A 115343-nucleotide genomic window follows, 5' to 3' on the forward strand; every position below is an offset into this window, starting at 1 on the left:
GTAATAGTATTGGTATTTCAATTCAAAAGGAAAAGAGATAGCCACAGGCTATCTCTTTTCGATTCCGCATTCAACTAAATACTTCATTACCTCAAAATCACTCATTTCAGGGTATGTTTCCTTTATCCCCCTTCTGACTACTTCAAGATAATTATCAGAAGGGTTGTGAGATGGTCTTGTATTTTTATTAGTAATAGTAACAATTTCAACACCATTGTACTCTCCTAAGGAAAGACTCTGATTATACCAATTTTCGTCACTTCCCTCTTGCTTTGAAATATCTTCAAACTGTTCTTCAGTAACAAGGTACATTCTACCTAAAGATTGCCCCCTACTCTGAGTATCTAAAAATGAAATTCCACCACTTCCCCAAGGAGAGCTTTCATTACCATAATACATTTTATAAGGAATAGTTACTGGTCTAGTATCCTTTGGCAGTGATTTATTCCTACAACCCTCATAATTCACTCCATTAAATTTACACTTTCCACCTTTAATATAACTTATCAATCTTTCATAAATTAAGTTAGATCCATAGCTTGCATACCAGACAAAATCGTTTCTTTTTACCGCTTCCCTAGGTGGGTTGCCTGGACTAACCTTAACATTCTTTGAAACATCTTTATTATACACATAGACATAAGCTTCTTGAACCTCATCATTATCATTAATAACTCTAATTAGTTTTCTTGAAAATAAATTTCCTTTAACTTCAGATATATCTATTTTGTCTAATATGTTACTATCGACAATATACATCTCTCCGCGAACTTTATCAATTTCATTTTGAATTATTAGCGGATAATTACCGAAATCATATAATTGAAAACCGTCAGCTATAAAATGCCCTGCAAATCTCGCCCCTGATAAGAATTCATCATGATGGCTATTTCCTTTCATAAGCGTACCATAAACAAAAAGCCTTATTAGGTTATTACCTTCATATTGGATATTTTCTTCTGGGGTTTGTAATTTATCTACCATAATAGTATCCCTCCATAAATTAATATTTTCTAATGTGCTAATAAAAGTATAACACTTTAAATAACTAAATTGTTAGAAAAGTCTCAACAATTTTGCTTTTGATTTTTTTATAGCATACTTACAATGTTTAAATCACTTTCTTTAGATAAGTCTTTATACTCAGAATTAATGCATATAATTGGCCTAGTAATAGCCCTTGGTGGTACGTATACAATTTCGCCAGTTTGCCCATTGCTCAATAAGACTTTACTGCCTATATAACAAGCGGCTATATTAGATAAAAAAGTATTTACTATATGCATGTCAAAGTTAGTTATAACTTGACTTTGAATAAGCTGAAAAGATTCAAAGGGATTTATTTTTTTCCTGTAAGTCTTTTCTGAAGTTATTGAATCATAATAATTTGTGAACGCTATAATTTTAGAGCATATGTTCATTTCTGATCCAGATACGCCTCTTGGGTAACCTGATTTATTTTCTCTTTCATGATGCATTAGTATAGCTTCCTTGCTTTCCATTGAAAGACCATCTATATTTTTTATGATTTCAAAGCTATAAATAGGATGATTTTTCATCTCTTCAAATTCCTCAAATTCTAATTTTCCTTTTTTATTTAGAATGGAATTAGATATCTTTGTTTTTCCCACATCGTGAAGCAAGGCAGCTTGTATAAGATCTATTATTTTACTTTCGGGAAGTAGCAACCATTTACCTAGTAGCATTGCATACAATGACACATTTATACTATGAGTAAAAGTATTTTTATCTACAGATTTTAATTCATTTAGACACTGAACAACATGATATTCATTGTTTATAGGTTCATATATTGAATTAGAAATTTGATTTATTTTTTCAATACTTACATTAGTGCCTTTAGCTAAATTATTTAGTAGTTCCTTAATTTCTAATACATTCTTTTGGTAGCTTTGTTTTAATTGTTTTAAATGATCGTCTTTAAATTTAATTGATTCTCCTTTACCAATTCCATAAATCCAAATATAATCTGCTTTAAATGCAATTAGTTTATTTTTAATATAACTATTTATTGTAGTATTTTCTACAACAATGGTTGTACCATATTTGCTTACAACCTTTTGTGCAATTATTTCTCCGACTTCGCAATCTAAAATAGCAATACATCTTTTTTTCATTTTTAGTCTCTCCTAAATTATACAATATTAGTAAGAACATAGTGAACTTGCTATATTAATTCTTAACTTTTGTAAGCGCATCTGCATCTAGTTTTGTAGAAACTCCTTTTAAATTCATTTAATAGGAGCATTTTTCACAGCTTGATAAGGCATAAATTGATGCGATTTTGTAAAGAGTTTACGTAATAATATTAACTTAGTAAATTCAACATAAAAGTGTATTTTCCTTTATTTTAATTCTGTTTTTTACAATTTAGGAAAAATAAAAAAAACCCAAGTGTGGCTTGGAAATTGTCATAATATAGCTTTTGCCTGTGGAAAATAGAATGCATACAGATATACCTTGGAAAAAGAATGAGAATATTATAAATAAATTAAAAAACATGAAGAAAACTTGGGAGGTATACTAAGACATTATCATAAATGAATCATAAAATGAATCATATAATAATTGGAATAGTTGACATTGAAAAATATTTATGGTAGAATACTGAAAATATACAAGTATAGAGACGATGATGAGAAGAGTAGATATAGTAATTTTTTTACAGAGAACTCCCGTTTGCTGAGAAGGAGGAAGAATTAATTATCGAAAAAGGCCTTTGAGTTTCACATTGAGCCTAATTTTTAGGGGTAGATTGTGCCGGGAGCTCCCGTTATAGAGCTATAGTATAAGCATTATTTAGCGATATTTTAAAGTCGTTAATGAAGCCACTTTAGTGGATTCTTTATGCCGTACTTTACAAGTTCAATATGGTGACATATTGATAAACTGGGGTGGTACCACGAAAATAGATACTCTCGTCCCCAAGACTACATTGTCTTGGGGGTGAGAGTTTTTTTATTTTAAAAAATTATAAAATCTGAAAGTACGTTAATTATTATGATTAATTTTATAATTTCAGGCTTGGAAAGCATTAAGATATTAATAAAAAAGGTGGTATTATTATGTTTAGAGATTATGTTAATATTGAAAATTTAAAAACTATTATGTCAGATGCAAATGAATTTGTTGTTGAGAGAGTTAAAAAATTAAATGAACTGATGCAGCAAGGTGTAAATCCATATCCATACAGTTTTAAAAATATGACACATTCTAAAATTATCATAGATAACTTTGAAAATATAAGTGAAGATCAATCCTTTGTTGTAGCTGGAAGAATAATGCTTATGAGAAAAATGGGAAAAGTAGTATTTTTAACATTAAGAGATCAAGAAGGGGACATTCAAGCGTATTTTAATAAAACAGTTTTGGGCGATGAGAAATTCGAGTTTTTGAAACTTATTGATATCGGAGACATAATTGGAGTAGAGGGAACTGTTTTTAGAACAAAAACAGGAGAAATTACAATAAGATCAAATAATGTGACAATGTTATTAAAATCCATAAGACCACTTCCAGAAAAATTTCATGGTATTCAAGATGCTGACTTAAAACAAAGACACCGTTCACTTGATATGATTATGAATAATGAAGTAAAAGAAAGATTTATTAAACGCTCAAAGGCAATGGGTGCTATTCGTGAATTTTTAGATAAGCAAGAGTTTATTGAAGTAGAAACCCCAATTCTAGATACCAAATATGGTGGTGGAGAGGCAAAGCCTTTTGTTACATTTGTAAATGCAATAGATTCTGAAGTATATATGAATGTATCTCCAGAGCTTTATTTAAAAAGACTTATGGTTGGTGGAATTGAGAGAGTTTATACACTTGGAAGATCCTTTAGAAATGAAGGGATTGACAGGACACATTATCCAGAGTTTACTCTATTTGAATGTTATATGGCGTATGCAGATTATAAGGATATGATGCAACTTATGGAAAATCTTTATGAGTATGTTTTTAATAAAATAAATGGCTGCACAAAAGTTTCTTGTGATGGTGTAGAGATAGATTTTAAAGCACCCTGGAGAAGAGCTACTATGTGTGATTTAGTAAAAGAGGAAACCGGAATAGACGTAGAACACATGTCAAGAGAAGAAATTGCTAAAAGTATAAATGAAAAAGGTTTACTAGTGGAAAAACAGCAGGTAGGCCTAGTTATACAAGAAGCGTCAAAAGGGGAACTTATTATAGAGTTATTCGAAGGATACAGTGAGGGCAAGCTTATACAACCTACCTTTGTAATGGATTATCCGGCTGAATCTTCACCACTTTGCAAAGTGCATAGAATCACTCCAGAACTTATAGAAAGATTTGAACCTTTTGCTTATGGAGTTGAGCTTGGGAATGCTTACTCGGAGCTTAATAATCCACTAAGGCAGAGAGTGCTTTTACATGAACAAGCAAATAAGCTAAGGGCTGGGCTTGAAACAGCGAGTCCAATGGACGAAGAATTTGCTGTGGCTATTGATACTGGTATGCCACCAGCAGGAGGACTAGGAATTGGTATTGATAGAATGATTATGTTCTTAACAGGAGCTTATTCAATTAAAGATGTTATAGCATTTCCTTTGGTAAAAAGATAATAAGATAGGGACAGTTAATAACTAATTGCCTTAAAGTGCAATTAGTTATTAACTATTCCATTTTCTTGAATTTGAATCTATCTATACCCGTTTCTTTTATCTATTGACTCGTCTCTCATTTCTGATTTCATACCATTAATAGCATCTTCTCTTCTATCATTTTTTTCTTCTAATGTTTTTTTCATTTTTCCATCATCTGTTTTTTCAATAGCTTCCTGGGTAAGATTAAAATTTTCAATAGTATTACTAATATTATGTTGTATTTTATCTACATTATCGCGTCTATCATCTGGTTTGTTTTTTATCATAATTTCATATCTCCTTTGTGTGATTTAATAATTTATCCATTATTATTATATCTATAAAGATATTTATTATACGCAAAATAAAAATACTTAATTTCGCTTAATCGACTTCTACTTATAATAGTTATATCAACAATTGAGTATTATTTTAGGAAAGATATGGTATGATATTAATATAATGCTTAAGGAAGCGGGAGGGACGAGGTTATGTTGCTATTCAAATTAATGATCCATCGGATATATCGGATGGATCATTAATAGCCCTAAAAAATAAGTATAATTTGGATGATGCTATTATTGGAATAAGCTGGGGAACAACTATGTATGCTATAGCCACGCATTTAGTTGAAAAGATGAAAGGGTGTTCAAGTTGTACAACTTAAAGGAGGATTAAATCATACTGATATTAATACATATGCTCCAGAGGCATTCATACTAAAGAAGAAATGCATGATATGATAAAAAATGGAGCTTCAAGAATTGGCGCAAGCTGTGGAATAGAGCTTGTAAAATAATTGTTTATGCAATAAAAAAAACAACATTCTAGTAATAGAATGTTGTTTTTTTTATAGATATATTTATGCTACTTCTGATTCTACTTTTATAGCATCGGTTTTTGATTTTATTGAAATGCTGGCAATTACAAAAACTATTAAAGTAGGTACAGCCCATGAGAATCCAGCACTGGATAGAGGTATATATTTAATGAATCCAATACTATTTGGGTATATACCATTTATAGTATCTAAAATACTTACAATTAGTGCTGTGTATGTAGTTATAGCAACAACTGTATTATTTTTAACTTTATCACCAAGTAATGTAATAAGTATAAGAACAATTACAATTGGGTATAAAATTTGCAGCACAGGACCTGCGAGTGAAATTATAGCATCAACATTTTTTGTAGCTATTCCGCCACTTACTACAGCCATAACAACAGCAGCAGTTTTGTAAGATATTTTATTATTTGAAAGATTAGCAAAGAATTCTGCTCCACTTGCAAGTAATCCTATAGCAGTTGTTAAGCATGCAAGAGAAACACATAAACTAAGAACAACGGCACCAATACTGCCTAGGTCTAACTTAACAAGTTTTGTAACTAGCTCAGTTCTAGCTATATCTGCTGGAAATAAAGTACTTGTTTGTGTTCCAAGATACATAAGTCCACCATATACAAAGGCCAGTCCAGCTACAGCAACTAGTGCTGATTTTATAGTCATCTTCATTATATCAGTTGCATTTTCATAACCTTTTGATCTAACAGATGAAATGATTATTCCTGCAAATATAACAGAAGCCATAGCATCCATTGTTTGATAACCTTCTATTAAAGCTTTTGATAATCCACCTTTGTAAGATGTATTTACAATTGGTCCAATAGGATCTATTATTCCTTTAAATATAATTATAGCGAGCATTAATAAAAGTGCGGGTGTAAGTATTTTACCTATATTATCAATTATTGAAGAAGGTTTAAGTACAAATGCAAGTGTTATTGCAAAATACAATACAACTATTATGTTTTGTGACACAGATGGAAATAGAGGATGTACTCCAAGTTCGAAAGTTGTTGCAGCAGTTCTTGGAATTGCAAATAACGGTCCTATAACAAGAATTAAAGCTACACCGGTTATTGCAGCAAATTTTTTACCTACTCTATTGGCCATTTTGTCGTAAGTACCATTAATTTTAGCACAGGCAATTACTCCAGCTAGTGGAAGACCAACTCCTGTAATTAGAAAACCTATTATGGATGCAAGAAATGCGCTTCCAGCAGCTTTTCCGAGGAATGGTGGAAAAATCAGGTTTCCTGCACCGAAAAACATTGCAAATAGTGCAAAACCTATAACAACTGCATGTTTTGTTGAATTTTTCATATAAGAATACCTCCAGATAAATAAATTTTTGTAATACTTAGATTATTAATAAATGACTTGTGATTATTTCCTTTACTACTCTATGTAGCAATTACTATGCCGAAATCTTTTAATTTTCGAATTTTTCTGAAAAAAGTTTAAAATTCTAGTGAAAATTAGTCCGTATCTATATTTATCAGGATTATTTTTTAGAATGCAGTTGTAAATGTTTACTGCTGATTTCTATCTTCATAATAAAGACGGGAAATTTTTTTCCGCCTAATATGGAAAAAAATTTCCCGCTTTTACTTTTGTATCTCATATTCATTGACTTTATTTTGCAGCTGTCTTCGAGTGATACCTAATACTGTTGCTGTTTTTGTCATACTAAAGTTATTTTTGGCAAGAACTGTTTCTATGTATTTTTTTTCTATTGCAGACCTAAATGCTTTTAATGTTTGATCACCTTCACAGTCTGTAACTGGAACTTCATGTATTAGCAAATCATCTTTTGATATTACACCATTTTCACTAAATACTACCAGCCTTTCGATTATGTTTTTAAATTCTCGTATATTGCCTGGATAGTCATACTGGTTTAAATATTCCCAAACATCAGGCTCTATGGTGTGTATTTCCTTCTTCATTTGCCTGGAGGCCGTAGCTATGAATTTATTAGCCAAATTATATATGTCTTCTTTATGTTCCCTTAAAGGTGGTATTTCAATTATGATAGTGTTGATTCTATAGTAAAAATCTTCTCTAAATAGTCCTTGGTCTATTAGTTTTACTATAGATTTATTGGTGGCTGTTATCAGTCTAAAGTCAACGGGCGTAGTTATGTTGCTACCTATTTTTTCTATTGCCCTCTCTTCAATAACTCTTAGTAATTTGATTTGTGTGGATAATGGCATGTCAGCTATTTCATCTAGAAATAAGGTTCCCATGTTAGCTGATTCAAATCTACCAATTCGATCTTCAGTGGCACCAGTGAAAGCTCCCTTGCTATGTCCAAATAGTTCAGATTCTAATACACTTTCAGATAGCGCATGACAGTTAACCGCTACAAAGGGTTTATTTTTGCGCGGGCTCTGAGTATGGATGTAGTTTGCAAATACCTCTTTTCCTACTCCAGATTCACCAAGCAAAATGACGTTAACGGTGGTTTCGGCTACTTTTCGAGCCATATCTATAATTTTTTTGAATTCTTTATTTTCTGATTCAAGAAGAGAGTTTTCTTTTTTATCATATGTTTTAGAGTGTAGTTCTGATTTTTTGTACTCTTCATATACTTTTTCTATTTCGTCTATTAGTTCAACAGGATCATTTCCTTTTACAAAATAAGATACTGCTCCTTTTTTCATGGCGTCTACTGCGGTAGGTACAGTAGCATATGCAGTCATGACTATGACTTTGATATCTTTATTTAATTCTACTGTTTTTTCTAAAAGTTCTATCCCGTTCATTCCATCCATCATTAAATCCGTCACTACCATCTGATATTTTTTCTTCTTGAGTTTCTCTATAGCATCTTCTGCTGAGAGTACTGTTTCTATGAGATATCCCTCAATTTCAAGTATTTTAGCTAGTCCTTTTGAGTATGCGGCTTCATCATCTACTATTAATATTCCATAATTTTTATTCTTCATTTGTTATCTCCTATTTCAATATTAGTATGGGTCCCTGCATCTTTGTTGGAAGTGTAACTATAAACTTTGAGCCTTCCCCAATTTTACTTTCCACTCTAATAGTTCCCTCCATTTTTTGTACTTCGTTATAAACAATAAACAGCCCAAGTCCTGTGCCTTCGCTCACTTGCTTAGTAGTGTAGAATGGATCAAATAAGTACATTTGCGTATTTGAATCCATGCCTGTGCCTGTGTCAGATACTTCTATGATTATATTTTTAAGTTTTTTGAATGCTTGAACCTGAAGTATACCGCCTTGCTTCATGGCATCCGTGGCATTTGAAAAAAGATTTAGCAAGATATGTTTCAGTGATTCACTATATAGCTCTACTTCTAAATCTCTTTCCACATCTAACTTGAATTCTATATGTTTTTCCTGCAAGGCTTTTTTATTAAGTTCATAAAGATTTGATATGAAATCTTTGACTTGTATGTTGTGCACTTTGTTATCAGAAAGCCTTGAAAAATTTAAAAGATTATCTATGATTTTATTGGCTCTAGTCACTGAAGTTTCTATTATATCTATTGCCTCTTTTTTATCTTCTTCTTTTTCCATACGCTTAAGTAAATAGGTATAGTTCCTAATGATTCCAAGAGGCGTCCTGATTTCGTGTGCAATGCCTGCAGCAAGATGCCCTACTGCAGCCATTTTACTTGATTGTAACATTCTTTGTTCTGAAAGTTTTAGATCAGTGATATCTTCCATCATGACAAGTACTCGCTCTCTAGTGTTTGGTACTTTATCTAACAGATAAGTTCTCACTTTAAAGGTTCTATTTTGATATTCTACTGCTTTTTCTATTGAAGTTCTAGTTTCAAATATATCTTTAATGAGGCAAACCTCACAGTTACTTCCTAGTATTCCGTTAACATTTTTACAATGCATATGTTTCACTTCATCTACGGTGTACCCTATATACTTGCAAAATGCTGTATTGGATTCTGACACGCAGCAGTCCTCGTTTACAACTACCATTAAATGAGTGGTAAGTCCGTTGAATGTAGTCTCTAATTCATTTTTTGATATATTAAGTGCATTTGTTTGTTTTTCCACTTCCTTTTTTAATTCTCTGTTCCAGTAGTAAAAAAATAGTGCTACTAGCATTGCTAGGAATACAGCATATTTAACTAAAAGCATATATTTTTCAGCATTTTTATTTTTCATGATTAGCGGTGATTTTCCAAACCATTTTTCATCTATTCTTTCCATGGTATTATCCTTTTGCAGCTGGTATATTGCTTTGTTAATTATTTTTACTAAGGTTTCATTGCCTATTTTTACTCCTATTACGGCGTCTCTTTCGTACAAGTATTCATTTAGTATTGAATATTCGCGGCTGAGACCTTCCCCAGTCAAATAATAGTTTATTACTGATTCATCCCCAAGGACCGCATCTACTTTACTCTTTTCCAGGAGGCTAATAGCATCTCTTAGATTGTCAGTTTTAACTCCACGTACATCAGTATAATTTTCAGCTAAATGATCAAATACATAGTCTCCTTTTATTGCCGCTATAGTTTTCCCTTTTAAATCTCCAGGTGTTTTGATACTAGTATTGTTTTTTTTTGTTAATATAGCCCCTCTTTGATAGTATATGGGGCTCGTAAATATAAAGTTGTGTGCGCGCTCAGTGGAAGCGTGCATATCACAAAAATCTATATCTCCTTCTTCAAGGGCCTTAAGGGCTTCATTCCAAATCATAGGTTTCATCTTTATTTTGACTCCTAGTTCTATAGAAAGAGCATTGATGTAATCTATTACGAGCCCCTCATATTGTCCACTATCAGGATTTAAATATCTTAGCGGTGGAGTAGTTTGATCTGATCCATATATCAAGCCTCCATGCTCTTTCAAATATGCTATTTCGGAGGCGTTTAGGCTATTGTCTGTTGTAAGATATTCGGCTATGTTCATGTTGTGTTCTATCTTGAAATAACTATTTGTAAATATAAGTACAGTTATTATAATTAAAAATCCTAATATATATTTTTTCTTCATTATTTTTTTCACCCTATATTATTATAACAGTGAATCTGTAAATTTGCTTAGCTTATTATTTTAAATATATAAAAAAATAGAAGTACCCATTTTGGATACATCTATACTTAATCTGCTTTGAGTTTTAGATTATTTAGTAAGAGGATTCATAATAAATCCCCATTTACCGCCAACGTAAACCATTGCTAAACCTTCACTGAAACTACCTGCAACATCAAATTGAGGTTTAATAAGGATTTTGCCAGTTTTATCAACAAATCCGTATTTGCCATCAACCCTAACCGTTGCTATCTCTTCACTGAAAACATCTGCAAAGTCAAATTGAGGTTTACAAATGATTTTACCAGTTTTATCAATAAACCCATATTTACCATTAAGTTTAACCTTTGCTATCCCTTCATTGAAAACATTTACCTCATCAAATTGAGGTTCACAAAGGATTTTACCAGTTTTATCAATAAAGCCCCATTTATCATTAACACAAAGCTTTGCCAAATCTTCTTTGAAGTAGTCGGATTTACCAGAAAAATCAATGTTTAAACCTTCATTGGAATTATACATATTACCAAATTCATTTTTAACAACTAGATCAGTAATTTTACCGGTTTTAGTAGTAAATTTATAATTACTACCAACTTTAACTATTGCGAGACCTTCACTGAAATTACCTGTCTTATTAAAATTAGTTTTAATATCTGTATCACTGGTTCTATCAACTAATATACCTTTATCACCAAATCCAAATATTGATAAACCTTCACCTAAATCATATATCAAATTAAATTCAGGTTCACAAACAATTTTACCGGTTTTGTCAATATATCCATATTTACCACTGATTTTAACTTTTGCTAAGCCATCGCTGAAATCATATAACTTATCAAATTGAGGTTCACAAATGGTTTTACCAGTTTTATCAATAAATCCATATCTACCATCCACAGAAACTATTGCGAGTCCTTCACTAAAATTATCTATATTATCAAATTTAGTCTCACAAACAATTTTACCAGTTTTATCAATAAGTCCATATTTACCATCAACTCTAACTTTTGCTAAACCTTCACTGAAATCATATACCTTATCAAATTGAGGTTTAATTGCATATTTAAAATCTGTTGGAGTTGTTATTTTAGTCGTTGTTTGAGCAAATACCTGAATTTTAAATGTATTTACTAATAATATACTTAGCAAAAGTATAAAAAAAGTACTTGTTAGCATTTTTTTTCTCATTTTATTTCCCCCTAAATATATTTTCTATTTGATAATAATACTAACATACCTATATTGTTAATTCAATCTTATTAATGCATCATTTTCCATGAATTAAAATATAATTAACACAATTTTGCTAGTTTTACCATTGCTCAATAAAACTTTAGTACCTACATAACAGGTAGACATAGCAAATACTTATTTCTTTGAAATTCTACAAAAAGTTATAAACTTTTCCATAGCCACTCTTACATACCATACTGTTTTTTACTGCAATTTTACCATTTAATACAACAAATTTAATTCCCACAGGTGCTGTAGTTGGTTTAAAGTAATTTTCAAAACCTTCGATTTCATTTAAATCAAATAAAACTATATCAGCAGTTTTACCTACAGCTATTTCTCCTATATCTTTAAGTCCTAAGGTTTTTGCAGGCAGATATGATATCTTATATATAGCAGTCTCAAGAGAAAGGGCCTTTTTATCTCGCACAAATTTACCTATAAAAAGTGGGTAGTTTCCATAAAGCCTCGGATGTGGATTTCCACCTGGTATACTGTCTGACCCTACCATTTGTAGTGGATGATTTATTAGTTTAATGGTATCCTCTTCCGAAAATACATTTAGAGTTACTACTGCTACCCCAAATTTTTCTTCCATAAGTAGCTGCAGCGCAAAATCTATAGGCTCAATACCTAAATCTTTAGCAATGCTTCCTACAGTCTTTCCAACGTATTTTAAATTTTTATTTTCTTTTACCGAAGTTATAAGTATGCCATCCCAACCTGTAATTAAGCTATAATTGTCCCAGCCATTATAATGAGTTTTATGGCTTCTAAGTTCTTCTTTAAGTTTTAGGACAACTTTTTTATCTTTAAGCCTGTTACCCATTTCTTCACTCCCACCAGCAGTAATCCAGGGTGGTAAAAGCTGAGTCATAAGAGTGCTTCCTGATAAATACAAATGCTCGTCAAAAGTTATTTTAATTCCATTAGCTACTGCACTATCTATATAACTTATAAGTTTTTTAGCATCACAACCTAAATCCTTTGAGTCATAAGACCTTAAGTGTGAAATGTGAAGACGTGCCTTAGACTGCTTTGCTATATAAATTATTTCCTCTAGAGCATTTGTTATAGTATCATCATGATTTCTAAGATGAACCATAACAATTCCATCATACTTAGCTATAATGCTACATATAGCTATTAATTCATCTTTTGTGCTGAAAATTCCAGGCAGGTATTGAAGTCCTATAGACATGCCAAAAGCACCAGCTTTCATAGCATCCTCTGCTATATTACACATGGTGTTAATTTCCTCTTTAGTTGGTATTCTACTATCAAAGTTCATAACACTTGATTTAATTGCTCCATGGGAAATTAGAATTGTAAAATTATTTTTTAGCTCTATTGAAGATATTTGATCTATATAATCATAAAGATTAGAGAAACTCCAATTAAGTGAGGGATCTCCAACTACTCCTCTTATATAGTTTTTCCATATGTTATTTTTTTTTTTCAATACAAGGAACAACGCCTAAGCCACATTGTCCTACAAGCTCGGTGGTTACGCCTTGCATTAATTTTAAGTTTTGTATTTTTTCATCCATAAAAGGTACTAAATCATTATGACTGTGCACATCAATAAACCCTGGACAAACTACAAGTTCATTAGCATCAATAATTTCTAAGGCTTGTTCATCAATATTACTTTCGATTTTTATCACTTTTCCATCTTTTATTCCTAAACTTCCTTGATAAGAAGCATTACCTGTACCGTCTACTATACACCCGTTTTTTATTATTATATCTAACATATCGATTCATCCCCTTATTTTAAATATAATACTTTACATATTTTTATGCAATAAAAACTGTAGCAACCTTAGAAATTTCTACGGAACTATATAATAATTTTAGTAAAATGCATAATAGAATAGTTCAAGAATATAACCAGGTTTATGTTGCTTAATTTACTGCAAGTTTGTCATTTTTTATACTTTTATGTATTGGTATGATATAGTAATTATAATTTTTTTATTATTTTTAAAATTCTATATTAATATTTTGTTATAATATACGATAAATATATTATAAGTAGGGGTTTCCTACTTTAGTAAAGAAAAGCTTCAGTGAAAGTCTAAATCACCTTTTGAAGTCGTTGATATTACACATCAAAGGTGATGATTTAATATAACAAGGGGGAATTAAAAAATGAACAAAGAATCAAAGAATATATTAATTATTGACGATTCTATAAGTATTAGAAATTTTATAAGGAGTATTTTGGAACAAGCAGGTTATAGGGTATATGAGGCATGTGATGGAGAAGAAGGTATAGAATTATTTAAAAGCATGGGAAATGTTGATTTAGTAATTACTGATGTATATATGCCTAAAAAAACAGGAATAGACGTGATAATTGAACTAGGAAAGGATTACAAGGATACAAAAATAATTGTACTTTCAGATGGTGGAAAATATAATTTTAGTGATGAGTTAGGTTTGTGTGAGTCATTTGGAGCTATTTGTTTTATGAAGAAGGAGTTAGTGAAGGATTGTTTGGTTGAATTGGTAAATAGAGTGCTAATATAAGTCAAATAAAAACATCCAATTTTGCAATGCGAATTGGATGTTTTTATTATACTACTATACTTTTATCTGCTACTTCTATTTTTAGTAACACTTTTTCTTATTGAAAAAAAGTTGACTCTATAGTAACAATATAGTTTATACTAGGAAAAGTGTGAAAATAATGAGAAAAGGTGGATATTTATGACGAAAAAATTTTTCAAATACGCTGTTCCATCAGCAATCGCTATGTTTATTTCTTCAATGTATACAGTTATCGATGGAATATTCGTAGGTCAAGGTGTTGGAGATTCAGCATTAGCAGCAGTTAACATAGTGTTACCATTTACAGTTTTGTTATTTGGACTCGCTTCTATGTTTGCAATAGGTGGAGGAGCTCTAGTCTCTAAAAATTTCGGAGCAAACAATACTGAAAAGGCAGTAAATATATTTAGACAAGTGTTTAAGTTCTTACTAATACTTAGTATTGGAATAAGTATAATAGGTGCCTTCTTTACAGAAGGAATAGTGAATTTGCTAGGAGCAACGCAGAAATTGCAAACTATGTCCGTAGAGTATTTAAGGTTTTATGTACTATTTTGTATTCCTAATTTAGCAGGAATAGTTCTTAGTAGTTTTGTTAGAAATGATGGTAGACCGAAACTTGCAATGGTATCTACAATATGCGGTGCGGTAACCAATATAATATTAGATTATGTATTTATATTTCAACTTGGTTTTGGAATAAAAGGAGCAGCTATTGCTACTGGACTTGGTCAAATAGTTACAGTATGTATGTTATTACCTCATTTCTTAAAAGGAAAAGGTCAATTAACTTTTGGGAAGGTAAGACTTAATAAAGAAATTATTAAAGAGTTTTTACTAATAGGTTTTCCATCATTCTTTGCGCAAGCAAGTTATTCAATAATTGTATTATTGCATAATATAGCTTTAGCAAAATATGTTGGGGACGTGGGGATTTCTGCATATAGTATAATAAATTATTTAACTACAAATATATATATGGTTCTTTATGGAATAACACTAGGAGTACAACCACTTTTAAGTTATAACTATGGAAGAAAAGATGCTGAGAAACTTATAGGATTCTTTAAAATAACCTGTATATCATCACTTTTGATAAGTGGAGCTTTTGTTATAACAAGTTTTGTTTTTGGACAGAACCTTATAGGAATATTTACATCAGATCCATATATAGCCAAACTCGCTTATAGGGCACTTAGAGTAGCAAGTTTTAGTTATTTTGTAGTAGGATTAAATCTAAATACTCTTGTATACTATCAAGCTATAGAAAAACCAATGTATTCAAATATAAGCTGCATATGTAGATCGGTTATTTTCTTGCCAATATGTTTATTTATATTTGGAAGTATGTTTGGAATAAATGGGATATGGATAAGCGCAACAGTATCTGAAAGCTTAACATTTATAACTATAAAATTAATTGCTAATGTAAAAACTTCCACACAAGCAGTTTTTGCTGAATAGACTTTCGGTGCTTAAATGAAAATAATAGTTTGAAAATTTCTTATAAAAAGGAAAAATAGTAGTATAATAATACTATGCCTAAAGTAATTTAGGCGTAGTTTTTTATTTGCAAAAATTAAGTGTGAATAAAGTATCTTGAAAAATAGATTAGCATATGTACTAGTTATTTTATGAAAATTATTAAACACAAGTGAGGTGAGAATATGGGGACAAACTTTTCAATAGGAGAAATGTCAAAGTTACAAAATCTATCAATTCAAACATTACGATATTATGATAAAGTTGGGCTACTAAAACCTTCATATATAAATGAAAAGAGCAGATACAGATATTATTCTGCTAAACACTTAGTAATACTTGATTTAATAAAACAGTGTAAGGCTATGGGTTTATCCTTAGAGGAGATAAAGGAATTAATAGAAAATTATACTTCATTTGATTCTATACTTAATATAATAAGTAAGCAAAAGGAAATGATAGATACTAAAATAAAAGAATTAACCATAGTGAAAAATAATATTAATTTTTTGGAGCAGCGTATAAAAAATTCTTTAGAAGAAGGCATTGACCATGTTTTTATTAAATATAATCAAGAAAGAAAATTTATTAAATATAATAATACAAAAAGGTATACAGAAGAGTTTGAAATAAATTTAAGTGAAATATTAGTATCTATGGAACAGAAGTATAGCAGTTCAAATAAAGAACTTGCCTTTGCTGTATCCTATGAAGACATAAAAAAATATGATGAACTAATATATAATAATATGTTAATTAGTGTTTCGGAATCTATTACAAATGATGATAATAATTTAATAACTTTGCCAAAGGGAGAATATATAACATTAAATTTTGATGATGATTATAAGGATACAAGTAAGTATTATAAAACTCTTATTGAGTATATGGATAAAAATAATGTTGAAGTAAGTGGAGATTTTTATGAAGTATATATAATGACTAGAGTTGGGAATGATGGTAAGGAAAGATCTTTAGGACAAATTCAAATATTAAAGAAAAAGTAAGGGCACTGACGGAAATTTGTAATTGGGACAAGTATACAGTTAGAAAAATATAATTTACATTCATATTTAAGATTATTAAAATGATGATATAATAATTAAATATGAAAACTATAAAGATTTAGGAGGAGTTATATGAAAAATATTTTTAAAACATTTATAATTATGATCGTAACTTTTGCATTGTGTATACCTATGCAAATAATAGTAAAGGCTAGTACATTTACAGATATGGGTTCTAAAAAGGATGTGGTAGTTAGTAAACCTTGGACAGTGAGCTTTAATAAACCTCTGAGCGCTACTACTGTGAATACTACAAGCATTAAGATGGTTGGAGAAAATAATGAATACATAGATATTAAAGTTAGTTTAGCTAATAGTAATAAAAATGTAGTAGTTGAACCAGTGAAAAATTATGAATATAATAAGGCATATACTTTGATAGTGACAAATCAGGTTAATTCTGCTGACGGAAAATCTCTTCCCAATGAAGTTAGAATGAATTTTACTACTAAAAGTGCCCCTACAAAACCAAGTGAGTTCACTGTATGTATAGACCCAGGTCAGTACTATAAAGTAATTACTGGCATAAATGGTGTTAAGGCTAAGGATATAAATTTAAGTACAGCGTTAAAACTAGGTAACATACTAAAAACAAGAGGGTTTAACGTAGTATACACAAGAAACAGTGATTCAGTGTCTTGGAATCAGAGTGATGAGGATGATGCAAAAGCTAAAATTGCTGCCACTGCAAAAGCTGATCTATTTTTAAGTATAAACACTAATTCCTATACTTCAAATACTCCGAAAGGAATTGAAACATATTATAAAGCGGGTGTTAGTAATAATAAGATGCTGGCGACTTCAATTCAAGATGAATTAATAAAAGCAACACAAGCTAATAATAGGGGGATAAAAGAAGCAAGTAACGAAGCAAATTTAGGAATATTAAATAAGATAAGTTGCCCCGCAGTAGTTTTGGAATTAGGGTTCCTGACCAATCCAGATGAAGAGATATTATTAAGTAGTGCAGAATATCAAAATAATGAGGCAAAAGCTATAGCTAATGGATCAATGAACTATGCAGGATTTGCTAATTCCGATACTAATTACGATTCTATTTTTAAAGTATCTTCAGTTGGAGATATAAAGACCAACATAGAACAAGGTGGTAAATATATCTTCCCTAAAACGGTACAAGCTACTATGAGTAATAACTCCAAAAAAGATGTAGATGTAGTTTGGAATAGTAATTCACTAGATACAAGCAAGGCTTTTGTATATACATTTCAAGGAACTATTAAAGACAGTGCTATAAAAGTTAATTTGGTAGTAAATGTAATAGCAACTACCCAAAAGAAATACAAAGTAGTTTTAGATGCAGGACATGGAGGCTATGATCCCGGAGCAACAGGACCAACGGGAATTAATGAGAAGGACATAACACTTGCAATTACTTTAAAGGTTGGAAGTATATTAGTTAAAAATGGTGTTGACACAGTATACACAAGAACTAGTGATAATATAGCTTGGTCCACAAATGAAGCTCAAAATCTTCAAGCAAGATGTGATATATCTAATGCGGCTAAACCAGATTATTTTGTAAGTATTCATGAGAATAGCTTTTCAGCTCCAACAGCTAGTGGCATTGAGACTTATTATTTCAGTGGTAGTGTAGCTGGACAAAAGCTGGCTCAAGCTGTACAAACCGAACTAATCAAAGAAACTGGAAGAGTAGATAGGGGTCTTAAAACTACTACTGGTTTATATGTTATAAAAAATGTAGAGGCTACTGCTATACTGGTGGAGACATCATTCATTTCCAATCCAGAAGAAGAAAAACTATTAACTACCGATGCCTATCAATATAAATTAGCTAAGGCGATTGCAACAGGTATTCTTAAGAGTTTAGGAATAAGTAATATAGTATTTTAAATGATTTTATTTTTCTATTTAGGGGGAATTGTTTTGTCAAACAAAATTAAACAGTACAATATTCATAGAGAGCTTGAGACAACAAGTGAGGAGCATACCGATGTTATAATCGAAGCTGAAAAACAATTATCACAATCTATGATATGGAAGCTGCAGAAAGATTTTTTCTCAAATCAGGGTCCAGAAGCCTGGACCCTGGGAATTGTGCCTCAATATATAACGACTAATCCTTATATAGCGAACTTATATGCTAAAACTATATTTGGATATTGCAGAGATTATGTTACAAGAACTGATATAGATAAAAACTCTACTATATACATAATGGAGCTTGCGTCAGGAGTAGGTCGATTTACATATACTTTCCTTAAAAGATTCCTATATATAATAGAAAATTCTTCTCTAAAAGGGTTGAAATTTAAATATATAGTAACTGATTTTTCTGAAAAAAACATTGAATATTGGCAAAACCATAGCTTTTTAAAACCCTATTTTGATTGTGGAATACTTGACTGTGCAACCTTCGATATATCTAAAGATGATCAGCTTAAATTAAGAAACAGTGGTGAAATTTTAGCCCGTGGAAAGCTTAAAAGCCCTTTGATCTTAATCGCTAATTATACCTTTGACAGTCTTCCACAAGATACCTTTTATGTAAACAAGGGAGAAATTTTTGAAGGTTTAATTACAGTAACTTCTCCAAAAGTAAAGGCTGATGCTGAAGATAAATCCATACTGGCCGGCTTAGATTATTATTATACAGACAACCAAATCCAAGGTGGAAATTATTACGAAGATGATAATTTTAATGATATCCTTGTATATTATAAAAATCATTTGGAAGATACATCTTTTTCACTTCCAATAATGGCCATGAGATGTATTTCTAGATTAAAAAGATTATTTAATGATGACATAATTTTAATTTCTGCGGACAAAGGTTATAAAGATGAAAAGGCTATGTTGAAAAATTCTCATCCATTTTTATCAAAACACGGATGTATTTCTATGACTGTTAACTTTCATTCGTTGGAGCAGTATTTCAAAAATCTTGGTGGGAAAGCCATTCATAGCATATATGAACATGAAAATATAAATATGTCTTTGTTTGTATTAACAAACAGTTGTCATAATTTCGTAGAAACCACAATGGCATATAATGAGATTATTGAAAGTATAGGACCAGATGATTTTTATATTTTAAAAAAAGCAGTGGTGCCTCTAAGCGAATCTCTAGAGACAAAAGAAATACTAACATTTCTTCGATTTACTGTATGGGATGCAAGAACATTTCAAGAAGTTTATAACATACTACTTGAAAGAATAGATACGGAGGAAAATTTTCCAAATGAAGAATTGACTATGGTAATGAATAAAGTTTGGAATCACTATTTTCCTATTGGTGAAGAGGGGGATTTAGCATACTATATAGGCTTATTGTTTAGTTATATTGGTAATGATAATGATGCTTTAAGATTTTTTCAATATTCATATGAATTATATGGTGCTACGTGTGAAATCTATTATAGGATTGGAGTTTGCTTTTACAATCTAAGAAAAATTGAAAAAGCGCTAGAGTACACAGAAAAATCATTGGCCTTAGACCCAATTTTCAAAGAGAGCATAACACTTAAAATTTTAATCCAAGATCAAATAAAATAAAACATAAAAAACTCTTCACAATTGGAAATTAAATTGTGAAGAGTTTTTTTAAATATATTAATTATCTAGTATTAAAAAGATATTTTTTGAAACGGTAAGTATATCATCTCTACCATCAACTGTAGATAAAGAATGATTAGTTTTATAATAATCTATTAGAGGATGGGTCTGAGTAGTATAAACATTAAGTCTTTCCTTAACCGTCTCTTCATTATCATCATTTCTTTGAATTAATTTCCCGCTACAAAAGTCACAGATACCTAATTCTTCCGGTGGATTAAATTTTATATGATAACTTGATCCACAGGAAGAACATATCCTTCGTCCAATATTTCTTTCAAGTATAAACTCTGTAGGAACATCGATTAGAAGTACAACATCCAAGGTATTATTAATACTTTGTAGAAATTTAGCAAGTTCCTCTGCTTGAAAAACTGTCCTTGGAAATCCATCTAATAGAAAGCCATTTTTGCAATCATCTCTCACTAGTCTATCTTCAACTACTTGAATAGTCAGATCATCAGGCACTAACTGTCCCTTATCAATATATTTTTTTGCTTGTACACCAAGTGGAGTACAGGTTGAAATGTTCATTCTAAAAATATCTCCAGTTGATAGATGGGGTATGTTGTATTTCTCACATATTAGATTTGCTTGAGTACCTTTTCCAGCTCCAGGGGCACCTAATAAAATCATTCTCAAAATAACACCTGCTACCTAAAATTGTAACAAACAACTTTAGCACTCTATTCGTTAAATAGAATGGTGGGGTTAGAGGATATTGCTTAACCACAGTGCAGGTTTTTCACCTACCTTTCTTTTTGTATTTTTTTAAAATAGAATATACTAATTATACAATATATTTAATAAATTACCAAATGAAATTTTAGTACATCACAGTTGATAGCTTGAATTTATCCCTAGCATATATATATGTCTGATGGTAGTAGATAAATGCTAAATTTTACCTATTTTCAAGTATAGTATTTAACTTAATACCCTCGCTAATTAAATTATCTCCATATTTATTTTTTAATTTTAAAAGATATATATCATTATGAATATGTTCTGATACAACTGAAGCTAAAAGAACATTATCTGTAAAAGTACCTAAAAACTCTTCTCTATGTGGACCTTTATCGGCAATTAATGTTTTCTTGCAATCTATAACTAACATTATTCGTGTTTGTTTATCTAAACAACTGGCATCATTATGAGTATATATTTCTACTGGTAGCTTTTCACCATTAACCTTAGCAAAGGAAAATATAATTATTCTAACCTGCCTTTTTTCAAGTTCAATAAATTCTTCAGAGAATGTTTGTAAATTAAAGTCTGTATTTATATAAACTTCTTTTTCTGCGGTTAATAGTAATTCCTTTGTTTTTGAAATTATATTATCATAGCCTGATATATTTAAATATCTTTCTTCTGAATGTGAGGTTTCTAATTGTTGTAATTTTACTTCTAATAAATCCGCGCTCTTAACAAATTCATTTTTCATTTTATTTGTTAGCGTTGAGGGATTTTCCGCTTTATATAGCTTAGAATTACCTGGAAGAGAAAACACAATGCCCTTTTGATATAAATTATCTAAAGCAGAATAAACGGAGGAACGAGACATATTTAGATTTTTAGCAATTTGATATCCATTTGAGCTTGAATTTTTCAACAAATCAACATAAACTGCCGCTTCTGTTTTTGAGAAATTTAGCTTTTCTAATAAAATTAATATTTCATCCATACTTGATCTTTCCTCTCTTTTTAAAGTATTTCTTCTATCGCAACTTCTGGATTTACTCCAGTTAAATTGGCCATCCATTTCCTTGAATGCATTATTTTAAGACCAATAATAAATCTTACAAATTCTTCACCTGAAATTATTAAATAAACCCAGTGGACTTCTAGTTTTAAAACAAAGGCTGAAACAAAACCCAAAGGAACTCCAATTCCCCATGTTCCAATCATATCTAAGTAAAGTGTATATTTAGTTTTTCCACCACTTCTTAAGATTCCGCCACCTATAATCATATTTGATACTTTAATCCATAAAACTATACTAAACATAACTAATAATTTAAATGTACAATATTGTACATCACTAGACACATTAAATACGAAAATATATAAATTTGAACAAGCTACTAATAGAATACCAAAAACAGCTGAACCTATAATACCCATTTTTATGAATTTCTTTGAATATTTAAAAGCAAGCTCGCGCTCTCCTAGCCCTAACTTATTTCCTACCATAATCCCAGCTGCACTACTCACACCTGCAAATAAACCTATACTTAAGCTTTGAATAGGATAAGTAAGGGTCATTGAGGCAATCTCAGAGGTACCCATTCTTCCATATATAATTGAATACATAGTTTCGCCTAAAGCCCATAAAAATTCATTTATTAATAAAGGGCGAGCTATAATAAGAATTTTTTTCATAAATACAGATGAAATATGGCACAAATCCACTATTTTATATGCACCTGGATACTTGTTAACATAAGTAAAGACTATAAGTAACGATGCTTCTAGAAATCTAGTAATAGTTGTAGCATAGGCTGTGCCTAAAAATCCTATTTGGGGAAACCCAAATTTTCCGAATATAAGCAAGTAATTTAATAGTGTATTTAAAACTACTGCAAATACCCCTGCATACATTGGAGATTTAACATGACCTGTACTTCTTAAAACTGATGCATAAATCGTAATTAAAAGCATTGGTATATAGGAAGCAGCATTAATTATAAGATACTTACTTCCTAGTGTAACTATTTTAATATCATTAGTATATAGACTTAATACTTGTTTTGAAAATATTAAGGAAATAAAAGAAAATATTAGGGTTATAATCATTCCTAATAGTAAATTTCCGTAAACTACATTCGCTATATTTTTATTATCTTTTTTACCCCAGTATTGAGATATCATAATAGATGTGGTTGAGCCTACAGCAGATAAAGTTATTAGAAAAAGAAAGGGGAATCTTGATCCAAGTCCAACAGTTGCAATTGCTTCTTCTCCCAATTGACCTACCATTAATTGATCAATAACGCTTAAAGAAGCTTGAAATAAACTTTGAACAGAAATCGGTATGGCTATTGCCAGCATTGTCTTGTAATATGATTTTTTATTAGTAGATTGCTTGTTCATGCTACACCTCTCGCTTTAAATTAATTTTCACTAGGTTTTTGCACTAAATATATAATTATTTTATTTGGCGCTTAACTTAGTAGTACATGAAGTGCTACTAACTGAAATTTATAATAATACATTTTTATCCTATTGTCAATATGCTATTTTATATACTTATAAAAAGAGTCTAGATATTTCATAACATTAATCCCTTCACAATATGCTATTGTTATGGCACAATGTAAGAAGTAGGTTAATATTCATTGTGTTTTCACAAATATATATAAAAATAATATTATAAAGGTCTGAAAAGTAGATTTTATTCGAAGGGTGGAAACGAAATGATTAAATATTTAAATAAAAGTATAGTTAAGAATGTTTTTTTTATACTACTAGGAAGTTTGATATCTTCACTTGCAATTAATTTGTTTATATCCAAAGCAAAGCTTTTAAGTGGTGGTGCTTCCGGGATATCCTTAATTATTCAATATTTGTTCAAATTCCCTGCTGGATATTCGATTTTGCTATTAAATATTCCACTATTAATATTAAGCTATAAATTCCTTAACAAAAGATTTACTATTCTTACGTTTATAGGTACAATATCATTTTCGATGTTTTTAATTTTAACAGCTCCATTAAAAGGAGTTATTGATACAACGGATACATTGTTATTATGCTTATACGGGGGAGCACTAAATGGAATTGGCATAGGGATAGTATTCAGCAATCACGGTTCCGCAGGAGGACTTAATATTATTTCAGCTCTTATAAAAGTGAAACATGATAATTTTAAAATAGGACAAATATCATTTTGTATTAATATCATAATTGTTGTCATCGCTACATTCTTTTTTGGAGTAACCAGCGCATTATATACTATAGCGGCTATGTTTATAACGGCTGAAGTTACTGATAGAATAATAATTGGAATAGGTAAACAAAAATTAGTGCTTATTATTACTGTAAAAGAAAAAGAAATTTGTAGTGGAATCCTATATAAAATGCACAGAGGAGTTACTTTTTTATATGGGCAAGGTGGGTATACTGGTAAGAATGAAAAAATATTATTTTGCACGGTACCACTTCATCAGATTCCAGAATTGAAATTAATTATTAAAACAATAGACAATGATGCATTTATGATAACAGTTGATGCCTCTGAAGTAAGGGGAAGGGGTTTTAAAAACGATTTAATATAAAATATTATTAATAGTGATCATAATTACGTGACTAGCCTTGCAGGTACAAAAAAAGAGAGATTATATCTTTATTAGATATAATCTCTCTAATCTATTTTTTAGGTGGAAATCTTGTGTTAAAGAATGACAAGCAGGCTTTGTAGGATTTATCTTTAATATTGGGTAGAATAGCCTAAAGAATCATTCCCATTACAATTGTATTACCATAAACGCCATTTACATAAGTATCTTTTTTCAGTGTACCTTCTACTTGAAATCCAACTTTCTTATATAATTCCATGGCTCTATAATTATTTTCACTAGTTACAAGGCTTATCTTTTTAGTGATGCCATTTGCATTTGCCCATATTATAAGATTATCCATAATTTTCCTGCCTAACCCCAGTTCACAATATTGCGCTGCTATAACTATTCCAAATTCGCCAACATGCTTAAATCTAGACTTGGGACTAGAATTAATTGTGGCTATACCCATTATTTTATTATCGATTTCTGCAAGTAATATTATTGAATTATCTTCCTTTCTGGTAGTTTCTAAAAAACTCTCGTAATCATTTAAATCCTTTATAAATTCATTTTTCCCAAAGGAAAGAAAGTCAGTTTCTCCACCTACTAGATTATAAAAAGCTATCATAAGCTTTGCATCTTCTTTTGAAGCCTCTCTAATAGTAACTTCTTTTCCATTCTTTAAATATATTTTTTTCATATAAATCAGCTCCTTTTAGTTTTAAACTGTAGTTGCAATATTTTTATTTCTGGTGCTACTTTTTATATTCAAACAAATTAGACATCTCAAATTTATTTAAATATAGAGAAGCCAATTAAGAATTATTATATCATATTTTTGATGAACAGCAAAAAAGACCTTTAGTCATTGAAAAACTTTTGTTTACTATTAAGAATATATAGCCTTGTTATAAAATTGTAAAATAATTATAAATTATATTGACAATTACATATTACATGTGTAATATGTAATTGTAGTTCATATTACATATGTAATAGATGATAAGTCAAAGATAATAGATTTGAAATAAAAGGAGATGAAAAAATGGCAGATGTATCTAAAATATCAAATTCAGAATGGGAAATAATGAAGTATGCTTGGGGTAATGTTCCTTGTACTGCTAACGAGATTGTTAATGATTTAAGTAAAATTACTGATTGGAAGTCAAATACTATTAGAACTTTAATAAATCGTTTAATTAAAAAGGAAGTTTTAGGTTATAAAATAGATGAAAAGGATAAAAAAACATATTATTATTTTCCACTATTATCAGAAAATGAGTGTATAAAAGCTGAGAGTGATTCTTTTATAAAACGTGTGTTTAATGGTTCTTTAAATGGGATGATTGCTAATTTCTTAAATGAATCAGAATTATCTGATGAGGATATTGAGGAATTGAAAAATATTCTTGATAAAAAGAAAGGGTAAATTGGTGTGTTTATGTTGTGGCTTATATCTATTTTTAAGTGGGTATTATATTCAACAGCTTTGGCGAGTGTTTTAAGTTTAATAATTCTTCTTTTTAAGATATTGTTTAAAGAGAAGCTAGGGGTGAGGTGGCACTATGCTATTTGGCTTATTCTTATAATTAGATTATTAATACCTTATGGACCACAAAGCTCATTAAGTGTTTTTAATATTTTTAAATTTAGCGATGAAAATCCTACACAAATCCAGTATACATTAAAAAATGAAACAACTGGGAAGATGCAAAATTACAATGAGGAGAAACTAGCTGAAAATAATAAAAACCTAATAGGTAAGGAAAATGCAACAGCAAGTAAAGACAAAACTACACTACGCAGTAGCCTAGCAATTTTATGGAAAAACATAATTAAAATTAAAGATAGTCCCGTGAATTTGCAGCTAATAAGTTGCAGCTGGTTACTGGGAGTCATAATAATTGCTGCTTATACAATTATTATGACAGTAAAATTAAAGAATAAGCTTAAAAATCAGCATATATGTGTAAATCAAGAATTTATAAGCCTTTTATTACAATGTAAAAATAAGCTTAATTTGAAATCTAATATAAAAATTATTAATACTAATTTAGTTAAAACACCCTGTGTTTTTGGGTTTGTAAAACCAAAATTATTATTGCCTATTGACATAGAAAATTGTCTAAATCGAGATGAATTAGAGTTTGTAATTTTACATGAATTAGCTCATATAAAACGAAAAGACATACTAGTAAGTAGTATATCTTGCGCACTTCAAATAATACATTGGTTTAATCCTATTATATGGTATTCATTTTACAGAATGCGTAATGATAAAGAATTAGCTTGTGATGCATTAGCTTTATCTTATATTAATTCAAATGATTATATAAATTATGGGAAAACTATTATAAAATTATTAGAAAGTTATAAAAAGACAATTCACACATATGGAATGGCCTGCATTATAAATGATAAATCTCAAATTAAAAGGAGAGTTACTATGATATCTAAGTTTAAGAAAAATTCATATAAATGGTCAATAATCCCTATACTAGCATTAACGCTAATGGGAGGAATAATGCTTACTAATGCAAAGAATAATCCGGTTTTGGCGGATAATAAAAAAAATCCAAACCTAGAAACCAACAAAATTTCAAGTGATCAAAGTAAAACAAAAGAAAATATTATTACTGAGCATGAGATTATTGGTAAGCATTTTAAAGGTAAAATGTTAATGGTACCTGGCGGTAAGAAGATTGTTGTTGGAGTTAATAATGATATTTCAAAAAATGTTAAAACTACAAGTCAAATAGCTAAAGAAAATAAAGCAATATGCGCTATTAATGCAGGGGCGTTTACAGACGATTTAGGTAATGGGTTCTCTCCGACAGGACTTATAATGCATAATGGGAAGGTTATTTTTAATGATTTAGAAGACAATGCCATAAAAACAGGGATTGTTGCTTTTACAGACAAAGGTATTCTTCTGGTTGGTAATTATTCATTAAATGAATTAAAAAATCTTAATACAACAGAAGCTGTTAGCTTTGGACCTGCACTTATAGTTAATGGAAAACCTACAATTAAAGATGGCAGTGAAGGTGGAATGGGAATGGCTCCAAGAACAGCAATAGGACAAAAAGCAGATGGCACAGTTATTATGCTCACAATTGATGGTAGAAGTGTAGAATCACTAGGAGCAACATTACTAGATGTGCAAAATATACTTTTAGAGCATGGAGCTTACAATGCATCAAATCTTGATGGAGGAAGCTCTTCATCTATGTATTATAATGGAAAAGTGATTAATAATCCAAGTGATAGTAAAGGTGAGAGAGTGGTAGTATCCACTTTTATGGTATTACCTTAATCAATAAAAAAGTTAAACCACTTCATAAAGGAGTGGTTTAACTTTTTTTATTATATAGGAAACAGCTTGCGGAAGCCGCTGTGGATAACATTCTAGCTAAAAGATATATAGAAAAAATCAGATAAATATGAGATGATTAAATCATGAGAAAAAATAAGATTACCATAAAACAAATATTTGAAGATAATTATTCAAAGTTTTGGAAATTGAATAAAGAAAAGTATCCTGAAAAGATGAGAGAACATATGAATATCGAAGTAATGAAAATGATAGGATGTGGAGATATTTCATTAGGTTTTGTTGCGTACATATGTTTAAAATGTCTGGAAGTATTTAAAATAGGATTTACATGTAAAAGTAGGTTTTGTAGTAAATGTGGTAAAAAATACATAAGCGAATGGGTAGAGAAACAAGTAAGTAAAATCTTGGATGTTCCACATAGGCATTGTGTTTTTACGATACCGACTGAGTACAGAAAATATTTTTTTTGGAATAGAGAGAGTCTGAAAGACCTGCAAGACATGGTATATGAGGTTATAAATGAGTTTGCAAATGGTGTAAACTATAAAAATAGAGAAGAATATAAAAAGAAGAAAAGAAGCAAAAAAGGTGGAGTGCTTTGGCAAAGTGGAATGATTGGCGTAGTGCATACTTTTGGAAGGAATATAGGGTTTAACCCACATGTGCATGCATTGGTTCCAGAAATAAAAACAAGGGATAATGAAGTTAAGGATATGGAATTCTTTGACTATAAATATTTTAGAAAAGTTTGGCAGTACAAATTAATAAATTATATGGTTAGTAAAAACCCAGATAAAAAAGCAGAGTACTTAAAAATGTTCAAAGATTATCCTAACGGATTTTACATAAATGCCAAATCAAGAATGAAAAGTGCAAGAGGTGCAGCAAGATATATCGGTAGATATTTAGCAAGACCTGCGATAGCAGAATATAGAATACTTAGCTATGATGGGAAAAATGTAACGTTTTGGTATAAGAGTCATGAAACTAATGAGAGAGTAGAAGAAACAGTTACGGCACAAGTGTTTATAGGCAGGTTACTAATGCATATATCGCCTAAATATTTTAAAATGGTTAGATTATATGGAGTATATGCTGGAAGTATAAGTATAAAGATTAGAAAATGTTTTGGTTTATTGCAATACATAAAAAGTGGGCTTAAAGCAATTCAGTACACATTAAAAATAAATTGGAAAAAGGAAATAAGAAAAATGAAGTATAGAGAATTAATGATTATTAATTTTTCTAAAGATCCAGGGAAATGTTCAAAATGCGGTCAGCTAATGGAGTTATTCCAAATTTGGCACAGAAAGTATGGGTATATTTATGATATGGGAACGTATTAAAAGGATTTTTAAAATTAAAATGGATGAAAGGGAGATACCATTTCAAACAGAGGGGCCCGATAAGATGATACTTTTTAAATGTAAGAAATGTGGGTATGAAGAAGAGGTACCAGAATTTGTTGCGTTTGAATGTTATACACCTGAGGAATTTGACAAGAAGAGTGGTAGTCCTATTGTTCTATGCCCAGAATGTGATGCAAATATGATAATTAAAGGACGATGAAATTATCATATTTGCTTGGCATAAGGGTTTTTACTCGACCGTAGGGAGATTTTGTTCTTTAGTTATATGTACAAACATCTTCGTATAGAAGATATTTGTATAGAATATACTATTCTTAATGGTATATAATGTATTGCTATAAATTCAGGAATGGGGATGTTGTATGATTAAAATACTATTAGGGTTACTAATTTTGTTAACATTATACTTTGCCTTTATATATATTTATGACCTATTCAAGGCAGCAAAGGCAGAAAAAATCCGCAATAGAAATTTTATGGCTTTTGGTATAATAGGGTTTATAGCTAATTTTTTTGATACTTTAGGAGTAGGAAGTTTTGCTATTATAACATCCATAGTAAGGTTCTTAGAATTGACTGAGGATAGAACCCTTCCCGGTACTTTAAATGTATCGTGTACAATTCCTACAGTTTTGGAGGCAATTATTTTTTTTACTGTAATAAAAGTTGATAAAATAACATTGATTTCAATGATTATTGCTGCGGTTTTAGGTGCAATAATGGGGGCAGATATTGTTGCAAGATTTAATATAAGAAAAGTAAGAATTGGAATGGGACTCGCACTAATTACGGTTGCTATTATTATGCTTTCAGATTTGTTACATTTTATGCCAATTGCTGGAACAGCTAATGGGCTTACAGGAACGAGGCTTATGATAGCCATTGGCTGTAATTTTATACTTGGAGCTTTAATGCAACTAGGTGTTGGTCTTTACGCTCCTTGTATGGCATTAGTTTATGCACTTGGAATGAACCCTCTTGCTGCTTTTCCAATAATGATGGGCTCCTGTGCTTTCCTTATGCCGGCGGGATCTATTGAATTTGTGAAAAAGGGGGCATATGATAGAAAAGCATCCATAGCGATTACGTTGTTTGGAAGTGTTGGAGTATTAATTGCTGCATATATTGTTAAATCCCTACCACTAGGTATTGCTAAATGGTTAGTGGTAATAGTTGCAATCTACACATCAATCATGCTATTAAAATCTGCGCATAAAGCGCGCATACAAATTATAAAAAGGGGAAAGTGATACACTATTTACTATTAAATCATCACTTGCGGTGCTACAATTAATGACTTCAGAAGGAGATTTATCGCCCCCACTTATAGAAATGAGAGATTTCCCTTATGGAATGTCGTTAAAGAAATTATTTTTTTACAGAGAAAACTTTATTAATTATTACCTATTAGTTATAACAATGATATAATTTATATATAAATGCAAATTTTACCGAATAGTTAAAGCCGTAAATATGCAATTGATAAACTTAAGGGCTTACATCTATGAGTATTTTTTATATAACAGTTTTAATGAATAGGAAGAACTAAAGAGGGGGAGGTATCATGGAAAATTCAGAAACTATAATATCAATTAAAGATTTACAAATGAGCTATGGCAGTAAAAAGGTGCTTAATGGGATAAATTTAGAAATTCCTAGAGGGCAGATAATAGGGTATATAGGGACTAATGGCGCCGGTAAAAGTACAACTATAAAAATAATGCTGGGTATATTAGAAGGATACACAGGAACAGTTGAAATATTAGGACAAGATATAAGTGATGGAAGCATAGAATATAAAAAGAAAATAGGGTATGTACCAGAGATTGCAGACATATATGAAAACTTAACTGCTTATGAGTATCTAAGCTTTCTAGGTGAGATATATGGATTAGAAGAGAAAAACCTTATTGAGAGAGCAAAAAAAATGATGGGCTTATTTGGAATGGAAGACGTTATAAATTCAAGAATATCTTCATATTCAAAAGGTATGAAGCAAAAGCTACTTATAATATGTAGTTTGATTCATAATCCAGATATATTATTTTTTGATGAGCCTTTAAGTGGACTAGATGCTAATAGTGTAATGGTGTTTAAAGAGGTTATGAACACTCTTGCAAAGGGAGGAAAAACCATATTTTATTCTTCACATATAATGGATGTTGTAGAGAAGGTAAGTGATAGAATCTTACTTTTAAATGATGGAAAAGTAGTTGCAGATGGAAGTTTTGAGCAGCTTAAGAATAATCAAAAGGAAGGTTCACTTGAAGAAATATTCAATCAACTAACAGGCTTTAATGAGCATGCAGAGATTGCAAAAGAATTTGTTTCTTTGGTTTGTGAGGTGTAACTATGAAAGATTTCATCGTGCTTAAGATATTAGATAAATTTCAATTATTATATAAGAAATCAGGCATTAACTATAAGACTATGAGAATGATTCTGCAGATAAAACTAACCATGGATGGTCGTAGAGTAAGTACTGCTATGGGAAATAATAAAAAGACAGATGAGGATAAGGAGAAGAATAATTATTTATCCTTATTGATGGTCAATGTAGTTATGAGTATTTTTATTGGATTAGTAATGATGGGTGATATGCCAGCTATGAAAGCTACAAATATTGTAATAGGTATAAATCTATTTATGATGATATCACTTATGATATCTGACTTTTCAGCAGTTTTACTAGATGTAAAAGAAAAAAATATATTGTTACCGAGACCTATAGATAGTAGGACCTTTAATGCAGCTAAGACTACTCATATATGTATATATTTAATGGGTTTATCACTGTCATTAAATTTGATTCCACTAGTTCTTGGTACAGTAAAATATGGAGCTTTATTTTTTGTTATATTTAGTATAGAAAATATATTGGCAGTACTAATAGTTATAGCTTTAACAGCGCTATTATATACTTTAGTCTTAAAGTTTTTTGATGGAGAAAAACTAAAGGATATAATAAACTATTTTCAAATATTATTAGCATTTGTATTTGCCTTCGGATATCAGTTAGTTTCAAGAGTTTTTGATATGAAAAGTATGAATAGTGAATATGTGCCTAAAATTTGGCATGCGCTACTTCCATCTATGTGGTTTGCATCTCCCTTTGGAATATTGATAGATGGGAATAAACAATCTTTCTTAAAAATTTTACTTTCACTTGCAATAGTAGGTCCCATTATCTTAATTACGCTTTATATTAAAAGAGTAGTACCTTATTTTGAAAAGAACCTTCAAAAATTAAATGAAAATGGAGGGGCTGTAAGTAAGCGAAGCGCAACTAGACAAGAATTTATAGCAGGGCTTGTTTGCAAGGATAAGATTGAAAAAAGTATGTTTAAATTTACTCAAAACATGATATCTACAGAAAGAAACTTGAAGCTTAAGGTATATCCATCACTTGCAATGGCGTTTTTTATACCAATTCTATTTATGTTTATGGATAGGGGAAGTGGTAAATCCCTCATGGCTAATATTCAAACAGGCTATGGCGGGAAAATTCATTTATTAATGTATATGAGTATATTCTTACTATGCTTTTGTACAGCGTTTATAAATAATAGTGATAATTATAAGGGGGCTTTTATATACAAGGTATTGCCTATAGAAAAACCAGGAGTGCTATTAAAAGGATCAATAAAAGGAACTATATTCAAGCTAATAATACCAGTCTATATATTAGAGTCTATAGTGTTTATAATATTTAAAGGACCATCAATAATTATAGACTTAATAGTAATGTTTTTAGTTCTTATAATATCATCATTAGTGTATTTTAAAGTATCCAATAAGGCAATGCCCTTTAGCGTGAAATTTGGTACAGCAGATAGTGGGAAGCTTATAATGCCCTCCGTAATCACAATTTTTTTGCTTGGAGGCTTTGCTGGAATACATATAATTATTAGAAATAATATGATATTTGTTGCTGTTTATGCGATGCTGCTTTTAATAGTTAATGTAATTCTTTGGAGAATTAGCTTTAAGGAGTGCTGGAAGGATATAGAGATGTAAAGAGTTGTTCATTATGAAAATATAGAGGTAAACTTATCTAGATTATAAAATTAATTATGATGAGTTTCTTAAAAAATGCGTTGATGTTGCTGGACTTCAATGATGTGAGGCTCACTGGTCAAAAGTTGGGAAAAGGGGCTGTCTCAAAATAGAAAGTGATTTCTACAGCGAGATGGCTCTTTTTTTCTTTTCCAAATACAAAAGTGGACTCCAAGGAGTCCACTTTTGGTGTATAATTTAAATATGATAAATAAAGAAATTACACAAAAGAATTATACCAATAATTGCGAGGTTTATCAATTAGTTTTTCCTATTGAAACAGGAATTTTGATACCCGAGGATGATTCAGTGAGACTGCTAAGCCAAATATTGGAGGAATTATATTATAAAAATTTAAATGAGGCGTACTCTTCACAAGGAAGAAAACCGGCAGTTGAACCGAAGATTCTATTTAAAATATTAGTTTATGCTTATATGAATGACATTTATTCAAGTAGAAAAATAGAAAAAGCTTGTAAGCGAGACATCAACTTCATGTGGCTTTTACAAGGTCGAAAGGCCCCTGATCATAATACAATAGCTAGGTTTAGAAGCAAAAGACTTGTTGGTGTTGTAGATGATTTATTTAATCAATTAGTTGAAAAGTTAAAAACCTACGGTGAGGTTGAATTTAAGAATATATTTATTGATGGAACAAAAATTGAAGCCAATGCTAATAAGTATACTTTCGTATGGAAAAAATCTACGGATAAATTTCAAGCGAAGCTTCAAGAAAAAATAAAGGAAATTATTGAAAAAATAAATTTTGAATTTAAAACAGAATATATAATTTCAGAGCCGGAGGCTAAAATAGAATATCTTCAAGAGATTTTAAAATTTTTAAATAAAAATAGAGAACATGAGAATATAGAATTTGTGCATGGACAAGGCAAAAGAAAAACTAAAATACAGAAGTTTATAGAAAATCTTTCAGAGTTTATAGAAAAGCAAAAAAAATATGATGATTATACCAAAACTTTTGATGGGAGAAATAGTTTTTCAAAAACTGATAAAGATTCAACCTTTATGCATATGAAAGAAGATCATATGAGAAATTCGCAACTAAAACCAGGATATAACATGCAAATAGGAGTGGAAGGTGAATATATTGTTGGGATAGATATTTCTAGTGAAAGATCTGATCAACTTACTTTTATTCCGTTTTTAAAAAAATTAAGAGAAACATTATCACAAATATTTGATAGTGTAATAGCTGACGCTGGATATGAGAGTGAAGAAAATTATATGTATTTAGAATCCACTGGACAAAACACATTTATAAAACCTCAAACTTATGAAAGCATGAAAAAGAGAAGCTTTAAAAATAATATAAGCAAGCGAGAAAACATGAATTATGATGAAGTAAATGATGAATATACTTGCCATAACAATAAAAAATTAAAGGTTCTTTATAACACGATAAGAAAGTCAAAGTCTGGATATAAAGCTAGTGTAACAGTTTATGAATGTGAGGATTGTGATTCATGCCAGTATAAACCAAAATGTACAAAAGCAAAAGGTAACAAAAGACTAAGTGTATCTAAAAAATTTATACAAAAAAGATTAAAGTCATTAGAAAATATAACAAGTTTAGAAGGAATAATGTTAAGAACTAATAGGTCAATTCAAGTTGAAGGAGCATTTGGAGTTTTGAAAGAAGATCATGGGTTTAGAAGATTTTTAACTAAAGGAAAAATCAATGTTAAAACTGAATTTACCCTTTTATGCTTTGGATATAACATAAATAAATTTCATAACAAAATCCAAAATGATAGATGTGGAATTTTATTGCATGAAATAAAATCAGCTTAAAGTTCAAAATAAAAAACAACATTTTAAAATTAGGAGATTTAAAAATCTTCTTTTTGTAGTGTAAAAAATAAAAACGAACTAAAAAATAACAATAAAAAGAGTAGTTTTTTATTGCTTTTATTAAAATCAAGAAGGAAAAGAGGCTGTCTCTTCAAATGATTTTTTAATCATTTTGAGACAGCCCCTTTTTTATATAAAGATAAGAATTTTAATGTGCTTTTGTATATGACAAATTAGTACATACATTATATCACTAGAACACACAATAGATATAATACTTTGTTATAAGTAAATATATAATAGTATTATATATTTATATTTAGAACTATAAAGAAAGGGAACTTACATATGGAAAGTAAAGCAATTTTGATTGCAGATGATGAACCTTTAATAAGGAAACTGGTTAAAGATTTCTTGAAAATGGAGGGCTTTAATATATTTGAAGCTCAGGATGGGAAAGAAGCCCTGGACATATTTAAAGAAAATAAGGATAAAATCGATTTAGTTATATTAGATGTAATGATGCCTGTATATGATGGCTGGTCTGTGTGCAGAGAGATAAAAAAAATATCTGACATACCAATTGTTATGCTTACAGCAAGAGGTGAAGAAGTAGATGAGGTTTTTGGATTTGACCTAGGTGCAGATGAATATATAACTAAGCCTTTTAGTCCTATTATATTAGTTTCTCGAATAAAAGCAATTTTGCGGCGTATTCAGGGATCGAAAAGTGAAGAAATACATTTTGATAAAATTGAAATAGACGAAAAGGCTCACATGGTTACTATAGACAACAAAATTGTGACTTTAAGCCCAAAAGAATATGAGTTATTGTTATATTTTATTGAGAATAAAGGTATAGCTTTAAGTAGAGATAAAATACTTAATACAGTTTGGAATTATAATTATTTGGGGGATTTAAGAACTGTGGATAGCCATATTAAGAGACTTAGGTCAAAACTTGGAGAACAGGGAGATTTAATTCAGACAGTAAGAGGACTGGGTTATCGATTTGAGGTGGACAAATGAAAGGATCGATAAAGAGAAAACTCTTTATAGGTGTAACTTGCTTAGTAGTGTTTTTTGTTTCATTTTCAATGATTTTAAATTCCTGTTTTTTTAAAACCTACTATATTTCTCAAAAAAAAAGTATGCTAATAAAAAATAGCAAATATATAGATAGTATTTATAAAAATAACTTTCAAGAGATTTCTTTTGAATTTGAAAAAATCGAACGAAATAATGCAATTCATATGACTATAGTGGATAGCAATAATAATATTAAGTATGATTCCATGTTTAAAAGGAGTTACGATTTCAGTGATATTAAAAGGCCCTCGGGGCGATTTAATATTATAAAGCAATTTGATAATAAGGAACTAAATAATGAGCAGTATATCTTTAAAATTGCAAAAGATAGGCGATTAAATACAGATTTCTTAAATTTATATCACTTACTAAATAATGGAGACAAATTATTGTTAAGCATTCCATTGCAAGAGGTAACAGCCAATGTGAATATATCCAATAAATTTTTGATGCTTACAGGCGTACTTACAATTATTATTGGTATTATGGCAACCCTTATATATTCTAAAAAATTTACTCAGCCAATATTAAATTTAAATAAAATTACACAAAGTATGTCAAAGTTAGATTTTAGGTGGAAATATGTTGTTACAAGTCAGGATGAAATAGGCGAACTTGGTGAAAATATTAATTCTCTTTCTGAGCAGTTAGATAAATCTATTAATGAACTTAAGGAAAAGAACAAAGAACTCAGGGCAGATATAGAAAAAGAAAGAGCCTTAGATGATATGAGGAAGGGATTCATAGCCAATGTATCCCATGAATTAAAAACCCCTATTTCACTAATCCAGGGTTATGCAGAAGGACTAAGAATTAATGTAGTAGAAGATGAGGAAAATAAAAAATTTTATTGTGATGTAATTGTTAATGAAGCAAAAAAAATGAATCAATTGGTAAAGAGTTTACTTAATCTTTCTTTAATTGATTTAGGCAGCCCTGAGCTTGAAATAAGCCTATTTAATATGTCTGAACTAATTGAAGAATTGATTAATAAATTCTTGCCAATATTTAATGAAAAGCAAGTCAAATTAGACAGGTCAAAGGTAAAAGAACTAATGGTATCCGGGGATAGGTTAATGATTGGGCAGATTTTAGTAAATTACATAAATAATGCGATAAATCATATAAATGAAAAAAGAGAGATAATTATAGAAACTAGCCGAAATGCAAGTAAGGTTAGGGTAACGATTTTTAACTCAGGAAAACAAATACCGAAAGAAGATATAGACAAAGTGTGGCAAAGCTTTTATAAAGTAGATAAAGCAAGAACAAGAGCGTATGGTGGTACGGGGCTTGGACTGTCCATTGTTGCTGGGATTCAAAGACTTCATGGAAACACCTATGGTTTAAGAAATGTGGAGGGTGGGGTTGAGTTTTGGTTTGATATTGATACTTAAAAAAATATTTCATTAAAAAGCAGGGTGTATTTTGCCCTGTTTTTTTAATTTCAGATCCAAAGAAGATGATTTGATAGACACACAACAGACACGTAAATAACACACAATTAACACGGAATTAATACACAATTGACACATGAACTTATTATAATTACTTTAGAGATAATCCCAACAAGTGCTCTTTTATTATACCATTTGTATAAATTTTTAAAGTTTTATTTGAAATGAGGAGATGAAACCAATGAAAAAAGAAATGAAATCAATTAAAGCAAAGAAAAAATCATGGAAAATGTCGGCCATAATAACATGCGTTGCTACTTTAGTTGGAATTGGAGGTTACTTTGGATACTTGGCTATAACAAAGACAGCTGTCAAAACAACACAGTATATGAAGCTTAAGGCAACTAAAGGCAATATTGAAGTTGTAGTTACTGCAAGTGGTACTGCAGGTTCCAGTGTATCTAAAGATATTGTTGCACAAAACAATGGCACTTTGGGTTCTTTTAGTGTAAAACCTGGAGATTTGGTAAAGAGTGGGCAATCAATTGGGACCCTAGTTGAGCAAAACGCCGATCAAAGTGTTCAAAAGGCAAAAAATGCCCTTGATCAGGATAACTTGAAACTTACACAACTTAAGAAAAGCTTAAATTCATTATATGTAAAAGCCCCAGTAAGTGGAATAGTGCAAACTGTGAATATAGCAGCAGGGGATGACCCATCAGTTATAGGAAAGGCTTTAGGTCATGCAATGGTCATAACTTATACAGGAAGCGATGGTAAGGCTATACAAATAGGTATTGATAGCTCAAGTGGATCATCTTCCACAGTTTCAAAGGTCTACGTTACTGCAGGTGCTACGGTAAAAAAAGGTGATACTCTATTTACATTAAATGCAGAAGAGATTAACAATTCTATAAGTTCTCAAAATCTTAATATTCAGCAGGATCAAACGACTTTAAGTAATGCACAAACACAAGCAGGTTATAATAATTTCACAGCTCCAGTTGGTGGAACTGTAGCAGCACTTAATTTTAATCCTGGTGACACTATTCAGTCAGGTAAAGCTGTAGCAACTATTATAGATTTAACTCAAATGCAAACAGTAGTTGCTGTTGATGAATTAGATATAGATAAAGTAAAAGTTGGACAGAAAGCAACTATTACAGTTGATGCAATAACAGGTAAAGCATTTACTGGGAAAGTAATTAAAATATCATCCATTGGTGTAAGCACAAACTCAGTTACAACTTATGATGTAACAGTTTCAATTGATGCTGCTGATGGAGTTAAAACAGGAATGACTACAAATGTTAAAGTTTCTGTACAAACAAAAGAAAATGTAGTTATGCTTCCAATTGAAGCAGTTCAAGGTACTGGTAATAATAAATCTATAACTGCTGAAACTTCAGGAAGTAGTACAAGTACTTCAAGTAACAATAGTGGAAATAGTTCAAATGGAAATGTAGCTGCTAATGGGTCGCAACGTTCAGGAAACGGCGGAGGAGCAATTTCCATAGCAAGTAGTGGTGTAACTAGAAAAAAAATTGAAGTTGGGATTTCTAACCAGAATTATGTAGAGATAACAAGTGGCGTAAGCGAAGGAGATACAGCATTGGTTGCAATAATAAAGAGCCCTGCAACTAGTACTACTAAGACAACCAACCCATTAAGTGGATCTGGTGGATTTGGTGGAGCTGGTGGAGGCTATGGGGGCGGTGGTGGCAGAACTGGTGGAGGAAAAGCAGGAAACTAGCTATGGAACTCTAAGATAATATTGTGAATAATTTTGAGTAAGGAGGTTATGAAAATGAAGTTTACTCAAGCAATTAAAATGGCTTTAAGTTCTGTGGTAGCAAATAAGATGCGTTCTTTCCTCACAATGCTCGGTATAATTATAGGTATACTTTCTGTGATTATATTAATTGGAATGGGACAAGGAACAAAAAAACAAGTTGCAGATCAGATTCAAGGACTTGGTACCAATTTGATTACGGTAAGTATAATAGGCAGCAGAGAAATAACAGTAAGTAACGAAGAAATAGCTACATTGAAGACAAAGCCTGGAATTAAGGAGATTGCCCCAATAATTAATGGTAATGTAACTATAAAAGCTGGGGTTAAGAATACTACCACTACAGTGGAAGCTACCACGCCTAATTATGAAGAAATAAAACAAATAGGTGCAGAGGCTGGGAGATTCATCAATCAAAATGATCTTGACAATAGATATAAAGTTGCTGTAGTCGGTGTAGATGTTATTGATGCTGTATTTTCAAATAGAAATGTAGTTGGAAAAACCATGCTAGTTAATGGAAATGAATTTACTATTATAGGAGTACTGCAATCAAAGGGAAGCACTAGTGCAGGATCAAATGATAACAAAATTATTATTCCTATAACTACAGCTCAAAGATTGCTAAAGAATAAAAGCATAAAAACCTTCTATGTTGAAACAACCTCGGCAGATACAGTAAATGATGCTATGGCAAATCTTCAAGTGTTTATGCTTAGAAAGTCTAACAATGACAGCACCAAATTTAGAGTATTTAACCAAAGTGATTTACTTTCAACTGCCACAGCATCTTCAGATAGTATGACCTTGATGCTTGGTGGAATTGCGGGTATTTCCCTTCTTGTTGGAGGCATAGGTATTATGAATATAATGCTTGTATCAGTAATAGAGAGAACTGGGGAAATTGGACTAAGAAAAGCTGTCGGAGCGCGTCGAGGGGATATTCTGCTACAATTCCTAATAGAATCACTTGTAATTTCAGGGGTTGGAGGCATAGTAGGGGTTCTAGGTAGCTTTTTAGGTGCTTATTTATTAGGCAAATTTGCCAATATGTCAGTATTAATATCACCTATTATTATAATTGTTTCCTTTGGATTTTCAGCTGGAGTTGGTGTTGTTTTTGGACTCTACCCTGCAAATAAAGCTTCAAAATTAAGACCAATTGAAGCCTTGAGATATGAGTAAAATGAATTTTATAGATTTGGAGGTGAATAAAGCATGGTAGTTATAGAAGTAGAGGATATTGTTAAAAAATATATAACTGGCGATATTGATTGCATAGCATTAGATAATGTAGGACTTAAAATTCAAAAGGGTGAATTTACCACAATAATGGGACCTTCAGGGTCCGGTAAATCTACATTTATGAGTATTCTAGGTTGTCTTGATAGAATGGATTCAGGTAAATATTTATTGAATAATAAGGATGTTACGAGTCTTACTGATAATGAGCTTGCTTATATAAGAAATAAAGAAATAGGCTTCGTATTTCAGTCATTCCATCTTCTGCCTAGAATGAGTATACTTGAAAATGTTGAACTTCCAATGGTATACTCAGGATACAGTTCTAAGGAAAGACGGGAAAGAGCACTAGAAGCACTTGATAAGGTAGGACTTAGCAACAGGATTAAACACAAACCTAATGAGATATCCGGAGGTCAGAAACAAAGAGTGGCAATTGCTAGAGCTATTGTTAATAACCCTGCAGTTATTATGGCAGATGAACCTACAGGTAACTTAGATACAAAATCTTCAATTGATATTATGAGGATATTCCAGAAACTAAATAGTGAAGGTGCAACGGTTGTCATGGTAACCCATGAGGCTGATATTGCTCAGCATACCAAAAGAATAGTTCGTTTCAGAGATGGAAAAATAATTTCTGATTTAGAGGTTAAAGATAGAATAGTATTATAAAAAACTTAATATTGCAGCTTCGAAGAAGATGAACAGCTGCGCAGATGATGATTTAATAGGGGAGGTGTCATAATGAATAAATTGAATAAAATAACATCAGGTTTGATAATAATAAGTATTTCAGCGATTTTGGTTGCTGGTTGCCAGAGTAGTGCTGCAAAAGCAACTTCAGCGGCTCCGGAAACAGTACAAGGTAACCGTGGGAAATTTGATCCAGCAGTAATGAAAAAACAATATGAAGATGCTCTAAAAGGTCTAGTAACAGATGGAACAATAAAACAAGCTCAGTCAGATAAGGTTCTTGTAGTTTTGACAAAAAATATGTCGAAACCAAAAACTCAGACTCAGGATGGAAATAATCAACAAAATGGTCAACAAAGTGGACAACAAGGGACCTCACAAAATAAGGTTAGAAAGAATCCATTAAGTGAATTAGTAACTAGCAAAGTAATAACTCAAGCTCAATCTGACGCAATTATGCAAAAAACAAGAGGAAATTTTAAGCGCCCACAAAATTAATACATAAAAGCTCATTTGTATGAAATAACAGCAATTTTAATAAAAACAAAGAAAAACCCTTGAGTTTTAAGGGCTTTTTCTTTTGATTTAGATTTTGAAATATATTTTAAGTTTATCTATTCTACTGGAATGATATTTAGAGGCCTATTAAAATCAAAGATTAGTATATAGCTGATATCTGTCTTAACTAAAATTGCTAGTGATATAATGAATTGTACATGGTATTTTGAATAAACAGCAAGGAGGAATTTTATGATTACAATAATTAAAAACGGAGAAGTCTATGCACCAGAGTATATAGGGAAAGTAGATTTAATAATTGCGGGAGGAAAAATTGAGACTATTGCTCAAAATGTTTCAATTCCAGAGAGATTTGCCACAATAAAAGTAATTGATGCAACAGGAAAACTTATATTTCCAGGTTTTATCGATTCTCATGTACATATTTTAGGGGGAGGAGGAGAAGGTGGCTTTAAGACTAGAACACCTGAGATTCAGCTTTCGGAAATTATAGCTGGTGGTGTTACAACAGTGGTAGGTTGTTTAGGTACTGATGGGGTATGTAGAGATGTAAGATCACTTCTTGCTAAAGCAAGGGGGCTTGAAGAGGAGGGAATTAGCACTTATATTTACTCAGGATCCTACGAAATACCAGTAAATACCATTACAGACAGTTGCCGCTCTGACATTATGATTGTAGACAAGGTTATTGGAATAGGAGAGATAGCTCTTTCAGATCATAGGTCCTCGCAGCCTACTTTTGAAGAATTTATAAAGGTAGTAGCAGAGGCTAGAGTAGGTGGAATCCTTTCAGGTAAAGCTGGAATTGTGAATGTACATCTTGGAGATGGAGAGAGAAGGCTAGAATATTTAGTCAATATGGTAAAGCAAACTGAAATACCAATTAAACAGGTTATACCAACTCATGTTAACAGAAGTATTTCTGTGTTTAATGCAGGAATAGAATTTGCTAAACTTGGAGGAATTATTGATATGACTACTAGCTTTGATCCAGAGCATCTTGAGGTAGATGAAGTTAAAGCAACTTTTGAAAAATAGTAATTTGTGATACTATATTTAATTCGTTAGCAACTTCATTAAAGCTTTGGGAAATACTAAAAATGTTGTTAAAAAGATAATTATTAAATAAATTTAATAATTAGAAGAGAGGGTGTTTTATATGAAATATGAAATGCTAGACTTTCGAAAAGGGGAAAAATTATGACTAATATATTTCACATTTTAATATACTTATTTCTTTTTTTTACATTTTGGATCCTAATTGAAGCTCAAGTTTATAGAGTTCGAAGGATTAGAGTTGTTAATAGCAAGATACCAAAAGGTTTTAAAAAATTTAAAATAATTTTTATATCAGATATTCACTATGGAAAATTTTTTAGGGCTAAAAGGTTGATAAGCGTAGTAAATAGAATTAATAAATTAGAAGCAGATATTATAATAATAGGTGGAGATTATTTAGATATTTCAGTAAAAAGCAAAAGGAACGTAAGTGTATATTTAGATAAAGAGTTTGAAATATTAAGAAACTTAAAAGCTAGGTTAGGTATTTATACTGTTTTAGGAAATCATGACTATTACAATAGGAAGGATGCCCTATTAAATGCAATTAACTCAAGTTCCTTTAAGCTACTTAAAAATACAAAGGAATTAATTAATATGGGGGAAGATAGTATAAGTCTAATAGGAGTAGATGATTTATTTCAAGGGAATCCAAAAGTTGGCATGCTTAAAGAAAACAATAATAATTTCACTATTGCTATATCTCATAATCCGGATTTTTTCAGCAATTATAAAAGCCTGATAAACTATGACTTAGGTCTATCAGGGCATACTCATGGAGGTCAAATAAATTTTTTTGGATTATACGCACCATATACGTCTTCCAAATACGGTCAAAAGTATATAAAGAAGATAGTTCATGAGGAAAATAGAGACATAGTATTAACTCGCGGAATAGGTAACGGAATGTTACCCATAAGATTTTTTGCTATGCCAGAAATTTTAGAGATTAATTTAGAATAAATATATTACAACCATTTTTTCTTTTTAAAATATAGGATTTCGCATAAAGAACTAAAAACCATTATAAATATAACAATAAAATAACTGTATTTAGCATGTAGTTCGGGCATATTTTCAAAATTCATACCATAAATTCCTGTTATAATTGTAAGCGGCATCATAATTGTAGTGATTATAGTTAAAATCTTCATAACTTTATTCATGGAATTAGATAATTGCGAAGAATAAAGCTCTAAACAAGATGTAACCATTTCATGATCAGATTCAATTAAATCATATATACGAAGTATATGGTCATATATATCAGAGAAATATAATCTGTATTTCTCAGTTATAATATCATCATGCCTCAAAAGAGTATTTAATACTTCTCGTAGTGGAGAAACAACTCGTCGTAGCTTAATAACGCTTTTTTTTACTCTCATAATATTATTAAGAGTACTTTGAACAGGGTTGTTCATGGATTCTTCTTCTAAGATATTAATTTTTTCTTCAAGTTTATCCGTTATAATAAACAATTGGTCTGTTGATTCATCAAGAATATGGTACAAAACAAAATCACTTCCATTAGAAACAATGTCTAAACCTTTGTTTATGTCATTTATAATCTTTTTTATTGATTTACTTTCTCCATAATGTATTGTTATAATATAATTCGAGCTAATATATACATATATGTTATTATAAGAAAATGTATTATTTGGATGACTATCTGATGTGGCAATAATTAAAAAATGATAATCATTGTAGTCGTTTATTTTACTCCTCCTACTCTTATGAATGCAGTCATCAATAGTGAGAGGATGAAAATTAAATTTACCTTTCAAAAATTCAAAATCACTATCAGTTGGATTATTAATATTAAGCCAAAACACTTCTTTTGTATTTGATGTGTTATTAGCAAAGGCTTTCTCTATGGTTTCAAATTGATGCACTTCATTATCAATATAACTAATCAATAAAATCACTCCCTTTATGTCTTTCAATATCCATTTAATATGTGTAGCCTCTTAACTAGTTTAATCTATATATTATAACATTATAATTGTTTAAATTCAGATATTTATGGGTATTTTTAGAAATGATATGCTAAAGGTAACTACATAAATAGAGCAGAGTATCACATTGTGTTTATAAAATTTAACTTAATATCAGAATGAGATGAATGTGGCTGAATTAATAATGTCAGTTTGTATTTTATAGCAAATTAAGAGTATAATGTATACATATCAGTATAATTTAGATGTAAGAAAATTTACTGAAAAATATAAATCAATTGGAGGTACGTACATATGTTAAAACAAACATTAAAAGATGATATTATTAAGTATATGAAGAGTAAGGATAAGATAAGACTAACTGCTTTAAGGACTTTAATGGCTGAGGTTAAATATAAGGAAATGGACTTAAAGAAAGAACTTGAAGACAATGAGTTAATAGGTATTATTGAGAAAACAATTAAACAATTAAATGAAACTCTTAGCTATGCAAAACAAGCGAGCAAAGAAGAAATTATAGCTGAGACAGAGATTGCCATTGAAATGTTCACAGTTTATATGCCAAAGCAATTTACAGGCGAGGAAGCAAAGGCAATTGTCATTGGAGTTATTGCAGAAAATGGCTTTAAGGGAAATGGTGACATGGGTAAGGTTATGAAGGCTGTTATGCCACAGTTAAAAGGAAAGTATGATAGCAAGAAGATAAATCCTCTTGTGAAGGAATTACTGGCGTAAGAGAAAATTTTTGGAATAGAATGTAGATAGAAAAGTAAGCTAACAATCATAAATTTATGATTGTTAGCTTATTTAAATTTATGGTATACTAGGTATGCTAACTTTTTGAGATACAAAAGGTAGATATATTTATTACAATGGAGGAATTATTATGAAAATGAATGAGTTACCAACGTATTTTAAAGAAATTGATAATGAACTATGGTTTGAAGAAGTTGAAGTTGAGAAAAAAAATTTGAAAATTACTTACAAAATCAATAAATGTTTTTCCTATTCTAAGTCTCCATATCAAGAGGTAGCACTTATTGATTCTGCGGCATTTGGTCCGTGTCTTGTTCTTGATGGTGTAATGCAGACCACTTCGGCAGATGGCTTTATATATAATGAAATGATTACTCATATTCCAGTACTTACTCATAAAAATCCACGAAAAGTCTTGGTAATTGGTGGAGGAGACTGTGGAGCGGTAAGAGAGTTATCAAAGTATGAGGACCTTGAGACAATTGATATGGTGGAGCTTGACGAAGTAGTAACAAAAGAATGTATAAAATTCCTTCCGGAAATAAGTGGAGGTTCTGATTTTGATAAAAGAATCAATTTTAAATTCGGAGATGGAGTTGAATATGTAAAGAGTACTGATATTAAGTATGATATAATCATGGTGGATTCACCAGATCCTGAGGGTCCTGCTAAGGATTTATTTGGAGAAGAATTTTATGAAAATGTAAAGAAAACATTGAATGCTGACGGAGTAATGGTATGTCAAAGTGAATCACCAATGATACATCGTAACATAATTGAGAATACAAGAAGCATATTAAAGAAGAACTTTAAAATTGTAAAAACTTATATAGCGTTTGTTCCAACTTATCCAGGCGGATTATGGAGTTTTACAATGGCGTCAGATGTTTATGATCCTAGCAATATGGACGTAAGTAAATTGCCTTTTGAAACTCGCTATTTAACAAAGAACATTGCAAAATCTTGCTTTGATCTTCCAAATTTCATAAGTGATTTAAAATAGGAACACAGAAAAATGATATTTTCGTTCATACATCTGCAATTCAAAATTCAAGAAAAAATCTTGAAGATGGCGAAAAAGTTCAATTTGAAACAGAAGAAGGACCTAAGGGACTTCAAGCAATTGAGGTTTCAGCAATATAAATAGTATTTATAGTAAGAAAGACCACCTTTTATAAGGTGGTCTTTCTATGATAGGGTAGCTTATTTTTTGATGGAATCAGGCTATTAGTTTAAAATGAAATTATTTAGGCATAATAATAATAAATAGTAAATTAATTATAAATAGGGGGTATCAGATATTGGATAAGTTAAGTCTTCAGCGTAAAGAAATAGAAGAGGTTTATGGTAAAATAAGCCCTTTTGAACTTAAAGATAAATTAATCAATCTTGCGGAAGAGTCAAAAAAAAGTGGTACACACACACTTCTAGATGCAGGTAGAGGAAATCCTAATTGGATTGCAGCTTCTCCAAGAGAAGCATTTTTCACTTTTGGTCAATTTGCTATTGAAGAAAGTCGCAAGGTATGGAGTGAGTGCGACTTAGCTGGAATGCCGAGGAAAGAAGGGATTACAAAGCATTTTATAAATTTTGCAAAAAAACATCAAGATGCTCCAGGAATTGAGCTTCTTTGTAAAATGATTGATTACGGTATAATAGTCAAAAAATTTAATTCAGATGATTGGATTTACGAATTGGTAGATGGAATTATTGGCGATAATTATCCGAAACCAGATAGAATGTTAGTACATGTTGAAAGTGTAGTAAACGACTATCTTGTTCAGGAGTTATGTTACAATGAGTTACTTCCAGGGAAATTTAAAACATTTGCAGTTGAAGGTGCTACGGCCGCGATGTGCTATATTTTTGATACATTGATTGCAAACAATATATTGTCAAAGGGAGATAAAATCGCACTTATAGCACCAATTTTTACACCTTATCTTGAGATACCTCATTTACCACGCTATAATTTTGAAGTTGTTGAAGTCTTGGCTGACGAAATAACTGAAGATGGTAGACATACATGGCAATATTCTTCTAAAGAAATTGAGAAAATAAATGATTCAAGCATAAAGGCATTATTTATAGTTAATCCAAGTAATCCAGGTTCTGTTGCAATGAAACCCAAAACTGTTAATCAGCTAAAAAACATTGTAGAGAATGTTAATCCAGATTTAATGATTATTTCAGATGATGTATATGGTACTTTTGTAGACGAGTTCCGCTCATTAATGGCAGATTTGCCATACAATACAATTGGAGTGTATTCTTATTCAAAATATTTTGGAGTAACTGGCTGGCGTCTTGGAACTATTTCACTTTATGAAGACAATGTATTTGATAAACTATTAAGGCAGCAAGATGAAGACAAGAAGGGGAGAGCAAGAATACGCTACGGCGGAATTTCTACTGAGCCTGATAATATTGCTTTTATCGATAGAATAGTAGCAGATAGCCGTCAGGTAGCACTTAATCATACTGCAGGATTATCAACACCACAACAAGTACAAATGGCATTTTTTTCGCTATTTGCTATAACTGATAAAGAAAATAGATATAAGCAATTAACAAAAGATATTTGTCGTAACCGTAAAAAACTTTTGCTGGATGGATTGGGACTGGATTTACAGGAAGATCCTTTCGATGCGTCTTACTATACTCAATTTGATTTACTAGAGTGGGCAGGGCGAAAATATAATGCGGAATTTATGCAATATTTACAAGCAAATTATAAACCAGTAGACATTCTTATACGTCTAGCAGAGCAATCTTCTATAGTTTTGTTAGGCAGTAGTGGATTCCATGGCCCAGAGTGGGCTATCAGAATATCACTTGCAAATCTTAATGATGAATCTTATTCTAAAATTGGAAAAGTTCTACATAAAGTATTGGAAGACTATGCAAAAGAATGGAATGAATCTAAGCAAGTTAAATAAAGCCAATGAATAAAAAATCCCTTTTTAAAAATACTAATTGTAGATATGCAAAGTAGAAATAAAAATTATTATAATATACTTGAGTATCTTAAGAAAAATTGTAGGGAGGGAGTAAGATGACTAAAAGAACATTAGTACCAGAAGCAATGGGAAAACTTGAAAAATTCAAAATGGAAGTAGCGGAAGACATGGGACTAGGTGACATTGAAAGCAAAAGTGTATATATGGGAGACGTTCCTAGTGGAATTGTAAATAAGATAAAGAATTCAGGTAATGTTGGTGGAGAGATGGTAAGGAGAATGGTAGAAGCAGCAGAAAAAAATATGGTGGATAATAACAAGTAGAAAAAAACATAATGAAACTAAAAAATATAAGCAGAGAGTTATTTCTGCTTATATTTTTTAGTTTCATTATGTTAGTAAATTTTTTCTATAGTTACTTCGTAATTACCCTCTGGAGCTAAAACAATGCACTTATCTCCAAGGGATTTCTTGTATATTGCCATGCCCAGTGGAGATTCAATACTTATATTCATTAACTCGGGGTTAGTCTCTACTGTAGATACAAGGCATACTTTCTCAATATCATCTGTATCAAGGAATTTAATATCAGCCTCACCACCAAGACCTAAATGCTCATCATTACTGTAGTCTTCTACTACAGTACAACTTCTAAGTAATTCTTGAATCTTAATTACTCTATCATTATTGGTGGCTTCATCATCTTTAGCTGCATCATATTCTGCATTCTCACTTAAATCTCCGTGACCCTTTGCTTCTTTAATTGCTGCTGTTATTTCTTTTCTTTTTTCCCCAGTACGAAGTTCTAATTCTTCTTCTAATTTTGCTACTCCACTAGGTGTTAATATTGTATTTTTCATAATTTGTCACTCCTAACAATTTTATCCGCTATAATTTATTCTCTATATTTAAATATGTTAGCTATATTAAATTAAATTAAATGTAGAGAAAACAATAAAGAATTATTATATCATATTTTTGGTGAAAATATTTAATGAAATCTTAAAATTCAATAATTTAATAATAATAAAAACATATGTTATACTATAAAGTAGATATAGTAATGGTGAAATTTTTATACTGAGACATTTTATATTTATATTTTGATATGGAGGATAATTTTTATGAATCAAACAAAAGCACTAGGAACAGAAAGTATAGGAAAACTACTTTTTAAGTTTTCTATACCTGCAATAACCGGAATGATTGTCAATGCACTATATAACATTGTAGATAGAATTTATATAGGTCATATTAAGGGTGTAGGATCAAATGCACTATCAGGACTTGCTATAACTTTTCCAATATCAGTTATTATAATGGCTTTTGGCATGCTTGTTGGGGTAGGTGCTAGTGCAGTTATATCAATAAGACTAGGAGAAAAAAACAAAAAAGCCGCAGATGATATTTTGGGAAATGCAGTGATACTCATAACAATAATATCATTAGTACTTAGCTTGCTTGGAGTTTTGTTTTTAAACAAGCTTTTAATCTTATTTGGAGCAAGTGGAGACAGTATCCCTTATGCAAAAGCATATATACAAATCATACTTATGGGAGCGGTTTTTCAAAATATAGGATTTGGTATAAATAATATAATTAGAGCCGAAGGCAATCCAAAAATGGCAATGCTAACAATGGTATTTGGTGCAATTATTAATATTATATTAGATCCCATATTAATATTCGGTTTTAATATGGGAGTTGAGGGTGCTGCAATAGCAACCATAATTTCTCAAGCTTTTAATACTCTATGGGTACTTAAATATTTTACTTCTAAAAACAGTGGAAGTGTACTTAAAATAAAGAAAGTTAATTTAAAGCTTCATAGACATATTGTAAAGGATATTTTTGCTATTGGGATGGCTCCTTTTTCTATGCAAATTGCATCAAGCCTTGTAATTATTTTATATAATAAAGGTCTTTATGCTTACGGAGGGGATACTGCAATAGCTGCAATGGGAATATTAAATAGTATATCAATGCTTATTTTTATGCCTATATTTGGTATAAGCCAAGGAATTCAGCCTATAATAGGATATAATTATGGGGCTAAATCCTATTCAAGAGTTTTAAAGGTTTTAAAGTATTCAATAATCGCAGGGACTTGCATTGCTACAATTGGATTTATAAGTGTACAACTATTTGCTAGGCCTCTTATTGGTGTGTTTGTAGGTAATAATCCTGAACTAATAAATATGGGGGCACGTGGACTTAGAATTGACTTGATATTTTTACCTATTTTAGGTTTTCAAATTTTAGGAGCAAGCTATTTTCAAGCAATAAATGAGGCGAAAACCTCAATGATTTTAAGTGTTTTAAGACAAGTCATAGTATTAATTCCTCTTATTCTTATACTCCCATTATATTTCGAATTGGATGGACTATGGCTTTCACAACCTTGTGCAGATTTGATTGCTACAGCATTAACAGCATTTTTCTTATACAGAAGTATTAATAAACTTAAATAGAGCTTGTGCCACCCAAGTGGCAAGTGGCATCAATGCCATTTGCCACTTGGATGGCACTTATTTTCTAATACCATAACCCCCATATATAGTTTTAGTATCCACTAGGGAAATTACAGCGTTAATATTGGAATTTTTTATTAATTGTAATATTTTAGATTTTCTTTTTCTTTTAACATGTAATACAAGTATTTTTTTAGATTCTTTTAGACCTTCTGCGTCCATAATAGTAACTCCTATATTTTCTGATCTTAATATTTTAGCTAGTGTTGGGCCATCTTTTTCAGATACTATTGCATTTATGGTTACTAGTCCTAGTGCTAGTTTTTCTTCTAAAATGCAACCAATATAATTCCCACAAGCAAATCCTAATGCATATGCTACCATTTTGAATGGTTCCTCATTTATTCCAATAAGTACTGTGGTAATTAAATACAACCATATAATTACTTCGAAAAAGCCGATAATAGAACCAAAAAATTTTTCACCTCTAGTTATAAGGACTGTTCTAACTGTTGCTAATGAAACCTCAATTATTTTAGCGAGAAAAATGAGGATGTAAATAAACATATGCAGCACTCCTCTATTAAAATATTTATAGATTCTAACTCTTCTATTATATTCTATAATTTGATTGATTAAAAGGGTTTTACTAATAGATATGGTAAAAAGTTAATATATATTTATGTTAATAAAAATAATTTTAAAAATTGCAGCTAGCACGTGACATGTAATCCTAAAACACTTTGCAAAAAGCATGGTAAATAGCTTAAAGCTATAAAAAAACAAGGAGGCAGATGGCCTCCTCGACTGTTGTTAAACCATCATCTTCGATGCTTTAGCATTAACGGCTTCAGAAGGAGATTTACAATCCCACTGAAGTTTTTTCTTTTCTATGGTATGTGACACCCACTTATAGAAGTAGGTGACGTTCCTTCTGAAATGTCGTTAAAGGGTTATTCAATCGTTTTATCTAATGGACAGTGAAAGTAATAAATTATTTATTATATAAATCTGGATTTTCAAATTTATTTCCCAGGATATCTCCCAAAGAGACGTCAATAATACTGCGACTTGAAGAGCCTTCTAGCTCTTCAAGCTGAAAATTCGTTATAGTATCATTCCAAACCACATTGTAAACAGTAGATGAAATTTTAATATAATCTCCTTCATATACATCGATTCCATTTTTATCAGATAAGTATACCCATTGAAGCAATTCGTATTCTTCGATGGGCCTCCAAGTCACACCAGGGAGTTTAAGAGCAGAAGTAAGGAAGCTTTTTGCATCAAAAGTCATGCCTTGTAGTTTATGCATTTTCTGTCTATAATTATCCCAAGCTTTAAATTTTAATTGTTTCAATTTAAGTTACCACCTTTTCTATTTATAATTATATTTATTATCTTATCCAATTCGCGATGTCACTCATAAATTAACTGTTCAATAGCACAATAAAAAATAACTAATATTTTTCTGAATAATACATTAATATACATTTATCTAATCTTTGACTTAATTTTAATACATCCTTATGATTTAAGCCTTTTAGTGAAATAAGTCTTTCTAATTCTTCTCTAAGTTTTTCTGTATCAAGTATAAGATTACCCATTAATTATTATTCCTTTCTGAATTATTATAATTTCCATAAATACAAATTATACTATAAGCACAATAAAATACTGTTATAGTAGAGTATATTGATTTTTATGTAACCACTAGATCCATAAAGTTTACATGAAAATAGGAAAATTAATCTCCGCTTATAAATACGTTAATATATTTAGATTTAAGGGGGGAAAAGAAAAATATATTAAATAATACAAGAAAAGAAGGGCAATGGGATTAAAATTGTAATTTTATGCGTGAAATGGTACAATGAATATATAAGTAAAGATATTGAAAGATAATATTTGTTGGTTACAAATAAAAAAAAATTTAGAATGGGGTGAAGTCTTTGTTAGCTTATAATAATTCTACATTTGAAAAATATTTAAAAATATCTAACATAGGACTAAGTAAATTCACTTCAGCAAAAGTTAATATGGAGTTAAATTACAATTCAATTTAAAACACCTAGAAAGTGACATGTGCTTTCTAGGTGTTTTATTTTTAGAATTTGAGAGTTTAAAAATATAAAATTAAAAGGAGAATAATTATGAATAAAAGTGAAATTATTATTAAGGGATTACCTGTAAAAACAACTAGGCTAGAGAATGGAGATGTTAATTTACTTTTTAAAATAGCTAACTATGATAAGACACAATCAATTTATAGAGTAATTGTAAAAAAAGATTACTGGAGAGATGCAGTAATAGGTATGAAGGATGTAAATTACTTTGTTATTAAAGGTGAACTGAAGGCCTGCGTAAATAGCAAAGGTACACCGTTTATTTCAGTAGAGGCAAACTCAATTAAAATATTCCATTTGTTAAAAGATGAGAATGGACAAATAGATTTAAATTATGAAATGCCAGCTGGAACTGATGAAATAATGGATATTTCAAAGCTAGTAAATGAGAATGAAAATCTGTCAATAAAACGTTCAAAGAACAAAGCAATAAATTATATGAAGAATAATAATAAATTTAACAAACCTATTGTTGTGAAAAAAGGAAGTCTTGTAATAGTATCAGGATATGATGAATATGCTGCAGCACTAGAACTTGGAATAAATAATGTGCCAGTTTCATATGCAGATAATTAACAAGTGGGAACAATATTCCCACTATTTTTTTTCGAATATGAAATCTTTAATATAGAATACTCTCTAACTATGCCATATAGCTACATAATGGGAGTATTATCTAGCATATGTTTCATTTTTACCACTATGTAAACTATATCCTAATATTCAAAGAACTATAACATTTGTTCTTAGTTTATGGAGTTATGTAAACAGGCAATCCTATGATACCATATAAGTTGTCAGTTATAATTAAAAGACAATAGCTGACTTTTATTAGTTTATAGAGGAGAGGGAATATGTTAGAGTTTAAGAATATAACAAAGGTTTTCAAAAACCAAACAATAATTAAGGATATTAGTTTTACTGTAAATAAAGGAGAGTTCATAATTATAGTAGGACAAAGTGGTTGTGGTAAAACCACAACTTTAAAAATGATTAATAAGTTAATTACACCAACTTCGGGAAATATATATTTAGATGGTAAAGATATATCAAAGGAAGATACCATTAAGATTAGGCGCAATATGGGATATGTCATACAGCAAACAGGACTTTTACCACATATGACTGTAGGAGAAAATATTGGATTAATACCAAGATTAGAAAAATGGTCAGAGGATAAGATAGTTGAAAGAACAAATGAACTTTTTAAAATGGTAGGGATGGAACCCGCGCAGTATGTAGATAGATATCCTTGTGAATTAAGTGGAGGTCAGCAACAAAGAATTGGCGTAGCAAGAGCTTGGGCAACAAATCCTGATATAATTCTTATGGACGAGCCCTTTAGCGCACTGGATCCAATTACGAGAAATCAGCTTCAAGATGAATTGTTTAATCTTCAACAAGAGTTTAAAAAAACTATAATTTTTGTAACTCATGATATGGATGAAGCACTTAAGCTTGGTGATAGAATTTGCATTATGAAAGACGGGGATATACTTCAGTTTGATAGTCCAGAAGAAATTTTAAACAACCCTGCTAATGATTTTGTTAAAGAGTTTATAGGGAAAAATAGGATATGGCAGCAGGCTGAATTTATAAAGGCTAAGGATATTATGATTACTGATCCAATTAAAATTACCGGTAGTAGAACAGTAGTTCAAGCTGTAGAAATCATGAAGTCACATAAAGTAGACAGTTTATTAATTGTTAATAAAGAAAATAATATAGATGGAATTGTTACCCTAAAAAATATTAGAAGAAATACCCTAGGGTCTATAAAGGTAGATACTATTATGGGACGTGAAATTAAAACTGTTAATTTAAATGATTCTCTAATAGATATACTAAATCTAATGAATGAACTTCAAATTGGGTATGTGCCAGTTGTAGATGATAGTTCAAAATTAGTTGGATTAATTACTGAAAATAGCTTGTTAATAGTTTTAAGCAATCAGTATATTAACCAGGAGGTAGAGGCGTAATGAATATGATAAATTCAATATCTAAATTTAATGACTTTGTAGTTTTAAGACAAGGTGAGATAATAAATTTAACAGTTGAGCATATTCAATTAACCATATTTGCTGTAATTATAGCTATAATTGTTGGAGTTCCACTAGGTATATTAATATCTAGAGTTAAAAAATTATCTGGACCAGTTATAGGTTTTGCAAATGTAATACAAGCAGTCCCTAGTTTGGCATTATTAGGGTTTTTAATACCAGTACTGGGAATAGGTAGCAGACCAGCAATACTTATGGTGTTTTTATACTCCTTACTTCCTATTATAAAAAATACCTATACTGGACTTATGAATATAAATCCAGATGTAATTGAGTCTTCTAAAGGGATGGGTATGACAAATAAACAAATACTTAAACTTGTTCAAATACCACTTGCACTTCCAATAATTATGACCGGCATAAGAGTAGCAGCAGTTACTGCGGTTGGACTTATGACAATTGCTGCTATTATAGGAGCAGGTGGACTTGGATATATGGTATTTTCAGGAGTACAGACTGTAGATAACTATATGATTCTAGCCGGAGCAATTCCTGCATGTCTACTCGCACTATTAATGGACTTTATTGTAGGGAAAATTGAACAAGGTGTAACACCGCCAGGAATTAGAAAGGCGAATGGCACAATTAAATTGTCTAAGAAGAAAAAATATAAGCTTAACAATATGCAAAAAATTGTAGCTAGTAGCTTATTAGTTATTATTGTAGTTAGTTGTACATTCATATTTACTAGAAAGAATGATGTGATTGTTGTAGGTTCTTCTAATAGCAATGAACAGACCATATTAGGGAATATGTTATCAATATTAATAGAAAAAAATACAGACTTAAAAGTAGAAAGAAAATTTAATCTAGGAGGTTCAGCCATAGCTTTTACTGCATTAAAAGCCGGTAAAATAGACGTGTGTCCTCAGTATACTGGTACGGCTTTAGTTGATATCATGAAGAAAAAACCTATTAGTGACCCATATAAGACTTATGAAGTTGTAAGTGATTATTCTAGTAAACACTACTCAATAACATGGCTAAAGCCTCTTGGGTTTAACGATACTTATGCATTAGCTGTAAGGCAAGACACTGCTCAAAAATACAATTTAGAGACTGTCTCGGACCTAGCAAAGGTAGATAAGAAACTTGTGCTAGGTTGTACAATAGAATTTAGTAATAGAGAAGATGGTTATTTGGGATTAAATAAATTATATAACTTGAAGTTTAAAGGTGTTAGAGCAATTGACGGTGGCTTAAGGTATACATCCTTAAATAACAATAAAACAGATGTTCTAGATGCTTTTAGTACTGAGGGATTGCTAAAGGCATTTAAACTTAAGGTTTTAAAAGATGATAAACATTTCTTTCCACCTTATGATGCCGTGCCGACAATTAATAATAAAATGCTTAAAAAACATCCAGAACTTAAACCTTTAATTAATAAGTTAGCTGGAAAAATTGATGATGAGACTATGATAGATTTAAATTATAAGGTCGATAAGCTTAGTCAAAAGCCAGAAAAAGTTGCAGAAGACTTTTTGAGAGGAAATAAATTGATTAAATAGTAGGCTATTTTACTAAGGCTTTAAGTTATAAGAAAAGTGCCAGATATGATTTAATTTCATAACTGGCACTTTTCTTATATAAATGCATTATGCAGTTTAGATCTATAAAAGAATTATTCTGTAATTGGGAACCAACCAGGTGTGTTTATAATTGCATTCCAAAGTGGCGCTGGTATATCTAGTGCTTTTTCTTGAGTTTTACTCAAGGTAGTACGTATTTCTGATATTTTCCCACTTTGAACTTTGAGAACCCACTCTGGGTCCATGATTATCTCTCTGCCAAGAGATATGAAATCTACACCACTATCCAATGCCTTAATAGCATCCTCTGGTGTATGGATGGAACCCACGCCAATGAATGGTACTCTACCATGTATCTTGTCCAATATTTTGCAAATAATAGGACTTGTAGTTTTTGTATTTCTCATTGAGCTTTGCCAAAAATCCATTATTGAACTATGCAAGTAATTTAGCCCTTGATTTGCTAATATATCTATAAATAAAAGGGTATCTTCTAGAGTTATACCTGGTTTCTCCATTTCCTCTGGTGAAAAACGGTAGCCCATTATAAAGCTATCACTAGCGTTTTCTTTTACTACTTTTTTAACTTCTGCTATAATAGCCAATGGGAAATTCATTCGTTTTTCTACATTTCCGCCCCAATGATCTTTTCTGCGGTTAGAGTGTGGGGAGAAAAACTGTTGTAATAAATATGTGTTAGCCCCGTGAATTTCTACACCATCAAAACCGGCTTCTATAGCTAATTTTGCTGTTTCACCAAATGCTTTAATAGTATCTTGAATCTCTGCTTCTGTCATTTCTCTAGGTGTCATCGCGCCTGGTCTTTCTGGTGCTACTGCGCTGGCACTAATAGTTTGTCCATCCGGTATATCAGCAGGAATTGCCATTCTACCTGCGTGAAATATTTGTAGGATTGCCAATGCGCCTTCGCCCTTTATAGCTCCAGCCAATCTTTTTAGTCCTGGTAAAAAGCTGTTATCATAGGCGGCAAATTGTCCTGGAAAACCCTTGCCAGATAAGCTTACATAGGTTGCAGCAGTAATTACAATTCCTACACCTTTTGACCTGGCCTTATAATAACTGAGTTCTGCCTCAGATACAGTTCCGTCAGGGTTGCCTGAAAAAGTAGTCATAGGTGCCATAACTATAGGATTTTTTACATTTATTGATGAACCTAAAATTCTAGGTTGGAGTAGTTTTTCAATTTTCAATTTAATCTCTTCCTTTCAAAATAAATATTAGTATGTTTTTCTATTATTTTAATATTACTACAGTTTAATATATTTGTAAACAATAATAATTATTAATAAATATTTATTAAAAATTAAGGAGTATTCACTTTAATATCATTATCTAATAATAAATTAATTTTTTATAGAATTGAAGTGTTTTTATATTTTCAATCGTTATATTAAGTGTAAGGACAAAAAAGGGGTGATGGTTATTCAAAAGGAGCAGTTTGCAAACTATATAAAACAATATGAACGCTTAATCATTACTATTTGCCTATCCTTTACAAAAAATTACTTTGATGCAGAAGATTTGGCTCAACAAACTTTTTTGTCTGCCTACACAAACTTAAGTAAATTTGATGGGGTGAATTTTAAGGCTTGGCTTACAACAATTGCCACAAATAAATGTAAAGATTTTCTTAAAAGTCCTGCAAGAGCAATTAATAGCTTATCTAATGAAGATTTTGATGGTTTAGTGGACACGGGAGATTTGCCTGAGGATAAACTTTTAAAAAAACATAGTAGGGAAAGGATATATAGTTTATGTAAAAAATTAAAAGAGCCCTATAGGGCGGTGGCCGTAAACTATTTTTGTGAAGATATTAAACTTTCCGATATGGCAAAAGATACAGGTCAGAGTTTGAAGACATTGCAAACCCATCTTTATAGATCTAAAAAACTGTTAAAAGTTTTATGGAAGGAGGAGTTAATGTGAGTAGTACACTATTTGAAGAAAAGGTCCATTTAACTAAAATATCGCTAAAAGCACTTAAAGAGGGGTCTTTAAGTGATAATGAACTAGTTTTATTATCAGAACACATCTGCAATTGTGAAGATTGTGCGGATATGCTGGCCAATAGTTTTAATGATAGTGAGCTTGCAAACGCTCCTTTGGGATTTGAGCAGGAAATAATGTGCAAAATAAAAAATAAAAAAGAAAACAATACTAGGTTTATGTTTTATTCTCTTAGGGTGGCAATGGCAGCAAGTATAGCATTGATGTTTGTTTTTTCAAATGGATTAAATTTCCTAGCCAATACTAAAACCAAAACATTGAATGTAAACCCAATGAGTTTAAGTACTATTAACACAGTTAATGAAAGGCTTAATAATTTCTCTCAAAAAATAATTAATTTGGAGGTTTTTAATAATGAAAAAGGAAAAAAATAAATTTTTAACCTTTTGTTTTTCAATGTTACCTGGAGCAGGGCACATGTATATGGGCTTTATGAAGATGGGACTATCACTTATGGCAGCATTCTTCTTTTTAATATTTCTTTCTAGCTTTCTTGCTATAGGTCCACTGCTCTTTGTATTGCCATTAATCTGGTTTTATTCATTTTTCGATTGTATGAATAAACGTTATTCTACAGATGAAGAATTTTTACTTTTAGAGGATAATTATTTATTTTCTCTTGATGAACTTGCAAAAATAGATAGTGGTATATTTAAAAAACACACCTTGTGGTCAGGAGTACTACTATTACTGCTTGGTGCCTACTTAATATGGAATAACGTTATAAATAGCTTAGCTAGCTATTTGCCAGATGGAGTATATAGAGTTATCAATAATATAACAAATGTGGCTCCTCAAATAATCATAGGTGTTGTAATAATTGTTGTAGGTGCAAAACTTATTATTGGTAAGAAAAAAGAGTGTGATATGAATGATTAAGGGACGTAGAGTGGGGACCTTTACAACCGGAATAGTTTTAGTTGTGTTTGGAATAATGTTTTTACTACGTTTAATAAATCCAAGTATTAATTATTTACAAGTAGCATCGCTGTGGCCTCTAGTTTTAGTTCTACTGGGAATTGAAATTATTATAGCATATTTAATAAACAAGGAAGGGATAATGAAATACGATTTCCACGCAATAATCCTGATAATAATGGTATCCGTATTTGCAATGGGTATGGGATGCATGGAGTATATAATTACTCATATGTCGCAGTTTAGAACTGTACTATAAATAAAGAAGCCATTTACTTAAATATATTTAGTAAATGGCTTCTTTATTTATAGTAGCAAATTTATAAAATTTATTCCTTATAATTTCAAAGTACAGTGGAGGCAGTTTGTATTGCACCATCTATAGAAAGGTGGCTATAGTTATGAAGAAATTTAACTAAGTGGGCTAAAACTGGTCAATATGTTTGAATATAGTGTGCAAACAGGATATAATATATTGAATACAAAATATTGGTTATTTTATATATTTACATAAATGTTTGGAGGGAATAAATGATTTGCAACAATTGTAATAATGAATTTACTAATATTAGTGAATTGAAATTTTGCCCATATTGTGGAGAGAAAATAGAAGAAGGCATTGATTCGAAAGTTAATAAAATAGAAAACGAGAATATAACTACCGGGAACATAAATAAGAAAAACCATGAGGATACACAACCTATGCCTGTAATAACAGAAGAAAATATAAAGAAGTATAACCGAGAAAACGGAGAAAAGTTTTTCGCTTCATTAAAAAAAACCTTTGCGAACATGAAAGTAATAAGAGAAAAAAAATCTGCTCCATTAAAGAAAACCTTTATGAATATGAAAGTAGTTATACCTATAATAGCCTTATTAGTTGTTATTGGAGGAGGGGTGTTTGCATACACATTTTTCATTGCAAGGCCCGTAGATGAAGTTAGAATAAAGGAAGACTTGATGGGAAAAATAATAACTCTGCCTAAAGGTACAAGCATAAAAATAAGCAAGGATAATATGAAAAGCTTCAGTATAAATACTAGAAATACAGATAAGAGTAAGGATGAGATAAAAATAGCATTAACTTTGAACAACGGCGCTATTGAGGCAAAGACTTTGGCATCAGTAGTATATGCTTACCAAGGTAAAAATCAATGGAAAATAAGTGACGGAGTTATATTGGATAAAGTTACTGCAATAAAACCGGTTGTAGGTATGGATGAAAAGAAGTTCTTTGAAGCCGTGAAAAAATTAAGTATAACCATTGCAGATACAAAAGTAGTATTAGGTGGACAAGAGGTTAAAAGTCTTGGTATAAGTTTAAAAACACCAGATTTAGAAAAGGGGAAAGAAGAAATTCTAATGCAAACATCTATAGACAGCGGACTTCTGGCTACTACAGGAAAAATAAAGTGCAAGCTTGTTTTTGAAAATGAAGCATGGAGAATTGCTACTACCGAGAAAAATAGCACTGAGGATTTTGCATTAGTAATGTCGCCAACTTTTTCTGATGAAAAGGTTATTGAAGCTGTAAGGGAAAATGGATTGGAAGAAACAGTAACTTATTCGAATTTTTTTGGAGGCAAAGGGTTTACTGTAAAGGATAGTTTTACTAAGAGTATTAATGTAGCTGGTAAAAGGTATGATGCAGAAAAAGGAGTACTATATGTTAATGCTAAGAGGGAAAATACAGCGGGGGAAATAAAATCAGTATTAACAACTGGTTATACTTTCTCAATATCTTTAAGCAAAATAGCGTTAACAGATAAAGCAAAAACTACTGTTAATAGTGGGACAATAAATAATGTAACGACTCCACGAGTAATATCAACTATTACTAATGTTGAAGTTGAAGGAAGTAATTTGTTTTTCTGGTGGTCTAATAATCATAAAATAACACCAGAAGAAGCGAAGACATTTAAAACTAGTAAAATATTATCCAAAAATGGTTTTGAAAATATAAAATATGTTTATGGAAGTATTGCTTATAAGGATGAAAGAACTAAACCGCTAAAAACGGTGGCAGACGAGTACTAATGCGCTTAATTTAATTTTTACATAAATAAAATATAAAGAAGTATCCTATTTACTAAGATACTTCTTTATTATAATACACACTTCCTATAAACTTTTATTGTCGAAATAAAAAATAAGGAAGTGTTATTATTTATGTCAGAATTAAGAGAAAAAATGAAAATGGATATGGAACTAAGGGGTTATAGTCCAACGACTATAAAAAGCTATATTAATCACGTTAGTAACTTTGCTAAATTTTACAACAAATCACCAAAGTATTTAGGTGAAAAAGAAATTTGTGAATATCTACATTATTGTATCATTATAAAGAAATTAAGTGAAGGAACAGTTAATTATATTAATTCAAGCCTTAAATTTTTTTATACTAAAACTCTGAATAGATACTGGAATTCGGACAAAATCGCAAGGATGAAAGAACCATCAAAATTACCTGCTGTATTATCCCCAGATGAGGTTAAGTCTATCTTTGATGTTACTGAAAACCTTAAGCATAAGGCAATTCTCATGACGGTTTACTCCGCAGGCTTAAGGGTTAGTGAAGTTTGCAATTTAAAAATAACGGATATTGATAGTAAAAACATGCAAATATTAATTAGAGAGGGCAAGGGTAAAAAAGATAGATATTCATTGTTGTCAAAAGCAAATTTAGAAATCCTTAGAGAGTATTGGATAAAATATCATCCTACGGAATATTTATTTTCTGGAAAGGGTCGTACAGATTCTATAAGTCCACGTAGTGTTCAGAAAATGCTCGAGAAATCTATAAAAAAAACTAAAATCACTAAGCATGCAACTGTCCATACGCTTCGTCATAGCTTTGCAACTCACTTATTGGATGCTGGTACAGATATCTGCTACATTCAAAGACTTTTAGGACATACCAGAATAACTACTACCACTATTTATTTACATCTTAGAAGAATGGATTTACTTAATATAAAGAGTCCATTGGATGTGCTCTTAGGAGAAAAAGATGATTGAGATTCAAGATATATTTAATCAGTATGGCGATGAATATAGGAGAAATCATCAGCTTCCGCTGCACATTTTGAAAACTATGATTGATATTGAAGCTTGTAGAACAGAAGAGCTTGGTGGTCATATAGATGAATGTGATGAATGTGGGCATATTAGAGTTTCTTATAATTCCTGCCGAAACAGACATTGTCCTAAATGCCAAACTTTAGCAAAGGAAAGATGGCTTGAAAAAAGAAAAGAGGATTTATTACCCGTAGGGTATTTTCATGTAGTTTTCACTATACCTCAAGAACTTAACTATATAACTCTTACAAACCAAAAGGAAATGTATTCTATCCTCTTTAATGCTGTTTCAGAAACATTATTTGAACTTTCAAGAGATAAAAAATATTTAGGAGCCGAAATTGGATTTATGTCAATTTTACATACGTGGGGTCAAAACTTAATGAATCACCCTCACATGCATTGTATAGTTCCAAGTGGTGGTTTAACTTTTGATGGTACAAAATGGATAAATTCTAAAAAGAATTTTTTTATTCCAGTGAAAGTTTTATCAAGAATATTTAGAGGAAAATTCTTATTTTATCTTAAAAAAGCTTATTATAGTAATGCTCTTAAATATACTACTGGAATTGAGGAATTAACAGAAAAACACATATTCCAAAGCTTTGTAGGTAAGTTATATAAAAAAGAATGGGTTGTATACTGCAAACCCCCTTTCGGGAGTGCGGAGTACGTACTTGAATACCTTGGCAGATACACTCATAGAGTAGCGATATCTAATCATCGAATTGTAAATTTAGAAAATGGATATGTAACATTTAAGTGGAGAGATTATAAAGACCATAATAAAGAAAAATTTATGACTCTTGCGGTAGATGAATTTATTAGAAGATTTCTCATGCATGTTCTACCAAGAAAATTTGTAAAAATTAGACACTATGGGATATTAAGCAATAGAAATAGGTCAACTAAACTTCAAAAGTGCAAAGAACTTACAGGTGCAGTACAAAGTAAAGGTGAAAATTCAGATGTTAAGTTAAGTGCAGCGGAGCTTCTTTTAAAGATGACAGGAATAGATATAAATACATGTTCTTGCTGTGGTAAAGGTAAAATGATTATAAAAGAGAAGTTGAATCGCCAAAATTTTTCTCCACCTTGTGAAAAAAAATGGAATAGCGTCTCGTAGAGTGTTTATTTTGGGGAGGGGGAAAGTACGTCTATTTTTAGAAAATAATCAAAATTTAGAAGAGTTTAAGATACATTTATGGAAATTAAAGTGATTAATCTTAGTGTTAAAGCAAATTTCAGAAAGAGGGGAAAGATTGAATCTCCATAGTAGTGGAAACGCGGCATCGTTCTTTTGCTTGTTTCAGAAATTGAGCAGTTTTAGTGGCTATCATCATTTAAGTATATACTTATGGTGATAGTTTTTATCGGCTCAACATCTGAATCCAAACCTATACATAAAAAGAATAAAAGTCTTTCTGGTTCCTTTGTAGCATTATATTTCCTTGTTTATGATGGAACTAAAGGATACAACTGGAAATTGGATAAAATAATTGGTGCTGATTCACCTAATTACAATGCGCTTACTAAGGAAGCGAAAAATCAATAAAACATATAAATAAAAGCCAGCTAAGGTGAATATTAATAATTTTAGCTGGCTTTTTTACATCTTATGAGATTTCTTCTGTTTGATAATCTACTTTTAATAAAGCTTTCTAGATACTTCTTATAAATTTTAGTACTCTTAAACCAGGTATTCAATCTTTCAGATCCTCTCATAAAGCATATGGAGGCTAAAAGTAAGAAAGGGGATTGGGCGCTCTATTGGATTTCACACAAATACTATGACAAATTTATATGCTGTTCTTGGAATATTGTGAATTTATGCTAAAATATATTAAAAATCTTAAAATTTATGTTGAATAAATATAGGATATTAATATAATTGAAATATATGTATAAAATTAGAATTAAAGTGGAACTTGTTAATAATAAATACAAACAATTTGAAATAGTGTTATTGGATCATGGAGTGGGGGTAAAATTATGAATAGAGACAAGTCTATAGAAATAGAAAAACTAAAAGCCAATATGAAAAAATTAGAACAAGTTAATGCTATTCTTGAAAAAGAGATAGCTGAGGGTAAGAGAACTATGGAGGAGCTAAAAGCAAACGAGGAGCGGCTAAACTTTGCTCTTGAGGGTAGCGGAGATGGTGTTTGGGATTGGAATGCAATAACAAATGAGATGATTTATTCAAAAGGATGGAAGGGCATGCTTGGTTATGAAGAGAATGAGATTCAAAATTTATTTAGCGAATGGGACAAGTTGCTTCACCCTGACGATAAGGAGTCTGCTTATTTAAAGTTAAACAGGTATTTAGAAGGATTAGTTCCGGCCTACGACAGTGAATATAGACTCCGTGCAAAAGATGAATCTTATAAATGGATACTTAGCAAGGGTAAAATTATAAGCTGGACTACAGATGGAAAGCCTTTAAGAGTAACAGGTACACATTCTGATATTAATTCTCGCAAACTAATGGAACAGGAATTAAGAGAAGCTAAGGAACGGTTTTCTAATGTTATTGAGTATTCCCAGGATGCATCTTATAGAAGAAATGTTGTAACTGACAAATATGATTATATGAGTCCAGTTTTTGAAAGATTAACAGGTTATACTCTTGAGGAAATGCTAGTAATGAATGAGGATACTGTTTTTAAAAAGATTCATCCGGATGATTCGGATGATGTAGTTCAGCGTATAAAAGAAGCATCCACAAAGAATGGAGCATCAGAGACAATAGCAATAGAGTACCGGTTTTTATGCAAAAATGGTGAGTACCGATGGTTTCTTGACAGGTTTACATCAGTAAAAGGAAAATTGCTACAACCGTCTTTTCGTTACGGAGTTTTTCAAGATATTACTTTCCAAAAAAATGTTAAAGAAGAGCTAAAAAAAGCAAAGGAAATTGCGGAAAAAGCTAGTATTAACAAAAGTGAATTTATTGCTAATATGTCACATGAACTCAGAACTCCTATCAACGTTACCTTGGCAGGGGTTCAGCTCTTTGAGCTATATCTTAAAAATGGCTCTTATTTAAACAAAGAAAAAACTTCAAAACACTTAAAAGCTATGAAACGAAATTGCATGCGTCTATTAAGGTTGGTTAACAACCTAATTGATTCAACTAAAATTGATGCGGGATTTTATGAACCACATTTTAGTAATCAAGATATTGTAAGTCTTATTAACAGAATTGCATTGTCGGTATCAGATTATGCAAAACAAAAGGACATCAACTTGCTATTCCATACAGATGTTGAAAAAATGTTAATAATATGTGATGTGGATATGATTGAGAGGATAATGCTAAATATCATCTCAAATGCTATAAAATTTACTGCGGATTCTGCTCTTATAAATATTTACAAGGGAGTGGACACGATTGTTATTTCAGTTAAAGATAATGGGATTGGAATTGAAAAAGAAAATCAAAATATAATATTTGAAAGATACAAACAAGTTTCAAAACTATTTACAAGAGAGAATGAAGGTAGTGGTATTGGGTTATCTTTAACGAAATCTCTTGTTGAAATGCATGGTGGAAATATTAGCGTAAAAAGTGAATATGGAAAAGGCTGCGAATTTATTATTGAACTTCCAGTTAAATATGATACAAATGAGGAGTGCATAATACATAATTTTAACGAAACTGAGGATAAAGACAAATTTATTGAAAAGATGAATGTGGAATTTTCAGATATTTATGAATAAGAAAACATTCATAATTTTAGCTTAATGTATTCATGGACAAGCACTAGCAATTTATATAAAAGTGATATTAAGTATGTTTTTTCAATGAGATAGTATAATGCGTATAATACAGGTGTAAGATATTAAATAATATAATGGTTTAATTATTGTGGATAAGAGAGGCGGAATAAAATATGACATTGTTTAATAATAAAAACAGAGATGATGAAGGGTTTAAATCTCTTTATACTAATTCAATAGCTCAGACTCAGCTTCCGAAAGATGAGTTGCCTGATAAAATTTCCGATCCCAAAGTGATTCGGCAACTGATCTACGACGAGCTGTTTATGGATGGAAACGCTCGCCAAAACCTAGCAACCTTTTGCACTACATACATTGAAGACGAAGTGCGTGATCTAATGGATTTATCAATTAATAAAAATATGATAGATAAGGATGAGTACCCGCAAACTGCTGAAATTGAACATCGATGTGTTAATATATTGGCAAATCTTTGGCATTCACCTGGAGAACTAGACACCATTGGGTGTTCCACAATTGGATCAAGTGAAGCGGCAATACTTGGTGGATTGGCATTTAAATGGAAATGGCGCAAACGTCGCGAAGCTGAGGGCAAATCTTCGAGTAATCCTAACATTGTATGCGGACCTGTTCAAATATGTTGGCATAAATTTGCAAGATACTTTGATGTAGAAATAAGAGAAATTCCTCTACTACCAGATGAGCTATGTTTGAAGCCTTCTCAACTAGTGGAATATTGTGATGAGAATACAATTGGAGTAGTGGCAACTTTGGGTAGCACATTTACCTGCGTTTATGAGCCAGTGGAGGAGATTGCTAAAGCCTTAGATGTGATTGAGAAAGAAGCAGGCTATGATATCCCCATTCATGTGGATGGAGCTAGCGGAGCATTTATTGCACCATTTATACAGAAAAATATTAAGTGGGATTTTTGCATTCCTAGGGTTAAATCTATTAACGCATCAGGTCATAAATTTGGTATGGCACCGCTTGGTGTTGGTTGGGTAGTTTGGAGAGCTTTGGAGGATTTGCCTGAGGAATTAATCTTTAATGTGGATTATTTAGGAGGACAAATGCCAACCTTTGCACTGAATTTTTCAAGGCCAGCTGGTCAAATTATTGCCCAATATTACAAGCTTTTGCAATTGGGTCATGAGGGCTACACTGCAATTCAGAATGGCTGTGCCAATACTGCCCAGTATTTAGGTGAGGAGCTTTACAAAATAGATTTATTTGAAATACTATATGATGGTCATGGTGCAATACCTGCAGTTTGTTATAAACTAAAGGATGAAATTGCAAGTGGATTCACACTTTATGATCTTTCTGACCGTTTAAGAATGCATGGTTGGCAAATAGCCTCCTATCCACTCCCAAGCAATCGACAAGATATAACCGTACAACGTATTTTAATTCGTCACGGTGTTAGTCGTGATATGATATTTTTACTTCTTCGTGATTTAAAAAAAGAATTGGAGATTTTAAAGGATAAATCAGCATTAAATACTTGTATTTGTAACAAAGTTAGTTTCCATCATTAATTAATAGAGATATAGCAAAAGAGCAGCACTATCAAAATAATTTGATTAGTGCTGCTTTTTTATATTTAATAGTGATAGTATTTTCCTTAGGCCTTGTTAAACTTATATAAAGTACAACCGTTTAAATTTATAAATTATTGCTACATGTCCATATTATTATTTATATAATGACTGTGAACAAATCCTATTTTTTCTAACATATCAACATATTTATCAGGACTTTGAAGTAATATAAATTCTATATCATCATTTTTTGTTACATCTTTTATTGTTTTAATTACTGTAGCTCGTCCAATTCCTCTTCCCCTTAATGAAGGTTTAACGGCCCCAAAATATAACCCTAAGACATCGGTATCTAATTTACTAAATGCAGTTGTAGAAACTACTTCTCCATTTAAAATCCCGTTATAAAGAGTATAGCCATTTTCAATGTTTGTAACAGCATTATAAACTATATTTTTAAAAGTGTTCTCTTTAATTTCTTTAATTTCAAGAGCATCTATAAAAGTTCCACACCATATATCTATCATTTCACTATTTGTAGCTTTTTGAATAGTAAATCCTTCTATTTTTTTATATTCACTATTTAAAATGTAGGGTGGAAGGTACATACAATTAAGCTCTTTCTCATCTATATACCTAAAACCTTCAATGGCTTTAATATGATTATTTCTGCTTTGATTGTTTGAATCTATGAGATCCTTCGGAGTTCCTTCAATTATTCCAAACCAATCTGAATAACCATATTTTATAAAGCCACATTTTGCTGCAAGACCTGGTGACATATTATTTGCTTCATTTATTTGAAGAAAAGGTGTTTTTCCTAGGTTCATAATCTTTGATGAAAGGTCTATTGAAGTATCAACCGCATAATTATTTTTTCTATACTCATCCTTTGTGAACATTATACCCATGGAATTATCATTGTGAACAAGCACCCATGAGGCAATATCTCCATTAGAATATATGGCTGAAGATGGTCTATGAGATATATCTTTTTCTATGGTTTTAAGGCTATCAGGATTTCTATAGGTGTAAAAATTATCAACTGTTTCTGCATCTTTTATATCAATAGATTCTACAGTGTTTTTTACAAGACTTAAATCTAAATTTTCCTTTGGAAGGTAGTGCAATGCACATCTGCTTTCCCAGGTGACTAAATATCTTTCTCTTATTTTCTGGGCAAGTGGTCTGTATACACCTGAAAATCCATAAAAACTATCTTTAAATAGTGTTTTAAGCACTTCATCTAAAAACTCATCATCCTCAGTATATATGTAGTTAAAGTATTCGTATCTTACAAGAACACCCTTAGATAATTGTTCCTTATCCACATATATTTCTGCCAGGGGTTCATTTTCTATTATGCCTATTATATTTAAATTTACAATTTCATTTTGCTTTAAGTATTCCATAATTGCTTGTGATGCTTTAGTTTTTACTATCATATAATTTTCTCCTTCCATCTATTGGTTTTAAAATATACTATTATAATAACTGCCTCAATTACAACTGATAAAGATACTGCAGCCCACACACCATTTGTCCCCATATTTAATGTGCTTGCCAGGATATATGCAATGGGAAGCTTTAAAACTACGTTTGCAACTATTGAGGAAATCATAGGTGGGAATGTATCTCCTGACCCTTGAAAGGCTCCTCCATAAATTGTTGTGTATACTACAAAAATAAGACCAACATATACTATTCGGAGGTACTCGGCTCCAGTTCTTATTACTAATGGATCATTAATAAAAAAACTCATTATATCTGCTGGAAAAATCAAATAGGGTATTGAAAATAAAATCATGTTATAGCCTGCCAGTTTTAATCCTTCTTTTATAATTTTATCACATCCATTTATATCACCTCGCCCAAGGCTTTGCCCCACCATTATTGAAATGGCAGTTGAAAGACCAACAAGGAATATAAAGGTATAGTTAAAAAGCTGTCCACCTATTCCGAAGGCTGCGGCACCCTCTCTACCTCCAACTGTATACACAAGGCTGAACATAAACATTCCGGTAATAGGTCTTGCAACCTGCTGCAAACATGCCCAGCCTCCTATCTTTAATATTCTCATACTGTTATTTAGTTGCAACTTCATACTCCATATAAATTTATTTATACTAGATTCGTATATTTTCTTGATAATAACAATGCTAATTGCAATGCAGGAAAAAACCATAGATATAACTGTTGCAATAGCGGCACCTGCAATTCCTAAATGAAATGGGAACATAAAAAGGGGATCAAGTATTGCATTTATTAAATTAGATATTCCAAAAATTATAAGTGGAGTTAATGTATCTCCTAGTGATTGTAGTATTGTTCTTAACACTGAATTTAAAAATACAAATATTGTTCCAATAAAGACAACGGATAAATATTTTTCTGTCAGAGCTGCTACCTTGGGTTCCGGATTAAAAATTAATTTGATTATGCTTTCTGTATTTAAAAAACATATTATACTCAATATTATTCCGAAAATAAGTGATAGAGTAAATGATTGTCCACTAAAAGATCTAACTGCCTCCATATCTCCCTCACCATAGCTTCTTGAAACAAGAGCTATAGTTCCAGCTGAAACTAGAGTTGATATCACAAAGATTACACTCGAAGCTGAATTAGATAGTGCAGCGGCTGCGGCTTCATTTGTACCAAGCTTTGCTATGAAATATGTATCAACTGTTCCTAAGAAACTTTGAAGTATCATGCCGATCATAATAGGCCATGAAAGCATGAAAATTTTCTTGATATCGTTGTTTAATTTTTTATCTGTTGTTTTTAATATATTCTTACCCATTGACACTCTCCCTTCTCAATTATTTAATACCGCAATTGCGATGAGTGTATAAAAATATTCTGTTTATAATGAAATATAGTTATTATCTAAATTAATCATATTTATATTTTTGCAAATTGTCAATATATCTTATACATTCTATATAAAGGATAAATGGATAATGATTAAAATTTAATGAACAAGAACTGGTGCTGATAAAGCCTTGCTGCTTGGTTGCGGTATTTTTATGCATAGTATAATTTGAGTTTTGCCAAATGAGTATAAAAGAATTGTTATTTGTGATAAAATAAGAGCAAGAAATTGTACTGATTGGAGGAAGATATAATGCCTTTTAATAGATTAAAACCAACAAATGATTTTATTTTTCTGTGACGAGAGGTCGGTTTAAAAGCTGCCTAAGTATTAACTAAACTTTTGGGCTATCCCTACCATTTGGGGTAATGCTACCACAGGTGCATTTTTGGCAACAGAAATGTACTAAGCTGTTGGGACAAAGCGGGAAAAATGGGAAACCTTATCCTATCTACTGCAAGCATAAATGATGTGTTATGAACAGGATAAACAAACTGTTGCAAGGCTCGTTAAGTCAAACAAGCGAAAAAAGGTTGACACGCTTGGACAAAAAAGGTGAGAGATAAGGGCATAATGTCTGAAAATGCAGTATGCAAGATGGTCAGTATCTCCGGGCTATAGACAGGTTCTAAGGCACATTGAATTGGTTTTAAACTGGAACTCGGTAAGCCCTATACAGGCCCTTTTTTTATGGGAAGTAGAGGGTATAGGAAAGTATAAAAAGCGAAAGATCTTCTGTAATGGAAGGTATAACTCTTCAATATTTGGAGTGATCCGAAAGGATGCTGACTTATACTATGGTGCTTGATTACATTAAAGGAATGAATCTTACGAATAAGGGAGATGTGTATACTGTTAATTAAACAGACTGCAAACTTAGACGAAAAACAAGCAAGCTTTTATTGGAAAAGCATTGATTGGAAAAACATTGAAAAATTCGTTAATAAGATTCAAGCTAGGATTGTAAAGGCGACTATTAATAAAAATTGGAAACTTGTAAAAGAATTACAGCGAATGCTGGTTCATTCCCACTATGCTAAACTAATGTCAGTAAAACGTATAACAACAAACAAAGGTAAGAAAACACCGGGCATAGATAATATACTCTGGAATTCAGCAAAGAAAAAATGTGAAGCAGTAAAGTTGCTTAACAGTAAGAACTATAAACCTAAACCATTAAAAAGAGTAAATATACGAAAACAAAATGGGAAATTGAGACCGCTTGGAATAGCTACAATGCATGATAGAGCTATGCAAACATTATATATGATGGGATTGGATCCTGTTGTAGAAAGCATGAGTGACAAAACATCATTTGGATTTCGAAAAAACAGAAGTTGTGTAGACGCTATGTCACAAATATTTATAAACTTTAGTCGCAAGTCATCCCCAACATGGGTTCTAGAAGGAGACATCAAAGGCTGTTTTAATAATATATCACATAAATGGCTAACAGATAACTCTCCTATGGATACTAATGTATTAAATAAGCTTATTAAATCTGGATATGTATATAAGGGGAAACTATTCTCTACAAAAAGCGGAACCGCACAAGGTTCTCCAATTAGTCCTTGTTTAGCTAATTTTACTCTTGATGGTATAGACGAATTATTGAAAAGCACATTTAAAAGAAGTACAAAAATCCGAAATAATGAAAGACCCAAGGTTAATCTAATCCGCTATGCGGATGACTGTGCGCCACGAAAGCGTATTAAGCAACTCGCACGAGTGGCTTAATATAGCTATGCTATACAGATGATGGAGGAGGGCCCTCCGAAATCGCCATGCAGGTGGAGATTTCAAACTACCTTAAGGTGCTGTAATCAAAAGTTATGGTATTGAGCGTTAAGGAAAAGGCAGAGGTAATCTGTCAAGTATGTACTAAAGAGATGAATGAGCATGTGAACCACTTACGAAAATGTCGAAAGCGTAGAGATTCCATCAAAACCAGGGGGTGATCGTTAACTTGGGATAAGCCTAGAGGAAACCTGTTTACTGGCTAGGCGGTGGGCGGCATAAAGGTGGCATGAATTTAGTACAGGCATTTGTATGGAACGTGGGAACCTACGGCTTGATGTTAAGAGAGTATTTCAAGCAGAAGAACTGTGAGAAAAGAGTATCGATGCAAGCATAGGGGCAGATTGAGTCGTAGTAGTGAAGAAACTTCTGCAATGGAAGTGGAGCGAAGGACTTCGAGTTATTCAGTTTCAGAAATAAGTCAACTTTGAAAAGGAGGAGGAACTTATGACAGAAACAAAGCCGTTTAATATTTCTAAAAGAGCTGTAGTTACAGCTTATGAGAAAGTTAAAGCAAACAAAGGAACGTATGGAGTTGATGAACAGTCAATCGAAGATTTTGAAAAGAATTTGAAAAATAATTTATACAAAGTTTGGAATAGGATGTCATCAGGAAGTTACATACCCCAACCTGTAAGAGCTGTGGCAATTCCAAAGAAAAGTGGAGGGACTAGATTACTAGGAATACCTACTATTGAAGATAGAATTGCTCAGACGGTAGTTAAACTATATTTTGAGCCGGAAGTGGAGACTATGTTTTATGAGGATTCTTACGGATATAGACCTAATAAATCTTCAATACAAGCAGTTGAAATCACAAGAAAAAGGTGTTGGAGAAAAGATTGGGTTCTTGAATTCGATATAAGGGGACTATTCGATAATATCAGACATGACATTCTAATGAAAATGGTAAAGAAACATACAAATGAAGAATGGATTATTCTATATATTCAAAGGTGGTTAACTGCACCATTTCAAATGGAAAATGGAGAATTAGTTCCAAGAATTTCCGGTACCCCGCAAGGGGGTGTCATTAGTTCGGTACTTGCGAATCTGTTTCTACACTATGTATTTGATGACTTTATAACAAAAGAATTCAAAACAATTCCGTGGGCAAGATACGCAGATGATGCAGTAACACACTGTGTATCCCTAAAACAGGCTAAATATCTACAAAGACGCTTGCAAGAAAGATTCGAAGAATACGGATTACAGCTGAACCTTGATAAAACAAAGATTGTATACTGTAAAGATGATGATAGAAAGGGAGATTATCCAAATATATCATTTGATTTTCTAGGATATACATTTAAGCCTAGAGGTGCTAAGAGTAAATACGAAAAGTATTTTACAAGTTTCTTACCAGCGATAGCAGACAAGGCAAAGAAATCAATCCGAAAAGAAGTTAGAAGTTGGAGAGTACAGTTGAAGGTAGACAAAAATTTGTGGGATATATCAAATATGTTTAACAAAAAGATACAGGGTTGGATAAACTATTATACACATTTCTATAAAACAGAAATGTATGCAGTATTAAGGTATATCAATAATGCTTTAGTCAAATGGGTTCGAAGAAAGTATAAGAAAAGAAAACACAGACGAAGAGCAGAATATTGGTTAGGATGTATTGCGAAAAGAGATAGAAATTTGTTTGCACACTGGAAAATGGGAATATTACCAACAGCCGAATAATGGGAGCCGTATGAGCCGAGAGGTTCACGTACGGTTCTGAGAGAAACTAAGGGGGAAGTTCCCTTGGTTTACTTACTTTATTGTTACAGCTCCCGACAGTGAAACTGCTATAAAAGCAAAAGAAATAATAAAAAGTTTTTTAATCCAAAGAGGGCTAGAATTGTCAGATGAAAAGACAATAATAACTCATATAGATGAAGGCTTTGATTTTATTGGATGGAATATAAAGAAATATAAAGGTAAGTTGCTGATTAAGCCATCTCAAAAATCAATTAAAAGGGTAATAAGTAAAATTAGTGCGATTATAAAGGGGAATAAATCAGTAGAACAGGATATATTAATAATAAAGTTAAATCAAATAATAACTGGATGGAGTAATTACCATCAATGTGCTGTATCAAATGATATATTTCAAAAGATAGACCATATTACATTTCAAATGCTATGGAAATGGGCAAAAAGGAGACATCCTAACAAAGGCAAAAGATGGATAAAATCAAAATACTGGAAAGTACACGGTGCTAGAAATTGGGTATTCAAGGATAATAAGAAGCTGATTTTAATGAGTGATAAGAAAATAATCAGACATATACCACTAAAGCTTAATAAAAATCCATATACTGATACTCAATATTTTGAAGAGCGAAAGTACAAATTGGGAGCAAAGAAGCTAACCGGAATATTTAAAAAATTATGGGTAAAACAGAATGGAAAATGTACTATATGTGGATTATCAATGGACACTGCTGAAGAAAGAAGTATAACATATAATAATAATAATAATCCTATTGGAAATAAACAAAAGGATAAAGTATTATTAGCACATAGGGCTTGTACTTTAACCAATTGACCAATTATTAATAGAAACCGGCATTTTCATGCTAAAGAATGCTTTCAGGGGCTTGAGCCGTATGAAGGGAAACTTTCAAGTACGGTTCTTAGACGGGAAAGTGGAAGTAATTCCACCTACCTAGTCAGCAAGCGATTGTTCGGAGAAGTAGACTCTAAAGAAAATTTAATATCCTTATTAAATGCAATATTAAAACTTCCAGAAGATAATAAATTAAAAGACATAACGGTTATTGAAAATAAGGAATTAGTAAAAGAATTAATAGATGATAAAACTGGAAGACTTGATGTCAGAGCTGAAACATTGGATAATACACAAATAGATATTGAGATTCAACTAATTGATCAAAAGAATATAGTGGAAAGAATGCTGTACTATATGTCAAAAATGTATGTGGAACCTATAAAAGCTGGTGGAAAATATAAGGATTTAAAAAAGACCATAGTGATCGGTATTTTAGATTTTGATTATTTTCATATTGAAAAGTTTCACTCAACATTTCATTTTTATGAAGATGAACTAAAAGCATTCATGTTAACGGATAAACTAGAAATAAATTTCATAGAACTTCCAAAGTTTAAAAGAGGATTAAAAAATATAAATAACCCTTTAGATAGATGGTTAATGTTTTTAGAAGAAGATACTTCTAATGATATGTTAAAGGAGGTTTTAGCGGTGGACGCTGTTATAAGAAACGCAGAAGAAAGACTTGAATGGTTAAGTAGCGATGAAGAAACAATAAAACTGTACAAAGCAAGAGAAGAATCCCTTATTGAAAAGATGAGTTTACTAGATGAAGCAGAAGAAAGAGGACTTAAAAAAGGAATTGAACAAGGGATTGAACAAGGAAAAATAGATATGGCAAAAGAAATGATTTTAGATGGAGAAAATATAGAAAAAATCAAGAAATACTCTAAACTTAATGAAAAAGATATTGAAAAATTGAGAAGAGAACTAATGTTACAATAAACAAAAAGGTATGATATAAATTTAGAGATAGTAGGGTCACAACATCTAACAAAATACTGCCGTTCGCCTTGGCTGGACGGTGTTTTTTATATGGTTGTCAGTTAAAATATTGCTTATAATCTAATTATAGGTTAATACGTAAACCGCCAAGGCGCATGATAGAGCCTAAGTGCAGTCGCACTAAGGCTCCATCACGTCGGCAGTACGAAACGTTAGTGCGCCAAGCAAAGCTTGGCATCTACTTGCAAGGTGAAAGTCCTTGTTGAGAAAGGTCTAACGCAACACTCATATCGAGTGTTGCGTTGAAGCTGGTAACGGCAGGATAAAGCGTACGCAGAGAACTATAAATAGGCTACAGGGAGAACTGTATCTCCTGAAATATATCCAGCCTCATAAACGTAGAATGCAGATGACGATGCGGTTAACGTCACGGAAGTCAGTACAGAAGAATCGTAAATGGTGAGATTCTCGAGGGTCTGCGGGGTCAAAGAACGTGGCATGTATATAGTCTTTTCGAATCAAGTATAGCTTTTATATCTTCCATAAGACTAGGTAAGTAATCTTCTATTTTTGTGCGTCCTCTCATATTGAAAGCATCTTCACATCTTATCCCTGTTTGTAATTCAATTTTACTCTTTGTTAGTGTGTCTCTACTAACATTAAATTCTTTAGCAATAAAAGTGTCGCCACCATAACCGTGTTCCTCGGACATACTTGCTAATATAATCCGTTTAAGAAAAATAATGATTCAATTATTTTTAAAATGAATCCTGAAAAAGGTTGGCAGTCAATGCCTGGAAAGCTATGGATGAAAACTTACTTTTAGCATTGCAAAAAAAGAAAAAATATTCTATACTATTGTTACAACTTAATAAAAAATTATTTAAGGTGCCTTTTAAAGGTTTAATAGGGAAAGTGGTCTAAATCCACTGCAGCCCCCGCTACTGTACACGGAGACAAATCCATACCACTGGCTAATGCTGGGAAGGTTGGAGGAGGGTGACCCGCAAGCCAGGAGACCTGCCTAGATGATATACAGCTTTATCCTACGGAGGGACGGAATGGCAATTATATATGCTTTTTTGCATTGTATTGCTTTCACATGGGATGTGAAGGCATTTTATTTTATATAAAGTCTTTTACTCGACCTTAAGAGGAAATTGCCGTAGTACCACGATTAGATATTTTTAAACAAGGAGAGATGAATATAATGGGAAAATTAAAAAATGGATATGTGCAAATTTATACAGGAAATGGTAAAGGGAAAACAACCGCAGCTGTAGGACTAGCTGTGAGAGCTGCTGGAAACGGATACAATGTATTTATGGTACAGTTTTTAAAAGGAAGTAAAACTGGGGAAATTGAAAGTTCCAAAAAATTGGCTCCTTTTTTTAATATATTTAGGTTTGAGAAAAAAAGAGGATTTTTTTGGACATTAAATGCTGAGGAAAAAATTGAATTAAAAGAAGAAGTTCAAAAAGGATATGAATTTTGCAAACAAGCATTAAAAGAAGAAAAATGCGATATACTTATTATGGATGAGGTAATGGGAGCATTGAACAATGGACTAATAAGTGAAGAACAAATACTAGAATTAATAGATAATAAACCTTACAATATAGAGTTAATTTTAACAGGAAGAAACGTACCTAAAGCTATAATAGATAAAGCAAATCTGGTAACTGAGATGAAGGACATAAAGCATTATTTTAATGAGGGAGTGCCATCTAGAGAGGGTATAGAATTTTAGATATTGCAATAAAGGTAAATATAGGCTATAATAACAGTAATAACTTAATAAATAGTCATCTAAGGTACCTTTTAAAGGATTAATAGGGAAAGTGGTCGAAATCCACTGCAGCCCCCGCTACTGTACACGGAGACAAATCCATACCACTGGCAAGCCCTGGGAAGGTTGGAGGAGAGTGACCCGTAAGCCAGGAGACCTGCCTAGATGATATGCAGCTTTATCCTACGGAGGGAAGGGATTGCAATTATATGTGTTTTTTTGCATTATATTGCTTTCGCATGGGATGTGAAGACATTTTATTTTTATAAAATATTTTGCTCGACCTTTTGTAGGTTGGGTATTTTTTTTTGGAATATAGTGTTTTAAAAGGTTGTTAATATACATAATAGAAAAAGAACAAGATGCTATGTTTGGAGGGGCAAAATATGTTACATCTTTACAACTAAATTCATTGACTTATTGTATAGTAAGAGCATTTGCAAAGAACTAAAAACTAAATAATAGAATATAGGTTTAATTAAAATTAATTAAAAGGGAATTGGGTTAAAATCCTGAACTATCTCGTAGCTGTAATAGATGAATTTAGGTATATTATGCCACTTGGAAACGGGGAAGGCGTACTTAAATAATGATTCTTTAGTCAGAAGACCTGCTTATATTTCTGCACCATAAACTCTACGAGTGATAGAGAGGGCACTGTAATGAAAATTTGTTTATTTATTTTATATGAATAAGCATATTTTTCAAGCGTTTCCTTTTAACACTTTAGTTAAAAGGAATTTTGTTTTTTAAACCCAATTGTCGGTTCCATTGTTCACAATGTTTCCTCCATTTTTGTGGTTCTAAATTATTCAAGAATGCTAACATGAGATAAAAATTCAAAGGAGGTGTGACATGGGAAAAATTATTATTATTTTATGTGCCATATTTCTGATAGTTGTGGTTTTCTTCAAATGGAAACATGGAGATGGGCACACCAATGGTGATGGGAAACATCATCACCATAAAAGCGGACATAAACATGGCGAAGGGTTTTCAATTGATTTTTATGCTTACACTTCTAAAATCAGACACTGGAATGCTACTTTTAAAGTATCTCTTTCTGCTGCTATACTGATTCTTTGTATTGCATTGGAAAACCCTTATGTATCTGTTGTTGTCATTATTGCAATGGCCTATTTGACCATTGTAAAAGGAGAGCTTCCAGTAAATGAATATTTGTCAATACTGGCGATTCCAATCGTCTTTATTCTCCTTGGTACTTTTACAATTGCCATTGATTTTTCAAAGCAGCCTATGGGACAGTATAACCTGAATCTTGGTTTCTGCTATGTGTTTACCTCTCAGGCAAAGATTAAGGAAGTGGTCTTTTTGATTCTGAAGGTTTTTGCAGCTATAAGTGCCCTACAGATGATGACACTGTCAACTCCATCTTCTGAGATTATCTATGTACTCCGAGCTGCACATGTGCCAAAGCTTATTGTAGAGCTGATGAACCTGATTTATCGTTACATTTTCATTTTAATGGATGTCTATTCCAAAATGAAAAACTCTGCAGAAGCCCGACAGGGCTACTGTGATTTTAAAACTTCCTGTTATACATTTGGAAGCATTGCAAGCAATATGCTAGTTATTTCCCTTAAAAAGGCAAACACTTATTATGATGCCATGGAGGCCAGATGCTATGATGGAGATCTTATTTTTTTGGAGGAAGATAAAAAGGTAGAGACAATACAGATTGCCTATGCAGTAGCATTCATAATTTTTTTGATTCTAATCTGGGGCTTTACAAGATAGAAAGGGGATACTATGGAAAAACCAATATTAAATGTAGAAGATTTATACTACGTCTACGGAAATGGAAAGTCTGCATTGGACGGCGTAAGCGTTGATATCTATGAAGGTGATAAAATCGCTGTCATTGGGTCCAATGGATCCGGAAAATCCACATTTTTCTTGAACATAAACGGTGTATTTACACCAGAACATGGGAAAATCATTTATCGGGGTACTGTCGTCAATAAAAAGAATTTAAAAGAGCTTCGAAAAAAAATTGGAATCGTATTTCAGGATGCGGACAATCAAATAATTGCATCTACAGTTAGGGCAGAAGTTGGATTCGGACCGATGAATCTAAAGCTTCCCAAAGAGGAAGTACTAAAGCGGGTTGATGAAGCACTGGCATATATGAACATCTCAGATTTTAAAGATCGTCCGCCACACTATTTGAGTGGGGGTGAAAAGAAGCGTGTCACCATTGCGGGTATCATTGCTATGAAATCGGAAATTATTATCTTTGATGAACCTACTGCATCACTGGACCCTTTAAATGCAATGATGTTAGAAGAAGTTTTGGACAAGCTTGGTTTGGAGGGTAAGACAATGCTGATTTCCACCCATGATGTAGATTTTGCATATAGATGGGCTAAGCGAGTCCTTGTATTCTGCCAGGGGAAAATTATTGCAGATGGAACACCGCTAGAAATTTTCCAAAACACTGAAATTTTAAAACAGGCAAATCTAAAACAGCCAACTATGATGGAGGTTTATGAATTGCTTGTAGAAAAACATCTGCTGGAAGATACTAAAGCCTATCCGAGAAATACACAAGAGTTCAAGAAAATACTTGAAAAATAGTTAGTTTTTCTAGGCTTTTTAGCTTAGATTAATATAAATTAAAAACAATAAAGGAGGAAAAAAAATGAATCAAAAAGAAAGAAGAATAGTCTCTATTGCAATTGCTTTTGCATTAATTTTCGGAGTAAATACCGTAGCAAACGCAATGCACATTATGGAAGGATATCTTCCACTAAAATTTTGTATAATATGGGGTGTTATATGTGTCCCATTCTTAGTAGCAGGCTACTTATCAATTAAGAAAACATTGTCAGATAATCGTAAATCCATCACTATTCTTGCTATGGCAGGAGCATTCGTTTTTGTGCTATCATCTTTAAAAATTCCGTCAGTAACAGGAAGTTGCTCACATATGACTGGTACTGGACTTGGTGCAATCTTATTCGGACCAATGGCAGTGAGTATTCTTGGAATCATTGTACTGATTTTTCAGGCAACCCTGCTTGCTCATGGGGGACTGACAACGCTTGGTGCTAATACGTTTTCCATGGCTATTGCAGGGCCGCTTATTTCTTATGCAATCTATAAATTATGTCAGAAGTTGAAAGTCAATAAATATGTAGGCATTTTTCTGGCAGCATCAATTGGTGACCTATTCACCTATTGTGTAACAAGTTTTGAGCTTGCATTTGCATATCCTTCTGCAAGCGGTGGTATCGTAGCGTCTGCTGGTAAATTCCTTGCAGTATTTGCACCGACACAGCTTCCACTGGCAATTATCGAAGGTATTCTGACTGTTGTCATCATTATGGGTCTTGAAACATATGCAAAATCTGAACTTACAGATCTTGGATTTCTAAATGGAGGTGAAAATTAATGGCAAAGACGAAAAAGAAAGTTATCATTTTATTAATTATTGCTGCATTGATTGCCATTATACCATTATTTGCGTTAAAGGGTGCGCAGTTCGGTGGCTCCGATGATGCAGGAAGCAAAGTTGTTTCCGAGATTACAGGTACCGATTATAAGCCTTGGGCCACACCTGTTATGGAAACTTTGATTGGTGGAGAATTACCAGGTGAAATTGAGAGTTTACTCTTTTGTCTACAGACAGGTATTGGAGTCGGTGTTCTTTTCTTTTTCCTCGGAAGATTTGTAGAGAGAACTAAAAAAGAAAATCAGGAGAAGAAAATTAAATAATGGGACTCATATATAAATCATATTGGCGGTATCTAATACTGCCAATATGATTTATATATCACAAAATTGAATATCAGCTTTAGGTGCCCTGAACTAAGGGTTAAAAGGGAAAGTGGTTAAAAACCACTGCAGCCCACCGCTACTGTATTAGAGGATGAAATCCAGAAAACCATTGGGAAACTGAGAAGGTTGGAGAGTAAGATGATGCTAAAGCCAGTAAACCTGCCTAATGTGTAGAATTTTAGTCTTCGGAGGGAGGATGAAAATACGTAATTTAACAATTATATTGGGTTTTTCAATACGTGAAAAAGTTAATTACATTATTCTACATCTTTGGGGTGTGGTTTTTTTTTTGCCGCTTTTTTACACATTTACCATTTAAAAATAAGAAGTCAGAATAATTCTATACAACTATATAAGTAACTCTATGTGAGACAGGGAGGCGTTTATAATATATGGTGACAAGTTCAGAAGGAAAATTCGAGCTGGGCACTTATATGGCTAATATTGAAAAGGAAATTATTGAAAAAACACTGAAAAAAAACCATAATAATGTTAGCAAAACTTCAAGAGAGCTTAGTATTTCAAGACAAAATTTGCAATATAAAATAAAAAAATATAACCTGGACTTGAGATAATAAAATATGTATGGCATATGAAGTTTTAATTTATAATATATTTATTAAAGTAAAGTAATACTAGTTACTCATGTGGATACTGGGAGGTGTTATAAGTATGAGCAAAATAAATAAGTTAATAAAATTTTCATTAAATGATTTATTTAATGCTACGTATTTAAATTTAAAAAGAGCAAGTGCATATGGATGTTTTCCAGAACCACCTCAAATTCTAAAATTAGGGTTAAATAATGTTTAGAATTTGAAGGAGGAACTATTATGAATATGTATCAAGACTTAGCTAAGGAATATCAAATCAATATAACAGGAAATAGAGAAGCAGATAGGGTTATTGTGGAAGAATTTAACAAGAACTCTGTTATGAATAAGGTTCAATTAAAAAAGGTTTTATGGAAGAATTTCAAAGAAACTTTTAAAAAAAAGTAAAGGTATGAGATAGTTTGTATCTCATTTAAAAGGGAATTAGGTGAAACTCCTGAACGGTCCCGCCGCTGTAATGGTGAGAAGCTTTAAATTATACCACTGACAATTTTGTTGGGAAGGATTAAAGCGACTATGATCCAGAGTCAGAAGACCTGCCTTTATTAATGCACCAAGAACGCTACGAGAGATAGGGGGTGACGCATATTTGTACAAAAATGCATTTTATTTTTTGTGATGCTGTCACGCCCTTTAGTAGAAATACTAAAGGGTTTAATTTTTTGCAGGGAAAAAATATTATTCTAATGGGCAAAATAATTGATAATTAGGGGGAGTATTATGAAAACAAAGATAAAGGAATTTGTGCTTATAAATATAGGAATGATTATGGTATCAGCAGGTATGTACTTCTTTTTAATGCCAAACAATTTGGCAACAGGTGGAGCTAATGGACTAGCAATAGTTATAAATAAATTCATAGGGGGATTATCCGTAGGTTGGATTATGATAATAATAAATCTTTTTTTGTTTGTAATAGCATTTATTATTATAGGAAAGAGTTTTGGTGGGAAAAGTGTATATGCAAGCTTTGGCGTATCAGGTATTATAATCGTATTTCAAAAATTTATACCTATTAAAAATCCACTTACAGGAGATATTTTCCTAGAACTTGTATTTGGAATACTAATATCAGGTATAGGTATGGCCATAGTATTTAATCAAAATGCTTCAACTGGCGGTACAGATATATTAGCTAAAATATTAAATAAATATTTTCACATAAATTTAGGAAAAGGAGTTTTAATGTGCGATTTAATTATAACTATAATGGCAGCTTTTGCCTTTGGAATTAAGCTATCATTGTATGCGATGCTTGGAGTTATAATTAATGGTTATGTTATAGATAATATTATAGATGGGATAAACGTATGCAAAGAAGTTACAATAATAAGTAAGAACAGCCATAAAATAAGAAAATATATAAGAGAAGATTTAGAGAAAACATGTACTATATATAATGGAGTAGGGGGTTTTTCAAATGAGAATAAAGAGGTTCTTGTGGTCATTTTAGGAAGAAGGGAGTTTATAACACTTAAAAAATTTATAAACTCTGTTGATAAGGATGCTTTTATAACAGTAAATAATATATATGAAGCCTTTGGAGATGGATTTAAATCGTTAACACATTAAACAAGAAATTCAGGTAACTAATAGAGGAAATTTCTTTAAAGGGGATTGTATATTATGAGTGAGGTTTTAGAGAATATAGAAGAAAGTAATGAAGAAAAAATAAAAAGTGATATTTTTACTATAAGTAAAATGATAATAGAAGATGATAATATGATACAAGTACTAAAGATGGCAAGCAAGGTTTCTAGGGTAAATACCACAGTCCTCGTGCAAGGAGAAACAGGTGTTGGAAAAGAAGGGATTGCGAAGTATATACATTACAATAGTTTAAGAAAAGAGGAATCTTTCGTTGCTATAAATTGTGGAGCTATGCCTAAAAACTTAATAGAATCGGTACTTTTTGGCTATGAAGCAGGATCTTTTACAGGAGCAAATAAGCAGGGTAAAATAGGGGTATTTGAGCTTGCGGATAAAGGAACTATATTTTTAGACGAAGTTGGGGAGTTATCGCAAGAGGTTCAAGTTGAGCTTTTAAGGGTACTCCAAGAACATGAGATAGAAAGAGTAGGTGGATTAAAGCCAGTAAAGGTGGATGTTAGAATAATAGCAGCAACAAACAGAAATTTAAAGGAAATGATAGCAGAAAATTTATTTAGAGAGGATTTATACTATAGACTTAGCGTTTTTCCTATAAACATACCACCGCTAAGAGAAAGAAAGGGAGATATTGTACCACTTATCAAATTCTTTACGGAAGAAATTAATGAAATGTATGGACTAAAAAGTTATTTTAGTGATGAGGCATTAGATTGCTTAAAGTATTACTCCTGGCCAGGAAATATAAGAGAACTTAAAAATATAGTAGAAAGGTCTGTGGTTATGAGTGATAACAAAATTATATATGGAAAAAATTTGCCGGAATATATAAGTGATAGCTACAAAGGAAATGAAATGGAATTTAGTATAAGCAATTTGAGTATAAAAGGATGTAATTTGAAGGATATAATTCAGACTATAGAAGAAGAAATAATCGAGGATGCCATGAGACGTTATGGAAATATAAGAATGACAGCAAAAGCTTTAGGGGTTAACCCCTCTACATTAGTTAGAAAAAGGAAGAAATACAATAAAGAAAACTAAAAGAAAGCTCTCTAAACTTGATATAATTTTTTTAAAAATGTTGACAAAAATAAATTTATCATATAATATATGAATTGTAATAAAATGAATATTATGTAATTAGGTTTTCGTAAGAAATTAAAAGGGAAAATGGTTAAAATCCATTACAGCCCACGCTACTGTAAACATGGACGAGTCTTGTAAACCACTGGAGTAATCTGGGAAGGTAAGATTAGGATGATATGTGAGTCAGGAGACCTACCTAATGCATTAGGCATAGTTTTCGCTGGGAAAATAATTGCTGTATTAGTGGATATTAATACTATGATTGACAGAATGTTACTGAGTGTTTAGGTATAATATTTAGTATTAATATATAATGCTATGCTAATACAAGTGTGAAGTAAAACCCATTAAGGGGTTTTTATTTTGCTTTAAAATTTATATGTCCAATATAATAATTTTTAAAATATCATTATGAGGTTATTATACAAAACAATGGATGATAAATGAATTTTAATTCCCGAAATGAAAGCTATACCAATAAATTTGGTATAGCTTTTTTATGCCTAAAATTGATTTTAAAACATAAATAATTAATTATTTAATTTTGGGAGGTAGATAGTTATCTAAGAAACAATTTGATGAGTTAAAATTAATAATATTAAAAATGGAGGTATATTTATGAGAAATTTGAAAGTGAAACTTATGTCTGTGATTACTATATTGTTTATGGTGTTAACACTTATAGGAGGAAGCACTATAAATGTTTTTGCCCAGACTAATTATGATAATACTGTATATAAGCTTATAGGTGGTATAAGTTCTAATATTACAGTAGATGATTGGGCAGCAATGGATTTAAAGAAAGCAGGAAAGATTGTACCAGCTAGTTATCTTACTAATCTTCAGAAAAATCTAATAGTTACCAATGGAGTGATGGCTAAACCTACTGATTACGAGAGGACTGTACTTGGAATATTGGGAGCAGGGGGGGATCCTACTAATTTTAGCTCTAACAATTACAACCTTATAGAAAAAATATATAACAATACAGGAATAGTTTCTCAGGGGATAAATGCTTATGTATATGCTCTTATAGCTTTGGATGCAGCAAATTTTACAGTACCTACTAATGCAGTTTGGAACAGACAAAATTTAATACAAGGTATATTAGATAAGCAGAATGATGGTGGATGGGATTATTTTGGAGGAACTGCAGATCCAGATATGACAGCTATGACACTTTCAGCGTTAGCACCTTACTATAATACAAATACAGATGTAAAAACAGCTGTGGATACTGCAATAAATAGATTATCACAACTGCAAACAGCTAAGGGTGGATTTTCATCTTGGGGAACTGAAAATGCAAATAGTGTAGAAATGGTAATAATAGCACTTTACGACAATGGAATAGATCCAACTACAGATACTCGTTTTAAAAAAAATAATAAAAATCCTATAGATGCTCTTTTGGGTTATGCACTTAGTAATAATAATGCTTTTGGTTATACAAATAATACTACTGCAAACGCAATGGCAACAGAACAAGGACTTAGAGCACTGGCAGCATATAAGCTTTTCAAAGCTGGACAAGGTTCAGTGTATAAAAATTTCACAGTAAATTAAAAAGTTTAAGGTGCTGTTGCACAATTAATTTAACAGTAGTGGTTTTATTATATAAACATAAAAATTATGCAAGACATCGAGTTAAATTAGACCAGCTAATTAAAGTCAACCATAAATTTAAAAAATTAATTGCTTATTTTATTGCACAACAAAAAGACCATTTTGAAACACGAACGATGGCAAATATAGTCATTGTTTGGTTCTAAACTGCTATTGCTTTTGAATGGTTTAATTTCACCTCCTAAGAGGTATAAAAATACCTCTTAGGAGGTGAACATCTATCTTCTCTATTCATGAGATATTATAGCATTGTGAAATAGTATTGTTAAGTTTCCAAATGGAATCTAAGCGATAAAAAACCAAGAACAAAGACAAGTATGAAAGTAAGAAATGAATAAAAATAGAATGGACATTAACAAAGATTAGTATAGAAATTATTCGTTATATTTATGAGTGGTTTCTTATCAAACTTATAACTAGATTATACAAGGAGGTATGTAAGTATGAAGCTATTTAAGTCAAAAACTATATCAATAAGTATTGTACTATTTATGATTATGAATAGTATAAGTTTTAATAGTATTTCGGTTAAGGCAGACGAAGTAGTTCCAGTAACAAGTATAAGTGTAAGTCCAGATAATGTTAGTGATGAAAAACAATTAATAGAAGGAAATACCATTCAGTTAAATGCAACGGTATATCCAGATAACGCTACTAATAAAAAAGTTACTTGGTCAAGTAGTGTACCAGAGGCGGCCTTAGTAGATGAATCTGGTAAGGTAACGATATTAGGCGGAGAAGCTATGGGGGGAGTAACTATAACAGCAACTACAGAAGATGGTGGTAAATTAGGAAAGTGCATCTTACCTTCAATATATGCTAAGACAACTAAAATGACTATTCCAGATTGTAAAGTTATAGAAGGTGAGTCTATATATGATATTGGGGTAAATAAAGAGCCTTCTAATGCTGCCTATCCAACTTTATCTAGTAGTGATCCATTGGTAGCTAGTATAGTTAACGGGGATATCAAAGGAGTGAAAGCTGGAACTGCAACTATAACAGCTACAGCTGATTTTGGTACAAGTAACATTACAGATTCTTTTGTAGTTACTGTAACCCCTCGAATTTTACCAACGGGAATTATTTTAGATAATACATCAAAATCTATAGCTGCAGGTGAAAAATTTACTTTAATTGCAACTCAGCAGCCAGACAATGTTACTAATAAAGATGTAACTTGGTCAAGTAGTGATCCATTGGTAGCTCAAGTTAGTTATGGAACTGTTACAGGAGTAAAAGAAGGAACTGCAATTATAACAGGTAAATGTGTTGAAAATGAGAATGTTACAGCATCTTGTGTTGTTAATGTAACGCCAAATATTCCGGTAACTGGAATTGCTTTGGATAAAGAAGCAGCAACTTTGATTACGTTTGGTAGTATATTGCAGTTAAATGTTATTATTACACCAGACAATGCTACTAATAAAAAAGTAACCTGGTCAAGTAGTGATTACAATGTAGCTAATGTGAATTCTAAAGGAGTGAACCCAAAGAAACCAGGAGTTGCAACTATAACTGCAACCACAAAAGATGGAAAAAAAATAGCAACTTGTATTGTGACAGTTGAGAATACACAGGGAAATGATATAGAAAAACCAGTTATAAAGGTAGAAAATTTAACAGATGGACAAACTGTATCAGATTCAAACTTAATATTTAAAGTAGCAGTTACAGATAATGTAGATAAAAATATAACATCCACAGTAAAGGTTAACAATGAGGCTGTAACAGGAACAGATGGAACATATAAAGTTACACTAAAGGATGGAGAAAACACTATAACAATAGAAGCAACAGATGCAGCAGGAAATAAGACAGATTCAATTTATAGAATAATACATAAAGCACTTCAATCAGAAGACAAAGAAAAACCAATTATAAATGTAGAGAATTTAACTGATGGACAAACTGTAACAGATTCAAACTTAACATTTAAAGTAGCAGTTACAGATAATGTAGATAAAGATATAGTTCCTACAGTAAAATTAAACAATGAAGTTGTAACAGGAACAGATGGAGCATATAAGGTCATATTAAAAGATGGAGAAAACACAATAAGAATAGATGTAGCAGATGTAGCAGGGAATATGTCAGATGCATCATATAAAATAATATATAAAAATGCAAATATACGGCCTAAGGGCTACGTTACAATTTCAGTAGAAAAATTCACATTAGGCCAGGGATATAAAAAAGATCCAGTGAAAGTCCCATTTTATGAAGGAGATAATGTAGCTGAAATATCAACCCGTCTCTTAGAGTTTGGTAATTACAAAAATACAGGATCTATAAAGAGTAGTTTTTATTTAGCTCATATCAAAGATACGGATACAAGAGAAGTAAATATTCCTAAGTACATTTCTGATAAAATTGAAGGAGGAATTAAAGGAAGGAAAGACCTAGCATGGCTTGGAGAATTTGATTATACAAGTATGTCAGGATGGATGTATGCTGTAAACAATAAATTTGCTAATGTAGGATGTTCCGACTATATACCAAATGATGGAGATGTTATTAGATGGCAATTTACTGTTTGGGGTTATGGCGCTGACCTTGGAGGTGGCTGGGATACAAGCTATATTACTCCTGCCAAGAAGGATGCTCTAACAGCTAAAATAGCAGAAATAAACAGTAATCCAGATAAAGAGAATATTACTTCTAAAACTGTCGTAAAAAATGCCTATAACTATGCCTATGGAGTCCTTCAAAACATGGAAAGTACTCAGAAAAGTGTGGATCAAGCACTGCAACGGCTTAATAATGTGTTAGAAGGTAAGGAAGAAAAAGATACAGAAAAAGATACAGAAAAAGATACAAAAAAACCAGTTATAAATATAGAGAACTTAACAGATGGACAAACAGTAACAGATTCAAACTTAACATTTAAAGTAGCGGTTACGGATAATGTAGATAAAAATATAGTTCCTACAGTAAAATTAAACAATGAAGTTGTAACAGGCGCAGATGGAACATATAAAGTTACATTAAAAGATGGAGAAAACACAATAACAATAGGAGCTGTAGATGCAGCAGGAAATAAGTGTGACAAGAAATACAAGCTTATATATAATACAAGCACCGCGAATTCTTACAAAACTCAATTGGATAAAAATCTTGCTTTCATTTTAAAAAACGTCGAAAATCCTGAAATTGGAACGCTGGGTGGAGACTGGTCTATTATTTCTTTGGCAAGAGCAAATTACTCTGTACCTGGTGGTTATTATGAAAAATACTATAATAACGTAATCCAAAAATTAAAAGCATGTAATGGGGTATTACATACTGTAAAATATACAGAGTATTCAAGGGTGAGTTTGGGTTTAACAGCTATTGGTAAGGATGTTTCCAATGTTGGAGGGTATAATCAACTTAAAAAACTTGCTGACTTTAAGAGTGTAATTAAGCAAGGCATAAATGGACCTATATTTGCACTTATAGCTCTTGATAGTAAAAGGTATGAAATACCAAAGATTGAGGCAGAAGTACAAACTACAAGGGATATGCTTATTAACTATATATTAGATAAAGAAATTAACAAGGACAAAGAGAATGCAGGTGGATGGGCTCTTTCTGGAAGTAAGGCAGATGTAGATATAACTGCAATGGCAATTCAAGCACTTACACCATATTGTAAAACAAATAATAATGTGAAAATGGCAGTAGATAGAGCAATTAACTGGTTATCAAATAATCAGTCAATTAGTGGAGGATATGTAGCGTGGGGTTCAGAAAGCTCCGAAAGTATTGCTCAAGTTGTAATAGCTTTATCAGGATTAGGTATAGATTCTGCTAAAGATGCACGTTTTATAAAAAATGAGAATTCACTTATTGATGAACTACTTTCCTATGCTGTACATGAGGGTGGTTTTAAGCATATAAAAACAGGTGGTACAGATGCTATGGCTACTGACCAAGGTACTCTTGCCCTCGTTGCTTATAATAGATTTGTAAATGAAAAAAAATCTCTTTATAATATGAGCGATGTAGAAGTTGTAACACTAAAAGATACAGAAAAGCCAATTATAAAGGTGGAAAATTTAACAGATGGACAAACTGTAACAGATTCAAAGTTAACATTTAAAGTAGCAGTTACAGATAATGTAGATAAAAATATAACATCCACAGTAAAGGTTAACAGTAAAGTTGTAACAGGAACAGATGGAACATATAAAGTTACATTAAAAAATGGACAAAACACAATAACAATAGAAGCAACAGATGCAGCAGGAAATAAGACAGATGCATCATATAAAATAATCTATGAAATAGCAAAAATGTCATTACCAAGTGGAGATAAACCAGAAATTAAAGTTACTGGTGATAAAGAATTTAAAATACTAATAACAGCAGAAGATAGTAATAAAGAATTGAAAATAGAAATTCCAAATGACAGGAATGCAAAAATTTTTATTGAATTCCTATCTAAAGTTGGACTTCCTAAAATTGAAACTGCAAAAGGTATTGTATCAGCAGTAATTCCAAAAGGTACAAAGATTACAAGTGGTGATTCATCAGCAATTGAACTGATTACTACAAAGGATAAAACAGTAATAGATAAAATGAATTCTGGTATTGCTACTAAGGGTAAAAAGCTTGATACAATAGAACAATTTTTCTCAATGGGTGGAAGTTCAAGGGTAGAATTCAGTGAGTTTATAACTTTAACCTTTAAAGGAATGAAAGAAAAGGACGCTGCTTATATACAAAATGGCGATGTCCACAATATTGTGAAATATACAAATGACTCAGAAGGACTAGGGAGTGGCAAAAGTGAGTATGCGTATGACAATGGAAATGATTTAATAGTAAAAACTAAACATTTTACAGACTTTATGGTTTATACAACAAGTAATATAACACCAGTAATACCAGTAACACCAGTAGTTCCAACTCAAAAAAAATATAGTACTCTATCTGTTGATAAATTAACTATCAATGAAGGGTATACAATTAATTCTAGTAATATAGAACTTGAATATGGTGATACAGCATGGACAGTGTTAAAAAGAGAACTTGATAAACGTGGTCTAAAATACGAGTTTGAGTGGACTGAAAAGTATGGTAGTGTTTATGTACAGTCTATTGATGGTGATGGAGAATTTGATCATGGTAGCGGTAGTGGATGGATGTATAACGTAAATGGAACTTATCCTAACTTTGGTGCTAGCAAGTATATTCTAAAAAATAGAGACGTACTTCAATGGCGATACACAACCAACCTGGGTGAAGATTTAGGACAAGACCTTAGTCAGTGGGCAATCCCGGTTACACCAGTTACACCAGTTACACCAGTTACTCCAGTTACACCAGTTACTCCGGTTACTCCGGTTACACCAGTTACACCAGTTACACCTATTAATCCTAGCACAGGAGATAGTCCAATAAAAGGATATTGTTATAAAGACCAAAAGGACATTTCAAATGATACGCTACAAAAAGTTCTAGAGGCAACTGAAAAAGGTCTTATAAGTCCACAGAATGGGAGCTTCAATCCTAAAATAGATATTACAATGGATGATTTTGCAAAACTATTAGTTAAAGCATTGAATCTTGACGATATGGAGTATAGATTTATTTGTTCAGGCAACAAATATATTGATACTGTGTGTAATTCAGGAATTATGAAATTTATAGGAGCGAAGTATAAAACTAATTGCGGTATTACGCAAGAAGAAATGGTCTCTATTATCGCTAGAGCACTTTCTGTTAATAATGTTGCGACAGATGAAAAAATAAGTAACATTGAAATTGTGTCTAAATATTATAGGGCTGATGTTGAAGCAATGTTTGCTCTTGGGTTAATACCAATGAATAATAATATATTTGAGCCAAAGAGATATGTTACAAGAGAATTTGCTGTTGATGCTGTTATGAGGGCATATGAATATAAAAATGGTAATAAATCTACTAATACAGAAGTCAAAAAATATATAGATGAAACAGCAATTTTGATGCAGAAAAACATAACAAATCCAGTTGTAGCTTCAGTTGGTGGAGAATGGACTGTTTTATCACTTGCACGTGCTGGTGTGTCAGTGCCAGATAGTTATTACAGTAAATATTATGTTAATGTAGAGAATAAATTGAAAGAGAAAAATGGAAAACTTCATAATGTAAAATATACGGAATATGACAGAGTTATACTTGCTTTATCATCAATTGGTAAAAAGGTTGATAATGTTGCTAAGTATAATCTTTTAAAACCACTTGCTGATTTTGATACTGTAATAAAGCAAGGACTGAATGGGCCTATTTGGGCACTGATTGCACTTGATTCTTGTAATTATGAGATTCCTGTAGAGAAGTCTATTACTAATCAAAGTACAAGAGAAAAGTTTATAAATTACATTTTGGGCAAGGAATTACCAGGTGGTGGATGGTCACTTACGTCAGAGTTACCTTCAGATACAGATATTACAGCAATGGCTCTGATAGCATTGTCAAAATATCAAGACAATGAAAAGGTAAAAGCTGCTACTGACCGTGCATTATCATATTTATCAAAAACACAGGATAATTATGGTAAATATAAATCGTCTTGGGGGGATGAGAACAGTAGTGAAAGTATTGCACAAGTAATAGTAGCACTAACTTCACTTAATATTGACCCTAAAAAAGATGAAAGATTTATAAAAAATGGTAACGATACAATTAGCGCTTTGCTTACTTTTTATGTTAAAGACGGAGGGTTTAAACATATTTCAAGTGCAGATCTGGACGGGATGGCTACAGACCAAGGTATGTATGCACTTATAGCATATAATAGATTTGTAAATGGGCAAAGACATCTTTTTGATATGACAGATGTAGAAAAGAAATAATTTGAAAACTAAGCAAGGATATAGTTTTTTCCTTGCTTAGTTTTAAGATAGGAGAATGAAAATGAAGAATAGAAGATGGGTGGTTGCCGTAATTATAATGACTATAGTAGCTGTTGCATTTTTTTATAATGTAAATAACACTGTAAAGCCATTAGAAGATAGTAAAACAACAAGCAAAGAAAATATCAAAAATGATATAGCATTAACAAAAGATTATAAAAAGCAGGAAAATAAGAAAAAGAGTGTTTTAATAGAGTTACAAAAAAAGAAAGCTGAGAAGGAAAAGAGTAAAAAAAAGGATATAGCAATTAATGAAATAGTAGAAAGTAAAAATAAGGATAAAATTAAAACAAATAAAGAAGTAAATAAAATAACAGAAAATCAAAAAAAAGTTAAAATAAATAGTAATAAAGGTAAAAAAGATAAATTTCTTACTGATCCAACTCCAATAGGTAAGCCCAAACCTGTTGAACCGGAAAATGTAACTATAAATTCTAATGAAAAATATACTTGTACACTGTCGGTAACATGCGCAAGTATATTAAACAATATGAGTAAATTCAACAAGGATAAACTAGAAGTGCTTCCTAAGAATGGCATGATTTATAAAACTCAAACGGTAAGCTTTAGCAAGGGAGAAGCAGTTTTTGATGTACTTCTTCGGGAAATGAAAAAAAATAAAATACATATGGAATTTGAAATGACGCCAATATATAATAGTAACTATATTGAAGGTATAAATAATTTATATGAATTTGATTGTGGAGAACTTAGTGGTTGGATGTATAAGGTTAATGGATGGTATCCGAATTATGGATGCAGTCGATACGTGTTAAAAAAAGGTGATGTAATTGAATGGGTATATACTTGTGATCTAGGACGAGACATTGGAGGAGATACTGTATTTGAGGGGGAAGAACGATGACAGACAGTTTTTCAACTTTTCATCCAGTTATTAATTTTAGCTATTTTACAGCTGTATTGTTATTCAGTATGTTTTTTATACATCCAATATTTCTTGGAATAGCTTTGATTTGTTCTTTTACATATTCAATTATGTTAAAGGGAAAAAGTGCATTGAAATTTAATTTGATTTATATGCTACCATTGCTGGTATTTATGGCAATAATTAATCCAGCATTTAATCATGAAGGTGTTACAATTATATTCTATCTTAAAAATGGGAATCCAATTACGCTGGAATCAATACTTTACGGGGTAATGTCAGCGGGCATGTTTATTTCTGTAATTTTATGGTTTTCTTGTTATAACGTTGTTATGACTTCTGATAAATTCATATATATCTTTGGTAAAATAATACCCGCGCTATCTTTAATTTTTTCAATGGTACTGCGGTTTGTTCCAAGATATAAACAGCAAATAAAGATTATTTCAAATGGTCAAAAATGTATCGGAAGGGATATATCCCAGGGCAATATAATCAAAAGGGCTAAAAATGGAATTAAAATTTTATCAATTATGACTACTTGGGCATTGGAAAATGCTATTGAAACAGCAGATTCTATGAAGTCAAGAGGGTATGGATTAACAAAACGTAGCAGTTTCTCTATATTTCATTTTGATGATAGGGACAAAATAACATTAACAGTACTTTCTATTTTAATTATTTATATATTTATTGGTATGGTAATGGGACAGAATACAATGCGTTTTTTTCCTTCAATGAAGATTAAAAACATTACTTTTTTTAGTATTACTATCTATATAAGTTATTTTATTTTGTGTATCCTACCAGTTATCATAAACATTGCGGAGGTAATTAAATGGAAACATATAAGATCAAGAATTTGAGTTTTACATACCCTCAAAAGGATAAACCGGCTATTTCAAATATTAATTTTGTGATAAATGCTGGAGAAATCATTACTATATGTGGAAAATCGGGAAGTGGCAAAAGCACTTTGCTAAGACAATTGAAAACCATATTAGCTCCACATGGAAAACGTCAGGGAGAAATTTATTTCCATGGTAAGCTCTTAGAACAAGTTGACCAGCTTTTACAAACATCACAAATAGGATATGTTCTCCAAAGTCCTGAAAATCAAATTGTCACAGATAAAGTATGGCATGAACTTGCCTTTGGACTTGAAAGTCTTGGATATGATAATAGTACAATTCGTTTACGTGTAGCTGAAATGGCAAGCTTTTTTGGAATACACACCTGGTTTCACAAAAATATTTCAGAACTTTCTGGTGGACAAAAGCAGCTTTTAAATCTAGCATCCATTATGACTATGCAGCCAGAGGTATTAATTGTCGATGAGCCAACATCTCAGTTGGATCCCATAGCAGCTTTAGAATTTCTTAAAACCTTAAAAAAAATCAACAGTGAACTTGGGACAACTATCATAATGACAGAACATCGCTTAGAGGAAGTGATTCCTATGTCAGATCGTGTTGTGGTAATGGAAAAAGGATGTATTATTGCAGATGATAATCCTCAAAATGTGGGTAAGCAAATAGGTGAAATGGATAATACTATGATTTTTGCAATGACTTCGCCTATGAGAATTTATTCTCGAGTTAAAAATGATTTGATATGTCCTGTTACTGTAAAAGATGGACGTAAGTGGCTTGATACATATTTTGATAACAAGACTGTTGAAAATCTTTGTGTTAATAAGAAAGATAAGTCGGGATCGGATAATTTAGTCATAAAGCTTAAAGATGTATGGTTTAAATATAGTAAAAACATGCCTGATATTATAAAGGGGTTGTCATTAGAGGTTAAAGAAGGAGAGTTTTTTTGTATTGTTGGTGGGAATGGAACGGGAAAGACAACTGCTTTATCAATAATAAGTGGACTGAACAAACATTATAGAGGGAAAGTTATTATTAATGGAAAAAATATTGAAAAAATATGCATTAAGGATAGATATATAAACAATATAGGGGTACTCCCACAAAATCCCCAAACTTTGTTTGTAAAGAAGACGGTGGAAATGGATTTATATGAAATGTTATCGGACATAAAATCAACTAAAGAGGAAAAAAATGTAAAGGTGAGAGCAATCGCAGATATGATGGAACTTAATGAATTACTACAGATGCATCCATATGATTTAAGTGGAGGTGAACAGCAGAAGGCAGCCCTTGCCAAGGTATTGCTACTGGAACCAAAAATATTACTTTTAGATGAACCAACAAAGGGCATTGATGACTGTTTTAAACAGGAGTTGGCAAAGATTCTTAGAACAATTACAAAAAAAGGAACTACAATTGTTATGGTTTCCCATGATATCGAATTCTGTGCAGAGTATGCAGATACCTGCGGATTGTTTTTTGATGGAAATATAATAACAATAAATACTACAAAAAAATTTTTCGCAGGAAATAGTTTTTATACTACTGCAGCAAATCGCATGGCTCGACATATTTGCCCTGAGGCAGTAACAGTAGAGGATGTGATTAGCCTATGTCAGAAAAACATTTAAAGGAAAGTAGGTTAAGCCATCGTAAGCTGTTGTCCGGATTTCTTATATTAATTATGGTACCTGCTACGATTTTATTTGGTGTTTTTTTTCTGAATGATAGAAAATATCATTTCATTAGCCTCTTAATTATAATGTACACAATAATTGTATTTTTTATGTCATTTGAAAACCGAAAACCCCAGACCCGCGAGATTATTATTATTGCTGTACTGTCAGCAATTGCTGTTGCAGGGCGTACAGCATTTTTCATGTTGCCTCAATTTAAACCTGTTGTGGCTATTGTAATTATAACAGGGGTGTGTTTTGGAGCAGAATCAGGATTTCTTGTAGGGGCAGTTTCAGGGTTTGTATCTAACTTTTTCTTTGGTCAAGGTCCTTGGACACCATGGCAAATGTTTTGTTTTGGAATAATTGGATTTGTAGCAGGTATATTATTTAAAATGGGAATTCTAAAAAAAACAAAGCTATCTTTATGTGTGTTTGGAGGAATTAGTACATTCTTTATATATGGAGGAATTATAAATATTGGTTCACTTTTAATGTTTACATCACATTTTTCATTAAAAGCACTGATTGCAACTTATATATCAGGTTTTTGGTTTGATATGGTTCATGCTATTGCTACAGTTTTTTTTCTGTATGTAATTTCGCAATCTATGATAGAAAAGCTGGAACGAATTAAAATAAAATATGGACTTATAGATACATAGATTTAAATCCATCAAGGATAAAAAGGTTTGTGCTAAGTAATCATTATTTTAGGTAATTTATGATGAATTCAACTAAATAAGGTACGTTATATTATCAAAATAAATGTTATATAAAACATGAAGAACTTTAAACCACGGTTAATATTTGATTAGAGATAGTTAAAAGAAATATTAAAAATCAAACAAAAAATGAGAGGAGTACAAAGCACATGAAACAAATTAAAAAAACACTAAGCATATTTATGGTAGCAATATTTGTAATGGCTGGAATTTTAGGAAATGGTACAGCAAAAGCTACAGTTTTAATTCCAAAAATAAATTATCTTGGAGTAGACCATTCACCACTAGTAGTAGGAGATACTGAAAAATTTACAATAACTTCAAAGTATGATGGGCTAGTACAATACAAAGCATTCATTTTTGATGGTAAAGAATGGAGCGAATTAACAAGTGGATATGGGGAAGCAGTAGATGCTAAAACTCCATATGTTTTGCCAGAAACAAGCGCATTTAAATTAGGAAAATATAAACTTTCAATTTGGGTAAAAAGGGCAGGAGTAGCAAGTGTTAACGAGAAAGGCTACGATACTTTCTATATAGCAAGTTTAAACTGTGTAACTAGAGATAATGCTAACAGAGTATATGCAAATGGCGACGCTAAAGTTGAAACTAAGGGTTTAACAGTTAAATTAAACGGAATAGAAAATATAGGTGGGATTAAAGGGCCATACCTTTATAGATTATTTATATTTAATCCAACAACAGGAGTATGGTCAAGTGGAGCTAAAGAGTATACCGAAACTCCATCATACACATTTAAAGAAGCAGGAACTTACGTGGTAATTGTACATGTAAACACAGTTAATTCAACAACCTGGAAAAATTATGAAGTTGGCATAAAAAAAGGATCATATGAAGCTTGGAAAACAATAGTGGTAAATGTTGATGACGGTATAAAAGTATTTGACACTTCAGTTAAGGCTGCTACAGGTGGAACTAGTAAATGTAACTTTAACAGCGGATGGTATTAAAAACTTTACTACAGATATAAAATACAAATATGGTTAGTATTATTGTCAAGCCCTTTAGCAGAAATGCTAAGGGGCTAATTTTTTCGCAGGAGAAGAATACAACTATTCTACATAGGATAGGCAATGTAATTGATGAAATAATGATAATTACAAGGATGTATATTATGAAAACAAAGATAAAGGAATTTGTGCTTATAAAAATAGGAATGATTATGGTATCAGCAGGTATGGAAATATAAGAATGACAGCAAAAGCTTTAGGGATTAACCCCTATATATTAGTTAGAAAAAGAAAGAAATACAATAAAGAAAACTAAAAGAAAATTCTCTAAACTTTAATAAAGGGTTAGAGGTGTTTTGTAAAAATATATTGATAATATTGACAAATCCTAATTTACATTATATTATAAATACGGTAAAGATAAATAAACGTATTTAGGATTGAGGGAAGCACGGTTAAATTCCGTCACGAACCCATCACTGTAATCATGGACAAGTTCTGCATAACCACTGTATCTTATCAGGGAAGGGTAGAATGAGGAAGAAATGTAAGTCAGATACCCATCTTAAATATTGGCATTGTAAAATCAGGGGGAGCAACTGATTTTGTAGCTTTTTAAAAACGATAAGCGAAATATGGGTAGCTTTAGCAATTTGCTAGAGCTTTTTTTTATTGCTCTAAATCTAAAATAAGGGGACTAGAAAGATGAAAAAACTAATGAAAAGTAGATTGATGATAATTGCAATGGCTATTATTGTATTTGCAAGTCTGCTAACAGCATGCACTAGTGGAAAGAAAGCTGGTGATGGAGCTACAGGTAAATTAAATGAGGAGAAAGAAATTGTACTGGGAGCTGCTAGAGATTTAGCACCAGGAGAAACTGATGCCTATTATGCAAGCTCTATATTGTATGTTTGGGAGCCACTAGTAGGATTAGGAGAAAATGGAGTTCCAATTCCACAACTAGCAGAAGAATGGTCAAATTCAAAGGATTATAAAGAATGGACCTTCAAAATAAAAAAAGGGGTGAAATTCCAGGATGGAATAGATTTAAATGCAGATGCAGTTATAAAGAACTTTGAAAGATACACAAATATGAAAACTAAGGGTTCTCCATTTTATTCTTTCGATGTAAATAAAACATATCCTAACTTAGAAAGCTTTCATAAGGTATCAGACTACGAAGTTAAACTTATTTTTAGCAAGCCTATATCAACATTAATATATAACATGGCTAGATTTGGAAGTGCAATGTATAGTCCAAAGTGTTTTGATGTAACCACAGGAGACTTTACCACTTTTGCACAAGGTACAGGACCATTTAAAATAGTTGATCGTAAAAAAGATCAATTTACTTTACTTGAGAGAAATGAAAACTACTATGGAGAAAAGGCCAAGGTTAAAAATATTAAAATAAAGGTAATACCAGATGCTCAAACTCGTTACAGTGCATTAAAATCTGAAGAAATCATGGGCGTTATGGATTTAGGAGCTATTACTCCAGAACTTGCTACAGAACTAGTAAAGGATAAAAATTTTCAGAATTCTACATCACCATCAACAATCACTCAATTTATATCTGTGAATGGACTTAAAGCACCATTTAATAATGTCAAAATAAAAGAGGCTTTAAGCTTATTAATCGATAGACAAACTATAGTTAAGGAGTTCTATGGTGGACATGGTACTCCAACAATAAACATTCTAAATCAAACATCACCATTTGCTAAAGAAATAAAACCAGTTTATGATGCTAAAAAGGCAAAAGAAATTATTAAAAAAGAGCTAAATGGGCAAAAGATGAAATTAGAATTTATAATCCCATCTTATGGTGTTGACCGTTACCCATACAAAGCTGTAGCAGAGTACCTTCAATCCGTTTTAAGCGAAGTGGGATTAAATTCTAATATAACTATACTTGATGGAGCCGCTTTCAAAGAAGCTCAAAAGATTGGAAATTATAATATGACACTTCAGACTAAAGGACTTCCTAGCGCAGAGCCCTTTACCATATTTGATGATTATATGAGAAGTGGAGGTTCAAGCAATAAATCCTACTCTTTAGGGTATAAAAATCAAAGAGCGGATGAACTTATAGAAAAATTAAAAGGAACTATGGATTTAGAGGAAAGAGGAAAAATATATAATGAACTTCAAGATATATCAACGAAGAATCCTTCAATGATACCTCTATTCGAAGATGTTAACTTAATTGCATACAACAAGAAAATAACTGGTTACAAAGCTACAATCTATGGAACTACATTATCTAATATGAAGTGGAGTAATTAGTGAAAAGTTCATTTAAATATTTAATAAAAAGACTAATAATGATTATACCAGTTTTAATAGGAATAACATTTTTAGCTTTTATGCTAGGTGTTATTGCACCGGGAGATCCGGCAGTTGAATATTTAAGTATGGATGGTATATCTACTCCTTCTGAAAAGGAAATAGAGGAGGTACGAGAAGAACTAGGTCTAAATGAAAACATGTTTGTGCAATATGGGAAGTGGACTAAAAAAGCATTAAGTGGAGATTTAGGGATTTCTTATATAACAAAAACACCAATAAGTACAGAAATACAGAGAAGGCTTCCAATTACCTTCTCTGTTTCTTTAATGGCAATGTTTTTTGTAATAGTTATTTCAATACCATTAGCCATAATTATGGCATTAAAGAAGGATTCAATCATTGATAATGTTGGAAGAGTAATTTCATTAATTTTAGCTTCCATGCCAGGATTTTGGATTGCAACTATTATGCTTAGTATATTTTGCGAAAAGCTTAAATGGCTTCCCACAAGCGGATATGGCACACTTAAGCATCTTATTATGCCAGGGTTTGTATTAGCAGCAGGAACTATTGGAACAATTATGAGGCTAAACAGAGCAACCCTAATAGAGGCTTTGGAACAGAATTATGTACTAACTGCAAGAGCAAAGGGGTTAAAAGAAAGAGTTATTATTTTTAAATATGCCTTTTTTAACTCACTAATGCCAATAATCACGCTACTAGGAAATTACTTTGGGGCAATTTTAGGTGGTTCTACAGTAGTTGAGGTTATCTTTGGGATTCCGGGTATGGGTAGTTATGTGATAAAGGGAATAATGAGCAGAGATTATCCAGTAGTTCAGGGATATGTGGTATTCACAGGGCTAATTTTTGTAGGTTTCAACTTACTTGTAGATTTATGCTATTTGATGCTCAATCCTCGTATGAGACTTGGAGGGGAGTAGAATGGATAAATTTAAAAATATGTCATTGATTTATAAGTTATCTTTTATGGTACTTATTATTATAGTGTTTATAGGAGTTTTTGCAGATTTTCTATCACCATATGATCCTAATAAAGTAGAGATGGCCAATAGATTAATGGGAATCTCTAAAGAACATTTACTTGGAACAGATGCTTTAGGAAGGGATGTTTTAAGTAGAATTATACATGGAGCTAGGGTATCTATATTTTTATCCTTAATAGCAACAGTATGTACAATGATACTTGGAACATTTATAGGACTTATTTCTGGATATTGTGGAGGAATTATAGATAGTATAATTCAAGTTGTAGTAACTATATTTCAAGGGTTGCCGGGTTTAAGTTTTATGATAGCTATAGCAGGGGTATTAGGACCAGGAATAAAAAGCTTACTAATAGCAATAGTTGTAACTTCTTGGGCAGGATTTTCAAGGATAGTACGTGGAGAGGTTCTAAAGGTAAAGCAAGAAAAATATATAGAGGGAGCTAGAGCGCTTGGTGCTAGCCATATTCATATAATAATACATTATGTACTTCCTAATATTTTTGCTACATTTATTGTGCTCTTTACTATTAGAATAGGAAAAGTTGTGTTATCAATGGCATCTTTAAGTTTTTTAGGCCTGGGAATGCAACCCCCACAAGCAGATTGGGGCGTGATGGTTAATGACGCAAAAACATATTTTAGATGCTATCCTCATCTTTTATTAGCGCCGGGATGTAGTATATTACTGCTTTGTTCTAGTATAAACTTAATAGGAGATGCACTAAGGGATGTTTTTGATGAAAAGAGAGATTTTTTTAGTCAATACCTATAGTTGTAAATTACAAGAATTAATGTCTGCGAAAGGAAAATTAAAATCATGAATGTAGATATAAAAATATCAGATTTAATGATTCATTTTTATACAAAAGAGGGAATGGTAAGGGCTGTTGATGGAGTAGATTTAGTTTTTAATAATGGAAAAATTACTGGTATAGTAGGTGAAACAGGAAGTGGAAAGTCTGTGCTTGGACTTTCAATCCTAAATCTTCTTGCTAGTAATGCTAAAAAATCTGGTAGTATTTTTTATAAAGATGAAGATTTGCTATCCATGGATGAAGAGAGAATACAAAATATAAGAGGAAAAGTGATATCCATTATACCACAAAATCCTTCCACAGCCTTTAATCCTATATTAAAGATAGGAGAGCATATTAATGAGTTATTTTATTACCATGAAAAGGTTAAGAAAAAATTTTGCAAAGAAAAGACTTTAGATGTTTTAAGGAAGTTCTCATTTTTAAGTCCTGAAAGAATATATAATTCCTATAGTTTTCAATTAAGTGGAGGAATGAGTCAAAGGGCATTAACTGCCATGGGCATGGCACTAAATCCTAAGTGGATAATTGCAGATGAACCAACTAAAGGATTAGATGCAATTATACGAAATCAGGTATACAACGTATTTAAAGGATTAAAGGCAGATAAGGGAGTTAGTATGATTGTGATAACCCATGATTTAATGCTTGCAAGGAAGTTATGTGATGAAATTGTAGTTATGTATGGGGGTAAGGTTTTGGAACAGGGAGATAAAGAAGAAATCTTTAGTTCGCCAAAACACCCGTACACTAGAGGATTAATAGATGCACAACCAAATAGAAAATTAATTCCAATAGAGGGCATGGCACCTAACTTAACAAATTTGCCAAATGGGTGCAGGTTTCATACTAGATGTAAGTATGTCAAGGAAATATGTAGGGTATCAGAGCCAGATATGTATTCCACTGAAGGTTCTAAAGTGAGGTGTTTTCTTTATGATAAGAGTAGAGAATTTGAGGAAGGAATTTAAGAGTGGCGTTATAAATAGAAGAATAGTAAAAGCTATTGATGAGGTTTCCTTTGAAATAGAGGAAGGAGAAACCTTGGGATTGGTTGGAGAAAGCGGGTGTGGTAAGTCAACTTTATCTAGGGTGATATTAAAGCTAATAAAAGCTGATGGTGGAAAAATATTCTTTCAAGGAAAGGATATAAGCAATTATAGCTTTTCAAAGATGAGAGAACTTCGCGGAAAGATGCAGATAATATTTCAACATCCTGATTCATCACTAAGTCCTAAAAAGACTATTGAAAATAGTTTAATTGAACCATTAAAGATACATAAGATTTATAAAAAGGGAAAAAGTGAAGAATTAATAAAACATTACTTAAAGTATGTGGGCCTCACTTACGATATATTATCAAGATATCCTCATCAAGTTAGTGGAGGTCAGATACAAAGAGTTGTCATTGCTAGGGCATTGATTCTAAATCCAAAGTTTATTATTTTAGATGAACCAACATCTATGCTAGATGTATCTGTACAAGCTAAGCTTATACAAGTTTTAAAAAAGGCACAAAGAGAGTTTGGGATAACTTACTTATTTATATCTCATGATATAGATTTAGTAAGAGTTGTTAGTGATAAAATAGCTATAATGCTTAATGGAAGAATAGTTGAAACTCTTAAGGCGGATAGTATATATGAGGATGCTACACATGAATATACTAAGAGATTAATAGAGAATTTTGTAAATTTTTAAGGAGTAAAGTATGGGGTTAAAATATATAGAAATAGATTTTGAAAAGATTTGGCAAGAATATATGGGGGAGAAGGATGGCTATGATAGGGAAAGGGCCCTCAATATATATTGCATTCTTTAAATATATGTGCAAACATCAGATATATAGATGTAGAAAATGAAATAGAGTTTGAAAGTTTAGAGGATATATATAGTAGAATAAAGGATGAAGTTGGTGAGGTAGAAGAGAAATTTATAATAAATGAATTTGTAAAAAGAAATTTCGTAAACACTGGTAAAAAGTATATATTTACTCACAAAACAAAGGTAGAAATAATATATTGGAATAGTTCTAAATATTAAGGGGTGTATCAAAATGCTTGAAAAATCATTTGAGTGGACAGACCCTTTTCTGAATTAATTTAAATCACTAAAATGTTAACCTTATTATGGTTAATATTTAGTGATTTTTTTTTGAATAAGATCATGCAAAAATGCACTGTATGCATTTTTGAATATGGCCTAGTTTGAAGGATTTGCGTCATTAATTTTAAAAACCTCTCAATGTTGCACCATGTTTATAAGAAAACTAATATTGTTAAACCCTTGTTAATAAGGCTTAAATATAGAGTATTCAATGGCTAAGATATTAAAAAAGCAATAAATCCCATAGTTGGCACGGCTATTGCTTAGTATATATACATCAAGAGAAATTGGGGGGAATATATTATGCCATTAATGACAAGGGAAGAATATATTGATAGTTTAAGAAAATTAAAACAAAAAGTTTATTTATTTGGAGAGCTTATAGAAAATCCTGTGGATCATCCAATGATAAGACCATCATTAAATTCAGTAGCTATGACTTATGAACTTGCGCAGAAAAATGAATATGAAGGTTTAATGACAACTACATCAAGTTTAACAGGGAAAGTGGTAAATAGATTTTGTCATATTCATAAAAGTAATGATGATTTAATAAACAAAGTTAAAATGCAAAGATTATGCGGTCAAAATACAGGAGCATGTTTTCAAAGATGTGTTGGTATGGATGCTTTTAATGCTGTATATAGTACTACTTTTGAGATTGATGAAGCTCATGGAACTGATTATCATAAAAAATTCAAGAAATACATGGAGTACGTTCAAGAAAAGGATTTAGTTGTGGATGGAGCAATGACAGATCCTAAGGGAGACAGATCACTGGCTCCAAGTAAACAAAAGGATTTAGATTTATTTTTAAGAGTTGTAGAGAGAAGAGAAGATGGAATTGTTGTTAGAGGAGCAAAGGCTCACCAAACAGGAATGGTTAATTCTCATGAAATATTAGTTATGCCAACAATAGCAATGGGGCCAGATGATAAGGACTTTGCCATCGCATTTGCTGTGCCAGTTGATGCAGAAGGTATCTTTAGTATATATGGAAGACAATCTTGTGATACAAGAAAATTAGAAGAGGGTGCAGAGATAGATTTAGGAAACAGTACTTTTGGAGGACATGAAACCCTAACTATATTTGAAGATGTATTTGTTCCAAATGAAAGAATATTTTTAAACGGAGAAGTAGAGTTTTCAGGAATGCTTGTAGAAAGATTTGCAGGATATCATAGACAAAGCTATGGTGGATGTAAAGTTGGGGTTGGAGATGTACTTATAGGAGCATCTGCTGTGGCTGCTGATTATAATGGAGCAAATAAGGCATCTCACATAAAAGATAAGCTTATAGAGATGATTCACTTAAATGAAACCCTATACAGCTGTGGTATTGCCTGTTCCTGCGAAGGCGCTGCTACAAAGTCTGGAAACTATCAAATAGATTTGTTACTAGCAAATGTTTGTAAACAAAATATAACAAGATTCCCTTATGAGATAGCAAGACTTGCAGAGGATATAGCAGGAGGGTTAATGGTGACAATGCCATCAGAGAAAGACCTTAAGGATCCTAAAATAGGACCATATATAGAAAAATATTTAAAGGGCGTAGCTAGTGTCCCAACTGAAAATAGATTAAGAATACTAAGACTTATAGAAAATTTAACGCTAGGAAGTGCTGCCGTAGGTTATAGAACTGAGTCAATGCATGGTGCTGGTTCACCACAAGCTCAAAGAATAATGATATGGAGACAAGGTAATTTAGACAAAAAGAAAAAATTAGCTAAAGCTATAGCAAAAATTAAGGAGTGAAATTCTTATGGAGTGGAAAGAGGTATATAAAGAAAAAATAGTTACGGCTAGTGAAGCTTCGCAAAAAATAAACTCTGGAGATCGGGTAGTTATTGGTCATGCAGTTGGAGAACCTAAACTAGTTATAGATGCAATGATTGAAAATAAGGAAAGTTACGGAGATGTAGAAATAGTTCACATGGTGGGGATGGGAAAAGGAACATATGCAAGAGAAGAAATGGCTCATCACTTTAAGCATAATTCCTTATTTGCTGGAGCATCTACAAGAGAAGCTATAAATAGTGCTAGAGGAGAATTCACACCTTGCTTTTTTTCAGAAATCCCAAGATTATTTAGAGAAGAGTATTTAAAGGTAAATGTGGCTATAATTCAAGTTTCAGAGCCTGATGAACATAGTTTTTGTAGCTTTGGAGTTTCAAATGATTACACTAAAGTAGCTGCAGAGTGTGCAGACATAGTTATAGCCGAAGTTAATAAGAAGATGCCAAGAATACTTGGCGATAATTTTATACATGTTAAAGATATAGATTACATAGTAGAGGCCGACTATGAAATTATGGAACTTAAAAAAGGCGAAATAGGAGAAGTGGAAAATGAAATAGGAAGAAACTGCTCCTTTATTATAGAGGATGGATCCACATTACAACTGGGAATAGGTGCCGTGCCAGACGCTGTACTTTTAAATTTGAAAGATAAAAAGGATTTAGGTATACATTCAGAGATGATATCAGATGGAGTAGTAGACCTTGTAGAAGCTGGAGTTATAAATAACAGGAAAAAGACAATTCATAAAAATAAGATAGTAGCTACGTTTTTAATGGGAACAAAGAAACTATATAATTTTGCAGATAATAACCCAATGATAGATATGTTCTCTGTTGATTATGTAAATGATCCATATGTTATAAGTCAAAATGATAATATGGTATCAATAAATTCATGTATACAAATAGATTTGATGGGACAAATAGCATCAGAGTCTATAGGACTTAAGCAATTTAGTGGAGTGGGAGGACAGGTAGATTTTATTAGAGGTGCAAATAGATCTAAAGGTGGTAAAGCAATAATAGCAGTTCCATCAACAGCTTCTAAAGGCACTGTTTCTAGAATAGTTCCATTTTTAGATAATGGAGCTACAGTAACAACATCAAGAGCAGATGTTCATTATGTAGTTACGGAGTATGGTATAGCAGAATTAAGGGGAAAGACATTAAAAGAAAGAGGCAGAGCTTTAATAAATATAGCTCATCCTAAATTTAGGGGAGAGTTAATTAAAGAGTGGGAAAGAAGATTTAATAGTAAATTTGATTATTTTATATATTATAAGATTCATAAGTAAAGGATGATAAAAAGATGGTTTATATAAAAGAAGAGTATTGTAAAGGATGTCAGCTTTGCATAGATTTTTGTCCTAAAAAGGTTTTAGTTATGAGCCTTGGAAAAGCAACAGTTGAAAAGGGAGACTTATGCATAAGCTGTGGTATATGTGAGAGAATTTGTCCTGATTTTGCTATAACAATAGGAGGGGACAAAAATGAGTAATATGGTATTAATGCAAGGAAATGAAGCCTGCGTTGCGGGTGCAATAAAAGCTGGAATGAAGTTCTATGCAGGTTATCCAATAAGTCCTGCTAGTGAAATTGCTGAAATAGCATCGGTAGAATTGCCTAAGGTAGGTGGCAAGTTTATCCAGATGGAGGATGAGATAGCAGGTATGGCAGCAGTAGTTGGAGCTTCACTAGCAGGCTTAAAATCAATGACAGCTACAAGTGGACCGGGATTTTCATTAAAGCAAGAGGTTATAGGATACGCTTCAATGGCTGAGGTACCCTGCGTAATAGTAGATGTTATGAGAGGCGGTCCAAGTACAGGACTTCCAACATCAGTATCACAAGGTGATGTAATGCAAAGCATGTGGGGAACTCATGGAGATCACCCAGTTATTGTAATAACACCTATAAGTGTATCAAGTATTTATAAATTAACTATAGAAGCATTTAACTATGCAGAACAGTATAGAGTCCCAGTAATACTGCTATTAGATGAAGTTATTGCTCATATGAGAGAAAGTATATCTTTAGAGGATTATGAGGCTGAAATAGTTGATAGGAAAAAGCCAGATTATTGTAATAAAAATGGATTCAAAGCCTATGAGATTACAAAAGATATGGTACCGGCCATGGCAAATATAGGTGAGGGTTTTAATTTTCACGTTACAGGACTTAGCCATGATGAATATGGATATCCATCAAATTCAAATGAGGTAGCTGGAGATCTTATAACTAGACTTTTATGTAAAATCAAAAATAATAGGGGTAGCATAGTTAGATATGAAGATATTAAAACAAAGGGTTGCAAAAATCTAATAGTTTCATTTGGTTCTGTAGCAAGAGTATGCAAGGAATTAGTAGAAGGTGAAAACCTTGAAGACACAGGATTATTTATACCTTATACTATATGCCCATTTCCAGACAAGGAATTAGAAAAAATCATAGAGGAAAATAATATAGAGAATATATTTGTACCGGAACTAAATGCAGGACAGCTTATAAATGAAATAGATAGAATATCAAAAGGCAGGTGCAAAGTAGTTGGAATAAATAAGTATTGTGGTGAAATATTTGAGCCAAGTGAAATTGTAAATGCCATAAGGGGAGAGCACAGATGAATCAAGGGCTAATAGATAAGTATTTAAGGAAAGATAAATTGCCACATATATGGTGTAGTGGATGTGGTAATGGAATAATATTAAAAGCATTAGTTGAGGCTATAGATGCTTCAAATATAAATAAAGAGGATATATGTATTGTAGGGGGTATAGGCTGCTCATCGAGAGCAGCTCAATATATGAATTTTGATACAATACACACATTACATGGGAGAGCTATACCTTATGCTACAGGAATAAAACTAGCAAATCCTAAAATGAAAGTTATAGTAATATCTGGTGATGGTGATGCAACCGCTATAGGTGGAAATCATTTAATACACGCTTGTAGAAGAAATATAGATTTGACTGTAATTGTTTTCAATAACAATATATATGGAATGACAGGAGGACAATGTTCACCTACAACGCCAAAGGATGCAAGAACAACTACGTCTGAAGGTGGAAATCTTTGTAGAGATTTTGACATATGCAAGTTATGTGATGCAGCAGGAGCAACTTATATAGCTAGAAGTACAGTAGCGCATTACAATCACTTAGTAAAATCTATAGAAGGTGCTATTTTAAGAAAAGGATTTTCAGTGGTGGAAGCACTAACTACTTGTCCAGTTCAATATGGAAGAAGAAATAAATTAAAGAAGCCTTCAGATATGATAAATGTTCTTAAAAATGGTGGAGCAGAAAATGAAAAACTTAAAATAGGAGTTTTCAAGGATGAAAATGAAAATGAAGATGAATATGTAGAGCAGTACTTAAAATATATTAGCACCCAGGTGATAATTTAAGGAGGAAGCTTAATCATGGATAAAAGAGAAATAATTTTCACGGGACTTGGAGGACAAGGAATAGTTAAAGCAGGGATAATACTGGCAGAAGCTGCGGTACTGGAAGGAATGCATGTTGTTCAAACTCAAAACTATGGACCAGAATCTAGAGGTGGATGCTGTAGGGCAGACGTAATAATTTGGGATAAAGATATATCTTATCCAAGGGTAGACAATGCGGATATAATTTTAGCCTTAAGTCAAAGTGGGTATGACAAGTTTAAAAATAATTCAGCAGAAGGTGCTGTTGTAATTGTAGATGAAACTGTAGATATTGAAGGAGATAGTAATTGCATTAAACTACCTTTAATAGAGGCATCAGAAGTGCAGCTTAAGAATCCTCAAAGCATAAATATGTTATGTTTAGGAGCCTTGGCAGCAGTAACAAAATTAGTTGATTATGAAAGTTTAAAGAAAGCTATAAGTGAAAATGTGCCAAGGGCCACTTTGGATAAAAATATGGTAGCTTTTAATAAAGGGATATCTATGGTTGAAGCTTTAGCGTAACAATAAATTTAAATTACAAAGATTGATAGGGGGAACTAAACATGGAAACAAAAAGTTATGTAGATTTATTAATGGAAAAGGGAAGAAGGGCTCAAAAGGAATTTGAAAAATTTTCTCAAGGTCAAGTAGATGAAGTAGTAAAGGCCATTGGAAAAGTAGTATATGATAGAGCAGAAGAATTAGCAAAAATGGCTGTAGATGAAACTAGAATGGGTGTTTACAATGATAAAGTAGCAAAAAATAAAGGAAAGTCAAAAATGATATGGAAAAGTTTAAAGGATAAGAAGTCAGTTGGAATAATAGAAGAAGATATTGAAAATGCAATTATAAAAGTGGCTAAGCCTATGGGCATAATTGGAGCTGTAACTCCATGTACTAATCCAATAGTAACACCTATGTGTAATTCAATGTTTGCATTAAAAGGGAGAAATGCAATAGTAATAGCTCCTCATCCAAGAGCAAAGAAATGTGCCAAATATGTAGTAGACTTATTCAATGAGGAACTTAAGAAGTTAGGTGCTCCAGAGCACTTAATTCAGGTTATAGAAGAACCATCTATAGAGCTTACAAATGATCTTATGAAGAAGGTAGATGCAGTTGTTGCAACTGGTGGAATGGGAATGGTTAAGGCTGCATATAGTAGTGGAAAGCCAGCTTATGGCGTTGGTGCTGGAAACGTTCAATGTATAATTGATAGAGATGTAGATATAGAGGAGGCTGTGCTTAAGATTATAGAAGGAAGAACTTTTGACAATGGAATAATATGCTCAGGGGAGCAATCTATAATAGCACCAAAAGAAAAATTTAGTGAAATTATGAAGGCCTTTAAGAAAAATGGAGCTTATTACGTAGAAGATGAAGAAATAATCGAAAAATTTGCAAAGGTAATATTTCCTGAAGGGATTATAAATGGAAAAATAGTTGGTCAAAGTGTTGAATTTATAGCTAATATGGCTGGAGTTAATATTCCAAAGGGAACTAGGGTTATAGTTTTAAAGGCTAGAGGATATGGGGACAAGGATCTATTATGTAAAGAAAAAATGTGCCCTGTTATGGTTGCCTTTGAATATGACAAATTTGAAGATGCAATCCATATAGCTCAAAGTAATTTAGAAGTGGAAGGAAAGGGTCACTCTTGCGCTATACATTCAAATAGTATGGAAAATATTAAATTAGCTGGTGATAAATTAACAGTAAGTAGACTGGTAGTTAATCAACCATCAGCAACTTGCGCAGGTGGTGGAGCGAAAAATGGATTTGCTCCAACAACTACACTTGGATGTGGTTCCTGGGGAAATAACAGTATTTCAGAAAACTTAGATTATAAGCATCTTATAAACATTTCAAGAATAGGTTTATATAATGAAAATGCAAAAGTATTAACAGACGAGGAAATTTGGAATTAGGTTACGGAGGACAGATGAAAATTGAGAGTTGAGAGTTTACGGGTGATTTGCTATATTAGGAATGCAGGAGGGGAATAATGAAACTTTTAGAGGTTAGACCACAAATATGTAAATTTAATAATTGTTTAGAGTTCGCTAATGAATTTAAACTAGGGGAAAAGGATTTAATATTCACTAACAAATTTTTATATGAAAGATTCCTTAAAATTTTAAATACAAATTGTAACTATATATTTCAAGAAGACTACAATTTAAAAGAGCCTTCAGATGATATAATAGATAAAATAATAGGAGAAATAAAGTATAAGAAAATAGATAGAGTTGTTGCAATAGGTGGCGGTTCTATAATAGATATTGCTAAAATATTAATATTAAAGGGTGTAACAACAACTAAAGAGCTTTTTGAAAAAAAGATACCTATGGTAAAGGAAAAGACGCTTATAATAGTTCCTACAACCTGTGGAACAGGAAGTGAAGTTACAAATATATCAATTACAGAAATAAAATCAAAAGGTACAAAAATGGGTCTTGCCGCAGACGAGCTATATGCTGATTATGCAGTTTTAATACCTGAACTTGTGCGCGAACTTCCTTATGAATTCTTTGTATATAGTTCAATAGATGCGCTTATACATGCTATAGAGTCATTAGTATCTCCAAAAGCAAATGCTTACACCGAAATGTTTAGCTTTGAGGCTATTAAGATAATAATAAATGGTTATAAGGCTATAATAGAAAAAGGTGTGGATTATAGAAAAGAGATAATAGAAGACTTTCTTATAGGGAGTAACTATGCTGGCATAGCCTTTGGAAATGCAGGAGTTGGAGCTGTACATGCACTATCCTATCCATTAGGAGGAAAATATCATGTGCCTCATGGCGAAGCAAATTATGCATTCTTTATAGAAGTATTCAAATTCTATAATAGAAGTAATCCAAATGGAAAAATCAAGAGGGTTAATCAATTTATAGCTGATATTCTTGGTGTGCCAGAAGAAAAAGCATATGAAGAATTGGAAGAGCTACTAAAGAACCTAATAGTAAGAAAGAATCTAAATGAGTATGGCATGAGGGAAGAGGAAATAGAAATATTTAGCCAAGGTGTTATAGAAACTCAGGGGAGATTGCTTCAGAATAATTATGTGGAAATGAGCTTGGAGGATATTAGGGGTGTATATAGGGGGTTGTATAAATAGTAGGTTGATGTGTGGCATGCCATAAGGGAATATGTTTCCATATACAAAACATGTGGAGTTGTGATAATTTAAAAAGATAGTAAAACTTTGTAATTAAGTTTTGCTGTCTTTTTTTTTGTGAAGGTAGTAGTTGAGAGGGAAGGGTTCCAGTTTAAATAATGGATGAAAATTAAAGAAACATTATAGGTAAAATAAAGATATAGTGTTAAAAATTGTAGTATAATGAAAGTGGACGAGATTAGAATAAGGGTGTAGACTACAATTTAGTCTACTAACGATAAAAATAAAGAATGTCGGGGGACAAATAGAAATGAAAAAAAATAAAATAATTGTGGCAGTTATAATTATTATTGTTTTTCTTTTTATTGCATGGGTTTACGTAGGTATGAAGGGATTACCTTGGAAAATTAGACAAACAGGAGTTATTTCTCAAAAGTATCTAAGGGAAAAGTATCCAGACTTAAAATATAAAGTGGATAAAGCATATTACAATTCAAAATTTGGATGTTATTTTTGCAGTGTTGTTACTGAAGGTGATTTACCAATAACCTTTGAAGTTATTGTAAGAGAAAATGAAACTATTGAAGATAATTACTTTGAAATGAAGGTAAATACCGAAGCAAAAAATATAATAGTAGGGTTAATAAAAAACAGCGTACCTAATATAAAGCATATTTCTGTATTAGAGGATGCTGGTCCTGATTCGGTAGACGGAAGTTATAAAAAGTACACAAGATTTACAACTGGAAAGGCATACCCATTAAAAATAAGTATTATATGGAATGGTGATAAAATGTCATTGGACAGTTTTATTGATAAAACTTTAAATATTAGAGAAATTTTAGAAAGTAAAAATATTTCTGTTTGTGGTCTTTATATTCAAGATGACACAAATAAGTATGTAATTGATTTAAATGGAGGAATAATGAATGGAAAAATGGAAGGTAACTATAATCTTACGAAGGGTGAAATTATAAAAAGTAAAACTGCATATATAATGAAATAATTATTAATTAAGAAATCATATTATATTGCTTAATGGAATTCTAATTTATTAGATTAGGTAATTTCATAATTTTCTCATATTTCGTTGATATTCTGACTTTACTCCTGAAGCGTATCTATGGAGAACCAAAATAAATAGGAGCGTTTGAAATAATAAAATTAAGCCAATGATATTAAAAGTGTCATTGGGTTATGCTATAATTTTTTTGAGCTAAGAATGTGTATTAAGTAAAAGAAATGGCTGATGTTTATAAAAAATTAACTGAAAAAGAGGTATAAATTATGATAAAACCAATTGTAAAAGATATATTGTTTTTAGAACAAAAATCAGAAGATGCAACTAAAAATGATATAGTAGTAATTGATGATTTAATAGATACATTAAAAGCAAACTTAGAGTATTGTGTTGGATTGGCTGGAAACATGATTGGAGTAAAAAAGCATATATTGGTATTTACTGTAGGCAACCTTATTGTACCTATGATAAATCCAGTTATATTAAAGAAAGAAAAGCTTTATGAAACAGAAGAGAGTTGTTTATCTTTAATTGGCTTTAGAAAAACAAAGAGATATGAAATGATAGAGGTGGAGTATCTTGATAGAAATTTTAAAAAGCAAAAGCAAGTGTTTACTGGATTTACAGCACAAATAATTCAACATGAAATGGATCATTTTGAAGGTATAATAATCTGATTGAATAATTAAAACAGTATTTATCATAAGAAAAGGTTGTTGCTTAAATATAAAATATTTACG

General features: G+C 31.6%; 101 protein-coding genes, 3 pseudogenes, 7 riboswitches and 1 other annotated feature. Of the genes and pseudogenes, 81 read left to right on the forward strand and 23 right to left on the reverse strand.

What is annotated here, in order from left to right; translation table 11 throughout:
- Positions 1 to 48: 48 nt before the first annotated feature.
- Both G9F70_RS10955 and G9F70_RS10960 read right to left on the reverse strand, forming a co-directional pair.
- Positions 49 to 984, reverse strand: coding sequence for a gamma-glutamylcyclotransferase (locus tag G9F70_RS10955; protein ID WP_164947309.1), 936 nt, complete (start codon positions 982 to 984; stop codon positions 49 to 51).
- A gap of 107 nt (positions 985 to 1091) precedes the next feature.
- On the reverse strand, positions 1092 to 2138 hold the full coding sequence (locus G9F70_RS10960; protein ID WP_164947310.1) for an HD-GYP domain-containing protein: 1047 nt from the start codon (positions 2136 to 2138) through the stop codon (positions 1092 to 1094).
- Positions 2139 to 2644: 506 nt separating this feature from the next.
- Positions 2645 to 2950: a binding site (T-box leader), on the forward strand.
- 136 nt (positions 2951 to 3086) lie between these two features.
- Between G9F70_RS10960 and lysS the strand changes: the two genes are divergently transcribed.
- Complete coding sequence (lysS, locus tag G9F70_RS10965) at positions 3087 to 4607, forward strand: lysine--tRNA ligase (protein ID WP_164947311.1); 1521 nt, start codon at positions 3087 to 3089, stop codon at positions 4605 to 4607.
- A gap of 77 nt (positions 4608 to 4684) precedes the next feature.
- Here lysS and tlp read toward each other — a convergent pair whose 3' ends face one another.
- Positions 4685 to 4912, reverse strand: a complete 228-nt coding sequence (gene tlp / locus G9F70_RS10970; RefSeq protein ID WP_164947327.1) for a small acid-soluble spore protein Tlp — start codon at positions 4910 to 4912, stop codon at positions 4685 to 4687.
- Positions 4913 to 5331: 419 nt separating this feature from the next.
- Here tlp and G9F70_RS27290 point away from each other — a divergent pair.
- Positions 5332 to 5427: pseudogene (locus tag G9F70_RS27290) on the forward strand (2-deoxyribose-5-phosphate aldolase); the annotation flags it as partial.
- Positions 5428 to 5490: 63 nt separating this feature from the next.
- On the opposite strand, the gene brnQ reads toward G9F70_RS27290, so the two are convergent.
- The 6 genes from brnQ to G9F70_RS11000 all read right to left on the reverse strand — a co-directional run bounded on the left by brnQ (position 5491) and on the right by G9F70_RS11000 (position 13493).
- Positions 5491 to 6792 carry a branched-chain amino acid transport system II carrier protein gene (gene brnQ, locus G9F70_RS10975; RefSeq protein ID WP_164947312.1) on the reverse strand — a complete coding sequence of 434 codons (1302 nt, stop codon included), beginning with the start codon at positions 6790 to 6792 and terminating at the stop codon, positions 5491 to 5493.
- Between the two features lie 284 nt (positions 6793 to 7076).
- Positions 7077 to 8420: a sigma-54-dependent transcriptional regulator gene (locus G9F70_RS10980; protein WP_164947313.1), complete on the reverse strand. Its 1344-nt coding sequence runs from the start codon at positions 8418 to 8420 to the stop codon at positions 7077 to 7079.
- A gap of 10 nt (positions 8421 to 8430) precedes the next feature.
- Positions 8431 to 10458, reverse strand: a complete 2028-nt coding sequence (locus G9F70_RS10985) for a transporter substrate-binding domain-containing protein (RefSeq protein ID WP_164947314.1) — start codon at positions 10456 to 10458, stop codon at positions 8431 to 8433.
- A 129-nt stretch (positions 10459 to 10587) separates the two neighbouring features.
- Positions 10588 to 11691, reverse strand: a complete 1104-nt coding sequence (locus G9F70_RS10990; protein WP_164947315.1) for a WG repeat-containing protein — start codon at positions 11689 to 11691, stop codon at positions 10588 to 10590.
- Between the two features lie 196 nt (positions 11692 to 11887).
- Positions 11888 to 13198 (reverse strand): N-acyl-D-amino-acid deacylase family protein, encoded by a 1311-nt coding sequence (locus tag G9F70_RS10995; RefSeq protein ID WP_224617521.1) that lies wholly within the window; start codon positions 13196 to 13198, stop codon positions 11888 to 11890.
- On the reverse strand, positions 13182 to 13493 hold the full coding sequence (locus tag G9F70_RS11000) for an amidohydrolase family protein (protein ID WP_224617522.1): 312 nt from the start codon (positions 13491 to 13493) through the stop codon (positions 13182 to 13184). The genes G9F70_RS10995 and G9F70_RS11000 overlap by 17 nt, the downstream gene beginning before the upstream one ends.
- 397 nt (positions 13494 to 13890) lie before the next feature.
- Between G9F70_RS11000 and G9F70_RS11005 the strand changes: the two genes are divergently transcribed.
- The 5 genes from G9F70_RS11005 (at position 13891) to G9F70_RS11025 (ending at position 20375) form a co-directional block, all read left to right on the forward strand.
- Positions 13891 to 14271: a response regulator gene (locus G9F70_RS11005; RefSeq protein ID WP_164947316.1), complete on the forward strand. Its 381-nt coding sequence runs from the start codon at positions 13891 to 13893 to the stop codon at positions 14269 to 14271.
- Positions 14272 to 14451: 180 nt separating this feature from the next.
- Positions 14452 to 15756 (forward strand): MATE family efflux transporter, encoded by a 1305-nt coding sequence (locus G9F70_RS11010; RefSeq protein WP_164947317.1) that lies wholly within the window; start codon positions 14452 to 14454, stop codon positions 15754 to 15756.
- A 203-nt stretch (positions 15757 to 15959) separates the two neighbouring features.
- The gene (locus tag G9F70_RS11015) at positions 15960 to 16781 is read left to right on the forward strand and encodes a MerR family transcriptional regulator (RefSeq protein WP_125002243.1); all 822 of its coding nucleotides are present in this window, start codon (positions 15960 to 15962) and stop codon (positions 16779 to 16781) included.
- Between the two features lie 132 nt (positions 16782 to 16913).
- On the forward strand, positions 16914 to 18713 hold the full coding sequence (locus tag G9F70_RS11020; RefSeq protein ID WP_164947318.1) for an N-acetylmuramoyl-L-alanine amidase: 1800 nt from the start codon (positions 16914 to 16916) through the stop codon (positions 18711 to 18713).
- A 33-nt stretch (positions 18714 to 18746) separates the two neighbouring features.
- On the forward strand, positions 18747 to 20375 hold the full coding sequence (locus G9F70_RS11025) for a tetratricopeptide repeat protein (RefSeq protein ID WP_224617523.1): 1629 nt from the start codon (positions 18747 to 18749) through the stop codon (positions 20373 to 20375).
- Between the two features lie 57 nt (positions 20376 to 20432).
- On the opposite strand, the gene G9F70_RS11030 is transcribed toward G9F70_RS11025, so the two are convergent.
- The 3 genes from G9F70_RS11030 to G9F70_RS11040 all read right to left on the reverse strand — a co-directional run bounded on the left by G9F70_RS11030 (position 20433) and on the right by G9F70_RS11040 (position 23528).
- On the reverse strand, positions 20433 to 21077 hold the full coding sequence (locus G9F70_RS11030) for an adenylate kinase (RefSeq protein ID WP_164947320.1): 645 nt from the start codon (positions 21075 to 21077) through the stop codon (positions 20433 to 20435).
- Between the two features lie 262 nt (positions 21078 to 21339).
- Complete coding sequence (locus G9F70_RS11035; RefSeq protein WP_224617525.1) at positions 21340 to 22197, reverse strand: TrmB family transcriptional regulator; 858 nt, start codon at positions 22195 to 22197, stop codon at positions 21340 to 21342.
- Positions 22140 to 23528 carry an MATE family efflux transporter gene (locus tag G9F70_RS11040; protein ID WP_164947322.1) on the reverse strand — a complete coding sequence of 463 codons (1389 nt, stop codon included), beginning with the start codon at positions 23526 to 23528 and terminating at the stop codon, positions 22140 to 22142. The genes G9F70_RS11035 and G9F70_RS11040 overlap by 58 nt, the downstream gene beginning before the upstream one ends.
- 323 nt (positions 23529 to 23851) lie before the next feature.
- Here G9F70_RS11040 and G9F70_RS11045 point away from each other — a divergent pair, with 323 nt between their 5' ends.
- The gene (locus G9F70_RS11045; protein WP_164947323.1) at positions 23852 to 24712 is read left to right on the forward strand and encodes a YitT family protein; all 861 of its coding nucleotides are present in this window, start codon (positions 23852 to 23854) and stop codon (positions 24710 to 24712) included.
- Positions 24713 to 24884: 172 nt separating this feature from the next.
- Here G9F70_RS11045 and G9F70_RS11050 read toward each other — a convergent pair whose 3' ends face one another.
- The gene (locus G9F70_RS11050) at positions 24885 to 25418 is read right to left on the reverse strand and encodes a GNAT family N-acetyltransferase (RefSeq protein ID WP_164947324.1); all 534 of its coding nucleotides are present in this window, start codon (positions 25416 to 25418) and stop codon (positions 24885 to 24887) included.
- A 345-nt stretch (positions 25419 to 25763) separates the two neighbouring features.
- On the opposite strand from G9F70_RS11050, the gene G9F70_RS11055 reads away from it, so the two are divergent.
- The 16 genes and pseudogenes from G9F70_RS11055 (at position 25764) to G9F70_RS11130 (ending at position 44050) form a co-directional block, all read left to right on the forward strand.
- Positions 25764 to 26147, forward strand: a complete 384-nt coding sequence (locus tag G9F70_RS11055; protein ID WP_164947325.1) for a BlaI/MecI/CopY family transcriptional regulator — start codon at positions 25764 to 25766, stop codon at positions 26145 to 26147.
- A 12-nt stretch (positions 26148 to 26159) separates the two neighbouring features.
- Positions 26160 to 28034 (forward strand): M56 and phosphodiester glycosidase domain-containing protein, encoded by a 1875-nt coding sequence (locus G9F70_RS11060; protein WP_224617841.1) that lies wholly within the window; start codon positions 26160 to 26162, stop codon positions 28032 to 28034.
- A 143-nt stretch (positions 28035 to 28177) separates the two neighbouring features.
- Entirely contained in the window at positions 28178 to 29401 is a 1224-nt protein-coding gene (locus G9F70_RS11065; RefSeq protein ID WP_224617359.1) for a transposase, read from the forward strand.
- Positions 29370 to 29624, forward strand: coding sequence for a hypothetical protein (locus G9F70_RS11070; protein WP_224617360.1), 255 nt, complete (start codon positions 29370 to 29372; stop codon positions 29622 to 29624). The genes G9F70_RS11065 and G9F70_RS11070 overlap by 32 nt, the downstream gene beginning before the upstream one ends.
- A 163-nt stretch (positions 29625 to 29787) precedes the next feature.
- The gene (locus G9F70_RS11075; RefSeq protein WP_164948050.1) at positions 29788 to 30675 is read left to right on the forward strand and encodes a sulfite exporter TauE/SafE family protein; all 888 of its coding nucleotides are present in this window, start codon (positions 29788 to 29790) and stop codon (positions 30673 to 30675) included.
- Positions 30676 to 30989: 314 nt separating this feature from the next.
- Complete coding sequence (locus G9F70_RS11080; protein WP_164948049.1) at positions 30990 to 31775, forward strand: ABC transporter ATP-binding protein; 786 nt, start codon at positions 30990 to 30992, stop codon at positions 31773 to 31775.
- Between the two features lie 2 nt (positions 31776 to 31777).
- Positions 31778 to 33442, forward strand: coding sequence for a hypothetical protein (locus G9F70_RS11085; RefSeq protein ID WP_164948048.1), 1665 nt, complete (start codon positions 31778 to 31780; stop codon positions 33440 to 33442).
- A gap of 243 nt (positions 33443 to 33685) precedes the next feature.
- Positions 33686 to 35293 (forward strand): IS1182 family transposase, encoded by a 1608-nt coding sequence (locus G9F70_RS11090; RefSeq protein ID WP_224617775.1) that lies wholly within the window; start codon positions 33686 to 33688, stop codon positions 35291 to 35293.
- A 348-nt stretch (positions 35294 to 35641) separates the two neighbouring features.
- A complete protein-coding gene (locus G9F70_RS11095; protein ID WP_164947455.1) occupies positions 35642 to 36322 on the forward strand; it encodes a response regulator in 681 nt (226 codons plus the stop codon).
- Positions 36319 to 37779 (forward strand): sensor histidine kinase, encoded by a 1461-nt coding sequence (locus G9F70_RS11100; RefSeq protein ID WP_164947456.1) that lies wholly within the window; start codon positions 36319 to 36321, stop codon positions 37777 to 37779. Before G9F70_RS11095 ends, G9F70_RS11100 begins: the two co-directional genes overlap by 4 nt.
- A 241-nt stretch (positions 37780 to 38020) precedes the next feature.
- Positions 38021 to 39532, forward strand: coding sequence for an efflux RND transporter periplasmic adaptor subunit (locus G9F70_RS11105; protein WP_164947457.1), 1512 nt, complete (start codon positions 38021 to 38023; stop codon positions 39530 to 39532).
- 54 nt (positions 39533 to 39586) lie between these two features.
- Positions 39587 to 40756, forward strand: coding sequence for an ABC transporter permease (locus G9F70_RS11110; RefSeq protein ID WP_164947458.1), 1170 nt, complete (start codon positions 39587 to 39589; stop codon positions 40754 to 40756).
- 33 nt (positions 40757 to 40789) lie between these two features.
- Positions 40790 to 41488 (forward strand): ABC transporter ATP-binding protein, encoded by a 699-nt coding sequence (locus tag G9F70_RS11115; RefSeq protein ID WP_164947459.1) that lies wholly within the window; start codon positions 40790 to 40792, stop codon positions 41486 to 41488.
- Between the two features lie 72 nt (positions 41489 to 41560).
- Positions 41561 to 42007, forward strand: a complete 447-nt coding sequence (locus G9F70_RS11120) for a hypothetical protein (RefSeq protein ID WP_164947460.1) — start codon at positions 41561 to 41563, stop codon at positions 42005 to 42007.
- Positions 42008 to 42259: 252 nt separating this feature from the next.
- Positions 42260 to 43054, forward strand: a pseudogene (iadA, locus tag G9F70_RS11125) (beta-aspartyl-peptidase); the annotation flags it as partial.
- A gap of 174 nt (positions 43055 to 43228) precedes the next feature.
- Positions 43229 to 44050: a metallophosphoesterase gene (locus G9F70_RS11130; RefSeq protein WP_164947462.1), complete on the forward strand. Its 822-nt coding sequence runs from the start codon at positions 43229 to 43231 to the stop codon at positions 44048 to 44050.
- Between the two features lie 5 nt (positions 44051 to 44055).
- Here G9F70_RS11130 and corA read toward each other — a convergent pair whose 3' ends face one another.
- A complete protein-coding gene (gene corA / locus G9F70_RS11135; RefSeq protein WP_164947463.1) occupies positions 44056 to 45009 on the reverse strand; it encodes a magnesium/cobalt transporter CorA in 954 nt (317 codons plus the stop codon).
- A 333-nt stretch (positions 45010 to 45342) separates the two neighbouring features.
- Between corA and G9F70_RS11140 the strand changes: the two genes are divergently transcribed.
- From G9F70_RS11140 to G9F70_RS11160, 5 genes are all read left to right on the forward strand, one after another.
- Positions 45343 to 45783: a GatB/YqeY domain-containing protein gene (locus tag G9F70_RS11140; RefSeq protein WP_164947464.1), complete on the forward strand. Its 441-nt coding sequence runs from the start codon at positions 45343 to 45345 to the stop codon at positions 45781 to 45783.
- A gap of 151 nt (positions 45784 to 45934) precedes the next feature.
- Positions 45935 to 46807, forward strand: a complete 873-nt coding sequence (speE, locus tag G9F70_RS11145) for a polyamine aminopropyltransferase (RefSeq protein WP_164947465.1) — start codon at positions 45935 to 45937, stop codon at positions 46805 to 46807.
- A gap of 17 nt (positions 46808 to 46824) precedes the next feature.
- Positions 46825 to 46947, forward strand: coding sequence for a cold shock domain-containing protein (locus G9F70_RS11150; protein ID WP_224617843.1), 123 nt, complete (start codon positions 46825 to 46827; stop codon positions 46945 to 46947).
- Positions 46948 to 47105: 158 nt separating this feature from the next.
- Positions 47106 to 48743, forward strand: coding sequence for an aspartate 4-decarboxylase (gene aspD / locus G9F70_RS11155; RefSeq protein WP_164947466.1), 1638 nt, complete (start codon positions 47106 to 47108; stop codon positions 48741 to 48743).
- 116 nt (positions 48744 to 48859) lie between these two features.
- The gene (locus G9F70_RS11160; protein WP_164947467.1) at positions 48860 to 49087 is read left to right on the forward strand and encodes an alpha/beta-type small acid-soluble spore protein; all 228 of its coding nucleotides are present in this window, start codon (positions 48860 to 48862) and stop codon (positions 49085 to 49087) included.
- A 71-nt stretch (positions 49088 to 49158) separates the two neighbouring features.
- Here the strand turns inward: G9F70_RS11160 and greA are convergent, their stop codons facing one another.
- Complete coding sequence (gene greA / locus G9F70_RS11165; protein WP_164947468.1) at positions 49159 to 49623, reverse strand: transcription elongation factor GreA; 465 nt, start codon at positions 49621 to 49623, stop codon at positions 49159 to 49161.
- Positions 49624 to 49887: 264 nt separating this feature from the next.
- On the opposite strand from greA, the gene G9F70_RS11170 reads away from it, so the two are divergent.
- Entirely contained in the window at positions 49888 to 51234 is a 1347-nt protein-coding gene (locus tag G9F70_RS11170; RefSeq protein ID WP_164947469.1) for an MATE family efflux transporter, read from the forward strand.
- A 57-nt stretch (positions 51235 to 51291) separates the two neighbouring features.
- Here G9F70_RS11170 and G9F70_RS11175 read toward each other — a convergent pair whose 3' ends face one another.
- The 3 genes from G9F70_RS11175 to G9F70_RS11185 form a co-directional block, all read right to left on the reverse strand.
- Complete coding sequence (locus G9F70_RS11175) at positions 51292 to 51801, reverse strand: DUF2179 domain-containing protein (RefSeq protein ID WP_164947470.1); 510 nt, start codon at positions 51799 to 51801, stop codon at positions 51292 to 51294.
- A 427-nt stretch (positions 51802 to 52228) separates the two neighbouring features.
- A complete protein-coding gene (locus G9F70_RS11180) occupies positions 52229 to 52594 on the reverse strand; it encodes a YopX family protein (protein ID WP_164947471.1) in 366 nt (121 codons plus the stop codon).
- Positions 52595 to 52694: 100 nt separating this feature from the next.
- The gene (locus G9F70_RS11185; protein WP_164947472.1) at positions 52695 to 52841 is read right to left on the reverse strand and encodes an aspartyl-phosphate phosphatase Spo0E family protein; all 147 of its coding nucleotides are present in this window, start codon (positions 52839 to 52841) and stop codon (positions 52695 to 52697) included.
- 546 nt (positions 52842 to 53387) lie between these two features.
- Here G9F70_RS11185 and G9F70_RS11190 point away from each other — a divergent pair.
- The 3 genes from G9F70_RS11190 to G9F70_RS11200 all read left to right on the forward strand — a co-directional run bounded on the left by G9F70_RS11190 (position 53388) and on the right by G9F70_RS11200 (position 56934).
- On the forward strand, positions 53388 to 53936 hold the full coding sequence (locus G9F70_RS11190; RefSeq protein WP_164947473.1) for a hypothetical protein: 549 nt from the start codon (positions 53388 to 53390) through the stop codon (positions 53934 to 53936).
- Between the two features lie 278 nt (positions 53937 to 54214).
- Positions 54215 to 55342, forward strand: coding sequence for an ABC transporter ATP-binding protein (locus G9F70_RS11195; protein WP_164947474.1), 1128 nt, complete (start codon positions 54215 to 54217; stop codon positions 55340 to 55342).
- Complete coding sequence (locus G9F70_RS11200) at positions 55342 to 56934, forward strand: glycine betaine ABC transporter substrate-binding protein (protein ID WP_224617526.1); 1593 nt, start codon at positions 55342 to 55344, stop codon at positions 56932 to 56934. Before G9F70_RS11195 ends, G9F70_RS11200 begins: the two co-directional genes overlap by 1 nt.
- Before the next feature lie 113 nt (positions 56935 to 57047).
- Here G9F70_RS11200 and G9F70_RS11205 read toward each other — a convergent pair whose 3' ends face one another.
- On the reverse strand, positions 57048 to 58166 hold the full coding sequence (locus tag G9F70_RS11205) for an NADH-dependent flavin oxidoreductase (protein WP_164947475.1): 1119 nt from the start codon (positions 58164 to 58166) through the stop codon (positions 57048 to 57050).
- 223 nt (positions 58167 to 58389) lie between these two features.
- On the opposite strand from G9F70_RS11205, the gene G9F70_RS11210 reads away from it, so the two are divergent.
- The 8 genes from G9F70_RS11210 to G9F70_RS11245 all read left to right on the forward strand — a co-directional run bounded on the left by G9F70_RS11210 (position 58390) and on the right by G9F70_RS11245 (position 64534).
- Positions 58390 to 58902, forward strand: coding sequence for an RNA polymerase sigma factor (locus tag G9F70_RS11210; RefSeq protein WP_187353020.1), 513 nt, complete (start codon positions 58390 to 58392; stop codon positions 58900 to 58902).
- Positions 58899 to 59357 (forward strand): hypothetical protein, encoded by a 459-nt coding sequence (locus G9F70_RS11215; RefSeq protein WP_164947477.1) that lies wholly within the window; start codon positions 58899 to 58901, stop codon positions 59355 to 59357. Before G9F70_RS11210 ends, G9F70_RS11215 begins: the two co-directional genes overlap by 4 nt.
- Positions 59338 to 59862 (forward strand): hypothetical protein, encoded by a 525-nt coding sequence (locus tag G9F70_RS11220; RefSeq protein ID WP_164947478.1) that lies wholly within the window; start codon positions 59338 to 59340, stop codon positions 59860 to 59862. The genes G9F70_RS11215 and G9F70_RS11220 overlap by 20 nt, the downstream gene beginning before the upstream one ends.
- Positions 59855 to 60160, forward strand: a complete 306-nt coding sequence (locus tag G9F70_RS11225) for a LiaI-LiaF-like domain-containing protein (protein ID WP_164947479.1) — start codon at positions 59855 to 59857, stop codon at positions 60158 to 60160. The genes G9F70_RS11220 and G9F70_RS11225 overlap by 8 nt, the downstream gene beginning before the upstream one ends.
- Before the next feature lie 272 nt (positions 60161 to 60432).
- Positions 60433 to 61938, forward strand: coding sequence for a hypothetical protein (locus tag G9F70_RS11230; protein WP_164947480.1), 1506 nt, complete (start codon positions 60433 to 60435; stop codon positions 61936 to 61938).
- A gap of 132 nt (positions 61939 to 62070) precedes the next feature.
- Complete coding sequence (locus tag G9F70_RS11235; protein ID WP_220322476.1) at positions 62071 to 62919, forward strand: site-specific integrase; 849 nt, start codon at positions 62071 to 62073, stop codon at positions 62917 to 62919.
- Entirely contained in the window at positions 62912 to 64105 is a 1194-nt protein-coding gene (locus G9F70_RS11240; protein WP_224617502.1) for an IS91 family transposase, read from the forward strand. Before G9F70_RS11235 ends, G9F70_RS11240 begins: the two co-directional genes overlap by 8 nt.
- Positions 64106 to 64336: 231 nt before the next feature.
- On the forward strand, positions 64337 to 64534 hold the full coding sequence (locus G9F70_RS11245; RefSeq protein WP_164947981.1) for a hypothetical protein: 198 nt from the start codon (positions 64337 to 64339) through the stop codon (positions 64532 to 64534).
- A 41-nt stretch (positions 64535 to 64575) separates the two neighbouring features.
- Here the strand turns inward: G9F70_RS11245 and G9F70_RS11250 are convergent.
- Positions 64576 to 64722 (reverse strand): annotated as a pseudogene (locus G9F70_RS11250) (hypothetical protein); the annotation flags it as partial.
- A gap of 249 nt (positions 64723 to 64971) precedes the next feature.
- On the opposite strand from G9F70_RS11250, the gene G9F70_RS11255 reads away from it, so the two are divergent.
- Entirely contained in the window at positions 64972 to 66702 is a 1731-nt protein-coding gene (locus tag G9F70_RS11255) for a sensor histidine kinase (RefSeq protein ID WP_164947979.1), read from the forward strand.
- A 173-nt stretch (positions 66703 to 66875) separates the two neighbouring features.
- Positions 66876 to 68264: a glutamate decarboxylase gene (locus tag G9F70_RS11260; RefSeq protein ID WP_164947978.1), complete on the forward strand. Its 1389-nt coding sequence runs from the start codon at positions 66876 to 66878 to the stop codon at positions 68262 to 68264.
- A gap of 140 nt (positions 68265 to 68404) precedes the next feature.
- Here the strand turns inward: G9F70_RS11260 and G9F70_RS11265 are convergent, their stop codons facing one another.
- On the reverse strand, positions 68405 to 69712 hold the full coding sequence (locus G9F70_RS11265) for a GNAT family N-acetyltransferase (protein WP_164947977.1): 1308 nt from the start codon (positions 69710 to 69712) through the stop codon (positions 68405 to 68407).
- Positions 69709 to 71070, reverse strand: a complete 1362-nt coding sequence (locus tag G9F70_RS11270) for an MATE family efflux transporter (RefSeq protein WP_164947976.1) — start codon at positions 71068 to 71070, stop codon at positions 69709 to 69711. The genes G9F70_RS11265 and G9F70_RS11270 overlap by 4 nt, the downstream gene beginning before the upstream one ends.
- Before the next feature lie 915 nt (positions 71071 to 71985).
- Here G9F70_RS11270 and G9F70_RS11275 point away from each other — a divergent pair.
- From G9F70_RS11275 to G9F70_RS11290, 4 genes are all read left to right on the forward strand, one after another.
- Positions 71986 to 72879 (forward strand): reverse transcriptase N-terminal domain-containing protein, encoded by an 894-nt coding sequence (locus tag G9F70_RS11275; protein ID WP_224617527.1) that lies wholly within the window; start codon positions 71986 to 71988, stop codon positions 72877 to 72879.
- 507 nt (positions 72880 to 73386) lie between these two features.
- Positions 73387 to 74631: a group II intron reverse transcriptase/maturase gene (gene ltrA / locus G9F70_RS11280; protein WP_224617366.1), complete on the forward strand. Its 1245-nt coding sequence runs from the start codon at positions 73387 to 73389 to the stop codon at positions 74629 to 74631.
- Positions 74632 to 74791: 160 nt separating this feature from the next.
- Entirely contained in the window at positions 74792 to 75481 is a 690-nt protein-coding gene (locus tag G9F70_RS11285; RefSeq protein WP_224617528.1) for a group II intron maturase-specific domain-containing protein, read from the forward strand.
- Between the two features lie 135 nt (positions 75482 to 75616).
- The gene (locus G9F70_RS11290) at positions 75617 to 76450 is read left to right on the forward strand and encodes an Rpn family recombination-promoting nuclease/putative transposase (protein WP_164946988.1); all 834 of its coding nucleotides are present in this window, start codon (positions 75617 to 75619) and stop codon (positions 76448 to 76450) included.
- Positions 76451 to 76934: 484 nt separating this feature from the next.
- On the opposite strand, the gene G9F70_RS11295 is transcribed toward G9F70_RS11290, so the two are convergent.
- Positions 76935 to 77162 (reverse strand): hypothetical protein, encoded by a 228-nt coding sequence (locus G9F70_RS11295; protein ID WP_164946987.1) that lies wholly within the window; start codon positions 77160 to 77162, stop codon positions 76935 to 76937.
- A gap of 157 nt (positions 77163 to 77319) precedes the next feature.
- Positions 77320 to 77493: riboswitch (cobalamin riboswitch) on the forward strand.
- A gap of 167 nt (positions 77494 to 77660) precedes the next feature.
- On the opposite strand from G9F70_RS11295, the gene G9F70_RS11300 reads away from it, so the two are divergent.
- The 34 genes from G9F70_RS11300 to G9F70_RS11465 all read left to right on the forward strand — a co-directional run bounded on the left by G9F70_RS11300 (position 77661) and on the right by G9F70_RS11465 (position 115280).
- Positions 77661 to 78200 carry a cob(I)yrinic acid a,c-diamide adenosyltransferase gene (locus G9F70_RS11300; RefSeq protein WP_164946986.1) on the forward strand — a complete coding sequence of 180 codons (540 nt, stop codon included), beginning with the start codon at positions 77661 to 77663 and terminating at the stop codon, positions 78198 to 78200.
- Between the two features lie 45 nt (positions 78201 to 78245).
- Positions 78246 to 78419: riboswitch (cobalamin riboswitch) on the forward strand.
- A gap of 273 nt (positions 78420 to 78692) precedes the next feature.
- Positions 78693 to 78872: riboswitch (cobalamin riboswitch) on the forward strand.
- A 222-nt stretch (positions 78873 to 79094) separates the two neighbouring features.
- A complete protein-coding gene (gene cbiQ, locus G9F70_RS11305) occupies positions 79095 to 79997 on the forward strand; it encodes a cobalt ECF transporter T component CbiQ (RefSeq protein WP_164946985.1) in 903 nt (300 codons plus the stop codon).
- Positions 79998 to 80009: 12 nt separating this feature from the next.
- Complete coding sequence (locus G9F70_RS11310; protein ID WP_164946984.1) at positions 80010 to 80837, forward strand: energy-coupling factor ABC transporter ATP-binding protein; 828 nt, start codon at positions 80010 to 80012, stop codon at positions 80835 to 80837.
- A gap of 64 nt (positions 80838 to 80901) precedes the next feature.
- Positions 80902 to 81654: an energy-coupling factor ABC transporter permease gene (locus tag G9F70_RS11315; RefSeq protein WP_164946983.1), complete on the forward strand. Its 753-nt coding sequence runs from the start codon at positions 80902 to 80904 to the stop codon at positions 81652 to 81654.
- Complete coding sequence (locus G9F70_RS11320) at positions 81654 to 81977, forward strand: energy-coupling factor ABC transporter substrate-binding protein (RefSeq protein ID WP_164946982.1); 324 nt, start codon at positions 81654 to 81656, stop codon at positions 81975 to 81977. The genes G9F70_RS11315 and G9F70_RS11320 overlap by 1 nt, the downstream gene beginning before the upstream one ends.
- A 64-nt stretch (positions 81978 to 82041) precedes the next feature.
- Positions 82042 to 82222, forward strand: a riboswitch (cobalamin riboswitch).
- Positions 82223 to 82432: 210 nt separating this feature from the next.
- Positions 82433 to 82615, forward strand: coding sequence for a helix-turn-helix domain-containing protein (locus G9F70_RS11325; RefSeq protein ID WP_164946981.1), 183 nt, complete (start codon positions 82433 to 82435; stop codon positions 82613 to 82615).
- A gap of 97 nt (positions 82616 to 82712) precedes the next feature.
- Complete coding sequence (locus tag G9F70_RS11330; protein WP_164946980.1) at positions 82713 to 82853, forward strand: hypothetical protein; 141 nt, start codon at positions 82713 to 82715, stop codon at positions 82851 to 82853.
- A 20-nt stretch (positions 82854 to 82873) separates the two neighbouring features.
- Complete coding sequence (locus G9F70_RS11335; RefSeq protein ID WP_164946979.1) at positions 82874 to 83041, forward strand: hypothetical protein; 168 nt, start codon at positions 82874 to 82876, stop codon at positions 83039 to 83041.
- Positions 83025 to 83213, forward strand: a riboswitch (cobalamin riboswitch). (Overlaps the previous gene by 17 nt.)
- A 161-nt stretch (positions 83214 to 83374) precedes the next feature.
- Positions 83375 to 84226 carry a YitT family protein gene (locus G9F70_RS11340; RefSeq protein WP_164946978.1) on the forward strand — a complete coding sequence of 284 codons (852 nt, stop codon included), beginning with the start codon at positions 83375 to 83377 and terminating at the stop codon, positions 84224 to 84226.
- A gap of 54 nt (positions 84227 to 84280) precedes the next feature.
- Positions 84281 to 85306 (forward strand): sigma-54 interaction domain-containing protein, encoded by a 1026-nt coding sequence (locus tag G9F70_RS11345; RefSeq protein ID WP_164946977.1) that lies wholly within the window; start codon positions 84281 to 84283, stop codon positions 85304 to 85306.
- 84 nt (positions 85307 to 85390) lie between these two features.
- Positions 85391 to 85566: riboswitch (cobalamin riboswitch) on the forward strand.
- Positions 85567 to 85969: 403 nt separating this feature from the next.
- Entirely contained in the window at positions 85970 to 86917 is a 948-nt protein-coding gene (locus tag G9F70_RS11350; RefSeq protein ID WP_164946976.1) for a prenyltransferase/squalene oxidase repeat-containing protein, read from the forward strand.
- A gap of 503 nt (positions 86918 to 87420) precedes the next feature.
- Positions 87421 to 93801 carry an Ig-like domain-containing protein gene (locus G9F70_RS11355; protein ID WP_164946975.1) on the forward strand — a complete coding sequence of 2127 codons (6381 nt, stop codon included), beginning with the start codon at positions 87421 to 87423 and terminating at the stop codon, positions 93799 to 93801.
- Positions 93802 to 93862: 61 nt separating this feature from the next.
- Positions 93863 to 94726 (forward strand): DUF4430 domain-containing protein, encoded by an 864-nt coding sequence (locus G9F70_RS11360; RefSeq protein WP_164946974.1) that lies wholly within the window; start codon positions 93863 to 93865, stop codon positions 94724 to 94726.
- On the forward strand, positions 94723 to 95613 hold the full coding sequence (locus tag G9F70_RS11365; RefSeq protein WP_164946973.1) for an energy-coupling factor transporter transmembrane component T: 891 nt from the start codon (positions 94723 to 94725) through the stop codon (positions 95611 to 95613). The genes G9F70_RS11360 and G9F70_RS11365 overlap by 4 nt, the downstream gene beginning before the upstream one ends.
- Positions 95586 to 97256 (forward strand): ABC transporter ATP-binding protein, encoded by a 1671-nt coding sequence (locus G9F70_RS11370; RefSeq protein WP_164946972.1) that lies wholly within the window; start codon positions 95586 to 95588, stop codon positions 97254 to 97256. The genes G9F70_RS11365 and G9F70_RS11370 overlap by 28 nt, the downstream gene beginning before the upstream one ends.
- The gene (locus G9F70_RS11375; RefSeq protein WP_164946971.1) at positions 97238 to 97966 is read left to right on the forward strand and encodes an ECF transporter S component; all 729 of its coding nucleotides are present in this window, start codon (positions 97238 to 97240) and stop codon (positions 97964 to 97966) included. Before G9F70_RS11370 ends, G9F70_RS11375 begins: the two co-directional genes overlap by 19 nt.
- A 209-nt stretch (positions 97967 to 98175) precedes the next feature.
- Positions 98176 to 98997: a hypothetical protein gene (locus tag G9F70_RS11380; protein WP_164946970.1), complete on the forward strand. Its 822-nt coding sequence runs from the start codon at positions 98176 to 98178 to the stop codon at positions 98995 to 98997.
- 29 nt (positions 98998 to 99026) lie between these two features.
- Positions 99027 to 99236 carry a hypothetical protein gene (locus tag G9F70_RS11385; RefSeq protein WP_164946969.1) on the forward strand — a complete coding sequence of 70 codons (210 nt, stop codon included), beginning with the start codon at positions 99027 to 99029 and terminating at the stop codon, positions 99234 to 99236.
- A 162-nt stretch (positions 99237 to 99398) separates the two neighbouring features.
- A riboswitch (cobalamin riboswitch) is annotated at positions 99399 to 99580 on the forward strand.
- A 122-nt stretch (positions 99581 to 99702) separates the two neighbouring features.
- Positions 99703 to 101289 carry an ABC transporter substrate-binding protein gene (locus G9F70_RS11390; protein WP_164946968.1) on the forward strand — a complete coding sequence of 529 codons (1587 nt, stop codon included), beginning with the start codon at positions 99703 to 99705 and terminating at the stop codon, positions 101287 to 101289.
- On the forward strand, positions 101289 to 102236 hold the full coding sequence (locus G9F70_RS27295) for an ABC transporter permease (protein ID WP_164946967.1): 948 nt from the start codon (positions 101289 to 101291) through the stop codon (positions 102234 to 102236). The genes G9F70_RS11390 and G9F70_RS27295 overlap by 1 nt, the downstream gene beginning before the upstream one ends.
- 1 nt (position 102237) lies before the next feature.
- On the forward strand, positions 102238 to 103074 hold the full coding sequence (locus tag G9F70_RS11400) for an ABC transporter permease (protein WP_164946966.1): 837 nt from the start codon (positions 102238 to 102240) through the stop codon (positions 103072 to 103074).
- Positions 103075 to 103119: 45 nt separating this feature from the next.
- A complete protein-coding gene (locus G9F70_RS11405) occupies positions 103120 to 104088 on the forward strand; it encodes an ABC transporter ATP-binding protein (protein ID WP_164946965.1) in 969 nt (322 codons plus the stop codon).
- Positions 104054 to 104818 carry an ABC transporter ATP-binding protein gene (locus G9F70_RS11410; protein ID WP_164946964.1) on the forward strand — a complete coding sequence of 255 codons (765 nt, stop codon included), beginning with the start codon at positions 104054 to 104056 and terminating at the stop codon, positions 104816 to 104818. The genes G9F70_RS11405 and G9F70_RS11410 overlap by 35 nt, the downstream gene beginning before the upstream one ends.
- 108 nt (positions 104819 to 104926) lie before the next feature.
- The gene (locus G9F70_RS11415; protein ID WP_164946963.1) at positions 104927 to 105160 is read left to right on the forward strand and encodes a hypothetical protein; all 234 of its coding nucleotides are present in this window, start codon (positions 104927 to 104929) and stop codon (positions 105158 to 105160) included.
- A gap of 366 nt (positions 105161 to 105526) precedes the next feature.
- Entirely contained in the window at positions 105527 to 106981 is a 1455-nt protein-coding gene (locus G9F70_RS11420) for a 4-hydroxyphenylacetate 3-hydroxylase family protein (RefSeq protein ID WP_164946962.1), read from the forward strand.
- Positions 106982 to 106988: 7 nt separating this feature from the next.
- The gene (locus tag G9F70_RS11425; protein WP_164946961.1) at positions 106989 to 108320 is read left to right on the forward strand and encodes an acetyl-CoA hydrolase/transferase family protein; all 1332 of its coding nucleotides are present in this window, start codon (positions 106989 to 106991) and stop codon (positions 108318 to 108320) included.
- Between the two features lie 14 nt (positions 108321 to 108334).
- The gene (locus G9F70_RS11430; protein ID WP_125005648.1) at positions 108335 to 108523 is read left to right on the forward strand and encodes a ferredoxin family protein; all 189 of its coding nucleotides are present in this window, start codon (positions 108335 to 108337) and stop codon (positions 108521 to 108523) included.
- Complete coding sequence (locus G9F70_RS11435; protein ID WP_125005650.1) at positions 108516 to 109649, forward strand: 2-oxoacid:acceptor oxidoreductase subunit alpha; 1134 nt, start codon at positions 108516 to 108518, stop codon at positions 109647 to 109649. The genes G9F70_RS11430 and G9F70_RS11435 overlap by 8 nt, the downstream gene beginning before the upstream one ends.
- A complete protein-coding gene (locus G9F70_RS11440; RefSeq protein WP_164946960.1) occupies positions 109646 to 110434 on the forward strand; it encodes a 2-oxoacid:ferredoxin oxidoreductase subunit beta in 789 nt (262 codons plus the stop codon). The genes G9F70_RS11435 and G9F70_RS11440 overlap by 4 nt, the downstream gene beginning before the upstream one ends.
- Positions 110435 to 110449: 15 nt before the next feature.
- Positions 110450 to 110980 (forward strand): 2-oxoacid:acceptor oxidoreductase family protein, encoded by a 531-nt coding sequence (locus tag G9F70_RS11445; protein ID WP_125005654.1) that lies wholly within the window; start codon positions 110450 to 110452, stop codon positions 110978 to 110980.
- A 41-nt stretch (positions 110981 to 111021) separates the two neighbouring features.
- Positions 111022 to 112386, forward strand: a complete 1365-nt coding sequence (locus tag G9F70_RS11450; protein ID WP_164946959.1) for an aldehyde dehydrogenase family protein — start codon at positions 111022 to 111024, stop codon at positions 112384 to 112386.
- A 77-nt stretch (positions 112387 to 112463) separates the two neighbouring features.
- Positions 112464 to 113582, forward strand: coding sequence for a 4-hydroxybutyrate dehydrogenase (locus G9F70_RS11455; protein WP_164946958.1), 1119 nt, complete (start codon positions 112464 to 112466; stop codon positions 113580 to 113582).
- Between the two features lie 310 nt (positions 113583 to 113892).
- Positions 113893 to 114588 carry a hypothetical protein gene (locus tag G9F70_RS11460; RefSeq protein WP_164946957.1) on the forward strand — a complete coding sequence of 232 codons (696 nt, stop codon included), beginning with the start codon at positions 113893 to 113895 and terminating at the stop codon, positions 114586 to 114588.
- 281 nt (positions 114589 to 114869) lie between these two features.
- On the forward strand, positions 114870 to 115280 hold the full coding sequence (locus tag G9F70_RS11465; RefSeq protein WP_164946956.1) for a peptide deformylase: 411 nt from the start codon (positions 114870 to 114872) through the stop codon (positions 115278 to 115280).
- Positions 115281 to 115343: the final 63 nt, after the last annotated feature.

The sequence above is a fragment of the Clostridium sp. FP1 genome, from assembly GCF_011065975.2.
Lineage (GTDB): Bacteria > Bacillota > Clostridia > Clostridiales > Clostridiaceae > Clostridium_AD > Clostridium_AD tagluense.

Excerpts from the sequence above, each read along its gene's own strand:
- G9F70_RS10955 (WP_164947309.1), bottom strand. The coding sequence starts at position 984 with ATGGTAGATAAATTACAAACCCCAGAAGAAAATATCCAATATGAAGGT.
- G9F70_RS10960 (WP_164947310.1), bottom strand. The coding sequence starts at position 2,138 with ATGAAAAAAAGATGTATTGCTATTTTAGATTGCGAAGTCGGAGAAATA.
- lysS (WP_164947311.1), top strand. The coding sequence starts at position 3,087 with ATGTTTAGAGATTATGTTAATATTGAAAATTTAAAAACTATTATGTCA.
- brnQ (WP_164947312.1), bottom strand. The coding sequence starts at position 6,792 with ATGAAAAATTCAACAAAACATGCAGTTGTTATAGGTTTTGCACTATTT.
- G9F70_RS10980 (WP_164947313.1), bottom strand. The coding sequence starts at position 8,420 with ATGAAGAATAAAAATTATGGAATATTAATAGTAGATGATGAAGCCGCA.
- G9F70_RS10985 (WP_164947314.1), bottom strand. The coding sequence starts at position 10,458 with ATGAAGAAAAAATATATATTAGGATTTTTAATTATAATAACTGTACTT.
- G9F70_RS10990 (WP_164947315.1), bottom strand. The coding sequence starts at position 11,691 with ATGAGAAAAAAAATGCTAACAAGTACTTTTTTTATACTTTTGCTAAGT.
- G9F70_RS11000 (WP_224617522.1), bottom strand. The coding sequence starts at position 13,493 with ATGTTAGATATAATAATAAAAAACGGGTGTATAGTAGACGGTACAGGT.
- G9F70_RS11005 (WP_164947316.1), top strand. The coding sequence starts at position 13,891 with ATGAACAAAGAATCAAAGAATATATTAATTATTGACGATTCTATAAGT.
- G9F70_RS11010 (WP_164947317.1), top strand. The coding sequence starts at position 14,452 with ATGACGAAAAAATTTTTCAAATACGCTGTTCCATCAGCAATCGCTATG.
- G9F70_RS11015 (WP_125002243.1), top strand. The coding sequence starts at position 15,960 with ATGGGGACAAACTTTTCAATAGGAGAAATGTCAAAGTTACAAAATCTA.
- G9F70_RS11020 (WP_164947318.1), top strand. The coding sequence starts at position 16,914 with ATGAAAAATATTTTTAAAACATTTATAATTATGATCGTAACTTTTGCA.
- G9F70_RS11035 (WP_224617525.1), bottom strand. The coding sequence starts at position 22,197 with ATGGATGGCCAATTTAACTGGAGTAAATCCAGAAGTTGCGATAGAAGA.
- G9F70_RS11040 (WP_164947322.1), bottom strand. The coding sequence starts at position 23,528 with ATGAACAAGCAATCTACTAATAAAAAATCATATTACAAGACAATGCTG.
- G9F70_RS11045 (WP_164947323.1), top strand. The coding sequence starts at position 23,852 with ATGATTAAATATTTAAATAAAAGTATAGTTAAGAATGTTTTTTTTATA.
- G9F70_RS11050 (WP_164947324.1), bottom strand. The coding sequence starts at position 25,418 with ATGAAAAAAATATATTTAAAGAATGGAAAAGAAGTTACTATTAGAGAG.
- G9F70_RS11055 (WP_164947325.1), top strand. The coding sequence starts at position 25,764 with ATGGCAGATGTATCTAAAATATCAAATTCAGAATGGGAAATAATGAAG.
- G9F70_RS11060 (WP_224617841.1), top strand. The coding sequence starts at position 26,160 with ATGTTGTGGCTTATATCTATTTTTAAGTGGGTATTATATTCAACAGCT.
- G9F70_RS11065 (WP_224617359.1), top strand. The coding sequence starts at position 28,178 with ATGAGAAAAAATAAGATTACCATAAAACAAATATTTGAAGATAATTAT.
- G9F70_RS11070 (WP_224617360.1), top strand. The coding sequence starts at position 29,370 with ATGGGTATATTTATGATATGGGAACGTATTAAAAGGATTTTTAAAATT.
- G9F70_RS11075 (WP_164948050.1), top strand. The coding sequence starts at position 29,788 with ATGATTAAAATACTATTAGGGTTACTAATTTTGTTAACATTATACTTT.
- G9F70_RS11080 (WP_164948049.1), top strand. The coding sequence starts at position 30,990 with ATGGAAAATTCAGAAACTATAATATCAATTAAAGATTTACAAATGAGC.
- G9F70_RS11085 (WP_164948048.1), top strand. The coding sequence starts at position 31,778 with ATGAAAGATTTCATCGTGCTTAAGATATTAGATAAATTTCAATTATTA.
- G9F70_RS11090 (WP_224617775.1), top strand. The coding sequence starts at position 33,686 with ATGATAAATAAAGAAATTACACAAAAGAATTATACCAATAATTGCGAG.
- G9F70_RS11095 (WP_164947455.1), top strand. The coding sequence starts at position 35,642 with ATGGAAAGTAAAGCAATTTTGATTGCAGATGATGAACCTTTAATAAGG.
- G9F70_RS11100 (WP_164947456.1), top strand. The coding sequence starts at position 36,319 with ATGAAAGGATCGATAAAGAGAAAACTCTTTATAGGTGTAACTTGCTTA.
- G9F70_RS11105 (WP_164947457.1), top strand. The coding sequence starts at position 38,021 with ATGAAAAAAGAAATGAAATCAATTAAAGCAAAGAAAAAATCATGGAAA.
- G9F70_RS11110 (WP_164947458.1), top strand. The coding sequence starts at position 39,587 with ATGAAGTTTACTCAAGCAATTAAAATGGCTTTAAGTTCTGTGGTAGCA.
- G9F70_RS11115 (WP_164947459.1), top strand. The coding sequence starts at position 40,790 with ATGGTAGTTATAGAAGTAGAGGATATTGTTAAAAAATATATAACTGGC.
- G9F70_RS11120 (WP_164947460.1), top strand. The coding sequence starts at position 41,561 with ATGAATAAATTGAATAAAATAACATCAGGTTTGATAATAATAAGTATT.
- G9F70_RS11130 (WP_164947462.1), top strand. The coding sequence starts at position 43,229 with ATGACTAATATATTTCACATTTTAATATACTTATTTCTTTTTTTTACA.
- G9F70_RS11140 (WP_164947464.1), top strand. The coding sequence starts at position 45,343 with ATGTTAAAACAAACATTAAAAGATGATATTATTAAGTATATGAAGAGT.
- speE (WP_164947465.1), top strand. The coding sequence starts at position 45,935 with ATGAAAATGAATGAGTTACCAACGTATTTTAAAGAAATTGATAATGAA.
- G9F70_RS11160 (WP_164947467.1), top strand. The coding sequence starts at position 48,860 with ATGACTAAAAGAACATTAGTACCAGAAGCAATGGGAAAACTTGAAAAA.
- greA (WP_164947468.1), bottom strand. The coding sequence starts at position 49,623 with ATGAAAAATACAATATTAACACCTAGTGGAGTAGCAAAATTAGAAGAA.
- G9F70_RS11170 (WP_164947469.1), top strand. The coding sequence starts at position 49,888 with ATGAATCAAACAAAAGCACTAGGAACAGAAAGTATAGGAAAACTACTT.
- G9F70_RS11175 (WP_164947470.1), bottom strand. The coding sequence starts at position 51,801 with ATGTTTATTTACATCCTCATTTTTCTCGCTAAAATAATTGAGGTTTCA.
- G9F70_RS11185 (WP_164947472.1), bottom strand. The coding sequence starts at position 52,841 with ATGGGTAATCTTATACTTGATACAGAAAAACTTAGAGAAGAATTAGAA.
- G9F70_RS11190 (WP_164947473.1), top strand. The coding sequence starts at position 53,388 with ATGAATAAAAGTGAAATTATTATTAAGGGATTACCTGTAAAAACAACT.
- G9F70_RS11195 (WP_164947474.1), top strand. The coding sequence starts at position 54,215 with ATGTTAGAGTTTAAGAATATAACAAAGGTTTTCAAAAACCAAACAATA.
- G9F70_RS11200 (WP_224617526.1), top strand. The coding sequence starts at position 55,342 with ATGAATATGATAAATTCAATATCTAAATTTAATGACTTTGTAGTTTTA.
- G9F70_RS11220 (WP_164947478.1), top strand. The coding sequence starts at position 59,338 with ATGAAAAAGGAAAAAAATAAATTTTTAACCTTTTGTTTTTCAATGTTA.
- G9F70_RS11225 (WP_164947479.1), top strand. The coding sequence starts at position 59,855 with ATGATTAAGGGACGTAGAGTGGGGACCTTTACAACCGGAATAGTTTTA.
- G9F70_RS11230 (WP_164947480.1), top strand. The coding sequence starts at position 60,433 with ATGATTTGCAACAATTGTAATAATGAATTTACTAATATTAGTGAATTG.
- G9F70_RS11235 (WP_220322476.1), top strand. The coding sequence starts at position 62,071 with ATGTCAGAATTAAGAGAAAAAATGAAAATGGATATGGAACTAAGGGGT.
- G9F70_RS11240 (WP_224617502.1), top strand. The coding sequence starts at position 62,912 with ATGATTGAGATTCAAGATATATTTAATCAGTATGGCGATGAATATAGG.
- G9F70_RS11245 (WP_164947981.1), top strand. The coding sequence starts at position 64,337 with ATGGTGATAGTTTTTATCGGCTCAACATCTGAATCCAAACCTATACAT.
- G9F70_RS11255 (WP_164947979.1), top strand. The coding sequence starts at position 64,972 with ATGAATAGAGACAAGTCTATAGAAATAGAAAAACTAAAAGCCAATATG.
- G9F70_RS11260 (WP_164947978.1), top strand. The coding sequence starts at position 66,876 with ATGACATTGTTTAATAATAAAAACAGAGATGATGAAGGGTTTAAATCT.
- G9F70_RS11265 (WP_164947977.1), bottom strand. The coding sequence starts at position 69,712 with ATGATAGTAAAAACTAAAGCATCACAAGCAATTATGGAATACTTAAAG.
- G9F70_RS11270 (WP_164947976.1), bottom strand. The coding sequence starts at position 71,070 with ATGGGTAAGAATATATTAAAAACAACAGATAAAAAATTAAACAACGAT.
- G9F70_RS11275 (WP_224617527.1), top strand. The coding sequence starts at position 71,986 with ATGTGTATACTGTTAATTAAACAGACTGCAAACTTAGACGAAAAACAA.
- ltrA (WP_224617366.1), top strand. The coding sequence starts at position 73,387 with ATGACAGAAACAAAGCCGTTTAATATTTCTAAAAGAGCTGTAGTTACA.
- G9F70_RS11295 (WP_164946987.1), bottom strand. The coding sequence starts at position 77,162 with ATGTCCGAGGAACACGGTTATGGTGGCGACACTTTTATTGCTAAAGAA.
- G9F70_RS11300 (WP_164946986.1), top strand. The coding sequence starts at position 77,661 with ATGGGAAAATTAAAAAATGGATATGTGCAAATTTATACAGGAAATGGT.
- cbiQ (WP_164946985.1), top strand. The coding sequence starts at position 79,095 with ATGGGAAAAATTATTATTATTTTATGTGCCATATTTCTGATAGTTGTG.
- G9F70_RS11310 (WP_164946984.1), top strand. The coding sequence starts at position 80,010 with ATGGAAAAACCAATATTAAATGTAGAAGATTTATACTACGTCTACGGA.
- G9F70_RS11315 (WP_164946983.1), top strand. The coding sequence starts at position 80,902 with ATGAATCAAAAAGAAAGAAGAATAGTCTCTATTGCAATTGCTTTTGCA.
- G9F70_RS11320 (WP_164946982.1), top strand. The coding sequence starts at position 81,654 with ATGGCAAAGACGAAAAAGAAAGTTATCATTTTATTAATTATTGCTGCA.
- G9F70_RS11325 (WP_164946981.1), top strand. The coding sequence starts at position 82,433 with ATGGTGACAAGTTCAGAAGGAAAATTCGAGCTGGGCACTTATATGGCT.
- G9F70_RS11330 (WP_164946980.1), top strand. The coding sequence starts at position 82,713 with ATGAGCAAAATAAATAAGTTAATAAAATTTTCATTAAATGATTTATTT.
- G9F70_RS11335 (WP_164946979.1), top strand. The coding sequence starts at position 82,874 with ATGAATATGTATCAAGACTTAGCTAAGGAATATCAAATCAATATAACA.
- G9F70_RS11340 (WP_164946978.1), top strand. The coding sequence starts at position 83,375 with ATGAAAACAAAGATAAAGGAATTTGTGCTTATAAATATAGGAATGATT.
- G9F70_RS11345 (WP_164946977.1), top strand. The coding sequence starts at position 84,281 with ATGAGTGAGGTTTTAGAGAATATAGAAGAAAGTAATGAAGAAAAAATA.
- G9F70_RS11350 (WP_164946976.1), top strand. The coding sequence starts at position 85,970 with ATGAGAAATTTGAAAGTGAAACTTATGTCTGTGATTACTATATTGTTT.
- G9F70_RS11355 (WP_164946975.1), top strand. The coding sequence starts at position 87,421 with ATGAAGCTATTTAAGTCAAAAACTATATCAATAAGTATTGTACTATTT.
- G9F70_RS11360 (WP_164946974.1), top strand. The coding sequence starts at position 93,863 with ATGAAGAATAGAAGATGGGTGGTTGCCGTAATTATAATGACTATAGTA.
- G9F70_RS11365 (WP_164946973.1), top strand. The coding sequence starts at position 94,723 with ATGACAGACAGTTTTTCAACTTTTCATCCAGTTATTAATTTTAGCTAT.
- G9F70_RS11370 (WP_164946972.1), top strand. The coding sequence starts at position 95,586 with ATGGAAACATATAAGATCAAGAATTTGAGTTTTACATACCCTCAAAAG.
- G9F70_RS11375 (WP_164946971.1), top strand. The coding sequence starts at position 97,238 with ATGTCAGAAAAACATTTAAAGGAAAGTAGGTTAAGCCATCGTAAGCTG.
- G9F70_RS11380 (WP_164946970.1), top strand. The coding sequence starts at position 98,176 with ATGAAACAAATTAAAAAAACACTAAGCATATTTATGGTAGCAATATTT.
- G9F70_RS11385 (WP_164946969.1), top strand. The coding sequence starts at position 99,027 with ATGGTTAGTATTATTGTCAAGCCCTTTAGCAGAAATGCTAAGGGGCTA.
- G9F70_RS11390 (WP_164946968.1), top strand. The coding sequence starts at position 99,703 with ATGAAAAAACTAATGAAAAGTAGATTGATGATAATTGCAATGGCTATT.
- G9F70_RS11400 (WP_164946966.1), top strand. The coding sequence starts at position 102,238 with ATGGATAAATTTAAAAATATGTCATTGATTTATAAGTTATCTTTTATG.
- G9F70_RS11405 (WP_164946965.1), top strand. The coding sequence starts at position 103,120 with ATGAATGTAGATATAAAAATATCAGATTTAATGATTCATTTTTATACA.
- G9F70_RS11410 (WP_164946964.1), top strand. The coding sequence starts at position 104,054 with ATGATAAGAGTAGAGAATTTGAGGAAGGAATTTAAGAGTGGCGTTATA.
- G9F70_RS11420 (WP_164946962.1), top strand. The coding sequence starts at position 105,527 with ATGCCATTAATGACAAGGGAAGAATATATTGATAGTTTAAGAAAATTA.
- G9F70_RS11425 (WP_164946961.1), top strand. The coding sequence starts at position 106,989 with ATGGAGTGGAAAGAGGTATATAAAGAAAAAATAGTTACGGCTAGTGAA.
- G9F70_RS11430 (WP_125005648.1), top strand. The coding sequence starts at position 108,335 with ATGGTTTATATAAAAGAAGAGTATTGTAAAGGATGTCAGCTTTGCATA.
- G9F70_RS11435 (WP_125005650.1), top strand. The coding sequence starts at position 108,516 with ATGAGTAATATGGTATTAATGCAAGGAAATGAAGCCTGCGTTGCGGGT.
- G9F70_RS11440 (WP_164946960.1), top strand. The coding sequence starts at position 109,646 with ATGAATCAAGGGCTAATAGATAAGTATTTAAGGAAAGATAAATTGCCA.
- G9F70_RS11445 (WP_125005654.1), top strand. The coding sequence starts at position 110,450 with ATGGATAAAAGAGAAATAATTTTCACGGGACTTGGAGGACAAGGAATA.
- G9F70_RS11450 (WP_164946959.1), top strand. The coding sequence starts at position 111,022 with ATGGAAACAAAAAGTTATGTAGATTTATTAATGGAAAAGGGAAGAAGG.
- G9F70_RS11455 (WP_164946958.1), top strand. The coding sequence starts at position 112,464 with ATGAAACTTTTAGAGGTTAGACCACAAATATGTAAATTTAATAATTGT.
- G9F70_RS11460 (WP_164946957.1), top strand. The coding sequence starts at position 113,893 with ATGAAAAAAAATAAAATAATTGTGGCAGTTATAATTATTATTGTTTTT.
- G9F70_RS11465 (WP_164946956.1), top strand. The coding sequence starts at position 114,870 with ATGATAAAACCAATTGTAAAAGATATATTGTTTTTAGAACAAAAATCA.